Raw genomic sequence first — 84628 nt, 5'->3', positions numbered from 1 at the left:
TTTCCTCGGTGATTCCCGCTCTCGCGGTGTTTCCTACTCTAGACCATCCTGATTTCCTCGGTCAAACCGGGGGTCTCATTCTCGTCCGTCGCCATTCCGTGACCTTCAAGCAAGCCCCGTACCCGGCAACATCAAGCGAAACAACCGCTCAATCGGTATTCACATTATCAAAAGGTCTTACCCGTTTTTCTCGGGCCCCACCACACTAACACCCTAAGGTTTAAGCGAGGTTCTCGGGGCCCCGTCAGGCCCGACCCGGTTTTTCCCGGCCCGTGTCGCTCTGACTTGGAATACTTTACGCACCCCGAAAAACCCCGTGAACACCACCCCCCCTTAAAGGGTAAAACCCCAGGTCAGAAGCCATTTGGAGGGTTTCGCGGCATGAACGGCTCGTGGACGGCGGGCGTAGTGCGCGATCCACCTTCGGGTGGTAGTTGGTCTTAGGAGCGGGTACTGCGCGATTTCGCGGGTAGCCTGCCGACGACTTGTCAGAACGGGGGTAGCAGTGGACTCGACTCCGATATACACCGAGCTGCGCAACACTCTGGCTGATCCGGAGGATCGCAACTGGGGCCCGAGCGCTCCACCGGAGTTCGCGGCCGCGCTCGCCGACGGAGCGGACTCGGCACCGGTGAAGGAAACGCGCGCGACGGGCACCCGCACGCGTGCGCGGAGACACCGCGCGGCGGACTGAACAACACCCGAGAACTCGAACCGCACCGGATTCAGCAGAGATCTCCGGTGCGGTTTTTGCTGCGGTCGTCGCGCCGGTTCTAGTCGACGGCGGAGGAGAACAGCGGCAGCGACACCGCCGGCGCCTCGGCACCGGTCTCGGGCTTGGCCTCCTCGGCGGGAACCAGCTCCGATTCCTTCGCGGTGACCGGCTCCGGTTCAGCGTCCTTCTCAGGAGCCTGCGCGGCATCCGCCGCTTCCGGCTTCTTCAAGGCCTCGCGGGTGCGCTGGGCGGCACCGCGAATCTGCTCGGTGAGCTGCTTGTTGGCCTGCCGCGCCTGCTCCTCTTCGCGCTCCTGCTGCTTGGTGCTGCGAGGAGCCGCGGGCTTGGGCGCGCGAGCGGCCTTGATGTAGCGGTCGAACACAGAACGCAGCGCTTGAGCGTTGCCGTCGTTCAGGTCGATTTCGTAGCTCACGCCGTCCAGCGCGAAAGTGACGGTGTGCTTGGCTGGCGACCCGTCGATGTCATCGACGAGATCAACCTGAATCCGCTCGGCCATGATCACCTGTCTCGGGAACGCGCCCCGTCTCGATCCGCGACTTCCAGGTAAGACTACTGCTGGTCCTGACCACGTTGTAGCACGACACTTAGCAGATGTCTCGCACTCAACCATAGAACAGCAGCCCGATCGGCCGAAAACCGCTCGGCCCGCCGGACGTCCGCTGCCGCGGCCCGGCCACCGCCCGACTAACGGTCGGTAACCGGATGCGCCGGTTTTGAACCCAAGGTAATCCGACCGGCGGCCGAAATTCGATACCGGGTGGAACATTCTTCCGACGATCGTTTATTGTTCGCTCGCTCTTCGTCGCGCGGGCATGTGCGCGCAGAGACTGGATTCGAGCCGGAATCGAGGTTTAACCGTGGCGCAGAAAGTCACCGTGCAGCTGGTCGACGATGTCGACGGCTCGCAAGCCGACAGCACCGTCGAGTTCGCCCTGGACGGGGTGAACTACCAAATCGACCTGTCCGTCGACAACGCCGCGAAACTGCGGGACGCGCTGGCCTCCTTCGTGGCCAACGCACGTAAGACCGGTGGCCGCAAGCGGTCTGGCACCAAGCCGGGCAAGCCCTCGGGCGCGCCGACGCAGGCCGACCGGGAACGCAACCAGGCCATTCGGGAATGGGCTCGGGAACAGGGCATGCAGGTTTCCGACCGGGGTCGCATTCCGGCTGAGATCGTCGAGGCTTACGACAACGCTGGGTGAACAGCCGGGCACGGGTGGCCGGATTTGGCTTCGGACATTTCCGGCCTCCCGCAAAAGTCTCGCGCATTACCCGGCAATGACCGCCGGTGGCGGTCGTCGGCAGCCGGTAATCGAGGTTTCCGACTATCAGTTCGCCATGAAGCGGACGATTTCATCCCGAGTCGGCATCGCGCTGGTCGCGCCATTGCGCTGCACGGACAGTGCTGATCCCGCTGCCGCCCTGCGCAACGCGGCCGGGACCTCTTCTCCCTCGCCCAGCGCGGCGCTGAGGACACCGACGAAGGTGTCGCCGGCCGCCGTGGTGTCCACCGCCTGGACCTCGAACGCCGGGACCTCGTGGCGGGCCCCTTCTCGGCTGCCGTAGACGCACCCCCGGGCACCGAGCGTGATCACCACCTCGGGAACCAGCTCCAGCAGCGCCGTCAGCGCGCGTTCGGGGTCGTCGTGGCCGGTCAGCACGGCCGCCTCGTGCTCGTTGGGCACCAGCAGGTCCACGTCGCGCAGCAGTTCCTCGGGCAGCGGGACCGCCGGAGCGGGGGTGAGCACGACCCGCACGCCGTTGCGCTTGCCCGCCGCCGCAGCCGCGGCCACCCCGGACTGCGGGATCTCCAGTTGCAGCAGCAGGCTGTCCGAACCGGCGATGATCTCCTCGTCGCCGTCGGCGAGCGCGTCCACGGTTCCGTTGGCCGCCGGGACCACGACGATCGAGTTGTCGCCACCGTCGTCGACCACGATGTGCGCCGTTCCGCTGCGGCCGGGCGCCGTTCGCAGGCCCTGGACGTCCACAGTGGATTCCTGGAGCACCCGGCGGATCTCGGCTCCGAACTCGTCGCCACCGACCGCGCCGATCATGCGCGCGTCCGCACCCGCCTTCGCGGCGGCGATCGCCTGGTTGGCGCCCTTGCCACCGGGGACCGTGCGGAACTCGCGGCCGGTGACCGTCTCGCCCTGCTGGGGCGCGACCGGCACGTAGGCCACCAGGTCCATGTTGCAGCTGCCGAAGACCACCACGCTCGTCGTCACCGGACCATCATGGCCGACTCCGACACCCCGCCTGCTGGACGGGTCACCGGCAGGGGGACGTCGTACCATGCCGTCCAGCAGTCGAGGAGAGGGCGATACGCGGTGGATTACGCGGTGACGGCAGAACTGGCGCCACCTGCCGAGGTGGTGGAGCTGGACCCGCTGCAGCAGGAAGGGGTCGCGGCCGTGCTCGACCGCCACCTCGCCATGGTCGAGGGGGTCAGCGGGCCGGAGGAGTCCGAGATCGACGTGCTCGACTACCGCATCACCGTGCACCCGGCGGGCGTGAGCGTGCTGCTCGCGCTGGACGCGCCGTCGCTGCAGGCGGCGGAGGAGGGCGCGGCCTCGGTGCTCGACGAGCTGATCGTCGAGACCGAGCTGCTGATCGGCTGGTCCGTCGCCGAGTCGGCGGTGCGCATCACCGAGGACGAGTTCAACGAGCGGCTGGCCGCCGCGGACGACGTCGACGCCGACGACGCGCTGCAGGCCGCCATCGAGGAGGCCCTGGAGTCCTCCGGCGAGCCCGCGATGGACGCCGCCCACTGGAAGCGCCGGCTCACCGAGCTCGCTCCCAGGCTGCGGGCCTTCGACACCGAGGTCTTCGGCGTCGGGGGAGAGCAGGCGGCGTTGGCCGCGGGCGCCCTGGTGCACGCGGTGCGGGTGGTGACCGACGAGATCTTCTACGACGAGCTGGCGCTGGCGGTCAACAACGCGACCGTCGCCGACGCCGTCGGACTGCTCGTCCTGGAAGAGCTGCCGCCCTGCTACGACAAGCGCTACGACGCGTTCTTCGCCCGCGCGTTCGTGCTGGCCTCAGCGGCCGTGGCGGTCCGGCTCACCGAACCGGTGTGGACCTCGCCGCGCAGCGTCGCCGAAGCGCTCGCGCTGCGGCTGGTGATCAACGAGGCGCGGGTGGTCCTGGAAGCCGCGGAGCTCATGTCGTGGGACGACAGCGAGCCGGTGTTCGAGAACTTCGCGGACGCAGCGCTCGGCGGCCTGGAGCACCACGAGCTCTACGAGATCGACGTGCCGCTGGCCGGCGACGCCGAGCCGGAGGTCGTGGAGCGGGCCGCCAAGCTCGAAGCCGAGCTGCACACCCAGGGCCTCGCCTTCGACCAGTGGTTCCTCCCGCGCGACGGGGCGATGGACTTCCACCCCTACCTCGACGCCCCGTAGGGCGGAGCGTCGAGGGCGGAAGGCGGTTCCCCTGGTCAGGGGCCTGGTCGGATCAGGACTGGTTCCGCACCGAGATCGGGGGGACCGTGGCGCCGATCAGCGACGCGTCGTCGATCGTCTCGGGCTCGTAAGCGCTGCTCGGGAGCGCTTCGAGCATGAGGTTGATCGGGTCGTCGATCGGCTCGACCCGGCCGAACAGGAACGCCCACTCGTGCTCGTCGGAACCGAAGTAGGCGACCGTCTCGAACGCCGACTGGAACCGGTTGTAGGCGCGGATCAGCGTCTCGTTGCGCCACACCGTCGGGCAGCCGCCCTGGAAGGCCACCACACCACCGGCCGACAGCACCGACTGGCAGCGCTGGATGAACTCCAGGCCGTAGAGCCGGTTGTGCTGACCGTCGTCGTCAGCGCGCTCGTCGGGCAGGTCGACCACGACGATGTCGTAGCCCTCCGGCGGGGCCGTGTCCAGGAAGCTCCAGCCGTCGGCGAAGTGGAGGGTGACCGGGCCTTCGCCCTTCTCGGCGGCAGCCAGCTCCTCCGGGGTGTAGCCGTAGGGCAGGTGCTCGGCGCACTTGCGCACGCACAGCTCGTCGATGTCGACGTGATCCACCCGGGTCGCGCCGGCGGCGACGGCCATCTGGCTGGCCACGCCCTCGCTCGACCCGATGATCAGCACCCGCTCCACCTGCGCGGCCAGCAGGAACGCCGGCACCATCATGGCCTCGTGGTAGACCAGCTGGGAGAACTCGGTGCTCTGGCGGTCGTCGTCGCAGAACAGCGAGACGCCTTGCGCGGTCCGCGCGATCACCACGTGCTGGTAGGGGGTGTCGCCCTCCCACAGCACGTCGTCCACCCGCCACAGGCGCTGCAGGTCGGCGCCCATCGGCTCCTTGATCCACCGGTGCCCGTCGAGTTCGATCAACGGTGTTCCTCCTGAATTCCCCATCGATTTGTGCCAAGCATCCCGCCGGCTCCCGTGGCGGGCCCGCCGACACGCGAAAGTAGACCGTCCCCGGCTCAGGTCCCACTGCGGAAATCCGGCAAGCGGCGAAGCCGCTTTCGTTTCCCACCTGAGCGACTCGCACCGCCGCGGGTTCTCCAGCGGCTTCGTGGCGAGTACGCCGGGACGCCGTGCATTGGCATACTCAAGGAGCGGCGCACGGAGACCACGGAGGCGCTCAGGTTCCGCCACCCGCACCGCCACGCAGGCCGAGAACGACCGTCGCCCCCTCAGCAGACCAGTTCGGCGTAGTCGTGGCCTCGTTGGATCGTCTGCACGTTCTTGGTCGTCGGCTGGAGGGCTTCGGCGAGCAGTTCCACGGCCAGCTCCGGCTTCGCGGTGTGCCCGCAGGTGAACACGTCGATGAAGATCGAGCCGTCCTCCGGGTACGTGTGCAGCGAGGCGTGGGACTCCGACAGCAGCGCCAACACCGTGACGCCTTGCGGGTCGAACCGCTTGGCGATCATCTGGCACACCGTGGCGTCCGACTCGCTCAGCGCGTTGTGCAGGACTTCTCGCAGGTACTGCTCGTCGTCCAGCAGTTCCGGTTCAACGCCCTCCAGCTCTGCCAGGACGTGCCTTCCGGTGAACAGACCGACCTGTGCTCCGGTGTCAACGGACATCTATCGACCTCCCATCATTTCGCAGATTCGCCGCGTCTCGCTTCTCGCACCACCGCGGACGGACGTGCCGCCGCAGCAGATCACGGCCGCTGATCGCCGTCGACGCAATAGGTGGGCAGCGGGGTGAACCCGTTGAAACCCACCGATGAATAGCTCGCGGTGTACGCGCCCGCCGACAGCAGGTCCACCCAGTCGCCGCCGCGCAGCGTGCGCGGCAGCTCGTAGCGGGTCCGCTGGTAGAGCACGTCGTCACCGTCGCAAGTGGGCCCGGCCAGCACGACCGGGCCTTCCTGATCACCGTCGCGCGAGGTGCGCAACCGGTAGGTGATGGCCTCGCCCTCGGTTTCGGCGAGTCCGTTGTAGCGCCCGATGTCGAGGTACACCCAACGCCCTTGCCCGTCGCAGGAGTCGGTGACCAGCACGACCTCGCTGCGCAGCACGCCGGCGTCGCCGACGATGAACCGTCCGGGCTCGATGAGCAGTTCCGGCCGCTGCGGGCCGAACGCGTGCTCCAACGCCTGCTCGATGGCCGTGACGTAGTCGGCCAGCGGCGGCGCGGTCTCGGTGTAGCCGGCGGGCAGTCCCCCGCCGAGGTTGACCATGCGCGGTCGCACTCCGCGCGCCGCGCAGTCGGCGAACACACCGGCGGCGGCGTCGACGCCGTGCCGGTAGGCGGCCGGGTCCAGCTGCTGCGATCCGATGTGGAACGACACGCCGTACGGGTCCAGGCCCAGCTCGGCGGCGCGGACCAGCAGGTCGGCGGCTTGCTGCGGGGTGCAGCCGAACTTGCGGCCGAAGGGGGTCTTCGAGCCGGTGTTGTCGACCAGGACGCGGCAGAACACCTGCGAACCCGGCGCGACCTCGGCGATGTTGACCAGGTCGGCGTGGCTGTCGGTGGCGAACAGCCGCACGCCCTGCTCGTGGGCGCGGGCGATGTCGCGGCGCTTCTTGATGGTGTTGCCGTAGGAGATCGACTCGGGTGCCGCGCCCTTGGCCAGGCACAGCTCGATCTCACCGGGGCTGGCGACGTCGAACGAGGCACCCTCGGCGATGAGCTCGCCGACGACCTCGGGAGTGGGATTGGCCTTGACCGCGTAGCAGATGCGCGCGTCCGGCAGCGCGGTGCGCAGTTGCCGGTAGCGGTCTCGCACCTGCGCCAGATCCACGACCAGGCAAGGGGTTTCGGGGTTCTGCTGATCCAGGAATCGTCGGATCGGATCCGGATTCCCGTTGCCCCGCCCGGGTTCCTGCGCGGTGCCGCTCGGGCGGTCCGTCACGCCGGTGGTGGCGGACAGATCGGTCAATCCCGTTACCTCCGTCTCGGGGGATGGGTGGGTTTCTCGCCGCGTCTTCGCTGCCCTTCGACCGGGCGCTCGGCGACCGCAACTGCGACCAAGCACGGTACCGCTCCCGAGGTCAGATTTCGAACGGCACCCACCTCAGGACGGCCACCTGTGAGCACTGGCACTGACCTGTATCTGCTGTCCGTGGTCCTCTTGCTCGGCGGCGCGGGTAGCGGAACCTGAGCGGAGCTGTGGACTCCGCGCGCCGCTCCTGATGTATGCCAATACACGGCGTCACGGCGTGCTCGCCACAGCACCGCTCAGAACCCGCGGCGGTGCCGGTTGCTCAGGTGGGGTATTGAGAAAGCGACCACGTCGCTTGCCTGACGGTTTCAGGCGTCCGTGCTGAGGCGGAGGGCGAGGTAGAAGTCGACTCGGGTGCCGAAGTCGGAGAGGTCTCGGCCGGTGAGCTCCTCGACCCGTTGGACGCGGTAACGCAGGGTGTTGACGTGCACGTGCAGCAGTTGGGCGCAGCGCGACCAGGAACCGTTGTTGTCCAGGAACACGCGCAGTGTTCGCACGAGTTCGGAGCCGTGCGCGGCGTCGTAGTCGATGACGGCGGAGAGCAGCCGGTCCCGGTAGGAGCGGCGCAGTTCGTCCGGCGCGGAGGCCAGCAGCACCTCGTGCGAGGCGAGTTCCACGGCGACGGCGACCTCGGCCCGTCCGCGGCGCTGCTCGGCGAGCCTGCGGGCGTAGGCGGCCTCGTCGAGCGCGCCGCGCAGCGCGGTCGCGGCGGTGATGTCGCTGATGCCCATCGCCAGCCGCCGCTCCCCCAGCCCGGCTTCGGCGTCGACGACGATGCGCCGGAGCTGGTGCTCCAGGTCGGCGAGGTGTTCGGGGTCGTCGACGAACAGCGCGACGGCGCCGTCTCCCAGCGGGGCGGTCACCGAGGCCATGCCGGTGGCCGCCGCGATCTCGCGGAGCAGGGTCGTGGATTCGGCGGGGTCGCCGACGCCCATCGCCACGGCGCGCAGCGGTTCGTCGGCCGGGAGGCCGGCGGTTTCGAGCCGGGCGGCGACCTCGGTGGGTGAGGAGCTCCCTTCGAGGAGCCTGCGCAGCGCGGCTTCGACGGAGCGGCCTGCGATGCGGCGGGCCTCGTCGACCCGGGCGCGCACCAGCGCGACGACGGTGCCCAGGTCGGTGGCGACGGCTTGGCGGTGCTCGTCCCACTCCACGAGGTCGCCGCTGACCAGCGCGAACCACTGGGCCGCCGTCGGTTCGGCGCCGGTTTCGACCGGCCACAGCACGTGCGGCTCGCCCGCGCGCCAGGTGCGCGGCAACCGGCCGCGGGTGAACTCGGCGAGCGCGCCTCGGCGGGTCTGCTCGGGCAGGTCGGCGGTGCCGCCGACGACCCAGCCGGTGGCCGACAGGACCCAGCATTCGGCGCCCAGGTCGTCGGCGGCCATCCGCAGCACCCGGTCGAGGTCGGCTCCGGCGGCGACCGCGGAGATCAGCTCGCGGCGGGGGGCGGCGCGCCACTGGATTCGTTCGGCGAGGGCGTTGAAGCTGACCGTGATCGGCACCTCGAACGCGGGCAGCCCGTGCTCGCGGCAGGCCGTCACCAGGTCGGGCGGGGCGTGGCCGAGCCGCGCCGTTCCGGCGGCCAGACCCGCCACTCCGGCGTCGACGAGGGCCCTGACGAACTGTTCGGAGTCCTCAGGCCCGCCGTGCCAGACCAGGCCGCTGAGCACCAGCTCGCCGCCGGTCAGGTAGCGGCGGGGGTCGATGAGGTCGGTGATGTAGACGCCGCGGACCGGCCGCTCCAGCGCATCCGCGTCGTTGAGCAGCACCAGGCCGAGCTCGTCGTCGGCGAGCAGATCCCGCAGGCGCACCCTCGCTCCTCCGTCAGGCGAGCGGCGGAGCCGCTCTCTCGTCGCCCCACCGGAGCGATGGGCACGCCGGAGGGCCTCCAGCCCGCACCGCCGAGTGGGGCGACCCCATTTGTAGGAACATACAACCGCACCCGTTCAGGGGGTAGTCATTTTCGGGGTTTCGCCCGCTAGCCAGGGGCTACTCGACGAATGTGTACTGGGCCACATCAGCGCACCGGCCGGTCGAGAAGGAGTACGACGTGGAATTCCTCCGCCCCGCCAGCTGGCGGGAAGCGCTCGAAGCCAAGGCCGCGCATCCGGACGCCACACCGATCGCGGGCGGGACCGACGTGATGGTCGAGCTGAACTTCGACCGGCACCGGCCCGAGGTCCTGCTCGACCTCACCACCGTGCCCGAGCTCGCCGAGTGGGCCCCGGACGGTGACGTGCTGCGCATCGGCGCGGGCGTCCCCTACGCGCGGCTCATCGAGGAGCTGGGCACCCGAGTGCCCGGTCTGGCGATGGCCAGCCGGACCGTGGGGTCCCCGCAGATCCGCAACCGCGGCACCGTCGCGGGCAACCTCGGCTCGTCCTCTCCTGCCGGAGACGCCCACCCACCGCTGCTGGCGGCCGGGGCGGGCGTCGAGGTCGAGTCCGTGCGCGGATCGCGGGTGATCCCCGTCGACGAGTTCTTCACCGGCCCGAAGCGCAACGTCCTGGAAGCCGACGAGCTGATCGCCGCCGTCCGGATCGCGCCCGCCGCGGGCCCGCAGCAGTTCTCCAAGGTCGGCACCCGCAACGCGATGGTCATCGCGGTGTGCACCTTCGCGATCTCGCTGGACCCGGCCGGCAAGACCGTCGGCACCGGCATCGGCTCCGCCGCGCCCACCCCGATCCGGGCGCGGGAGGCCGAGGACTTCCTCACCGCCGAACTCGACTGGGACGCCCCGCTGGAGGACTCCGTGGCGCGCCGGTTCGGCGAGCTCGTCGCGCAGGCCGCGTCCCCGATCGACGACGTGCGCGGCAGCGCCGACTACCGCAGGCACGCCTTGGGCGTGCTGGCCCGCCGGACCCTGAACTGGACCTGGCACGAGCACCGCTCCGGGAGGCAGGAATGCGCCTGAAGTTCACCGTCAACGGACGCCGGCAGGAGGCCGACGACGTCTGGGAGGGCGAGTCCCTGCTGTACGTGCTGCGCGAGCGGCTCGGCCTCCCCGGCTCGAAGAACGCCTGCGAGCAGGGCGAATGCGGTTCGTGCACGGTCTACCTGGACGGCGTGCCCGCGTGCTCGTGCCTGGTCGCGGCCGGTCAGGCCGAGGGCCGCGAGGTGCGCACCGTGGAAGGGCTCGCCGACGAGGAGCAGCTGGACCCGGTGCAGCAGGCCTTCGTCGAGACCGGCGCCGTGCAGTGCGGTTTCTGCACGCCCGGCCTGCTGGTGCAGGCCCACGACCTGCTGGAGCGCACCCCGAAGCCCTCGGACGCGGAGATCCGCGAGTCGCTGGCCGGGAACCTGTGCCGCTGCACCGGATACGAGAAGATCATGGACGCCGTTCGCCTCGCCGCGCAGCGGAGAACCGATGCCTGAGCGGATCGTCGTCGAGGGCGGATCGGTCGTGGCGGTCGATGACGCCGGGACCGAGTTCGCCGAGGGCCACGTGGTCGTCGAGGGCGACCGGATCGTCGCGGTCGGGTCGGGATCGGCTCCGCCGCAGGACGTCCCGGTGCGCCGCGTCGACGCCACCGGATGCCTGGTCACTCCCGGACTGGTCAACACCCACCACCACCTCTACCAGTGGGCGACGCGCGGTCACGCCGCCGACTCGACGCTGTTCGAGTGGCTGACCGAGCTCTACCCGGTGTGGGCGCGGATGGACGTCGAGACCGTCCACGCCGCCGCCTCGGCCGGGCTGGCGCAGCTGGCGCGGTCGGGCTGCACGACGGCCGCCGATCACCACTACGTGTTCCCGCGCGAGGGCGGCGACGTCTTCGGCGCGGTGGTCGCCGCCGCCGAGCGGATCGGCCTGCGGCTGCACGCGGTGCGCGGATCGATGGACCGGGGGCGTTCCCGGGGCGGGCTGCCGCCGGACTCGGTGGTGGAGGACCGCGACGAGGCGCTGGCCGGAACGCAGCAGGCCATCGACGCCTTCCACGACCCCGCGCCGGGTGCGCGCGTGCGGGTCGCGGTCGGCCCGTGCTCGCCGTTCTCGGTGAGCGCGGAGCTGATGCGGGAGGCCGCGGAACTGGCCCGCCGCAACGGGGTTCGGCTGCACACCCACCTCGCCGAGACCACCACCGAGGAGGAGCAGTGCCGGGCCGAGTTCGGCCGCACCCCGGTGGAGTACGCCGAGGACCTGGGCTGGCTCGGTCCGGACGTGTGGCTCGCGCACGCCGTGCACCTCTCGCCCACCGCGGTCCGGCGGCTCGCCGAGACCGGTACCGGTGCGGCGCACTGCCCCAGCTCCAACGGCCGGCTCGGCGCCGGGATCGCCCCCGTGCGAGCGCTTCTCAGCGCCGGTGCCCCCGTCGGGCTGGGGGTCGACGGGGTCGCCTCCAACGAGTCCGGCGGGCTCGGTGAGGAGATGCGGCAGGCGCTGCTGCTCGCCCGCGCCACCGGAGGCCCCCGGGCGATGTCGGTGCGCGAGGCGTTGTGGATGGCCACCCGAGGTGGGGCGCGCTGCATCGGCCGCGAGGACGAGATCGGTTCGCTGGAACCGGGCAAGCTCGCCGACCTCGCCGTGTGGCGCCTCGGCGGGCTCGACCACACCGGCATCGCCGACCCGGTGGCCGCGCTGGTGCTGGGCCGGTTGCCGCAGGTCGAGACGCTGCTGTGCGGCGGAAGAGAAGTGCTCACCGGAGAAGACGTCGTCGAAGAGCTGGACCGGGCGAGCGCCCGGCTGCGCCTGGTGGAGGTGTCGTGATCATGACCAACCGACCGAGTGCCCAGGCACCCACGCGGACGCCGCAGCGGCTCGACGACGCCATCGACGGCGGTATCGGGGAATCCCCGCTGCGCCCCGACGGCACGTTGAAGGTGCGCGGTGAGTTCGCCTACGCCTCCGACCTGTGGGCCGAGGACATGCTGTGGGGCGCGACGCTGCGCAGCCCGCACCCGCACGCGCGGATCCGCTCCATCGACGTCGGCGCCGCCATGGCCATGGCCGGGGTGCACACGGTGCTGACCGCCGAGGACGTGCCGGGCGAGAACATCTACGGCCTCAAGACCGTCGACCAGCCGGTGCTGGCCTCCGACGTGGTGCGCTACGTCGGCGAGGCGGTGGCGCTGGTGGCCGCCGACCACCCGGAGACCGCGCGGCGCGCGCTGGAGCGCATCGTCGTCGACTACGAGGTGCTGACCCCGGTGCTCGACGCCGAGCGGGCCGCGCACGACGAGGACCTGCCGAAGCTGCACTCCGACGGCAACGTGGTGCGCCACCAGCGGATCCTCAAGGGTGATCCGGACGCGACCGCGGAGGTCGTGGTCTCGGGCGTCTACACCGTCGGCATGCAGGACCAGGCGTTCCTCGGCCCGGAGTCCGGTCTGGCGATCCCCGCCGAGGACGGCGGCGTCGACCTGTACCTGGCGACCCAGGACCTGCACTCCGACCTCAAGCAGACCGCCCGCGCGCTGGGACTTCCGCCGGAGAAGGTGCGGATGACCATGTCCGGCGTCGGCGGTGCGTTCGGCGGCCGCGAGGACCTGTCGATCCAGGTGCACGTGTGCATGCTCGCGCTGCACGTCGGCAAGCCGGTGAAGATGGTCTACAGCCGCGAGGAGTCGTTCTACGGCCACGTGCACCGGCACCCGGCGAAGATGTACTACGAGCACGGCGCGAAGCGCGACGGAACGCTGGTGTACGTCAAGGCCACCCAGTACTTCGACGGCGGCGCGTACGCCTCGAAAACCCCCGTGGTGGTGGGCAACGCGACCACGCTGGGCGTCGGCCCGTACGTGGTGCCCAACGTGCGCATCGACGGCTGGGGGCTCTACACCAACAACCCGCCGTGCGGCGCGATGCGCGGTCTGGGCGCCGTGCAGCCGACCTTCGCCTACGAGTCGCAGATGGACAAGCTCGCCGACGAGCTGGGCATGGACCCGGTGGAGCTGCGGGTGCGCAACGCCATCGCGCAGGGCGGGACCATCCCCACCGGCCAGGTGGTGGACTCCCCCGCGCCGGTCGCCGAGCTGCTGGAACGCGTCCGCGCGCTGCCGATGCCGGCCGAGCGCGACACCACCGACATCCGGGAACTCCCCGGCGGGGCGTCCAACACCACCCACGGCGAAGGCGTGGTGCGCGGGATCGGCTACGGGGTGACGATCAAGAACATCTGCTACTCCGAAGGCGCCGACGACTTCTCCACGGCCCGGGTGCGGTTGCAGCTCCTCGGAGGCGAACCGGCCGCCATGGTGCACACCGCCGCGGCCGAGGTCGGGCAGGGCCTGGTGACCGTGCAGCAGCAGATCGCGCGCACCGAGCTGGGCGTGGAGCGGGTGACCATCCACCCCAACGACACCTCCGTCGGACCGGCCGGTTCGAGCTCCGCTTCGCGGCAGACCTACGTCACCGGTGGCGCTGTGCAGGCCGCCTGCCAGGCCGTTCGCGAGGTGCTGTTCGACCGGGTCGTGGAGCGGTTCGGGACCGCGGTCGGGCTGTCGCTGCAGGGCGGCAAGGTCGTCTCCGCCGAAGGCGTCGTCGCCGACCTCGCCGAGGTGCTGGGCGACGACGTCATCGAGGAGACCCGCGAGTTCCACCACCGCCAGACATCCCCGATGGACGCCGACGGGCGCAGCGACCTGGTGCAGGTGCAGCACGCGTTCTCCGCGCACCGCGCGGTCGTCGACGTCGACACCGAGCTGGGGCTGGTCAAGGTCGTGCAGCTGGCCTGCGCCCAGGACGTCGGCAAGGCCGTCAACCCGGAGGCCGTCCTCGGCCAGATCCAGGGCGGTTCCGCGCAGGGCCTCGGCCTGGCGGTGATGGAGGAGGTCCTGGTCAGCGACGGGAAGATCCGCAACCCCTCGTTCACCGACTACCTGATCCCCACCATCCTCGACATGCCGCCGATGGAGATCGACGTCATCGAGCGCGGGGACGACAACGCGCCCTACGGGGTTCGCGGTGTCGGTGAGCCGCCGACGATCTCCACCACGCCCGCGGTCGTCGCGGCCATCCGCGCGGCCACCGGCAAGTTCCTCACGCACACCCCGGTCGCTCCTGAGCACATCATCTGAGCACCGCCGAAAACCCTTGGAGTGAACCGATGTCCGTGGATGTCGCAACCCAGCAAGAGCAGACGTGGATGGCCCGGGCGATCGAGCTGGCCACCGCCAGCGTGCACAGCGGCGGCGGCCCGTTCGGCGCGGTGATCGTGCGCGACGGCGAGGTCGTGGCCACCGGCGCCAACCGCGTCACCACCGACCTGGACCCGACCGCGCACGCCGAGGTCGTGGCGATCCGCAACGCCTGCCGCGAGCTCGACACGTTCTCGCTGGCCGGCTGCGTGCTGGTCACCTCGTGCGAACCGTGCCCGATGTGCCTGGCGTCGTCGATGTGGGCCCGGGTCGACCGGATCCTGTTCGCCGCCGACCGAGACGACGCGGCGGCGGCCGGCTTCGACGACCGCGCCTTCTACGACGCGATGACCGACCCCACCAAGAATCCGACCGCCATCGCGCGGATCGAGATCCACAACAGGAACGAAGCATTCGACGCCTGGCGAGCAAAGACCGACCGCGTCGACTACTGAGCGGACAATCCCGCGCACTGCACGGCGATGACCGGGTCGCCACCTAGAACGGATCGCGCACCAGCGGTCCGCATCAGCTAAAACGCCCCGCACCAGGCATTCGGCGAATTCTCGCCGGGCTCAACCCTGCCCGGAAAACCGACGTCCCGGGGGCGCCCACCGGCATGGGAGGACGCATGACCCAGCAATTGACCACCAGACCCGACAGCGGTCTGGACCGAATCTTCCGGATATCCGAACGCGGTTCCACCCTCTCCCGCGAACTGCGCGGCGGCCTGACCACGTTCGTCGCGATGGCCTACATCGTGATGCTCAACCCGCTGATCCTCGGCTCCGGAACCGACGCCACCGGCGCGAAGCTCTCCCCCGAGCAGCTCACCACCGCCACGGCCGCCACCGCCGGTGTCATGACGATCGTGATGGGCCTGGTCGGCAACGCCCCGCTGGCCCTGGCGACCGGACTCGGCGTGAACGCGGTCGTCGCGTTCACCATCGCCCCCACCATGACCTGGGCCGAGGCGTTCGGGCTGGTGGTGCTCGAAGGCGTCGTGATCGTGGCGCTGGCGGTCAGCGGCGTCCGCGAGAAGATCATGAACGCCATCCCGGAGCCGCTCAAGATCGCGCTCACCGTCGGCATCGGCCTCTACATCGCCCTGATCGGCCTGGTCAGCGCCGGGTTCGTGACCCGCGTGCCGGACGCGCAGGAGACGACCGTGCCGGTGCAGATGGGCACCGACGGGCACCTGTCCGGGATCCCGATCGTGGTGTTCTGCGTGACGCTGCTGGTGATGATGGGACTGATGGCCCGCCGCACGCCCGGCGCGATCCTGCTGGGCATCGTGGCCGGGACCGTGATGGCGCTGGTGGCCAACGCGGCGCTGGACGTCGCGCCCGACGAGTGGGGAACGGTGGTCCCGGAACTTCCCGCTCAGCTGGTCGGCACCCCCGATTTCGGCCTGTTCGGGCAGGTGGACCTCTTCGGCGGGTTCGCCGCCGCCGGCGGGGTGGCCGCGACGGTGTTCCTGTTCACCCTCGTGCTGTCCGGGTTCTTCGACGCGATGGGCACGATCACCAGCGTCTCCTCGCAGGCCGGGCTGGTCCAGGGCGGCAAGGTCCAGGGCATGGGCCGGATCCTGGCCGTCGACGGCGTCGCCGCAGCGGCGGGCGGGCTGACCGGGGCCGCGCCGAACACGGTGTTCCTGGAGTCCGCCGCAGGTGTCGCCGAAGGCGCCCGCACCGGCCTGGCCAGCGTGTTCACCGGCCTGCTGTTCTGCCTGACGCTGCTGGTCACACCGTTGGCGTCGGTGGTCCCGGCGCAGGCCGCCGCGCCCGCTCTGGTGATCGTCGGCGGGCTGATGATGTCGCAGGTCCGGCTGATCCCCTGGGACGACCCGGACTACGTGATCCCGGCGTTCCTGACGCTGGCCGTCATCCCGTTCACCTACATGATCACCAACGGCATCGGTGCCGGCCTGATCGCCTTCGCGGTGATCAAGCTGGCCCGGGGCAAGGTGCGGGAGATCGGGTGGCTGGTCGGTTCGCTGGCGATCGTCTTCGCGGTCTACTTCCTCGTCTCCGGCCTGACCGGGGTCTGAGCCCGCGGGTCCGGGGGCGCCGCCGCGCGTCCCCGGACCAGTACGGTCGATCCGTGACAGCACCAGCAGGAGTCGTTCTCGCGGCGGGCGCGGGCCGCCGCTTCGGGATGCCGAAAGCCCTGGTCGACTACCGAGGAGCGCTCCTCGTCGACCGCACCGCGAAGGTCCTGGCCGACGCCGGGTGCGACCCGGTTCTGGTGGTCCTCGGCGCCGCGGCCGACGAGGTCCGCGAGCGCGCCGAGCTCGCGGGCGTGACCGCGGTGTTCAACCCCGACTGGCCCTCCGGCATGGGTTCCTCGCTGCGGACCGCGCTGGAGGCCCTGCGCGAGTCCGACGCCCCGGCCGCGGTGATCCTCCCGGTCGACATGCCGGGCATCGGCCCGGAGGCCGTCCGCCGCGTCGCCGCGCTCTCCTCCCCCGACGCCCTCGCCGCCGCTTCGCACGGCGGACGCCGCAGTCACCCGGTGTTGCTGGGCAGGGACCACTGGACCGGTGCAGCCGCGTCCGCGACGGGTGATGCCGGCGCTCGTGACTACCTGAAACAACGCACGGTGACGATGGTGTCCTGTGACGACGTATCGGACGGCTTCGATGTCGACCGGCCTGAAGATCTGGACCGACCCGCCACGTAGAGTGCCAGGACGACCGAGAGGCGCTGCTGAGAGCCAGTGCACCTAGCATTGTCTTCCGGTCAAGAGCTCGAACGCCCGAGCAAAGTGGAGAGCGGAGGCATTCATGGCTGGCGGTCATATCACCGCGAACTACGTACCCCAGGGCGATGACTGGCAGATCACCGTCACGGATGGTGACGGCAAGAAGACCGCGCGTGCCCCCGGGCTGATCGCCGCTCGGGACCAGGCCGATCAGCTGATCGAGCAGCTCTCGCCCGGCAAGTCGGGCCGCGTGGTGATCCACCTGCTCGACGGGGACGGCTTCGCCTTCACCACCGCCTACCTGCAGGCCAGGCACGGTCTGTCGGACGAGGCGACCCAGCGCGCGGCACGCGCCGCGGCGGCTCACGCACCCGCCCAGTAGCACTGCGGTCTGACCGGAACGCCACTGGTCGGTGACTCTTCGCGACCCACCGATCACGCGCGCCGGAGACCTGCCGCCGGGGACCTTAGGATGGCGTTCGTGAACGCGCCGACCAGTAGTGCACCCCAGGAGGAAGCAGCGGTGGCCAGCCTCGAACCGAGCAGGCCGCCCGCCGGCCGGGGACGCCCGCGGGACGCCTCCCGCGATGCCGCGTTGCGCCAGGCCGCGATGGAGGTGCTGGCCCAGGTCGGCTACCGGGCGCTGACCATGGACGCCGTCGCCGCCCAGGCCAGAGCCGGGAAGGCCACGATCTACCGCCGCTGGGACTCCAAGCTCGACCTGGTCATCGACACCTGCAACGAGCTCGTCCAGCGCCGCATCCCGGAGCCGGACCTGGGTTCGGTCGCCGACGATCTCGGCGAGTTCCTGCGCGCTTTCGCCACGCTGCTGACCGGACCGGTCGGCAAGGCCGCGCAAGCGCTGGTCGGCGAGCTGCCGCACGAGCCCGAGCTGGCGCTGAAGTTCCGCGAGTCGTTCCTGCTGCCGCAGCGCGACGTGCTGCGCCGGATCATGGAGCGCGGTGTGCGGCGCGGCGAGATCGGCCCGAACGCCCCGATCGACACGGTCGGCGAGCTGGCCGGTGCCGGCCTGATCTACCGGCTGATGCTGGCCGACGAGCCGCTGGACACCGGATTCGTGGACCGGTTGCTCAACGAGGCGCTGCTGCCGCTGTTGAAGCGCTGATCGTCCGTTTCACGCGCTAGGGTGACCTCGCCCTGGGGAAACGGAGGTCGGATCGTGTCCGAGGTTCTCACGCTCAACCGCTGGCCGGTGAAGTCGCTGCGCGGCGAGCAGCTGTCCGCCGCGCGCTTCGACGAGCGCGGCGTGGCGGGCGACCGCGCCTACGCTCTGCTCGACGAGCGGCCGAGCAGAGCGGGCAACATCCTCACCGTCCGGCAGAACCAGACCTTGCTGTCCTGGTCGGCGAGCTACGGCGATGTGCCGGAGCCGACCGGGCCACCGATCCTCGACGGCCCCGATGACCAGCGGTTCTCCTGGGAGGACCCGAAGCTCGCGGACGTGCTGGAGCAGTCGCTGAACATCCCGGTGAGCCTGCGCGCGGCCGACGGCCAGCAGGACCGCGGACCGACGGTGCTGGTCACCTTCGAGTCATCGCTGCGCGGCCTGAGCGAGGAGATGGGTGCGGAGGTGGATCTGCGGCGCTTCCGCACGAACCTGCACGTGGACGCGGAACTGCCGCCGTTCGCCGAGCAGGACTGGGAAGCGGGAGCCACGATCACCGCGGGCGAGGTGGAACTGGCCGTGACCGGCGAACACGCGGGTCCGTGCATCCGCTGCGCGGTGCCGAGCTGGGACGCCGACGGGCGCGAGCGCTGGCGGGAACTGCAAACTCACCTGATCCAGCGACACGAGAACAAGTTCGGCGTGATCATGCGGGTGACCCGGCCGGGCACGGTGAACGTGGGCGACGCGGTCCGGGCGGGTTGAGCGGGTTCCGGTGTTCTGGGGCCAGGTCCGAGACCCCAGAACGACCGGCACCTCACCTGAACAGCTTGCGCACGACCACCACGGTGACCAGTGCACCGACCCCGATGAGCGCGTAGCGCACCTTGGGGTCGTTCAGCTTCTCCATGACGCTGGCTTTGCCGGCGTCGACGAACCGCTGCGGATTCGCCTGCACGCTCAGCCTGTCCAACGTGTCGGCCAGCGCGTCACGCGCCTGCTCGATGTCACGCTCGATGGCATCTTGATCACGGGCCACGTGTCCTCCTCACGTTCACCTGGCTGCCCACACCGTAGTTCACCGCGGAATCCGCGCCGCATCAGCCGCGCCCATGTCGCCTGCTCGGGTCTCCTCAGCCGCCTCAAGAACAAGATCGACGAGCGCGATACGCTGTGCACACCGAGGGGCCGTAGCCCAATTGGCAGAGGCACTAGGTTTAGGTCCTAGACAGTGAGGGTTCGAGTCCCTCCGGCCCCACAACACCCCCACTCCCCGCCCGAGCTCCTCCACCTCAGGGAGCCAGGTGTCCGAGGGCAACGACGTTGACGCCGTCTTCCCGGGTGTAGCTCGTGTTTCCAGCGGTCAGGACGTTCAGGGACGCCAACTCGCTCGCACGCTGCTGCGACACCTTCTTCTCCAGAGCTCGCAGGTTGTCGGCTGCCATGTCGATGTTCTTGCTGCCACCCAGCTTGACCTCGAAGGCCGCCCACCGGCCGTCGTTCAGCTCGACGATCGCGTCGACTTCAAGACCGTTCTCATCCCGGTAGTGGTAGACCGTGCCACCGAGCGGCTGCGACAGGACGCGCAGATCGCGGATGCACAACGACTCGAACAGCAGACCCAGCGTGTTGAGGTCGCCGAGCAGGGCGTTCGGACCTGCGCCGAGCGCGGCGGCTGCGAGCGACGGATCGATGAAGTGCCACTTGGGGTGAGTGCGCAACCTGACCTTCGACCTCAGGTGAGGCGCCCAAGCGGGTTGTTCCTCGATCACGAACACCCGGGTCAACGCGTCGAGGTAGCGCCGGACCGTCTGGGCCGACACCTCGGCCCCGGCCTCGCCGATCTCTGCTTCCGCGCTGAGCTTGGTGGCTGAGACCTCGGTCGAGGTGTTGCGCGCCAAGGCGCGAACCAGGGCTCGCACGCGCAGCGGATCTGACTGAACCTCGACTCCCGGCAGATCGACGCGCGCGATGTCGTCCAAGTAGCTCCCCAGGTAGTCCTGCGGTGAGCGGTTCGTCTGCGCGACGAGGATCGGCCATCCGCCGCGGACCAGGATGGACGCGTAGTCCTCGACCGTCGGCCCGCCAATACCAGCGATGACATCGCCCGAGAAGAGCTCGGCGAAGCCGACCGTCCCCGCGGACTCGCCGCTCTCCCCCAGCGTCATGGGCCGCAGCGTGATTCTGCGGAAACGGCCCGCTCCGCTGTGCCTGGTGATGTCGTCGGGCGGAGTCGCCGACCCGGTGAGCACGAACTGCCCCGGGACCGATCGCTGGTCGACCTCGTGCCGGACCGCGTTCCACAGCGTGGGAGCGAGCTGCCACTCGTCGATGAGCCGTGGGGTGTCTCCGGACAGGACGACGCCGGGTGAGGTTTCCGCGATCGACGGCAGCTGCGGATCCGAATCCAGCCGGACCGAGCTGTTCGCGACCTGCAAGCCCGTCGTGGTCTTACCCGTTGCCCTCGGACCTTGGATGACCACAGCGCCGAACGTGTCCAGCGACGTGCGCACGAGGTCGTCAACGAGCCGGTTCCGATAGGTCTCCACCAGTGCATTATAACTTCTGCGTGCGACTCGGCATCACTTTTACGCTTGATCCACTATCACTTCTGCGTGCGGTTGAGTATCACTTTTGCGGACGCAGGCCGGTCACAGATTCGAGAGCGGTCCCGCTCCACCGACCGGTGTCGAGGTGGACGGTCATCTCCCGCGGCTCGGCGACCGGCGCGCGTCACTCCCCCACGCGATCAACCCCTTCACCAGACCGCCCGCTCGACGATGGCACGTCCGCGCGCCGAGATCCGGCGAGTCCGGGATCGCGGGCTTGACCTTGTCCCGAGGGCACGGTCTGGAGTGGTGGCGAGTCGCAACGACACCACCGAACGGGAGTACGCGATGACCAGCACAGCGGAGCGCGGGCACAGGATCGAGCAGCGGGGCTCGCGGTGGTTCCGCAGGCCCTTCCAGATCATCCGGGCGAACCTCGGCGCCTACCTGGCGCTGAACGCGATGGCCTACGGGTTGTTCCTGGTCGGGATGGGCGTGGGCCTGCTGCGGCCCGAGCTCACCGGGGCGAACACCGCGTCGCTGCAGCAGGACGGGACGGCGGAGATGGTCACCTGGGCGATGTCGAGCACGTGGCTGTTCAGCCTGACCATCCTCGCGGTGAACACCGTCTGGCTGAGCCTGGCGCACGTCCTGCTGCCCTCGGCGATCGTCCCCTTCGGCGGCATCGCCGTCTTCGCCTACTGGGCCCTCTACACCGGGGTGACGTTGGCGCCGGTCAACGAGGTCACGGCGTTGACGATGATCCCGCACTCGCTGACCGTCCTCATCGAGTTCCAGGCGTACGTCCTGGTCCTGCTCGGCGCCTACCGGCTGGGGATGTCGTGGCTGCGTCCCGGGACCGTCGGTGCCCGCACCCGCCGCCAGGGCTACGTCCGCGGGTTGCGGCAGGTCGGCTGGCTCGGCCTGCCCGCGCTGGCGCTGCTGGTCGTCGGCGCGATCTACGAAGCGGTCGAGATCATCCACCTGGTCCCGCTGCTGCTGCCTTGACCCTGCCCTTGGGGCAGGGTGTGGACTGGTTTCGGACATCGCGCGCCGGAACGGGGGACGAACGATGGCGTGGAGCACTCGGCAGGTCGCCGATCTCGCGGGGACGACGGTGAAGGCCGTTCGGCACTACCACGAGATCGGGCTGCTGGACATGCCCGAACGCGCGTCGAACGGGTACAAGAAGTACGGGGTCTCGCACCTGATCCGGCTGGTGCAGATCAAGAGGCTGAGCGATCTGGGGCTTCCGCTGTCGCAGATCGCGGCGATGGGCAACGCCGGTGAGGACCCGACCGAGGCGATCACCGTTCTCGACGCCGAACTGGAGGCGACGATCCAGCGGCTGAACCGGATCCGCGCCGAACTGGCCGTGATCCTGCGCCATCGCGCGTCACCCGAGGTGCCGCCCGAGTTCGCGCCGCTCGCCGGGGACTTCTCCGACAGCCAGAAAGCCCTGCTGACGGTCTACTCGACGGTCTTCAGCGACGAGGACCTGACGGAGTTCAGCCGTGCCCTGGGCGAGCGGAACGACGTCGAGGACGCGCTCGAGGCGCTGCCCGAGGACGCCGACGACGAGGCGATCGAGCAACTCGCCCAGCGCCTGGCGCCGGTGGTCCGCCAGCGCCGTGAGGAGCACCCGCAGCTGGAGAAGCTGATGGCGAACTCACCGCACGGCGAGAAGCTGGCCACGAACGCGATGGCGCACGCGGTCGCGGAGTTCTACAACTCCGCGCAGATCCGCACCCTGCAACGCGCGAACGCCCTCCTGGAGCAGGAGGACGACTTCAGCTGAACCGGCTCCCCGGTCAGCACCCCGCAGGTACCGTTCGGCGGCGTCGGCACTGATCAGGGGGAATGCGTCCATGACCGCTCTGCACGTCAGCCCGGAGTTCCCGTCGGTCCTCCAGCGCATCGACGATCTCGGCGAGACGCTCCGGGCGAGCGCGGACGCCGCCGAGCGGCGCGGGACCCTCGACGAGGGCGTGGCTCACGGCCTGCTGGCGGCCGGGGCCGTTCGGGCTTCGCTGCCCGCGAGCCTCGGTGGTCACGAGTTCGCTCCGCACCAGCTGATCGAGATGATCGAGCGGATCAGCCACCACGACGCGGCGGCCGGTTGGACGATGATGGCGTTGCAGCACATCACCGGCACCACCGCCGCGTACCTCGACACCGCTGCGGCGGATGCCCTGTTCCCCGACGTCGCCGGCGGGGACCACGCGTTGCTGGCCGGGCACGGCACCAGACCGGGCCGCGCGGTCCCGGTGGACGGCGGCTACCTGGTGAGCGGCAGCTGGCAGTTCGCCTCCGGCATGGCGCTGGCCAGCCACGTCCACAGCCTGGTCGTCGTCGAGGGCAGCGGCGAACCGCGAGTGCTGGCGATGCCGAAGTCGCAGGTGACGCTGGTCGACAACTGGGACGTGCACGGGCTGCGCGCCACGACCAGCATCGACTACCACTGCACCGACGTGTTCGTCCCGGTGGAGAACACCTATCCCGCCACGACGACCGCACCGACCCACGGCGGCGCGATGTACCGCGTCGGCCTGGTCAACATGGCGGCGATCGGGCACACGGGCTGGGCGCTCGGCGTCGGACGCCGACTGCTCGACGAGCTGAAGTCGTGCGCAGCGCCCAAGTTCGACACGCCCGGCGCCGCGGTCAACACCGCGCAGTTCCACGCCGAGTACGCGACCGCCGAAGCCGCGCTGCGCTCCGCCCGGGCGTGGACGATGCAGGTGTGGCAGGACGTCGAGCACACCCTGGACAGCGGCGAAGCACAGACCACCGAGCAGGACACGATGATCCGGCTCGCCCTCGGCAACGCCACGCGAACCGCGCAGGACGTCGGCCGGACCGCGCACCGCTGGGCGGGCACGGCGGCGATCCGCCGGGGACCGATCAACCGATTCCTCCGCGACCTCGACACCGGAGCCCAGCACGTCACGTCCAGCCCGGTGGTCCCGCAGAACTGCGGGAAGTGGCTCAGCGGCGCACAACCCCAAGCCCGCTGGCAATTCCTCGACCTGGTCCAGTGATCGCCGGGAACAGGTCTCCGAAATCCAGCGCGCATTTTCGAGGCGGGCGACGAGCAGCGGAAATCATCGGGTTGGCGGCGTGGGGAGACCGTCCGGGGGAAGACCTCGGACGGTCGTGTGGCAGTACGTCACTCCACATGCCCCCTCGTTCTCGAGGCCGACGCCGCTAGTTGTGCCCCGGCGGCGCGTGACCTGCGGGATTCCGGTTCTCGCTGTTCTGCGTCAGGCCGCCTCCCTGGCAACTGGGTTGCTGGCCTCCGGGCTGGTTGCCGCCCCGGTTCTCACACGAGACGGGCTCTTCCGTGATCTTCGCCGAAGCAACCCCTACCGGGAACAAGACCACGCCCAGCGCGACGGCCACGGCACTGATGCCGGCCGCAATCCGCTTGCTGATCATCTCGCACTTCCCGTTGTGCACCATCGCGACAAAATCCCTTGCCGATTCTCGGAAAACGATGGCTTCTTCCAGAATGTTCACCGACCAGCAGGGGCGTCAACGGTTCCAGAAAGTCAAGTTCCCCCTCAGCAGGAGGAAAACGATTGCACCTCCGGAATTCAGCTGTCCTTCTCGTCAGGACACGTCCCGGCTCGGCGCGAATCCGAGATCGAAGGCCGACCTGGCTCGGACTCCCGGACCGGTCACCAGCCACTTCCCCGTGGTGACCGCGGGCACACGCGATCGCGGTATACCGTGGTCGGCGTGGTGTTTCCGTGGTTTGGGGGTCGTGGCCGGTGAGCGTCAAGGTCGTGCTGCTGGATGATGAGGACCTGGTGCGGTCCGGGATTCGGATGATTCTGGAGTCGGATCCCGAGATCGCGGTGGTGGCCGAGGCCGTCAACGGGGCCGGGATCGTGGACCTCGTGGCGAAGTTCTCGCCGGACGTGGTGCTCACCGACATCCAGATGCCCGAGGTCGGGGGCCTGGAGGTGACCAAGCGGCTCGCCGCGTTGCCCGATCCCCCCGCCGTGGGCGTGCTGACGACCTTCGACGTGGACGAGTACGTGCACGAAGCCCTGCAGAACGGGGCGGCCGGATTCCTGCTCAAGGACACCCGGCCGCACGAACTGATCGCCGCCGTGCACACCCTCGCCGGTGGTGAGGCGATGCTCTCGCCGCGGATCACCCGGAAGCTGCTGACGACCTTCTCCTCCGGGGGCGGAGCCGCGCAGTCGGCGAAGTCCAAGATGGACAAGCTGACCGCGCGGGAGCGCGAGGTCGCGGTGGCGGTCGCGCAGGGTTCGAGCAACGCCGAGATCGCCGCCGACCTGTACATGAGCCAGTCCACCGTGAAGGTCCACATCGGACGGATCATGCACAAGCTCGACGCCGTCAACCGGACGCAGGTCGCGATCATCGCCCACGACGCCGGCCTGGCCTAGGGGCTGTTGATGAACGCGGCGGTGCCGCTCAGCACCGCCACGCGAAGCACTTCCTCAGCAGTTCTCAGTACGCCTCGCGCCGCCGGTGGGCGTCCCGGCGCCCGATCAGGAACCACGCCACCGGTCCCAGGAACGGCGCCGAGAAGGTGATGACGATCCACACGACCGTCATCCCGAAGCCCAGCGGCGAGCAGAGGATGCTGACCAGCGCGCAGATGAACAGCGCCAGCGCGCCGAACATCACCAGCGCGAGCAGCCCCAGGCTGCCCATCGCGAACAACTGCTCCGGGTTGCTGAAGAGCGTGCCCAGGTCCATTGCGGTTCCTTCCACGAGTTGCGTCGTCGTTCGATCAACAACGCTAGGGACCTGCGGCCGCCGCGACGTCCTTCCTCCCGCTCGTCCGAACTTGGCCGAAAGTCGTACCCAGCTCGGCCGGTCGGCGAACGTTGCGCGCGAAATGCGCGGCTAGAGTCGGCCCGGTGCGTGAACTCCTCGACCGAGAGCACCTGCTGTCCTGGTGGGACGGCAAGGTCCACCGCCTGCTGATCGACCTCGCCGTCGCCCTGACGTTCAGCGGGGTGTTCCGCCTCCAGGCCGCCCCGTGGGAGTTCCTCCTGTACTCCGCCGTCGGCGTCGCACTGCTCGTGCGGAGGCGGTTTCCGCTGGTCACCGCCGCAGCCTCGATCGTGCCGGTCGCCCTCCTGCTCCAGCCGGCGGCGTCGTGGGTCGCGCTGTACACCTACGCCCGGCGTCACGGCGGCGCGCCTTCGACGTGGATCGTGGGCATCGCGATCATCGCGACCGGGGTGACGGCGAACCTGATCCGCTACCCCGGTCAGCAGCTGTTCCCGACGCTGCTGAGCATCGGCGTGAACTCGGCGCTCTACACCGTTCCCGCGATGCTCGGGTTGTGGCTGCACCAGCGACAGGCGCTGGTGACCTCGACCCGCGAGCGCATCGAACGCGCCGAGCGGGAACGCGCGCTGCTCACCGGGCGGGCCGTCACCGAGGAGCGGCGGCGGATCGCGCGCGAGCTGCACGACGTGATCGCCCACCGGGCCAGCGTCATGTCGCTGCAGGCCGGGGCGCTCACCCTGCACGCGAAGGACGAGGGCACCGCCCAGACCGCGGAGATCATCCGCGAGAACAGCGCGAAGGCGCTCACCGAGCTGCGCGGCATGCTGCGGGTGCTGCGCGAAGGCCCGTCCGACCTCTCCGAAGCGCCGGCCCTGGCCGACATCGCCGAGCTGGTGCGCGAAACCGGGTCCGGGGTGCGGTTGAGCATGCCCGACGAACTCCCCACGACCTCCGGGAGCACCGGTCGCGCGGCCTACCGGGTGGTGCAGGAGGCGCTGACCAACGCGGCGCAGCACGCACCCGGCGCATCGGTGTCCGTCGTCGTCGAGGACGGCGACGAGCTCCGCGTCACCGTCACCAACGGCCCCGGTGCGCAGGCCTCGACCGCGGGGCCCGGGTACGGGCTGCTCGGGATGCGGGAGCGCGTGGCGCTCGCGGGCGGCTCCCTGGAGGTGGGGCCGACGGCGGACGGCGGCTTCCGGGTGGCGGCCGCGCTGCCGCGGTGACCGAAAGTCGTACCCGGTCATAGCTGGAAGTCAGACGCCCCGACCCCATCGGATTCGCGATTCTCGTTGTCATGCGGGACATCCGATCCGACTTCGAGGAGCAGGGTTGATCACCATCCGGGAACTGACCAAGCGCTACGGCAACAAGCTCGCCGTGCACGACCTGACCTGCACGATCCGGCCGGGCGTGGTGACCGGCTTCCTCGGCCCGAACGGGGCGGGCAAGTCCACCACGATGCGGCTCATGCTCGGGCTCGACCGTGGCGAGGGCGAAGTCCTCTTCAACGACCGCCGCTACCGCGACCTGCCGAACCCGGTGCGCAGCGTGGGCGCGCTGCTCGACGCCGGGGCCGTGCACCCCGGGCGGTCGGCGCACCAGCACCTGCGGATGATCGCGGCCGGCGCCGGGATCTCCGAGCAGCGGGTCCGCGAGGTGCTGGCCGCCGTCGGCCTCGACGAGGTGCGGTCCCGCCGCATCGGCGGCTTCAGCCTCGGGATGCGGCAGCGCCTCGGCATCGCCGCCGCGCTGGTGGGAGACCCCGAGTACGTGATCCTCGACGAGCCGACCAACGGGCTCGACCCAGAAGGCGTCCGCTGGATCCGCTCGCTGCTGCGCAACCTCGCCGACGAGGGCCGGACCGTGTTCGTGTCCTCGCACCTGCTGTCCGAGATCGCGCAGCTCGCCGACGACCTCGTCGTCATCGGCGAGGGCCGGCTGATCGCCGCCCAGCCGGTGCGCGACTTCATCGCCGCGCACACCCGCACCCACGTCGTCGTCCGCACGCCGGATCCCGAGCGGTTCCGGAAGTGGCTGCAGCAGGCGGGGTTCCAGGTCGAGCCGGAGGACGTCGACGCGCTCGTCGTCGACACCCCCAACGCCGACGCGGTCAGCTCCGCCGCACGCCAGGCCGGGGTCGCGATCCGCGAACTGCACACCCGCCGCAGCAGCCTCGAAGACGCCTTCTTCAACGCCACCGCCAACGCCACGACCTACCGGGGAGAAGCAGCATGACCACCACCCTCGAAGCCCGTCCCGAGGCCGACCGCGCTCCCGGGTTCGGCCGAGCGCTGGCCTACGAGTGGGCCGCGTTCCGGACCGTGCGGTCCAACTGGGTGCTGATCGGGGCGGCGCTGCTGGTGCAGCTCCTGCTCACGGTGTTCGCGCACGACTCGCGCGACCACGGCGACGTCACCTTCGACAAGGTGCTCTCCGTCGGGTGGCTGTTCGGGGCGCTCGTGGGCGCGCTGGGCGTCAACTCCTTCGGCACCGAGTACCGGTTCCGCACGATCACCACGACCGTGCTCACCGCGCGATCGCGGACGCGCGTGCTGCTGGCCAAGATCGCCGTGGTCACCGCGGCCGCCGTCGTCACCGAGATCGCGGTGCTCGCGGCGTCCTGGCTGGTGCTCGCGGTGTTCTTCGCCGCCGCACCGACGGTGTCGTCGGCGCTGCTGATGGGCACCGGTGTCGTCGTCTACACCGCGCTGATGTCGCTGATCGGGCTCGCGCTGGCCGCGCTGCTGCACGGATCGGTCGTGCCGATCGCGTTCCTGGTGGTGTGGCCGGAGGTCGAGATGTTCCTGATCAACCGGCTGGACCTGCCGGAGTGGCTGCTCATCGTGCTCCAGCCGTTCTACTCGGCCCGCCGGCTGATCAGCGAGACGCCCGAGTGGCCGCACGTGCTGCCGATGCTGGGACTCGCGGCGGTGCTGCTCGGCGCCGCGGGCATCGTCCTGACCCGCCGCGACGTGTGAGTACGGTGACGGACGTGCCGGTCGAACAGAAGCGCTCTTGGTTGTCGTGGTGGGACGGTTCGCTGCGGTCGCTGCTGTTCGACCTCGCCGTCGCGGCGGCCCCGGTCGCGGGTGAGTTCTACTCGCACGGCGGGCGCCTCGGCGACACCTCTCCCCTTGCGATCGCCGCGCTGATCACCGGGTTCCTCGCGCTGGTGGTGCGGCGGCGCTTCCCGTTCGCCGTCGCTGTGGTGCTGGCAGCGGCATCGATTCCCATGGACGGCGTCCTCGGTGCGACGGAGGTCGCGCTGTACACGGTGGCGAGCCGGCGCGGACCGCTGCCGACGACGTGGCTGGCCGTCGTCGCTCACCTGCTGGCCCTCGCGCCGGTGACGTGGCCGTGGGGCGAGTTCCACCCGGGGTCGTTGACGACCATCGTGGTGACGGGCGTGGTCGTGCCGGTTCTCATCGGGCTGTGGGTGTTCGGTCGGCGGCGCGTGCTCGTCGACTACCGGGAGAAGGCCGACCAGGTCGAGCGCGAGCGAAAGCTGCTGGCGGAGCAGGCCGTGGAGGCGCAGCGGCGCGAGATCGCCCGCGAGATGCACGACGTCGTCGCGCACCGCATCGGCGTGGTGTCGCGGCACGCCGACGTGCTGGCCGCCAACGCCACCGACGAGCGCAGCGCCGAGCTCGCCGAGATCATCCGCTCCACCAGCGCCACCGCGATGTCCGAGCTGCACGAGATGCTGCGCGCGCTGCGCGACGACGCCGAACCCGAACCGGCCTCGGCGAGCACGACCGGCATCGCCGACCTCGTCTCCGGTGCCGTCGAGTCGGGGGCGAACGTGCGGCTCGACATGGCCGAGCCCGCCCCGGACGTCCCGCCCGAGGTGGGGCGGGCCGCGTACCGCGTGGTGCAGGAGGGGCTCACCAACGCCGCCAAGCACGCCCCGAACGCGGCCGTGCAGGTGACCGTGCGGTCCGACGACGACGAGCTGGCGGTGACGGTCACCAACCGCCGCAGCCCGCGCGGCCACGACGTGGCGCTTCCCAGCTCCGGCTTCGGCCTGGTCGGCATGCGCGAGCGCGTCGCGCTCACCGGGGGCAGGTTGCAGACCGGCCGCACCGAGGACGGCGGCTACCGCGTCCACGCCACCTTCCCTCTCCACTCCGACGACACCTCGTCCGAGTGACGGAGCCCTGGGCAGGGGCGGTTCGGACCGAAACCGCCTCTGGCGACCACCCGCACCGTCGGCCGATGAGTTCTCGGGCCCCGCTCGGTCTGAACGTGGAGACCTGCGGAGAGAGGACTGACGATGTCGGATCTGATGGTGGACTTCATCATCTCCCTCGACGGTTGCGCGGCCGCCGAGGGATGGCCGGGGTTCTGGGGGATGGAGGGTCCCGAGTACCTCGGGTGGATCGGGAGCCAGTCGGAGCTGGAGCACGTCACGCTCATGGGGGCCACGACGTACCGGCTGATGTCCGGGTTCGCCGCCGAGGCCCCCGAGGAGGCCGGGCTCGCCGAGCTGGCAGCGATGCCCAAGGTCGTCTTCTCCTCCACCCTGAAGGCACCGCTGACCTGGGCGAACAGCGAACTGATCACCGGTGACGCCGTCGAGGCCGTGCGGGAGCTCAAGCAGCGCGAGACTCGGCCGCTGCGCACCGTCGGCAGCCTCAGCCTGAGCCGGTCGTTGCTCGAAGCCGGGGTCGTGGACCGCTTCCGCGTGGTGGTCTTCCCGGTCATCACCGGCAAGACCGGGCAGGAACGCATCTTCGACGGCTACCCGGACATCAAGCTCGACCTGTCAGCAGCCGCACCTTCGACGGCCGGCTCCAGCTGCTCGAATACGCCCCCACGATCCTCGACGGCCCGCCCGGCGCGTGATCGTCAGCGACCGCTGACGGCGCGTTCGACGGCGGCGACGTAGTCGTCGAAGTCCGCGGTGGGCATGCCGTCCTTGACGAGGGCGTCGCGCTGAGCCCGGGTGAGCTCCAGCTGCACGCCCTTGCCCCGGGTGTTGAGGTTGCCGATGTTGTCGGGGCTCTCACCCGCGAGCCCGTCGGGGACGGTGTCCGGCGCGTCGAAGCCCTCCGCGCGGAGTTCGGCGCGCACGGCGTCGCGCAGCTCGGTGTCGAGGCCGCCGACGTAGGTCGTGGCGGTGTCACCGGCGGCTCCGTGCCAGGACACGGTGAAGGTCGAGCCGGCGACGAGCTCTCGGATCTGAGGCTCGTCGAAGTTGGTGGAGGTGATGTGCAGGACGCTGTTGCCCGACGGCTTGAGCCCCTCGAACGTGCCGAAGCCGTGCCCACCGGCCTTTGCCCCGGCGTCGGCGAGCTCGGTGGTGGGACGCTCGATGCCGCCGCCGTGGATGGCGATGTGGACGAGGTCGGTGTCGCCGGTGCGCACCTCGCGCCGGTAGTCGACGCCTTCGGTCTCGTTGGCGGCCAGCTCGGCGTAGTCGGCGTAGGTGTCCTCCGCCGCTGCCACCGGAGTGACGACGAGCGCGAGCAGCGCCGCGGTGGTCGCCGTTGCGGTCCTGATGATCATCTGTGTCCCCTCAGCACGAGTGCGTGATCGCAGCTGAAGGGTATGGGCCCGACCGCCTCGCGTGGGCAAACGGCGGAAATACGCCGTCAGTCGGCGATCAGCGCCTCGATGCGGTGCTGCTCGACGAGTTCTTCGTAGTCCGAGGGGTCGGCCTCGACCAGCACCGCCGGACGTCCCGTCACCTCGCCGATGGGACGCAGGAGTTCGAGCGCCTCCTCGCGGGTGGTGAGCACGCCGACCACCAGGGCCGCGCGATCGGGATCGCCCGCGTTGTCGGCGACGCCGAGGCTCCACGGGATCTCGCACGGGCCCCGGTGCCACTCCTCGGGGCACAGCAGGTGCGCGACCGGGTCCTGCGCCCCGATGGCCTCGGCGAGGTTCGCGAATCCGTCGACCCGGATCTCGTAGACGCGCGCGTGGTTCATCCGTTCCCCCAGGTGATGTGGCCGTGTGAACCAGCATCGCGCCGGAGAGCGGGCGGCGATTCCGGGGCCTCCCGGAGATTTCCCCGAGAAGGCCCCGGAATCGGCTGCTAGGAGCTGTTGAGGAATGCGGCGGAGCCGCTGTTTCAGGTGTGGGACTCAGCCCGCACCGCCGCGGGTTCGCCAGCGCCTTCGTGGCGAGTACGCCGGGACGCCGATGTCCACCCCCTGGGTAAGCGGAATACATCAGGAGCGGCGCACGGAGACCACGAAGGCGCTGTGCTTTCCCCTTCGGGGGTTTCCGCCACCCGCACCGCCACGCAAAGCAATTCCTCAACAGCCTCTAGCCGAGGTCGAGGATGGCGTAGCCGAAGGCCGGGACAGTGATGGTCCGCCCGTCGACGCGGACACCGCTGTCCTCGACCGGGCGGGCCTGAGCCAGCCGGTCGTCGGCGACGTCGACGGTGACCTGCTCGCGGCTCGGGTTGATCGTGATCAGGAAGCGGTCGCCGCGCAGGTAGGTCAGCGGGTAGCCGTCGTGGAACACCTCCACCGCGCCGCCGCTGCCGAGCTCGGGGTGCTTCTTGCGCAGCGCGATGACCCGCTGCACGAAGTTCAGCAGCGAGCCCTGGTCCGCGAGCTGGCCTGCGACGGTCGGCCGGTTCGGGTCCGGGTCCTGCGGGATGTAGAGCTCGTCGGCGGGGGCCGTGGAGAACCCGGCGTTGGGCCCGTCGTTCCACTGCATCGGCGTGCGGTTGTTCTGCCGCCCGGCGCTGCCCTCGACGTCGGGCAGCCCCTCGATCAGCCGCATCCCGATCTCTTCGCCGTAGTACAGCGTCGGAACGGTCGGCCAGGTCAGCCAGAACGCAAACGCCGCCGGGATCTCCTCAGGCGTGCGCACGCCGTTGTTCAGCCGCAGCGCGCCGTCGTGGTTGGCCGAGGGCAGCAGGATGTGACCGGGGCTCCCGATGGTCTGCTCGGTCTGCTGCCAGGCGTCGACGAAGATCTTGGCGCTGCCGGTGCCGTCGGCGCCGAAGTACGGGTTGTCCTGCCACAACGACTTCCACGGCGCACCGTCGCCGGGTCCGTTGACGGGCAGGAAGAAGTCGCCGTCGAAGCCGGCGGGGACCGAGGTCGCCGGGTCGCCCCACTCGGCGATCATCACGGCGTCGGGGTGGTTCTCATCCATCCACGCCCGCATCTCGCCCCACAGCTTGCCGGTCTCGACCCAGCCCGGGTCGTCCTTGACCAGCGTGGCGGCCAGGTCGCAGCGGAACCCGGAGACACCGAGCTTCAGCCAGTGGTCCATGACCTCGCGCATCGCTGCGCGGTTGCGCTTGGGACCTTCGGCGTCCACCGGCTGGCGCCACGGCTCGTCCGGATTCATCCGCGCGTAGCCGTAGTTGATGGCCGGCTGCGTCTCGTAGTAGTTCTTCAGGAACGCGCCCTCGCGCGGACCGGGCGAGGCGACGAAGTCCTCCGGCAGGCTGCCGTCCGGCGGCAGCTGGTCCGGGGTCGCCCACACGTAGCGGCTGTCCGCGTCGTCCTGCAGGGACTGCAGGAACCACGGGTGCTGGTCGGAGGTGTGCCCGGCGACCAGGTCGAACAGCACCCGGATGCCGCGGGCCCGCGCCTCGGTGACCAGCTCGGCCACGTCCTCCTGGGCGCCGTAGCGCGGGTGCACGCCGACGTAGTCGGTGATGTCGTAGCCGGCGTCGGTGAACGGCGACGGGAACACCGGGTTGACCCAGATCGCGGTGACTCCCAGCCACGCCAGGTGGTCGAGGTGCTCGGTGATGCCGCGCAGGTCACCGATGCCGTCGCCGTTGGTGTCGGCGAAGCTCTGGGGATACACCTGGTAGAGCACGGCGTCGGCGAGCCACGAGGGCTGACCCGACGCCGCAGCGGGACTCACCCGCGAGATCGGCAGCACAGCGGCCCCCGCGAGCACCGCACCTGTACCGATCATGAACGATCGCCTCGACACCAATGCACCCAGCTCCGTCCTGAATACGTATACACAAGCGGCGCTGAATGTACTCCATCCGAGCGATGGGCAAAAGACGCCGAACGGCACCGCTCGTTCCCAGAACTCGGGCTCCACCGACCCGCGCGGCACCCGGTGGTCACCGGGTGCCGCGCGAGGTTCAGCGGAGGTCGAGCACGGCGTATCCGAAGGCCGGGACCGTGATGTCCTGGCCGTTGATCGTCACACCGCTGTCCTCGACGGCGGTGGCGTTCGCCAGCCGTTCGTCGGGGACGGCGACCGTCACCGCGTCCCGGCTGGGGTTGACCGTCACCAGGAACCGGTCACCGCGCAGGTAGGTCAGCGGGTAGCCGTCGTGGAAGACCTGCACGTCGGAGGCGGTTCCGAGCTCGGGGTTGGCCTGGCGCAGCGCGATGAGCCGCTGCACGAGGTTCAGCAGCGATCCCGGATCGTCGCGCTGCGCCTCGACGTTCGGCCGGTTCGGGTCGGGATCCTGCGGCAGGTAGAGGTTCTCGGCAGGAGCGGTGGAGAACCCGGCGTTGGGCCCGTCGTTCCACTGCATCGGTGTCCGGTTGTTCTGCCGGCCGTTGCTGCCCTCGACGTCCGGCAGGCCGTCGACCAGCCGCATGCCGATCTCCTCGCCGTAGTAGATCAGCGGGACGATCGGCCAGGTCAGCCAGAACGCGTACGCCGCCGGGATCTCCTCCGGCGTGCGGATGCCGTTGTTCAGCCGCAGGGCGGTGTCGTGGTTGGCCGAGGGCAGGATGACTCCCCCGGGCCGCCCGATCGCGTCCTCCGCCTCGCGCCAGGCGTCGATGAAGATCTTGGCCGTGCCGGTCCCGTCGGCGCCGAAGTACGGGTTGTCCTGCCACAACGAGCGCCACGCCTCGCCGGTCTGGAAGAAGAAGTCGCCGTCGAACCCGGCCGGGACCGCGACCTTCGGATCACCCCACTCGGAGACCAGCACCGCGTCGGGGTGGTTCTCGTCCAGCCAGGCGGCCATCTCGCCCCAGAGCTTGCCGGTCTCGACGAGGTCCGGGTCGTCCTTGATCAGGCTCCCCGCCATGTCGCAGCGGAAGCCCGCGATCCCCAGGTTCAGCCAGTGGTCCATGATCTCGCGCATCGCTGCGCGGTTGCGCTTGGGACCTTCGGCGTCCACCGGCTGGCGCCACGGTTCATCGGGGTTCATCCGCGCGTAGCCGTAGTTGATGGCCGGCTGGGTGTCGTAGAAGTTCTTCAGGAACGCGCCTTCTCGCGGGCCAGGAGAGGCGACGAAGTTCTCCGGCAGGTTGCCGTCGGGGAACTGGTCCGGGCTCGCCCAGATGAAGCGGTCGTCGGAGAAGTCCTGCAGCGAGTTGAGGAACCACGGGTGCTGGTCCGAGGTGTGCCCGGCGACCAGGTCGAACAGGATCCGGATGCCGCGCTTGCGCGCTTCCTCGGTCAGCCGGGCGACGTCGTCCTGCGTGCCGTAGCGCTCGTGCACGCCCACGTAGTCGGAGACGTCGTAGCCGGCGTCGGTCAGCGGCGACGGGAAGATCGGGTTCATCCAGACCGCGGTGATGCCGAGCCACTGGAGGTGATCGAGGTGGTCGATGATGCCCTGCAGGTCGCCTACTCCGGTGCCGTCGGCATCGGCGTAGGTCTGCGGGTAGATCTGGTAGAGCACGGCGTCGGCCAGCCACGAGGCGTCCGCGCGGGCCATCGGGGGACGTAGCTCGGAGATCGGCAGCACGGTCGCTCCCGCGACCAGCGCTCCGGTGGAGATCATGAACGATCGCCTGGACACCGCCATATCCGTTTCCCCAATCGGAATACGTATGAAAATGTCAGGCCGAAGCTACGCCGCTCGATCGCCCGCCGGAACGTGCAAGAACGCGTTCAGACCCGAGTGGACCAGACCATCCCCGTTGCCAGATTTAATCCTGGACATCTAGTATCCGGGTTGTGCGGATGAACGAGGGCGTGGAGTGGGCGGTGCACAGCTGCCTCAACCTCGCATGGCTGGGCGAGGACCGGGCCGTGCCGGCGGCGAAGCTGGCCGCGTTCTACGAACTCCCCGCCGCGTACATGAACAAGCAGCTCCAGGCCCTGGCCCGGGCCGGGATCGTCACCTCGACGTCCGGGCCGCGCGGCGGTTTCCGGCTCGCCCGCCCGCCGGAGAAGATCACGCTGATGGACGTGGTCGCGGCGATCGAAGGCTCCGAGGAAGCGTTCCGGTGCACCGAGATCCGCCACCGCGGCGGTTCCGGCAGCGGTTCCGCTGTCTCAGGCCGCGGCGACACCCCGTGCGCCATCCACACCTCCATGCGCAAGGCCGAGCTCGCCTGGCGCCGGGAGCTGGCGTCGCAGTCCATCGCCGACATCGCGGCCACCGTGGACGAGCACTCCCCGGCCGCGGCCGAGCGGGTCCGCCGCTGGTTCGGCGACACCCGCACCTGATCGAACCCCTCCCCAGCAGGGGTTCCGGCAGCAACCAATTCTGGATATCAGATGTCCGAGATAAGGAGATGACGATGCAGGGACGGATCGACGACCTGCCCGCCAAGGCGGGCGACGGCTACGCGGCGATGAGCTCGCTGGAGGTGTTCCTCGCAGGCAGCGGAGTTCCGAAGAACCTCCAGCACCTGGTCAAGCTGCGCGTCAGCCAGATCAACGGCTGCGCGTTCTGCGTCGACATGCACAGCAAGCACGCGAAGCAGGGCGGCGAGACCGACGAGCGGCTCTTCGGCGTCGCGGCCTGGCGCGAATCGCCGCACTTCACCAGCGCCGAGCGCGCGGCGCTGGACCTGGCCGAATCGGGAACCCGCCTGGCCGACAACCCGCACGGCGTGCCCGACGAGGTCTTCGAGAGGGCGCGCGAGGAGTTCGACGAGGCGACCCTGACCGCGCTGGTGATGCTCATCGCGGCCATCAACGCCTGGAACCGCATCAGCGTCATCAACCGGACCGTGCCCGGTTCGCACACCCCGCGCTGAGGATTCGCCGGGCGGCCTCCCCCGAGGCCGCCCGGCGAAGACCTCAGTCCACCAGCAGGTCCTCGATGGTGATCGGGATGTGGCGGACCCGGATTCCGGTGGCGTTGTGGACCGCGTTGGCGACGGCGGCGGCCATGCCGACCGTGCCGATCTCGCCGAGTCCCTTGGCGCCCACCGAGTTGTGCAGCGTGTCCGGGTACTTCACGAACTCCACGTCCACCTCGGGGATGTCGGCGTTGACCGGCAGCAGGTAGCTCGCGAAGTCGCCGTTGGCCAGCCGACCGCCGCCCTCGACCTCCATGGCCTCGTGCAGCGCCGCCGACACGCCCCAGATCATGCCGCCCTGGAGCTGGCTGGTGGCCAGCCTGTCGTTGATGATCCGGCCGCAGTCGAACACGCCGAGCATCCGGGACACCCGGGTCTCACGAGTCCACTTGTGCACCTTGACCTCGACGAACTGCGCGCCGAACGAGCTGAAGGAGTGCTTGGTCAGCTCCTCGCCGGGTGCGGACGAACCGCTGACCGACACCGAGTCGCGACCCAGCTCCCGCAGCAGGTCGCCGAAGGCCATCGACCGCCCGCCGGCGAACAGCTCGCCGTGGGCGTAGGTGACCTCCTCACCCTCGAACGGCGCACCCGGCCCGGAGGCCAGCGCGGTGAGCTCGTCGACCGCCGCGGTGCCCGCGAGCTGGATCGCGGTGCCCACGCTGGCCGTGGCCGTGGAACCACCCGACAGGCCGCCCGGCGGCAGCGCCGAGTCGCCGAGCTGCGGGGTGATCCGGTCCTCGGGCAGGTCCAGGGACTCCGCACCGATCGTCGACATCACCGTCAGCAGGCCGGTGCCCGGGTCCGCACCGCTGGTGGAGACCACGGCGGTCCCGTCGGCCCGCAGTTCGATGCCGACCGTGGCCGGGAAGCGCAGCGCCGGGAACATCGCCACGGCCACGCCCATGCCGACCTGCCAGTCGCCCTCGCTGCGGCCCTGCGGGCTGCGGTTGGCCCAGCCGAAGCGCTGCGCGCCGATGTCGAAGCACTCGTCGAGGTGCTTGCTGGACCACTGCAGGTCCTTGCCGGGCGGGGCCGTCGAGTTGTTGCGCTTGCGCAGCTCGATCGGGTCGATCCCCAGCTCCACCGCCAGCTCGTCGATCGCGCTCTCCAGAGCGAACGAACCCGGGGCCTCACCGGGAGCGCGCATGAACGTCGTCGGCGGCACGTTCAGCGGCACGATCCGCTGCGACACCGCGAGGTTCGGCGTCGCGTACCACTCCAGCGAGGTCCCGTGCGAGGTCGGCTCGACGAACGAGCGGGCCGAGTCCGTGGTGCACCACGAGTCGTGCTGCACCGCGATCAGGCGGCCCTCGCGATCGGCGCCCAGCGCGACCTTCTGCCGGGTGGCCGCACGACCGGCGGTCACCGTGAACACCTGCTCGCGGGTCAGCACGGCCTTGACCGGCCGTCCGAGCGCGCGGCTCGCCGCCGCCGCGAGGAACGCCGGCGTGGAGGTCTTGCCCTTGCCGCCGAAAGCACCGCCCACGTACGGGTTCACGACGTGGACCTGCGAGACGTCGACGCCCAGCGCGGTGGCCACGTCCGCGGCGACCATGTGCGAACCCTGGTTCGGCGTGTAGAGCGTGAGCTCGCCGCCCTCCCACAGCGCGACCGCCGAGTGCGGCTCCATCGCGGCGTGGTTCTGGGTCGCGGTCGAGTAGGTGTGGTCGACGACGACCGGGCTGCCGGCGAAGGCCTCCGCGATGGACTCGACACCGGCGTCGGCGTCGAGGATCTCCAGGTCTTCGCGGCCGGGCGCCGCCTCGGCGTCGGCCAGCCCCTCCTCGAACGAGGTCCTGGCGGGCTTTGCCTGGTAGCCGACCTCCACCAGCGACGCGGCGTCGCGGGCCTGCTCGAAGGTCTCGGCGATGACGAGACCGATCGGCTGGCCGTAGTAGGCGACCTCGCGGTTCTGCAGCGGGACCCAGGTCTCGCCCAGCATCGAGCTCGGCGTGGCCAGTTCCAGCGTGTCGAACGGCGTGTACACGCCGAGCACGCCCGGCGCGCTCTTGACCGCGGTGACGTCCATGCTCTCGACCTCGCCGTGGGCGATCGTGCTGAGCACGAGGTAGCCGTAGACCATGCCGGGGAAGTTGTTGTCGGCCCCGTACTTGGCCTGACCGGTGACTTTCAGCGGGCCGTCCAGCCGAGCGGTCACAGCTGCATCCCTTCGGTGGTTTCGAGCAGGGCGCGGACGATGGTCCGCTTCAGCAGGGACACCTTGAACGCGTTGCCGGACAACGGCTTCGCCCCTTCGGCGGCGAGCGCGGCGGCGGCTTCGAAGGTCTCCTGGGTGGCGGGCTTGCCGCGCAGCACGTCCTCGACGACGCCGAGCTTCCACGGCACCGTCGCCACACCGCCCGCGGCGACGCGGGCGTCGGCGATCACTCCGTCGCGGACGTCGAGCGCCACGGCGGCCGAGGTCAGCGCGAACTCGTAGGACTGCCGGTCGCGGACCTTGACGTAGGTGGAGTTGGTCGCCCAGTCCAGCTTCGGCACGACGACCTCGCCGATCAGCTCGCCCTCGCGCAGGTCGTGCTCGGCCTCGGGCGTCTGCCCCGGCTGCATGTAGAAGTCGGCGAGCTTGACGGTGCGCTCGCCGTCGGCGCTGACCAGCCGGACCTCGGCGTCGAGCGCGACCAGCGCGACCGCCAGGTCGCTGGCGTGGGTGGCCGCGCACGCGTCGCTGGTGCCCAGGATCGCGTGCATCCGGTTGGCGCCCTCGATCGCCGGGCAGCCGCTGCCCGGGTCACGACGGTTGCAGGGCATGTCGACGTCGCGGAAGTAGCTGCACCGCGTGCGCTGCATCAGGTTCCCGCCGATGCTGGCCATGTTGCGCAGCTGCTGCGACGCGCTCTGCAGCAGCGCGCGCGAGATCACCGGGTACACACCGGGATTCGCGGCCACGTCGCTCATCCGCTCCAGAGCGCCGATGCGCAGGCCGTCGGAGGTGTCGATCCCGCGCAGCGGCAGGCCGTTGATGTTCTGCACCCGCTGCGGGGTCAGCACGTCGAGCTTCATCAGGTCGACGAGCGTGGTGCCTCCGGCCAGGAACGTGCCGGTGCCGCCGAGCGCCTCGTCGATCGTGGTGGGTGCGGTCAGTTCGAAGGAGCGCATCAGCCCGCCTGCCTCGCCTGTTCTACTGCCGCCACGATGTTCGGGTAGGCCGAGCAGCGGCAGATGTTGCCGGACATGAACTCGCGGACGTCGTCGACGTCCTGCTCGACCGCGGCCACGGCCGACATGACCTGGCCGGACGTGCAGAAACCGCACTGCAGCGCGTCCTGGCCGAGGAAGGCCCGCTGCACGGGGTGCAGCGACTCGCCGTCGGCGAGCCCTTCGACGGTCGTCACCGGCTCCTGCACGGTGGCCGCCAGCGTGAGGCAGGACAGGACGGGACGGCCGTCGACGTGCACGGTGCAAGCGCCGCACTGCCCTCGGTCGCAGCCCTTCTTGGGGCCGGTGACGCCGAGCTTCTCGCGCAGGGCGTCGAGCAGGGTCACGCCGGGATCGACGCTGAGCTCTTCCGTCCTACCGTTGATTTCCAGTGAGAGGTCCACAGAATCTCTTCCCCGCCCTTCCGCCGTGGGCGTTGGGCGGAATGCTCGTGGTGGTGGGAGCTAGACTCGAAGGCTGAATCGGATACTCATCCACTTCAGCTGGAACCGAAGCTACCGGATTTTTATCCGCTTCGCAACGAGCGCGAGTGTTCTCACCCTCAAGACTGCCCAGGTCCGGCGAGCGGTGCACTACATTCCGGGTGAAGACCAGGTAGCCGACCGGGGAGGGACGATGACGACGGGCTCGGTGAACCCCCGGCGCGCGGACACCCGGCGCAACCACGAGGCCATCCTCAACACCGCGGCCCGGTCGCTGGCGTGCTCGGAGCAGGTCTCGTTCAACCACATCGCCAAGCAGGCGGGCGTCGGCGTGGGCACGGTGTACCGGCACTTCCCCACCACCGAGGCGCTCATCATCGCCGTCTACCAGCGCGAGCTGGACCACCTCGGCGAGGTGGTCCCGGAGCTGCTGGAGCGGCACGAGCCCGAACGAGCGCTCCGCACCTGGGTCACCGACCACCTCGCGCACTACATGATGACCAAGCGCGGCCTGGCCAAGGCGCTCGTCGCCGCCACGTCCTCCCCCGCCGAACTACCGGTCAACGCCCACGAAACCCTGATCGAGGCGATCACCGCCCTGCTGCGCGCCAACGTCGAGGCCGGCAACGTCCGCTCGGACGTGAACCCGGAAACGGTGCTGCGCGGCCTCGGCGGGCTCTTCTACCTCAACCCCAAGCACAACTGGCAGCAGGAAACCGCCGACCTCCTCGACCTCATCTGGCGAGGCATGAGCGTCTAGCGCGGTTCGACCGGGGTGTTCGGCTCGAAGGCGTTCTGGATCAGCTCGGCCGCGTTCAGGCAGAGGTCTTCGCGGTACATCGGGCCGATCACCTGCACGCCGCGCGGGAAACCCGACGCCGTGCCCGCCGGTACCGCCACCGCCGGGACGCCGACGAAGCTGCTCGCGGTGCACAGCGCCATCGACCTGCTGTAGGCGCGGAACTCCTCCAGCCCCCGGGACTCCTCCTCCGGCTCGAACGACAGCCTGGTGCTGACCGGCCCGAGCAGCAGCGGGAACCGCTCCAGCAGCTCCGCCCACGAACGCCTGAGGCCCAACCGCACCCCGGTGAGCGCCAGGTACTCCGGCAGCTCGACGGGCGCTCCCTCCATCATGGACAGTTCCATGTAGCGGGCCGCGTCGGGACCGATCAGGTCGCGGATCACCGGCCAGCCCGGCGCGAACTCGGTCATGACCATCTTCCCGTAGGCGTCGAGGGCCTCCTGCAGCCTGGGCACCTCCACCTCGACGACCTCGTGACCGGCCTCGGCGAGGGCGTCGGCAGCGGCGAGGATTCCCGCGCGCACCTCGGCGTCGACCCCGCCCCCGGTCGGGTCGACCACCACGCCCACCTCGACCGGGCGCTGAGGCTCCGGGCCCTCGGCGGGAACCGGAACCGCGCGCGGATCGCGCGCTTCGGTCCCGACCAGCGCCCGGTGCGCGACGCGCAGCTCACCGACGGTGCGCGCCATCGGTCCGTCGACCGGGAAGAGCTGCGAGCTCAGCGACGGGTCGTCCGGCCCGAACCGGTGATCCGACGGGTACCGCCCGGTGCTCGGCTTGAGACCGCAGACCCCGCCGAACGTGGCGGGATTCCGCAACGAGCCGCCGGAGTCGTTGCCCAGCCCGACCGGCGCCATCCCGGTCGCCACCGCGACGGCGTCGCCGCCGCTGGTACCGCCGGGCGTCTTCGCCGGGTCCCACGGGTTGATCGTGTGCCCGTGCAGCTCGCTGACGGTGTGCATGCCGCGCAGGGTCATGGTGGGCAGGTTGCTGTGCCCGATCGGGATCGCCCCGGCTCGGCGGAGCCGGGCGACCGGTGGCGCGTCCACCGGTCGCACGAAGTCGCGGAACCGCGCCAGTCCGTGCGTGGTGGCGCGGCCCGCAACGTCGGTGTTGTCCTTCACGGTGAACGGAACTCCCGCCAGCGGGCCGGGTTCCGCGCCACCCGCGAGTCTCGCGTCGAGCTCGGCGGCTTCGGCTCGCGCGGTGTCGGCGAAGACCTCCGCCACGGCGTTGACCTGCGGGTTGACCGCCTCGATCCGCTCCAGGTGCGCTTCGACGACCTCGCTCGCGCTCACCTGGCGATCGGCGACCGCGGCCGCGATCTCGGTCGCGGTGCACTTCCACAGCTCCTCGTCCCCCATGCGATGAGGAGACCACGGATTCGCGGTGCTGTCTCCTGATTATCCGGCGAGCGCGTCCAGTTCGGACTGGGCTTCGGCGCTCAACCGCACCTCCCCGGACGCGATGTTGGCGTCGAGGTGGGCGGGATCGGCGGTGCCCGGGATGAGCAGGGTGTTGTCGTAGTGCGCCAACTCCCAGGCCAACCCGACTTGGGCCGGGGTGGCGCCCAGCGCGGCGGCGATGCCGACGACGACCGGGTGGTCGGTGACCTTCGACGTGCCCGGGAACGCCGACCCGGCCGGGAACGCCGAGCCCAGCGGGAAGAACGGGACCCACGGGATGCCGTGCTCGCGGCAGATCTCCAGGACCGGTTCGGCCCGGCGGTCCAGGACGCTGTGCGCGTTCTGGACGCAGGCGACACCGACCGGCAGCGCCTGCTCGAGCTTGTCCGGGCTCACGGCGCTGAGACCGATGGCGCCGATCTTGCCCTCCTCGCGCAGCGCGGAGAGCTCGGCGAGCTGGTCGTCCAGGTCGACCAGCTGATCGCCTTCGGCGACGACCCCGGGCGGGGCGTCGGTGCGACGCAGGTTGACCACCGGGATCTGCTCCACGCCGAGCTGGGCGAGGTTCGCCTCGACGCCGGCGCGCAGCTGCTCCGGGCGCTGCGCGAGCGCCAGGCCGATCTCGGTCTCCGGAGCGTGCTCGGCGCCGACCTTGCTGACCAGCACGAGGCCGTCCGGGTAGGGGTGCAGGGCCTCGCGGATCAGCGCGTTCGCCTCGCCGGGTCCGTAGAAGTGCGCGGTGTCGATGTGGTTGACGCCCGCTTCGACCGCGCGGCGCAGGACCGCGATCGCGGCGTCCCGGTCCCGCCCGGGCAGCTGCATCGCGCCGTACCCGACGCGGGCCACGGGACGACCGGCCAGGACCGCCGTGGTGGATGTGGTCATGGTGCGCTCCTGTCATAGTGGAGAGCCAGGCGGAGGACCCTCCGATTAGTCCTCAGGAGATGCGCGCCGACGCGCGCCGGAACCGGGACCGCCTGATCGCGGCCGCGCGGGAGGCGTTCGCCTCGGGCGAGGCGAAGGTGTCGCTGGAGTCGGTCGCGCGCGCGGCCGGCGTCGGCATCGGCACCCTCTACCGCCACTTCCCCACCCGGGAGTCGCTCGCCGAAGCGGTCTACCGCACGGAGTTCACCGCGCTGCGCGACAGCGCCGCCGAGCTGCTCGCCGAACTGCCGCCGGACGCCGCGCTGCGCGCGTGGATGGACCGGTTCGCCGACTACATCGCCACCAAGCGGGAGATGGCCGAAGCGCTGCGCGCGGTCATCACGGCCACGTCGCTGCCGGAGAAGCGAGCGGAACTCGCCGAGGCCGCCCGAGCCGTCCTGGAGGCCGGTGCCGCCGACGGATCGCTGCGCGCCGACGTGCTCCCCGAGGACGTCGTGGCCGGGATCGTCGGCGTCTTCCTCTCCTGCGGCGCCGACCGGCCCGAACAGGCCGGCCGGCTGCTCGACCTGCTGATGGACGCCCTGCGCCCCTGATCACACGGCCGCGCGCTTCGGCGTCAGCCAGGTCTGGATCGCCGGAGCACCGCGGAACATCCACACCGCCAGGATCGGGTCGCAGATGGCGCAGCCGAGGGACGAGTGCTCGAAGGCCGGGATGATCGGCGCGCCCTTGACGTGGTGCACGACGTCCCACGCGGTGTGCAGCAGCCAGGCGAGGCCGATCCAGCGGTAGTCCGCCAGCCCCTTGTACGCGCAGAAGGTCAGCACCGCGGTGAACGCCATCTCCCAGGCGCCCATCCCACCGCCGGAGGTGTAGACGGCCCCGGCTCCGGCGATCATCAGCGCGTTGAACTTCTGCCTGGTCGGCTCGGGCAGCAGCGAGCACAGCGCGATGTAGACGACGGCGATGATCACGGGCGAGATCAGGTTGATCGCGGTATCCACGAGTCCTCCTAGTTTCAGCCTGGCTGAAACTTTAAGTTACAGCCAGGCTGCAACCGCGACAAGGGTGGGAGGATGGCCCGGTGAGCTTCCCCGAGGGCGCACCGCCGCCGAGCCCGACCTTCCTGATCATGAACCTGGGGCGGAGACTGCGCGACCAGGTCGAGCGCGAGCTCCGCACCAGCGGGCTGTCGCTGCGGCACCTCTCCGCGCTCGGCCACCTCGCCCACGAGCCCGGGCTGTCCTACAGCGAACTCGCCCGCCGCGCCGGGGTCACCGCGCAGAGCATGCAGGCCACCCTCAACCAGCTCGAAGCCCTCGGCGCCGTCGAGCGCACGACCGAGGCGGGCCGCGGCCGGACCGCCCGGCTCCAGGTCACCGAGCACGGCGAATCCCTCCGCGCGACGGCCCGACACGTCATCGCGGAGGCGGACGAGAAGCTCCTCGCCGCGGTCCCGGCCGAGGACCGCTCCGCCCTGACCCGGGCGCTCCTCCACGCCTTCGCGCCACCGCAGGGGTGAAGCGGCGGAAATTCAGTTGTCGCAGGCGCGTTCGTCGTGAAGGCTGCGCGGGTGGAATTCGTGGAGATCCCGGTCGGCGAAACCGGGTGCGGGCCTTACGGGGTCGCGGTCGGTCCGGACGGTGCGATCTGGTGCACGGAGGTGCACCACGGTCGGGTCGGTCGGCTCGATCCCGACGGGAGCTACCGGGGATTCCCGGTCGGCCCGGCGGATTCCCGGCCGACGGTGATCGTCGCCGGACCTGACGAGGCCGTGTGGTGCACCCTGTACCAGGGCAACCGGATCGGGCGGATCGGCACCGACGGTGCCGTCGCCGGGTTCGACGTGCCCGGCGCCAACCCGTACGGGCTCGCGGTCGGTCCGGATGCCGCGTTGTGGTTCACGGCGATGAGCACCGACCGGATCGGCCGGATCACCGTCGACGGCGAGATCACCGAGTACGACCTGCCCGAGCCGGGCGGGTTCCCCTCGATCATCACCAGCGGTCCTGACGGGGCGTTGTGGTTCACCCTGAACCAGGCCAACGCGATCGGGCGCATCAGCACCGGCGGCGAGGTGGAGGTCTTCCCGCTGCCCACCGAGAACGCGGCCCCGGTCGGGCTCACCGCCCACGTGGACGCGTTGTGGTTCGTCGAGATCGGCGCTGGTCAGGTCGGCCGCATCCGGCCCGACGGCGACATCGCCGAGTTCCCGCTCCCCGACCGCGCCGCCCGGCCGCACGCGATCGTCGCCGCACCCGACGGGACGTGCTGGTTCACCGAGTGGGCCGCGGGCCGCCTCGGTCACGTCACCCCCGATGGGCACGTCGAGACCCACGCGCTCCCCGATCCGTCCTCCGAGCCGCACGGGCTCGCCCTGGCTCCCGACGGGACGCTCTGGGTCGCCCTGGAATCCGGAGCGCTCGCCCGCGGCCGTTCCGGTCCGAGCTGACCCGGCACGACGGACACCGCAGCTCAGGCGAGCCACTCCAGGGCGGCCGCGGTGAGGGCTGTGACGCCGGTGGTGAGGGTCGGTTCGATCACCGGGGCGAAACCCGGCGAGTGGTTGGCCGGGACCTCCTGCGCCACCCGGTCCTCGGCCAGAGCCCGCTGGAAGCGGCCGGGTTCCGTGCCGCCGAAGAACCAGTAGCAGGTGGGAACTCCCGCCGCCGAGCCGAACAGGCCGACGTCCTCGCTGGCCATGGCGGGCGGCAGGTCGAGCACCGCGTGGTCTCCCAGCGCGGCGCGCAGAGCACCGGTGGTCCGGGAAGTGGCGTCGGGGTCGTTGACCAGCAGCGGGAACCGGGTCAGCTCCTCGAACTCCGGTTCTCGCTCGGCACCGGACGCGATCGCCTCCGCCCGGACGATGCGGCGGACGGCCGCCAGGACCCGCTCGCGGACGCGTTCGTCGAAGGACCGGATGTTGACCAGCAGCTCCGCCTGGTCGGGGATGATGTTCTCCTTGGTTCCCGCGCGGATCGAGCCGACGGTGACCACGGCGGTGTCATCACCGGAGACCTCGCGGGAGACGACCGTCTGCAACCGCATCACCGTCGCCGATGCCATCACCACCGGATCGATCGCGTTCTGCGGCTGCGAACCGTGCCCGCCGCGACCGAACATGGTGATCTTGACGCTGTCGGCGGCCGACATGCTCGGCCCGCTCATCATGCCCACGAACCCGCTCTGGAACGGGAACACGTGCTGCCCGAGGCAGACGTCCGGTCGCGGGAAGCGCTCCAGGAACCCGTCGTCGAGCATCGCCCGCGCCCCGGCCCCGATCTCCTCGGCCGGCTGGAACACCGCCACCACCGTCCCCGACCAGCGAGAACGCGCCGCGATCAGCAGGTCCAGCGCCCCCAGCAGGCTGGTGACGTGCATGTCGTGACCGCAGGCGTGCATCACCGGGACGTCCGAGCCGTCGGCGGCCGTGGCCCGCTGCGCGCTCGCGTAGTCGAGCCCGGTCTGCTCCAGCACCGGCAGCGCGTCGAAGTCCGCGCGCAGCAGCACCGTCGGCCCGGCCCCGTTGCGCAGCACCCCGACCACCCCGGTGCGACCGACCCCTGTGGTGACCTCCAGCCCCAGCGCCTCCAACCGCCGCGCGACCTCGGCAGCCGTGCGGTACTCCTGGAACGACAGCTCAGGATGCGCGTGCAGGTCCTTGTACAGCGCCGTCAGGTCGTCGCGGATGTCGTCCAACCGCCGAAAAACCTCGTCCATGAGCCCTCCATACACCGACTACCGGCATGATTGCGGGCCGAACGGCTGCCCGGAAGGCCAGACCAGGTCCACCTGGACCGGCCGACCGTCGGGTTGCAGCTGCAAGATCGGCATCGCCTTGTCCACGGGGTTGCCCTGGACCGCAGGATCGGTCTTGTAGGCGATTTTGCCCGTAGCACCGGAAAACGCACCTTCGCAGTCGAACTTCTTGATCCAGTCCGACACCAGCTGGTAGTTCTCCCCAGCGGTCTCGAAGCCGCGTGCGGCGGCGGTGGCGACAAGCACCGCGTCGTGCATCGACATCGCGTAGCCGTCAACCAGGGCGTCGTCCTCCAGCTCCAACTGGTCGAACGCCTCCTCGAACTTCTGGTACTCGGCCTGGTTGTCCGGCTGAGGCGGATCGGCGTGATCCCACTGGTCTTGAGTCGCGACGCTGGTGTAGAAGACCCTGACCTGCTTCGGGGCGAAGACGGGCAGTGGCCGGTTCAGGAGGCTGCTGGCGTCATCGCTGGTGATGATGTCCAGGTTGAGGTCGTTGACGCAGATGCCGTTCGACGCGATGGTTTTCAGGAACACCTCCAGATCGGCCCCGCGGCCGGCGAAGTAGACCTGGTCGGGTTGCTCAGCACAAATCCTGGAGAAGACGTTGGCGAACATCTTCTCCATGTACTCGTCACGCGTGCCCGTGTTCAGCTTGGTCGGGGAATCGAAGGGCTGCTCGCCTGGGTACCTCTGGAACTTCTCGTGGTAGGCGTCCTTGAACGCATCGGCGAGCGTGCCGGAATAGATGTCGCTCGGATTCGTGTCGTGGACCAGCAGGAGCTTGTCCTCCTGGTTGGGCTTCAGGAAGCCCACGGCGGCCTTGGCGGCGTCGATGTTGGTCGGCGTGATCCGGTAGAACCGCTGGATGTACGCCGGATCGCCGTCGAAGCTCCGATTCATGTTGTCGGCACTCGCCATCCCGCTGACCACCGCGAGCCCCGCCTCGGACAACTTGGTCGCCGCCAACCGCGTGTGGTCCATGCTTTGCCCCAACCCCACGACCGCGACGATGCGTTCGCTGTCACGCGCGTCGATGATCGCTTGCGCGGCGACGTCCGCCTCCTCATTCGCTGCGCCGTAGTTGGCCAACTTCAGCTTCACCTTGGGCGAGGTGGCCTTCGCGACCAGCTCGTTGTTGGCCCGCGAGGCGGCTGTCAGCGCGCCTGCCACACCGTGCTTCACATGTTCCGCGCCGATGCTGTCGAATTGGGCGTCCGGGGTCATGTTGTCCAGCACCACCACGGTGACGAAATCCGGAGCGGTCACCGTCGCGTTGTGCTCGTTGATGCGCTGCCTCAGGTCACGGGTGGCGTCGTTGTCACCGAACGATGTGTTGTCGACGTCGATCCCCACGCAGTTGGGAGACGATGCGATCGTCCTCATCCCGTTGCCGCACGGTTTCCAGGGCTGCCAGACCGCCAGGCCGGCGGCGACCACCACGACGACCACTGCGGCGGCGATGAACTTGTGGCGGCGCAGCCAGGATCGGGGCTGCACCGGGGCGGACGAGGTGGAGCTTCGGAACAGGGGCATGACCGGTCCAATCCGAAGGGTCAGAACAGCTGGTCAGCCCGGCGTGCGGCTTCGTAGAGCGCCGCGACGTCCGGGCGGTGTGACAGTGGTGCGAGTTCGTGGAAGCTCTGCACGACGATGTTCTTGCGCTCCCGGTCAGGACCGGCCAGCGGATTCGCGATCAGCCAGTACGCGGCGATCAACCGCGCGAGCACGTTGCGCACCTGGTCCCGCTCGGCGGGTCCGTCCCGCAGGTCCTGCTCGACGAGGTCGGCGTAGACCTGGGCGTTGTCGCGCTGCAGCGGTTTGTCGTCCGGAGCGCTGGTGACCAGGACCAGCAGGTCGACCCACTTCTGGTGCGACATCTGGTCGAAGCGTTCGTGCAGGGTGTCGACGACCTCGCCGAACCGGCCCAGCGCGAGCAGGCAGTAGGAGGTGCGGGCGAGGTCGCGCCGGGTGTGCGGATCGTTGAGCAGCGCCTTGAACTGCGTCTCGTAGGAGCCCCCATCCTGCTCACCGCGCGCGTTGAGGGCGAACAGCAGCGTCCGGGCGATCCACGGGTGCAGCAGGGACTGGTCCTCGGTTCCGCCGTCGCGATCCGGGGCGATCACCCACAGCGCGCTGCGCAGCTCGGTGAGGATGCGGCCGGTCTGCGGCAGCGAGACGAGGCTGGTCGACTCGGCCGGGACGAGCCACGGCGCGGTCGCGAACGGAGCCGCGTTGACGAATTCCGCGAGGTCCACGTCCTGCAGCTGCTCGGAGACGCGCAGATCGGTCAGTCGTTCCTGCCACGCTTCGGGCGTCGACTCGGCGGGTTCGAGGATGTCGCGCCTGCCTTCCCGCAACCGCGCCGTGGGCAGTATCTCGGAGACCGCCTCGACCGCCTTCGGGAGTCCGGCGGTGGCGCGCTGTGCCAGCTTCGCCTCGCTGAAGTACGGGCTGCGCCCGATCAGGCCCGCGGTCTCCTCGATCTCCAGCGGTTCCAGCAGCACCGGGTGCACGGGTGCCTGCGGTCTGTCCACTCCGGAGTTGTTGCGCCAGTGGCCCGCGTCGCGGCAGCGCGGCACCACCAGGACCTCGTCGGATCTGGTGGCAGCGGACTTCCACGGTGCGTGCCAGTGCGATTCCCACTCGGGGTTCCACCGGCCGCTGGTGCCGATGAACAGCAGCGGATCGTGCTCGTTGTGCTGCCTGAGATGTCGTTCGCGCGCGGCGATGATGTCGCCGAGGAACGCGTACCCGCCGGGGTGGTCGAGGTTGTCCAGCAGCACGACCCAGTTGTGCGAGTGGGTCTTGCCGGCCTCGTTCTCGCAGGAGCACGGGCTGCCCAGTTCCGGGCGCGCCATGACCGGGTGGCTCTCCCGCACGTCGGCCAGGAAGGCCGAGGTCAGCCAGGCCGTCATGGCCTCGGGTTCGCTGCGGGCCCGACGGCTGAGCTGGATCAGCGCGTCCAGCGGCTCGGCACCCTCGGCCTCCGGGATGTCGGCGTGCCAGCGCTTGGCGCCGGCCAGCGATCTCCGGCCGATCGTGCGGATCAGCCGCGGCAGCACCAACTTCGCCGCGGTGACCAGCACCGGGTCCAGCAGCGGTTCGGCCGCGTCGGCGGTGGAGTCCACCTGACCTGCGATGTCGTTCGCACGCGGGCTTTCGGCGAACTCGCGCAGCGCGGCGCTCATCTGGGCCCTGGCCTTGACCCGGTCGAAGGTGTCGAGGTTGGCCTGCACGGCGACCAGCCCGAGCGCGAAGCGGGTGAACTTCGCGCTCCGCCGTGCTCGCCAGCGGCGGGAGAGGTCTTCGGAGATCGCGGCCAGCGCCACGACGGTGGTCGCGGGCTGCTCGCGCCCGAAGTCGAACGGCTTGGCGTGCACCACGCCGTTCCCGCAGTCCTGCGAGATGGACTGCAGCGCCCGCGTTTTGCCCGAGCCGGTCGGTCCGAGCAGCACCATGATGGGCTGAGCGCTGGAAGGTTCGTCGGTGGCCCGGTTCCACAAGAGGCGTCGGGCGAGCATGGCGCTGTCGGTCAACCGCACGGGCTCCGTCATCCGCATCCCCCTCGCCTCGGGCACCGCTGCCCGAGTAAGCCGTCGATTCTACGGGGGCGGGGAGACCGCGTGGGGCCGTTTCGCCGAGAAAGCCCTGCGGCGAACGGCTCAGCGGTGAGCGGGGAACTCGATGACCTGCTGGTAGGTGGGGCGGTTCTGCCAGGAGATCTTGTCCTGGTCGATGCCGCCGACCTTGGTCTGCACGATCGAGTCCGCGCACCACTGGTCGCCGGGGTCGCATTCGGCGTCGCCCGGGTAGGTCTCCTCCGACGGGGTCGCGGCGGCCTGGGCGAGGGTGTCGAGCAGCATCTGCCGGCACGCGCCCCGATCGCCACCGCCGCACAGCGGTGCGCCGAAGCCGCCCGGGACCTGCTCGCCGAGGACGGCCCGGATGTCCTTGGAGACCTGGCCGAACCAGCCGAACTGGAACGTCGAGCCCTGGTGGCCTTGGCCGACGTGCAGCCCGGGCTCGCCGTTCTGCCAGCCCGACGGCGACTCGTTGATCTGCATCATCGCGGTCATCGCCTGGTAGGCGGGGGTTCCGACGGCGGGTTCGAACTCGCCGCGGACCAGCAGCGGCCACCACGCGTCGAACAGCTCGATGGCCTCGGCGTGCGCGTAGGTCTTGCTGCCCGGCGTGGTCTCGGTGCGCTTGCCGCCGTCGGCCAGCCACGCGCGCAGCTTCTCGACCAGCGGTTTCGAGCGCTCGTCGGGTTCGCCGATGACGCGCAGCAGGTCGGGCAGGACCCGTTCGGCGCGCAGGTCGGTGACGGCGGCGTCGGCCATGGCCCGCACGAGCTCGGCGCGGCTGAACTCGTCACCCGAGGCGATCTGCTCGCGCACCCGGCGATCGAGCAGATCGCCTCGCTGCACCGCGCCCTTCTCCGCCCGATCACCCGCGGTTCCCGGAGCTTGCTTGTTGTTCCAGCTGATGTAGTAGTCCTGGTTGACGGAGTTCGGGTGCTCGGCGAAGGACTGGTAGGTCGCCGTGTTGGTCTCGGGGTCCCAGCCCGGCCACTCGTGGGCCGGGTCCGAGGCGATCGGCATGCTCGGGTCGACGTGGGGCCGGCGCACCACGTTCGCCCCGGAGTTGAAGTACGCGGTGTCGCGGGAATCGGCGTAGAACCAGTTGAACGTGTAGTTGATGTCGTGCGCCGCGCGCTGGAAGTCCTCCGCCGAGGACACCGCCGACGGGTCGTTGAACTTCTGGAACCCGATGATCGAGTCCACCTCGTGCAGGAAGGTCGACCGGGCCGTGGTGTAGGCGACCGGCTTTCCGTCCACAGTGGCCCGATGCGTCACGGGCCCGTAGCGGGTGCGGAAGGACACCAGCCGGTAGGAGCCCTCCGGGGTGTCGTCGCCGAGGTTGGGCTTCCAGGAGTTCTGCCGCTCGATGGTCTGCATCGGCAGGCATTCGCCGTGGAAGCGGTAGTGGTTCGAGTCCTTGGTGACGGGACCGCCGTCGGGCGAGCACAGCTCGACCGCGTAGGTGTCGATCATGTCCTGCGAGGCGGTGGTGGCGCTCCACGAGTAGTCCTGGCCGCGGCCGAGCAGCGTGTAGAAGCTCAGACCCGCGAAGGAGGCGCCCTTCGAGGAGATGCCCGGCCCCTGCAGCTCCTGCAGGGTCAGCAGCTGCGGCGAGAAGTAGCCCGTCTGCGGGCCGAACACCGCGACCGGGTGGCCGCTCTCGGTGTGCGCGCCGGAGACCACGAGCGCGTTCGACATGCCCCTGCGCTCGGCCATGTCGGCGGGCAGGACGCCGTCGTCGAACATGCCGCGCAGCGGGTCCTCGGGGTCGACGACCGGCCGCGAGGGCTTCTCGTCGGGTTGGGTCGCCGAGCCGGTCGGGTCGAAGACGAGCTGCTGGTCCGCGACCGATCCCGGGTCCGGCAGCGCCACGCCCTCCGGGTTGGCCGGGGAGGTGCCGTACTCGAAGGAGCTGCCGTCGTGGATCGTGCTGATGGCCTCCGGGTCGTTCTCCGCGCGGAAGGCGGCCCAGACCTGCTCACCGCGTTCGGGACCGAAGCGCTCGTGCAACGACATCCTGGCGACGGCGTTGGCCACCTCTCCCCCGCCGCCACCGCCGAACTGGGCCCCGATCAGCGACGCCAGCACCACCAGGTCGGTGAGCTCGAACGGCTCGATGCGGCCCTCGTTGGTGACCGGGTCCACGTGCCCGGTCGCGACGTACTCACCCGGGAAGTAGCGGCCCCGGTGGGACTCCTGGATGTAGGCGTTGATGCCGTCGACGTAGGACTGCGCGTCCTGCAGCGCGATCCGGCCGCGCTCGCCCTGGGCGGCGACCCGGTCGATCTGGTCCTGCAGCTCCTGCTCGGTGTAGGGCGAGACGGAGAAGAAGCTCTGCTCCAGCTTCCGGTTGGCGGGCGCGCCCCCGGCGAACGGGGTCACCTCGCCGCGACCGGCGTGGCGCAGCGCGTCCATCAGGAACAGCTTGTCCTCGGCGGTGGTGTAGCCCGCGCCGAAGGTGGTGCCGGAGCGGGTGTCGCCGTAGACGTGCGGGACGCCGGCGGTCTTGTCGCGGACGACGGTGACGTCGGCGCGCGGCCGGTAGGTGCGCTCGACGTCGTCCGGCCGCACGCCGAAGGAGTGGTCGTTGAAGAAGTTCTGGATGGTGCCGGTGGTCAGCTCGCGGTACCCGCCCGCCAGCGCGGCGTACTCGTCGAGCTGGTCGTCGGAGTGCTTCGGGCGGGTGCCCAGCAGCATGTGCGAGACCAGCTCGGCGAAGGTCGCGTTGCCGTTCTGGCCGGGCGGGAGGATGTCGTGGCACTGCTGGCGGCAGTAGTCCTCAGGCGGCTGGGCGTGGGCCCCGGGGGCGATCAACAGGGACCCCGCGATGGCCGCCACGAGGGTGACGACCGGTGAACGTCGCGCCATGCCACGCCCTTTCCGATGCGGAACTGCTCCGGCACCGGCACGCTAGCCACCCCGACGGCGAATTGAAAGATATTCACATTGACGTTGATCCGATCGGCCCAACGTCAGGCCGACTTCACGCCGCTGCGCTGACGGCCGAGCCCGTCGATCTCCATCTCGACCACGTCACCCGGCGCCAGGAACGGGAAGCGCCCGGACATCGCCACGCCCTCCGGGGTGCCGGTGATGACCAGGTCCCCCGGCTCCAGCGTCAGGTACTGCGAGAGGTGGCGGACGATCTCGCCGACGCCGAAGATCATGTCGGCGGTGCTGGAATCCTGCCTCGGCTCGCCGTTGACCCAGCTGCGCAGCCGCAACCCCTGCGGGTCGGCGACCTCGTCGGCCGGGACGAACCACGGACCGACCGGGTTGAACGTCGGCGCGCACTTGCCCTTCGACCACTGGCCGCCGGACTGCTCCTTCTGGAACGAGCGCTCGGAGACGTCGTCGGCCAGCACGTAACCGGCCACGTGCGACAGGGCCTGCTCGGGGCTGTCGAGGTAGCTCGCGCGCTGCCCGATGACCACGCCGAGCTCGACCTCCCAGTCGACCTGCTCGGCGCCGCGCGGGATCACCACGTCGTCGTGCGGACCGACGACGGTGTTGGGGTGCTTGAAGAACAGAATCGGCACTTCCGGCGGCTCGGAACCGGATTCGGCGGCGTGGGCCGCGTAGTTCTGACCGATGCACAGCACCGCCATCGGCCGCGCGATCGGCGCGCCCACCCGCATCCCCGTGCCGTCCGCCGGGTCGTCGACGGCGGCGAGCTCGCCCGCGGCGAGCGCGGCGCGGGTGCGCGCGACGCCGTCACCAGCGAGGAACGCACCGTCGATATCGCCGGTCAGCGGGCTCAGGTCGAACAGCCGCCCCCGATCGTCGAGCACGTGCGGGCGCTCCTCCGAGAACGACCCCAGCCTCAGGAACTTCATGACCGACCCCGTTTCGCCTGTGTGAAACCCGTTCAAGCAAGCGAAATCCGATCAGCGCGGACGGAGCGCGTCAAGCCCCGCGCAGCTTGCGCGAGACCACGCCCAGAGCGTCGGTGAGCGCGCGCAGCTGATCGCGGTCGAGCACGTCGATGAGGTGCTCCCGGACCAGCTCGACGTGCCCCGGCGCGGTCTCCTCCAGCTTGCGCCTGCCGGCCTCGGTCAGGCGGGCGATGACGCCGCGGTCGTCGGTCTCGCAGGTGCGGCGACCCACGAGCCCGGCCTTCTCCAGCTGCGTGACCTGGTAGGTCAGGCCGCTCTTCGAGGTCACCACGAGCTGGGCGAGCTCGGACATGCGGATCTCGCCCTCGGGCGCCGCGGAGAGGCGGACCAGGATCTCGTACTGCGGGTGGGACAATCCCGCCTGCTCGCGGAGCTGTTGCTCGACGCGGCGGTTCACGAGGTTGCCCGCCTCGACGAAGGCGTTCCAGGCGGCCATCTCGTCGGCGTCGAGCCAGCGCGGTTCGGTCACTCCCCCATTCTAACTTGTTCGAATTTGAACTACGAGGTACATTTGGTTCAAATTCGAACTAGGAGGTTCCCGATGGCCGAGCGCATGCCCGCCCTGTACCTCAGCCACGGCGCCCCGCCGCTGGCCGACGACGAGCTCTGGCCCGGCGAGCTGGCGGCCTGGTCGGCCGACCTGCCGCGTCCCAAGGCGATCCTGATCATCTCCGCGCACTGGGAGGAAGCGCCGCTGGCCATCGGCGCGACCAGCACCGTTCCGCTGGTCTACGACTTCTGGGGCTTCCCCGACCGGTACTACGACGTCCGCTACGCCGCCCCCGGAGCTCCGGCCCTGGCCGAGCGGGTGCGCGCGCTGCTCGGCGGCGCCGAGACGCCGGTGGTCGCCGTGCCCGATCGCGGACTCGACCACGGCGCGTACGTGCCGCTGAAGGAGATGTACCCCGACGCCGACATCCCCGTCCTGCAGATCTCGATGCCGTCCCTGGAGCCCGCGGCCCTGATGCGCGTGGGCCGGTCGCTCGCACCGCTGCGCGACGAGGGCGTGCTGATCGTCGGCAGCGGGTTCTTCACCCACAACCTCTCGGCCCTGCGCTCGGCGTCGACGCCGAGCTGGTCGGTGGAGTTCGACGACTGGGGCGGTCGCGCCCTGGCCTCGCGCGACATCGACGCGCTCCTGGACTTCGAGCACAAGGCGCCGGCCGGCCGCCTGGCCCACCCTCGCACCGAGCACTTCGCGCCGCTGTTCGTCACCCTCGGGGCAGCGGACGAGGACCTCGACGACCAGCGCGTCCCGATCGAGGGCTTCTGGTGGGGCCTGGCCAAGCGCTCCGTGCAGTTCGGCTGACCGGCCACGACGCCCGTTGCCCACGGGCGGTTTCGGTCCGAAACGAGGTGACGTGATCCAGGTCAGTGGCGGAGTTGGCGGTGGACCGCGTCGACGACCTCGGTGAGCGGCGCCCGGGTCTCCTCGGTCCAGTTCTCGCCGCAGCGGGGGGTCGGGGCTGAGACCGACATGCCCGCGACCACCTCACCCGCGTGGTCCCGGATCGGGACCGCCAGGCAGCGGCAGCCGATGATGTACTCCTCGTCGTCGACGGCGTAGCCGTCGCGGCGCACCTCGGCGAGCTGGGCGAGCAGCTGCGGCAGCGCGGTGATCGTGTTGTCGGTGAAGCGCTCCAGCTCGACGTCCTCGTAGCGGGCCACGACCTCGTCGTCGCTCAGGCCGGCCAGCAGCGCCTTGCCGAGCGCGACGGAGTGCGCGGGCAGCCGCATGCCGACGGCGGAGACGAGCTTCATCGGCTGCGGGGACTCGGCGATGGCGATGTAGACGTTCTCGATGCCGTCGAGCCGGGACAGCTGCACGGTCTCACCGGTCTGCTGCGCGAGGCGTTCCATCAGCGGCAGCGCCAGGCCGACGATGTCGCGGTGCCCGGTGTAGCCCTGCCCGACGGTCCAGGCCTTGAGCCCGAGGCCGTAGGTGCGGGTGGTGGGGTCGAACTCGGCGAAGCCGCGGTGCACGAGGGTGCCGAGCAGGCCGTGCACGCTGGACAGCGGCAGCCGCAGCGTCTCGGCGATGTCGCTGAGGCGGTGCCTCCCCCGGGAGAGCAGTTCCAGAATGATCAGCGCGCGGTCCGCGGACTTCACCAGGTTGTGCCCGTGCGTGCTGGCCGCTTCGTCAGCCGTCACCCCTCGAATCCTCCTGCTCCGTCGTCGTCCCGGGCGGGACCTACCGAACAGTACAGCGAGCGCGAAGCGACCGCGCGGCTCCACCATGGGGGCATGAGATCGGCTTCTCCGTTCCACCCGCTGGCCTCGGCGATCGACCTGCCGGAGGCCGAGCGGCGGCGCATCGAGTGGTGGCGCGAGCACCGGGTCTTCGAGCGGAGCCTGGAGCAGACCGCCGACGGACCGCTGTGGGTGTTCTACGAGGGCCCGCCGACGGCCAACGGCACGCCCGGCACCCACCACGTGGAAGCCCGGGTGTTCAAGGACGTCTTCCCCCGCTTCCGCACGATGAAGGGGTTCCGGGTGCCGCGCCGGGCGGGCTGGGACTGCCACGGCCTGCCGGTCGAGCTGGCGGTGGAGCGGGAGCTGGGGCTGACCGGCAAGCCCGACGTGGAGCGGCTGGGCATCGCCGAGTTCAACGCGCGCTGCCGGGAATCGGTGCAGCGCTACGTCGGCGAGTTCGAGGCCGTCACAAAGCGGATGGGTTACTGGATCGACCTCTCCACGGCCTACTGGACCATGTCGGCCTCCTACGTCGACAGCGTGTGGTGGGCGCTGCGGCGGATCTTCGACGCCGGGCTGCTGGTGGAGGACCACCGCGCCGCGCCGTACTGCCCGCGGGACCAGACGACGTTGTCGGCGCACGAGGTCGCGCAGGGCTACGAAACCGACGAGGACCCTTCGGTTTTCGTCCGCTTGCCGCTGGAAGAACCGCTGGCGGGCCATGATGCCGAGCTCCTGGTGTGGACGACGACGCCGTGGACGCTGGTGTCCAACACCGCCGTCGCGGTCCACCCGGAGGTCACCTACGTGCTCGCGCGCGGTGAGCGCGGCACGTTCGTGGTCGCCGAGTCGCTGGCCGACGTCGTCGGGGGCGAGGTGGTGGCCCGGGTTCCGGGCCGCGATCTGGCAGGACTCCCCTACCGCCCGCCGTTCGACCTGGTGGACGTCCAGGACGCCCACCGCATGGTGCTGGCCGAGTACGTCTCCACCACCGACGGCACGGGCTTGGTGCACCTGGCTCCGGCGTTCGGCCCGGACGACCTCGCGACGGGCCGCGAGAACGACCTCCCGGTGGTCGACCCGCTGGGCCCGGACGGCCGCTTCGACCCGGCGCTGCCGCTGGTCGGCGGCATGTTCTTCAAGGATGCCAACCCGGTCCTGATCGAGGACCTGCGGCGGCGGGGCGCGCTGGTCGGCGAGGGGACGATCGAGCACGCCTACCCGCACTGCTGGCGCTGCCACACGCCGCTGATGTACCGCGCGCAGCCGTCCTGGTACATCCGCACGACCGCGATTCACCCATCGCTGCAACGGGAGAACGAGAACACCCGCTGGTACCCCGAGCACGTCAAGCACGGCCGGTTCGGCGACTGGCTGGCGGGCAACGTCGACTGGGCGCTGTCCCGCAACCGCTACTGGGGCACCCCGCTGTCGCTGTGGCGCTGCGCCGACGGGCACGTGACGGCGATCGGTTCCCGCGCTGAGCTGGGCGAACGCACCGGCCGCGATCTCTCCGGGCTCGACCCGCACCGGCCGCACATCGACGAGATCACCTTCACCTGCCCGGAGTGCGGGCAGCGGGCCGCGCGGGTGCCGGAGGTGGTCGACGCCTGGTTCGACTCGGGTTCGATGCCGTTCGCGCAGCTGGGCTACCCGCACGCACCGGGCAGCGCCGAGGCGTTGGCGCGCAACTACCCGGCGGACTACATCTGCGAGGCGCTGGACCAGACCCGCGGCTGGTTCTACACGCTGATGGCGATCGGGACCCTGCTGTTCGACCGCTCCAGCTATCGGAACGTGGTGTGCCTGGGGCACATCCTGGCCGAGGACGGCCGGAAGATGAGCAAGAACCTGGGCAACGTGCTGGAGCCGCTGCCGCTGATGGAGGCCCACGGCGCGGACGCGCTGCGCTGGTTCATGCTGTGCATCGGTTCTCCCTGGTCACCGCGCCGGGTGGGGCACGAGGCGCTGCGCGAGATCGTCCGCAAGGTGCTGCTGACCTACTGGAACACGGCGTCGTTCCTCAACCGCTACGCGGCGCTGTCGGAGTGGGCCGAACCCGATCCGCCCGGCGAGCGGCCGGTGCTGGACCGGTGGGTGCTGGCGCGGCTGAACCAGGTCGTGCGGCAGGTGGATTCGCGCTTGGAGGACTACGACACCGCCGGGGCCGGCCGGGTGCTGGCGGAGTTCGTCGACGACCTGTCGAACTGGTACGTGCGCCGTTCGCGCCCGAGGTTCTGGGACGGCGAGGTCAACGCCCTGCGCACGCTGCACGAATGCCTGGACGTGCTGACCCGGCTGCTGGCCCCGTTCATCCCGTTCCTCACCGAGGAGGTCTGGCAGCGCACCGTCCGCCCGGGTTCTCCGGACGTCCCCGATTCCGTGCACCTGTCGGCCTGGCCCGAGCCCGGCCCGGTCGACGAGGAGCTGCTGTCGCTGGTCGACGTCGAGCGCAGGCTCGCGGTGGCGGGCCGGTCGTTGCGCCGCGACGAGGCGCTGAAGGTGCGGCAGCCGCTGGCGACGGCGGTGATCAGCCCGGACCTGCCCGCCGAGCTGCGGGCGGATCTGGCCGAGGAGATCAACGTCCGCGAGGTCGTCACCGGCGACGTCGCCGGGACCGGGTGGCCCTCGGAGGAGCAGCGGGAGGTCTCGATCGCGCTGGACACCGCGATCACGCCGGAGCTGCGGCTGGCCGGGTTGGCGCGGGAGATCATCCGGTTCGTGCAGAACTGCCGCAAGCAGGACGGCCGGGAGATCACCGACCGGATCTCGTTGCGCTGGAACGGCTCCGCGGAGATCGGTGCGGCGCTCAGCGCGCACCGGGACGAGATCGCCGGGGCCGTGCTGGCGACCGAGGTCGTCGAGAGCGCCGACGCCGACGAGCACACCGACGCCAAGCTGGGCATCTCGGTGACGCTGGTCCCGGCATAGCGAAAGGCCGCGGACGGCGAGCGAGCGTCCACGGCCTTTCTTCCACAGAGCGATCCCTGAACAGTTCCTGGAGCGGGCCCGGCCGGGGCCAGCGGGATGACGATCCCCGGCCGGGTCGCTCGTCAGGAGTTGATCTGCTCGGTGATCACGTCGTTGTAGGCGCCGACGCGGGCGTAGACGCCCGGGAAGCCGGGCTGCGCGCAACCCTGGCCCCAGGACACGACGCCGATCAGGCGACCGTCGGCGACCATCGGGCCGCCCGAGTCACCCTGGCAGCTGTCGATCCCGCCTTCCGGCACACCGGCGCAGACCATCGACTGGTTGCTGTACTCCGGGTACGCCTTGGAGCAGGTGTCGTCCGAGGTCACCGGCAGCTGAGCCATCTGCAGGTGGTCGGCCTGCTGGCCGCCCTCGGAGGTGTTGCCCCAGCCCAGGATGGTGGCCTGGGTGTCGGGGGCGTAGGCCGCGTCGTCGGCGGTGGCGAGCTCGATGGGCTGCTCCTGCACCGGGGCGCCGAGGGTCAGCACGGAGACGTCGAAGCCCTTGGTGGCGTCGGTGTACTCCGGGTGGATCCAGACGTTGGTGACGTCGGAAACCGTGCCCTCGGTGGTGCTCATGGTGGTGCGGCCGCTGACGATCTTGATGTCGGCGGGCTGCTGACCGGTGGTGCAGTGGGCGGCGGTGAGGACCTTGGTCGGGGACACCAGCGAGCCACCGCAGAACTGCTGACCGTCGGGCGTGGTCAGCGCGACGGTGAACGGGTGGTCCGCGATCTCGGCGTCCTGCCCGCCGACGATGTACGGGTTGACGTCGGCCGGGGCCGCCTGGGCGACCGAAGCCGAGGTGAGCGCGGCGACGGCGATCGCGGCAACACCGGCCATCCGAGCGAGGCGACGTGGGGCATCGACCATCGTGAATCTCCTTGTCCGAAGGTCTTGCCGCGAGAACTCGAACCGAGGGCCTGCCTTCCCCAACCCGGCGCCCCGCAGCAATCTTGATCGAACACTAACCAACAGAAGAACAACCGCGAAAGAGAAGGATTTTGCCGCTTTTCCCCATTAACCCGCAGGTCACAAGCCCAAGGAAATGAAAATATCAACCACCGGGCGACAATTGCTCAACGCACGGAACAACGTCGGGCAAGCACCGAAGGTGCTTTCTCTTCACCCCACCTGAGCAACTCGCACCGCCGCGGGTTCATCAGCGACTTCGTGGCGAGTGCGCCGCGACGCCGTGCATTGGACATACATCAGGAGCGGCGCACGGAGTCCACGAAGCCGCTCAGGTTCCGCCACCCGCACCGCGAAGCAAGAGGACCACAGCCGGGGACCACAAGAGAAAGATGCCCTCGGCGCACCCCGATTGCGCCGAGGGCACCCTCGTTGCGGCCGGACCCCTCCGACCGGTGCGCCATCGATCCCCGAACCGACGGCGCTGACGCGTTCCCGGCCCCGACAACCGTTCGGAACGCGTCACCTATGGTGTACCGATCTTGGGTGGAATATTCCAGAGCCAATCGGTGGAGCTCACTCGATTGATCGTTAAACCTGTTGGACCAATCCACCCGGATGGCCTAACGATCACGCAGGTCCCGCGCGTCAGCGGGGCACGAGGCCCGCGTCGTAGGCGAGCAGCCCGGCCTGCAAGCGGTTCTCGCAGTCGAGCTTGACCAGCATCCGCGACACGTAGCTCTTCACGGTCGCCTCCGAGAGGTGCAGCCGCGCGGCGATCTGCGCGTTGGACATGCCGCGGCCGAGGCAGGTGAGCACCTCGATCTCCCGCTCGGTGAGCTCGCGGGTCAGACCGACCGCGCGTTCCCGGGCGCTCTGCTCCCCACCGGTGGCCGCCAGCAGTCGCCGCTTGGCCTCCTCCGAGAGGACCGTGTGCCCGTCCGCGGCGACCCGCACCAGGCCGATGAGGTCCTGCGGCGGCGTGGACTTCACCAGGAACCCGACCGCCCCGGCTCGCAGCGCGCGCAGCACGTACTTGTCGGCGTCGAAGGTGGTCAGCGCGACCACGGCGGGTGCGTCGGGCATGGTGCAGATCCGCTCGGTGGCGGTGAGCCCGTCGACGCCGGGCATCCGCAGGTCCATCAGCACGACGTTCGGCCGGTGCCGCACGACGGCTTCCACGGCGGCGGCGCCGTCCTGCGCCTCGTCGACCACCTCGATGTCGGGCGCCGAGCCGAGGATCGTGCGCAGGTGCGCGCAGACCATCGGTTCGTCGTCGACGACGAGCACCCGGATCGTCTCAGGCATCGGCGGTCTCCTCGGTGGGCACGTACCCGGGCAGTATGGCCTCCACCTCGAACCCGTCGCCGTCGGTGGCGCCGGAGCGGAAGGTCCCGCCGACGAGCTCGACGCGCTGCTGCAACCCGAGCAGCCCCACTCCCCCTCCGCTGCCGGCGAGTGCGGGCGCGGGGCCGGTGGGTGCGGTGTTGCGGACGCTCACGCGCACCCGGTCGTCGCTGTAGAGCACGCGGACGTGCACGTCGGCGCCGGGCGCGTGCTTGTGGGCGTTGGTCAGCCCCTCCTGCACCACGCGGTAGGCGGTCCGGCCGACGGCCGGGGTGACCGGCGCCGGATCGCCGTCCGCCGTGAAGTGCACGGACATGCCCACGGCCTCGGACCGACCGATGAGCTCGCGGAGGTCCGGCACGTCGCTGGGCGTGTCCGCGTCGGGCGCGTCGGCGCCGGCATCGCCGCGCTCGTCGGCGCCGCGGCGGAGCACGCCGACCAGGTCGCGCAGTTCGGCGAGCGCTTCCCCGCCGCTGGCGCGCAGGTCCTCGGCCGCGCGGTGCACCGCCGGGTCGTCGCTGACCACGCCGAGCGCACCCGCCTGCAGCACCATCAGGTTGACGCGGTGGGTGACCACGTCGTGCATCTCCACCGCCAGCCGGGCGCGCTCGTCGGCGCGGGCCTGCTCGGCGAGCAGTTCGCGCTCGTGCTCGGCGCGCTCGGCGCGTTCCCGCAGCGCGTCGGCGAGCCTGCCGCGCTCCGCGGCGTAGAGCCCGAGCACGATCGGGAAGACCGTCCAGGCCGCACCGGTGATCACCACGTCCGGGTGGGGCGCGTGGCCCAGCCGCAGGCTGATCGCGGTCACCACGACGATCAACGCCCAGGCGAGGTAGCGGTGCCCCCGCCCGTGGACGATCACCGCGTAGAGCACCCACGGCGTGACGCCGGGGACCCAGGGGTCGGTGGACACGTTGATCTGCAACAGCGGCCCGGGGCCGAACTGGATCAGCAGCGCCTGCGCGACCGAGAGCGCGGCGACGACCCACAGCAGCACCATCGGGAAGCGGCGGCGCGCGAGCAGCCCCAGGCACAGCAGGTCGTTGGCGACGTGGCTGAACCACAGCCCGCCGATCCAGTCGTAGGTGCCCGGCAACGCGTCGGTCGGGTAGTAGCCCGCCACCATTCGCGGGAACGCGAACAGCACGATGACCAGGCAGATGTCGAAGACGGCCTCTCGCGGGGTGTTCCAAAGAAGCCGCCAGAGCGGTCGTTTCACCAGGCCCACGTTAGGGCCGGCCGAGCCCGCTTGCGAAGCCGGACCCCACCGCAGGTCACCCAGGTCTAGACGAAAGTTGCACCGGGCGCGAGCGGGCACAACCTTCGTCGCCGCAGAACTCGACCAATCGCGGTGTTGATCAGCGCGCGATCCGAGTTGACTGGTGGGACACCGAAGATTCCTGGGGGAATTCATGCTCATCGATGAACCGGACACCCGGCGTCGAACACCGCGAGCGCTGCACCCGCCGGCGACGTGGCCGGTGCTCGGCATCGCCGGTGTCCTCGCCCTGGCGCACGCGATCGCGGGCGCCTTCGGGGACTACTGGATCGACGAGGTCTACATGCTCGCGGCCGGGAAGTACCACCCGAGCTGGGGTTACGTCGACCAGCCGCCGCTGACGCCGATGATCGCCGCCGCGATGGACGTCATCGCGCTGGATTCGATGTTCGTGCTCCGGCTGCCCGCCGCGCTGGCCTCCGGTGGTGCGGTGGTGCTGATCGCGCTGCTGGCCCGCGAGCTGGGGGCGGACCGCCGCGCTCAGGCCATCGCCGCGTTCGCCGGCGCGACCGGGCTGTGGAGCAACCTGATCGGGCACTGGGTGGCGCCCTACACCTTCGAGCCGCTGCTGTGGACGGCGCTGCTGCTGCCGCTGGTGCGCTGGCTCCGGCAGCACGCGCAGGGCGTCGCCGACGACCGGCTGCTGCTGGTGTTCGGGGTGCTGCTGGGCATCAACCTGCAGCTGAAGTTCCAGGTCGTACTCCTCTGCGCGGCACTGCTGGTCAGCGCCCTGGCGGTGGGCCCGCGAGCCGTGCTGACCCGGCCCCTGCTGTGGGCGGGCGCGGGGATCGCGCTGCTGATCGGTTCGCCGACGCTGATCTGGCAGGCGCTGCACGGGTGGCCGCAGCTGGCGATGTCGTCGATCGTCGCGCAGGAATCCCCGATGCTCTCCGGCGGTCGCGGCGGGACCGCCGTGCAGCTCGTCCTCTACGCCGGGGTGCTCGGAACCGCGCTGGTGCTGGCCGGGCTGTGGCTGCTGCTGAGCAGGTCGTGGCTGCGCCCGTACCGGATGTTCGCGGTCGCCATGATCCTGCTGTGGGTGTTCTTCGTCGTCACCGCCGGGCGGCCGTACTACCTGATCGGGATGTACGGCCTGCCGATCGCGGCGGCGACGGTGGGCCTGCAGCGGCGCAGGGAGGCCAAGCCGCCCCGCTGGGGGTGGGCGGCTTGGCCCGTCTACGCGCTCTCGCTGGTCGCGGCCGGGATGCTGATCTACTCCGGCAACTCGATCAACCGGGAGTTCTCGGCGGCGCTCACCCAGATCGACAGCGACCGGGTCAGCGACGCCATCGCCCAGGACGTCTCCCGCGCCTACCTGTCGCTGCCCGCCGAGCAGCGCACCCGCACGGCGGTGATCGGCGAGAACTACATCTCCGCCGCGATGCTCGAGGTCGGCGGCGAGCACCACCCGCTGCCCGACGTGTTCAGCCCGCACCGCGGCTACGGCTACTTCGACGCACCGTCCGACGAGATCGACACGATCGTCTACTACGGACGCGATGCCGAGGAGCTCCGGCCGTACTTCACCGACATCCGGCCCGCGACCCCGGGCGAGAACCTCAAGGGCTGGATCGCCACCGGCAAGACCCAGCCCTGGTCGACGATCTGGCCCGCGCTGAAATCCCTCTGAACCGCACGGGTCCGCGAACGATTCGACACAATCTGGGGAACAGCCCACGAAAGGGGCCTCGACGATGCCTGAAGACGGACTGCGGCTCCGCCCGCCGCGCAACCGGGTGGAACGCCGGGCGATCGCCTGGTGGACGGCGCAGGCCCTGGCGCTGGTGCTGCCGCCGGTGATCGTGCTCGTGGTGCTGGGGATCCTCATCGCACCTGCCCGCTTCTGGCTGCTGCTGCCCGCGGTGCTGATCGCCGTGCTCGGCGCGGTCTACACGGCGGTCATGCCGCAGTGGCGCTACCGGGTGCACCGGTGGGAGATCACCGACGACGCCGTCTACACCTCGGCGGGCTGGCTGCGGCAGGAGTGGCGGATCGCGCCGATGTCGCGGATCCAGACCGTCGACACCGTGCGCGGACCGCTCCAGCAGCTGTTCGACCTCTCCAGCGTCACCGTCACCACCGCGTCGGCGGCCGGGCCGCTGAACATCGACGGCATGGACCGCGAGCAGGCGGCCGCCGTCGTCGAGCAGCTCACCACCGCGACCCAGGCGACGCCGGGAGACGCGACGTGAGCGCCGTCGACGGGCAGTGGCACCGGCTGGACGCGAAGTCGATCCCGGCGGCGGGAGCGGTCGTGGCCGCGCCCGCGCTGGCCACGCTGCTGGTCATGGTCATCGCGGGTGCCGGGACCACGCCGGTGCTCATCACGTTCCTGATCGGTCTGGGGACCGCGCTCCTCGTCGCGGGCGCCGCCACCTACCAGTGGGTGTTCTACCGGTACCGGATCACCGAGGAGCGCTTCGAGCAGCAGCTCGGCGGCCTGTTCCGCAACCACCGGTCCCTCGCGCGCGATCGCATCCGCACCGTGGACCTGACCGCGGCGCCGCACGAACGGCTGTTCGCCCTGACCACGGTGAAGATCAGCACCGGCGCGCAGGGCACCGAGGCCACCATCCGGCTGCAGTCGATCAGGCGCTCGGCGGCCGAGGCGCTGCGCCGCGACATGACCCTCGGCGGGTCCACTGTGGAGGAGTCGCCGGACGAGGGCGTGCTGTCGCGGCTCGAACCGAAGTGGCTCGGCTACTCGGCGCTGACCGTGTCGTTGATGCTGGTGGTCTGGGGCGCGATCGGATCGGCGGTCGGCTCCTTCGACCAGCTGCTGCGCAAGTGGGGCGTCTTCGACGCGCTCGGCAGCGCCGTCACCTCGCTGGGGATCGTGGCGTTCGTGCTCGTGGTGGCCGCGATCGCGCTGGTCGTCGGGGTGATCGGGGCGTTCCTGCTGTCGCTGGAGATGTGGTGGGGCTTCCGGCTCTCCCGCGAACCGGGCACACTGCGCGTCAAGCGCGGCCTGCTCACCACTCGGTCGCTGTCGCTGGAGGAGCGCAGGCTGCGCGGCGTCGAGCTGTGCGAACCGCTGCCGCTGCGGCTGGCCGGCGGCGCCAAGCTGGCGGCGGTCGCGACCGGTCTGCAGGAGCAGAAGCAGGACAACAAGCAGCCGGACAGCAAGGTCCTGCTGCCGCCCGCTCCCCGCGGCGAGGCCCGGCGGGTCGCGGCGGCGGTGCTGCGCGATCAGCCCTTCGACATCGCCCTCACCCCGCACCCGAGGGCCGCGCTGCGGCGCCGGATCGGCTGGGCGCTGCTGTGCGCCCTGGCGGTCGCCGTCGTGGTGGCGGTCCCGGCGGTGCCGGGCTGGATCCCGGCCACCTTCGCCGTCGCCCTCGTGGTGCTCGCGCTGGTGGCGGGCCTGGGCTTCGCCGTCGACGCCCACCGCGCCCTCGGGCACGCGATGGACGATCGATATCTGGTGGCGCGCAACGGAAGCGCGCTTCGCCGCACGGTCGCGCTGCAACGCGAGAACATCATCGGCTGGCGGATCTCCCGCACGGTGTTCCAGCGCCGCTCGGACCTGATGACCGTCGGCGCGACCACGGCGGCCGGGTCGAGCCTCTACCGGATCTACGACGTCCGCACCGGCGACGGCCTGGCGATGGCCGACGAAGCCGTCCCTGGCCTGCTCGCGCCGTTCCTGGAACGCGTTGCGGTGGAATAGTTTCCGATTGCTGGCGGGGAGCGCCCCCCGAATCAGCGCGCTCCCCTCTGGTTCAGTCCAGGTCGAACCGGCCGCTCTTGAGGCCGCCGACGAACTCCTGCCACAACTGCGAGGCGAACTCGATGCGCCCCGCCCCCCGGTTCTTGGTGTCCCGCACACCCACGTGATCGGACCCGAAGCCGACCTCGACGCACTGGCCCTGCCCCTGCGAGCGGGAACTGGTGCGCCAGCCGGATATTTCCGCCATCTAAAGCTCTCCTATGCGTTGTTGGATGAAATCGACCGAACCTTCCGGGTCTACCGCATGCGCTCTCAAATGGTCCATCATCGTGGCGTAGTTCGTCAGCTCGATCTCGCGCTCCAGGTACAGCCCACCCACATGGGTCTCCAGATACACCACGTCCGGGTCAATGTGGTTGGAGTAGCGCAGGATCACGAACGGACCCGCCTGCGCCGGATGCGCTCCGGCGTCCAGCGGCATCACCTGCAACGTCACGTTCGGCAGCTGACCCAGCTTGAGGATGTGCTCCAGCTGCCTGCGCAGCACGCCATCACCGCCGACGGGACGGCGCAGCGCGGCCTCGCCGACCACCGCCCACAGCTCCAGCGGGTCGTCGCCGGTGACCCGCTCCTGGCGCTGGATGCGCAGGTCCACGCGCCGGCCGATCTCCGCGTCGTGCGCGCGGATCAGCGTGGATTTGGTGATGGCGTAGGCGTATTCACGCGTCTGCAGCAATCCGGGGATCGCTTCGGACTCGTAGGTGTGAATGCTGGACGCCTCCGCCTCAAGACCCACGTAGGTCTCGTACCACTCGGGCAGCACGTCGCTGTAGGAATGCCACCAGCCGCGCTTGCGGGCGTCGCGGGCCAGGTTGATCAACTGCTCCCGCTCGGCGTTGTCCACCCCGTAGAAGTCCAGCAACGCGGACACGTCGCCGACCGACGGGGATCTCTTCGCGGTCTCGAAGCGGCCGATCTTCGCCTGCGTGCAACCGAGGTGGATGGCCGCCTGCTGCTGGGTGACCTCCGAATGCGCGCGCAGTCTGCGCAATTCGGCGGCCAGCCTGCGGCGGCGAACCGTGGGACTGACTGTCATGGCCCCCATCCTGCCCGGCCCACCACAACGAGTCACATCCCGATCACCCGTACGACATCTTCCCGGGATGCTTGTTGGGCGGGTTGTTTGTCGGGGCGGTCCGAGGGGTGGGCCGGACCGCCACGTCATGGGGGGTGACATTCCACGTGTACCTGCTGATGGTCGTGTCCGTGCTGGTCTGGGCCGTGTTCTTCGGAATGGGCCTGCTGCTCTGGCTCAGAGCGGGCCGCCTCACACCCCGCCGCAACCGCGACTGACCGGCAGCCCGGGGATCGCAAGCGGCGCAGCCGCGAGGCGTGAAAGCAACCCTCGCAACCGGCACCGCCGTACCGTCCCCTGCCGGGGGTTTCTGAGCCGTCGTCTGGCGAGTACGCCGCGACGCCGTGCATTGGACATACATCAGGAGTGGCGCACGGAGTCCAGGCGGCGTCTCAGGTTCCGCCACCCGCACCGCCAAGCACAACGACCACAGACAACACTCAGGGCCTGGGCACGTTGCGGAGGTTGCTTCGGGCTAGTTGCACCATTTTTCCGACGCCTCCCGAGAGGACCGTGCGGCTGACGGCGAGGGCGAAGCCCTTGACCTGCTCGCCGGTGATGTGCGGCGGCAGCGACAGCGCGTTCGGGTCGGTCACCACGTCCACCAGCGCCGGGCCCGGTCGCGACAGCGCGTCGGCGAGCGCGTCGCGGACCTCGCCGGGCTTCTCCACCCGGACCGAGTTGATCCCGGCCGCGCGGGCGATCGCGGCGAAGTCGACGCTGTCGTGGTCGGTGCCGAAGTCCGGCATCCCGTCGACCAGCATCTCCAGCTTGACCATGCCCAGCGACGAGTTGTTGAACACCACGGTCTTCACCGGCAGCCGGTGGGTCCGCAGGCTCAGCAGGTCGCCCAGCAGCATCGCCAGCCCGCCGTCACCGGACATCGACACCACCTGGCGGTCCGGTGCTGCCAACTGCGCGCCGATGGCCTGCGGCAACGCGTTGGCCATCGACCCGTGCACGAACGACCCGAGCACCCGGCGGCGCCCGTTGGGCGTGATGTAGCGGGCCGCCCACACGTTGCACATCCCGGTGTCCACTGTGAACACCGCGTCGTCGGCGGCCAGGTCGTCGAGCACGTCGGCGACGTACTCGGGGTGGATGGGCACCTGCGACTCGACGTTGCGGGTGTAGGCGTCGACGACCTTCTCCAGCTGTCCGGCGTGCTCGCGCAGCATCCGGTCCAGGTAGGAGCGGTCGGTCTTGGCGCTGACCTTCGGCAGCACCGCGCGGATCGTCTCGGCGACGTCGCCGTGCACCGCCAGGTCCAGCACCGTGCGCCGGCCCAGGTGCGTCGGCTCGATGTCGACCTGCACCGTGTTGGCCTGCGGCAGGAAGTTGTCGTACGGGAAGTCGGTGCCCATCAGCAGGACCAGATCGGCCTTCTGCATCGCCTCGTGGCAGGCGCCGTAGCCCAGCAGCCCGCTCATGCCGACGTCGTAGGGGTTGTCGTACTGGATCCACTCCTTGCCGCGCAGCGCGTGCCCGACCGGCGCCTTGATCTTCTCCGCGAGCTCCATCACATCGGCGTGCGCACCGCGAGAACCCGCTCCGCAGAACATCATCGGCCGCTCGGCCCGGTTGATCTTCTCCGCCAGCGCCGCGACCTGCTCCGCCGAGGGCAGCAGCGTCGGCGGATCGCAGTCGACCACGCCGTGGCCGGTCGGCTTGGCCGCCGACTCCTCGGCCACGTCACCGGGCAGCACCAGTACCGACACCCCGCGGCGACCGACCGCGGCCTGGATCGCCGAGCGCAGCAGCCTCGGCATCTGCTCGGGCTGGGAGAGCATCTCGCAGAAGTGGCTGCACTCGTTGAACAGCTCCTCCGGGTGCGTCTCCTGGAAGAAACCGGTGCCGATCTGCGCCGACGGGATGTGCGAGGCCAGCGCCAGCACCGGTGCTCCGCTGCGGTGCGCGTCGTAGAGCCCGTTGATCAGGTGCAGGTTGCCCGGACCGCAGCTGCCCGCGCACACCGCGAGCCGGCCGGTGACCTGCGCTTCGGCGCCCGCGGCGAACGCCGCCGCCTCCTCGTGCCGGGTGTGCACCCACTCGATGCCCTCGGTCCGGCGGACGGCGTCGACCACCGGGTTGAGGCTGTCTCCGACGATCCCGTAGATGCGCTTCACACCGGCCTGCACGAGGACTTCGATGAACTGTTCGGCGACGGTCGGCATGCGCTTCCTCCGTGAACCACGATCGAATGGGCCACCCTCCCGTCTACGCGCGGCCCATCACCCCCGCAACCCGGTAGCCCGATCGAGGGACACGGGTAACGATCCCGGCGATACCGGCGATCACCACCATGTCCGCACCGAATGCGGATTTCCCGCCCTGCGAAAGGAATTTCGACGGTGTCCGTCCGCGTCTACACAAGGTGCGCCATTGCCGTGACCACTTCGGCGCTCGCCGGACTGATCCTCGGCGGATTCCTCGTCGCCCAGCAGCAGCCGGCGCAACCGGCCATCGAGCAGGTGTCTCAGCTCACGCCCGCCGCGGGCGGGGCGGCGCTGCCCGAATGAGCCGTCCGGCCCATCGGCTAGCGTCGCGGGCATGAGCGAACAGAACCGACTCTCCGACGGCGACGCCGCGCCCGAGTTCTCGCTGCCGGATGCCGACGGCAACACCGTCTCGCTGAGCGATTTCCGCGGCCGCTCGGTCGTCGTCTACTTCTACCCCGCCGCGAGCACCCCGGGCTGCACCAAGGAGGCGTGCGACTTCCGCGACAGCCTCGCCGAGCTCAACGAGGCCGGTTTCGACGTCCTGGGCATCTCCCCGGACACGCCGGCGAAGCTCGCGAAGTTCCGCGACGCGGAAGGACTCACGTTCCCGCTGCTGTCCGACGAGGACCGCGCCGTCATGACCGCGTGGGGCGCCTTCGGCGAGAAGAAGAACTACGGCAAGGTCGTGCAGGGCGTCATCCGCTCGACCTTCGTCGTCGACCCCGACGGCAAGATCGCCAAGGCCCTCTACAACGTCAAGGCCACAGGCCACGTCGACCGACTCCGCAGGGAAATCGGCGCCTGATCCTCTTCCGCAGAGCGATCACCTTGCTCAGCGGTGCGGGTAGCGGAACCTCAGACGCCGTCTGGCTCCGGGAGCCGAGACTTGTGTATGACCAATACACGGCGCTTCGGCTGTCCTCCCCAGACGACGTCTGAGAACCCGCGGCGGTGCGAGTTGAGTCCCGCACTTGAAACGGCGGCTGCCGCCGCCCGTCACGTCAGTCCAGGACCATGTAGATGGCGACGCCTGCTGCGATGACGACCACCAGGTAGCGGAGCAGGGTCGACGGGAGGCGTTGGGCGAGCTTGCCGCCCGCGTAGCCGCCGATGACCGTGGTGGGCACCAGCATCGCCACCGCGACCCAGTCCACCGGGGCGATGAGCGCGTAGACGACCAGCGTGGCGGCGCTGCCGATCATGCCCAACCAGCTCTTGAGCGCGTTGAGCCTGCGCATGCTGTCGGTCGCGGCCAGCACGAGGATCGCGATCAGGATGACGCTGCGCGCTCCGCCGAAGTACCCGCCGTAGATCGAGGCGAGGAAGATCCCGACGGTGAGCAGCACCGTGCGGTCCGGGGCGCCCTCGGCCGGTGAGCCGAGCCACTTGCGGATGGTGTTCTGGAAGGCCATCAGCACCGCCGACAGCCCCACCAGCGCCGGGACCACGGCGTCGAAGACCTCGCCCGGCAGCACCATCAGCAGCCCGCAGCCGACAGCCGAACCCACGCACGCCGCGATCGACGTGGTCCACAGCCTGCGCGGACTGCCGGTGAGGTCGTCGCGCTGGCTGACCGCCGCGCCCACGAAACCGGGCCCCTGCGCCACCGAGTTGGTCACGTTGGCCACCAGCGGTGGCATCCCGGTCGCCAGCAGCGCCGGGAACACCAGCAGGGAACCGCCACCGGCCACCGCGTTCACCGCGCCGGACAGGAATCCGACGACGACGAGCAGGGCCAGTTCAAACCACTCGGTGAACACGCACCGAAGTTAACCGGCGATCCCGGTCAGACCCCCACCGGGGCGAGCGACATCACGTCAAGTGGCGAGTTCGCGCAGCGACGGCAGCAGCAGGCGCAGGGCCCGGCCGCGGTGCGAGTCGGCGTCCTTCTCCTCCGGGGACAGCTCCGCGCTGGTGCGGGTCTCGCCCTCGGGCACGAAGATCGGGTCGTAGCCGAAGCCGTTGTCGCCCCGGGATTCCCGGATGATCGTGCCGCGCCACTCACCGCGCACCACGGTCTCGCCGCCGTCGGGCAGCACGAGCGCGGCGGCGGAGACGAACGCCCCACCGCGCCGCTCGTCCGGCACGTCCTTGATCTGACCGAGCACGAGGTCGAGATTCGCCTGGTCATCGCCGTGCGCACCGGACCAGCGGGCCGAGAGCACGCCCGGCATCCCGTTGAGCGCGTCGATCTCCAGGCCCGAGTCGTCGGCGACGGCGGGCAGCCCCGTGGCCCGAGCGGCGTCGGCGGCCTTGGCGAGGGCGTTGTCCTCGAAGGTGGCACCTGTCTCCGGCGCTTCCGGGAACTCCGGCACATCGGCCAGTCCCACGACTTCCAGGCCCGTGACGCCCTCGGCTTCGAGGATGCGGCGCAGCTCCACCAGCTTCTTCTGGTTGCGGGTGGCCAGCAGCAACCGGCTCATGCCGCGCTCCCGGGCAGCTCACCCGGGTACGGCTCGGCGAGCGCGGCTTCCTGCAAGCGAGCGAGCTCACCGCATCCGGCCAGCGCGAAGTCGAGCATCTTGTCCATGGTGGACCGCGTGTAGGTGGCGCCCTCGCCGGTGCCCTGCACCTCGACCAGGGTGCCGTGGTCGGTGGCGACCACGTTCATGTCGACCTCGGCGCGCGAGTCCTCCTCGTAGGGCAGGTCCAGGCGCACGCGGCCGTCGACGACGCCCACGCTGACCGCCTGGATCGCGCAGGACAGCGGCTTCGGGTCGGACAGCCGACCGGCGGCGCCCAGCCACGTCACCGCGTCGGCCAGCGCCACGTAGGCGCCGGTGATCGCGGCGGTGCGGGTTCCGCCGTCGGCCTGGATGACGTCGCAGTCCAGGGTGATGGTGTTCTCGCCCAGCGCCGCCATGTCGATGCAGGCGCGCAGGGACCGGCCGATCAGCCGGGAGATCTCGTGGGTGCGGCCGCCGATGCGGCCCTTCACCGACTCGCGGGAGCCGCGCGTGTTGGTCGCCGAGGGCAGCATCGCGTACTCGGCGGTGACCCAGCCCAGCCCGGATCCGGTCCGCCAGCGCGGAACGCCCTCCTGCACGCTGGCCGCGCACAGCACCCGGGTACGGCCGAACTCCACCAGCACCGAACCCGCAGGCCAGTCCTGGTATCCCCGCGTGATCTTCACATCGCGAAGCTGATCGTCACTACGCCCATCCGCTCTAGCCACAGCTCAACCCTAAGCCCAGGCCCCGACCGGCCGACGAAGGCCCCGGTCGCACCGGCCCACCCCGGCGACCGAGCCCCCATTCGAATTTCGCGCGAAATTCGAGCGCGAAAGTTCGGACTCGAATTTCGCGCGAAATTCGAATTCCCTCAGACCTCGTAGGTGGCGCCCGCCTGGACCAGCTGGGTGGGGCCGTCGAAGGTGGCGCTGGCCTCGGTGTGGATGGCGCCGTGGTCGGTCCAGGGCACCAGGTGGGTGATCAGCAAGCGCTCGGCGGCCGCGGTCTTGGCGACCTCGGCGGCCTGGCGGCCGGAGAGATGGACGTTCATCGGCGCGTCCTCGTGGTGCTCCCAGGACGCCTCCGCGAGCAGCACGTGGGCACCGGAGGCCAGCTCGTCGAGCTGACCGCACGGCCCGGTGTCACCGGTGTAGGCGAGCACCCGACCCTCGGCCTCGACGCGGAATCCCCAGGTCGGGCACAGGTGGGCGACCTCGACCGCGCGGATGGTGAACGGCCCGACGGTCACCGGCTCGGTGCCGACCGGGCGGAAGTCGAAGACGTCGGACAGGTCGGTCTCGGCGAGCTCGGCGGCCGTGGGCGCGTACAGCGCGGCGAGCCGGTCCGGGGCGTTGTCCGGGCCGAACACCGGCAGCCGCCGGGCGCGCGCGTCGTACGGCGGCTGGGGCCGATAGCGCCGGTACACCGTCAGCGCGCCGAAGTCGGCGCAGTGGTCGGGGTGCAGGTGGCTGAAGAACAGCGCGTCGAGGTCGAACGGGTCGATGAAGCGCTGCATCGCGCCGAGCGTGCCGTTGCCCAGATCCAGCGCGATGCGGGTGTCACCGGATTCCAGCAGGTATCCGGACGCGGGCGAGTCTGGCCCGGGAATGCTCCCGGCGCAGCCGAGGACCGTCAGCTTCATGCGACAGAGCCTGACACGCGAAGCGGCAGAACGGCATCGGCCGAGGGAGCCGGACCGAGAAAGCGGCGGGCCAACCGGGCGAAGCGCTCGGGTTCGCCGGTGACCCGGAACTCGTGCTCGGGCAGGTTGTCCGGTTCGGCGAGCCGGTCCTGCTCGGTGAGCACCCGGACGACGTCCTTGGCGGTCTCCTCCGCGCTGGACACCAGCGTGACCTGCTCGCCCATCGCGAGTTGCAGGACACCGGTCAGCAGCGGGTAGTGCGTGCACCCCAGCACGAGTGTGTCGACGCCTGCCTGCTGCAGCGGGTCGAGGTAGTTCTGCGCGAGTCCCAGCACCTGCCGGCCGCTGGTGATGCCGCGCTCGACGAAGTCGGCGAACCGCGGGCAGGCCGCCGTGGTCAGCTCGATGTCCGGTGCGGCGGTGAAGGCGTCGTCATAGGCGCGGGAGCGGATGGTGGCGTCGGTGCCGATGACGCCGACGCGCCGGTTGCGCGTGGTGGCCACAGCCCTGCGGACCGCGGGCAGCACGACCTCCACCACGGGGATGGAGTAGCGCTCGCGGGCGTCGCGCAAGCAGGCCGATGAGGCGGTGTTGCAGGCGATGACCAGCATCTTCACGCCCTCGTCGACCATCGCATCGGTGATCGCCAAGGTGCGGGAGCGGATCTCGGCCAGCGGCATCGGCCCGTAAGGGGCGTTGGCGGTGTCACCGACGTAGTGGACGGTCTCACCGGGCAGCTGGTCCATGATCGCTCGGCTCACGGTCAGCCCGCCTACGCCGGAATCGAAGATCCCGATCGGAGCGTTGGTCACCCGGCCAGTGTGCCAGGCTCGGCGCCCGAAACCCGCCGCCTAGTGCTGCGCGCCACCAGCCACGTGGCCATCGCCCCACCGACCGCGCCGAAGAGGTGGCCCTCCCAGGAGATGCCGGGCTGGCCGGGCAGCACGCCCCAGAGCATGCCGCCCCAGTAGAAGAACAGCACCACCGCAACCAGGATCTGGGCGATGCTGCGCTGGGCGAACCCGCGCAGCAGCAGGAACACCATCCAGCCGAAGATCACGCCGGAGGCCCCGACGTGGTAGCCGGGAGCGCCGATCAGCCACGTCCCGAAGCCGGCGACGATCCACACCACGGCGGTGACGCCGATGAACTGGCGGATCCCGCCCGCGAGCAGCAGCCAGCCGAGCACGAACAGCGGCAGCGAGTTGCTGATCAGGTGCTGCCAGCCGAAGTGCAGCAGCGGCGCCCAGAGGATGCCGTCGAGACCGTCGACGGTGCGCGGGAGGACGCCGTTGGCGTCGAGGTCCTCCGCCAGGTTGGGCGCCGGGGTCGCCGCGTCGTAGAACTCGATGCCGAACAGCACCGCGATGCAGACGAGCATGCCGAACGCGGCCCGCAGCGGATTCGCGGGCAGCACTCGCGGACGTGGGCGTTCCATCGGGCGTGTCACACCTTCGAGCCTAGCGTCAGGAATGACCCCCGGGATCGGGATCGACCCTGATTCCGACCGCGCCGCGATTGAGCATCGAGTGCGTTTCGGATCACCGGGGTTTCGGCCATCCGGCCCCATCGGATGATCTTCGCGGTAGGGTTCGACCCCGTTGCGTCCGGTGGTCGAAAGGTGAAGTGTGCACGCCCAGGTCGACATCGCAGTTCAGGCGACGGCGCGTTCCGGACAGGCGCCGACCTGGGACGTAGGCACCGAGACCCTGCTGTGGACGGATCCGCGGGCGGGCGAGGTGCACCGCTACCGCCCGGGTCACGCGAACGCGACGATGACGTTGCAGCAGCAGACCGGAGGCGCGAAGCCCCGCAGCCGAGGCGGCCTGGTGCTGCACCTGCAGGAGGGCATCGCGCTGTTCGACGCCCACGGCGAGCAGCGCACCTGGCTGGTCTACTGGGCCCGCGAGGGCGTGCGGGCCGGCGCCACGATGATCGACCGCAAGGGTCGGCTGTGGGCCACGACGATGCGCGAGGACGAGTCCGGCGACGGCTGGCTGGCGCGGGTGAACCCGGACGGCTCGGCGGGCGTGATCATCAAGGACCTCAGGGCCGGGTTCGGGCTGGCCACCAGCCCTGACGACTCCCGCTTCTACATCGCCGACGCGGGCACCGGCCGCATCGAGGTCCTCGACTTCGACGTCAACGCGGGCCTGATGGGCAACCGGCGCACCCTCTGCGAGGTCGGCGGCCAGCCGTCCGGCCTGGCGGTGGCCACCGACGGCTCCCTCTGGACGGCGGTCCGCGACAAGGGCGAGCTCCACCGCTACGCCCCCAGCGGCGAGCTCGCGGAGACGATCCCGCTACCGGCTCAGCGCCCCACCAACCTCTGCTTCGGCGGCCAGGACCTCCAGGACCTCTACATCACCACGGCCCGCGACGACCTCCCGTCCCCCACCACCACGGACGGCGCGGTCCTCACCCTCCGCACCACCACGGAAGGCCTCCGAGCCTTCGCCTTCACAGGCTGACCACCCCCACCCCGGCTCCGGCTCCGGCTCCGGCTCCGGCTCCGGGGTGACGCGAATACGGCAGTAATCAGGTGCCCGATTACGGCGGTATTCAGGGTCCGGATTACGGCCGTATTCAGGTCCCCGATTACGGCGGTAATCCGGGTTCTGATTACTGCGGTATTCCGGGTCGAGCGGTGCGCACCCGGGCCTGAACAGCGAGAACCCCGCCTCCTCGGGGGAGGCGGGGTTCTCGTGCTTGGGGGGTCAGGCCCAGAGCTGGCCTTCGAGGCGTTGGGCCGCTTCATCGATGGTGCCGCTGTAGGCGCCGGTGGAGAGGTACTTCCAGCCGGCGTCGGCGACGACGAACGCGATGTCCGCGGACTCCCCGGCTGCGGCCGCCTTCTCGGCGATCGTCAGGGCCGCGTGCAGGACCCCGCCGGTGGAGATCCCCGCGAAGATGCCTTCGTTCTCCAGCAGCTGCCGGGTCCGGCGCAGGGCGTCGTAGGACCCGACGGAGAACCGCCGCGAGAGCACGTCCGGGTCGTAGAGCTCCGGCACGAAACCCTCGTCGAGGTTCCGCAGCCCGTAGACGAGCTCGCCGTACCGGGGCTCGGCGGCCACGACCTGAACGCCGGGCTTGTGCTCGTGCAGGTACCGGCCCACGCCCACGAGGGTCCCGGTGGTGCCGAGACCGGCCACGAAGTGCGTGATGCTCGGCAGGTCCCGCAGGATCTCCGGCCCGGTGCCCTGGTAGTGGGCGTCGGCGTTGGCGGGGTTGCCGTACTGGTAGAGCATGACCCAGTCGGGGTTCTGCTCGGCCAGTTCCTTGGCCATCGCCACGGCCTGGTTCGACCCGCCGGCCGCGGGCGAGGAGATGATCCGCGCACCGTAGGCCTGCAGCAGCTGGCGCCGTTCCTCGGAGGTGTTCTCCGGCATGACGCAGACCAGGCCGTAGCCCTTGAGCTTGGCGGCCATGGCCAGCGAGATGCCGGTGTTGCCCGAGGTGGGTTCGAGGATGGTGCAGCCGGTGGTGAGCCGGCCTTCCTTCTCGGCGGCCTCGATCATGTTCAACGCCGCCCGGTCCTTGATGGAGCCGGTCGGGTTGCGGTCCTCCAGCTTCGCCCACAACCGCACGTCGGGTGCGGGCGAGAGGTGCGGCAGCCCGACGAGCGGGGTCTCACCCAGCGCGTCGAGCAGCGAGTCGAATCGAGCCACGGGGTCCTCCCGCGTCAGCTCATGCCGCCGGCGACGGCCGGCAGGATGGTGACGTTGTCGCCGTCGGAGACCTGGGCTTCCAGCCCACCGGCGAAGCGGACGTCCTCGTCGTTGACGTAGACGTTGACGAACCGGTGCAGGTTGCCCTCCTTGACCAGCCGGTCCTTGAGGCCGTTGTAGTTGGCGTCGAGGTCGTCGATCACCGCGGCGAGGTTGTCGCCCTTGGCCTCCACGGACTTCTGCCCATCGGTGTGGGTCCGCAGGATGGTGGGGATGGAAACGTTGACTGCCATGGGGAATCCTCCTGTCCACAAAGGACTACATAGGGAACGCGAACAACGGTCTTCGGGCGAGCCGCGGATCAGTCGCGGTCGGGAACCTCGTCGCTACCGGTGTGGGCGAACATGTACGACTCCACGACCTCCACCGGCTCCTCGGTGACCTGGCCATCGAGGATGCGGTAGGAACGCAGCTCATGGGTCTGCGGGTCCCGCGTGGACACGAGCACGTAGTGCGCGTTGGGCTCCGAGGCGTAGGAGACGTCGGTGCGCGACGGGTAGGCCTCGGTAGAGGTGTGCGAGTGGTAGATGACCACCGGCTCTTCATCGGCGGCGTCCATGCCCCGCCACACCTTCAACTGCTCGGCGGAGTCGAACCGGTAGAAGGTGGGCGAACGCTCGGCGTTGATCATTTCGATCAAGCGTTCCGGACGGTCGGACCCTTCCGGTCCGGCAATCACGCCGCACGCCTCATCGGGGTGGTCCCGTCGGGCATGCGCGACCATCGCATCCACGAGGTCGCGTCGGATCACCAGCACAGCAACCATCCTAGTAGGTGGGGCACCGGTCTCCCAGCATCTGGAAACCGCGGGCGAACCGGTGCGGGTTCGTCGTTTCGGCAAACGACGTTCCACGATGATTCATTCCCGCGCGGAGGGATAGAGGCGCGTGTAGCACGTCACCTCCCCGACCGGCTCGGCCGCGAGCATCCCGCGCACGATGGCGCGCTCGACGACCTCGGCCGCCACTGCGCTGACCTGGTCCAATCGTGCCGCCCAGCCGGGCTCCCCCGGCTCCGGGAGGGTGTGGCCGGTGCCCGTGGCCAGGCCGAACACGGTGTCGCCGTCGACGAGCAGGTGAGCGGGCCGGACCGCGCGCGCCAGCGCGTCGTGACCGGCCACGGCCAGGCGACTGCACTCGGACTTGCTCAGCTTCAGATCGGTGGCCACGACGCCGAGGGTGGTGTTGAGCGGCCGGTCGACGGGTCCGTTGCGGCCGGGTCGCCCCTCGTAACGCGGCCGCGCGGCTTCCACCTCCTGGGAATCGGGAGCGCGGAGCCCGGGCGTGGCGGTCCAGGGCAGTCCGGTGTCGGGATCGATGGCCGATCCGGCGGCGTTGACCACGACCAGCGCGGCGACGGTGGTGCCGTCGGGCAGCACGGCGCTGGCGGTGCCCACACCGCCCTTGACCGGCCCGACCACGGCCCCCGTCCCGGCGCCGACGTTGCCCTGCCGGGTCTCGGTGCGGGTGGCGTTGTCGCAGGCCCGGTAGCCGAAGTCGGCGTCGGGCCGGTTGCCCCAGTCGTTCATCGGCACGTCGAAGATCACCGCGGCGGGCACCACCGGCACGACCTGGCCGGGTCCGCCGACCGGGACGCCGTGGCCGCGCTCGCCGAGCCAGCGCATCGCGCCGTCGGCGGCGGCGAGCCCGTAGGCGCTGCCGCCCGCGAGCATCACGCCGTTCACCCGCTGCACGAGGTGGCTGGGTTCGAGCACGTCGGTCTCGCGGGTGCCCGGCCCTCCCCCGCGCACGTCGACGGCCGCGGTCGCGCCGCCGGGGGCGATCACGGCGGTCGCACCGGTCGCCCAGCGCTCGTCGAGCCGCTGGTCGTGGCCCACCAGCAGACCCTCCACGTCGACCAGCGCGTCCAGTTCACCAGGCTGCAACGGCATCGCGCACCTCCTGTCGATCACGTTAGCCCGATGTAAAGGAAACCCGCCGACCGTTGTCCTGCCGTCGCCACCTGTTCATCGTCACTTCTCAGCTCGCAAGACCTGGAGGCTGAGATGACGACTGCAAACCGCGACGTGGCGGTGCGCTCCGAACGCCGAGTGATCGGCAACGTCGTGCGAGGTTCCATCGGAAACCTCATCGAGTGGTACGACTGGTACGCCTACACGGCGTTCAGCGTCTACTTCGCCGCGACGTTCTTCCCGAAGGGTGACTCGACCGCGCAGCTGCTCAACACCGCAGCCGTGTTCGCCGTCGGGTTCCTGATGCGCCCGCTGGGCGGCTGGATGCTGGGCCGCTACGCCGACCGCTTCGGCAGGCGCGCGGCGCTGACCCTGTCGGTGACGCTGATGGCGTTCGGCTCGCTGATCATCGCGCTGACGCCGGGCTACGACTCGATCGGCCTCGCCGCGCCGCTCCTGCTGGTGGCCGCCCGCCTGCTGCAGGGACTCTCGGTCGGCGGCGAGTACGCGACCTCCGCGACCTACCTGTCGGAGGTCGCCACCGAGGGCAAGCGCGGTTTCTACTCCAGCTTCCAGTACGTGACGCTGGTGTCCGGTCAGCTGGTCGCGCTGGGCGTGCAGATCATCCTCCAGCAGGTCCTCGCCGAGGAGCAGATGGACGCCTGGGGCTGGCGGATCCCGTTCGTCATCGGCGCCATCGGCGCGCTGGTGGTGCTGTGGCTGCGGCGCGGCATGGACGAGACCGAGAGCTACAAGAGCTCGTCGGAGTCCGGTGCCGAGCAGGGCACGGTCAAGGCGCTGCTGCAGTACCCGAGGGAGTGCCTGCTGGTGGTCGGCCTGACCCTCGGCGGCACGGTGGCGTTCTACACCTACACCACCTACCTGCAGAAGTACATGGTCAACACGGGCGGCATCGACAAGCCCACGGCCGCGTGGATCAACTTCTTCGCCCTGCTGGCCTTCGGCGTCCTGCAGCCGCTGGCGGGTGCGCTGTCGGACCGGATCGGGCGCCGCAAGCTGCTGATGTTCTTCGGCATCAGCGGCACCCTGCTGACCGTTCCGCTGATGACGGTGCTCGGCGGCACGCAGAACCCGTTCGCGGCGTTCCTGCTGATGATGGGCGGTCTGATCATCGTCACCGGCTACACCTCGATCAACGCGATCGTGAAGGCCGAGCTGTTCCCGACCAACATCCGCGCCCTCGGCGTCGGTCTGCCCTACGCGCTGACCGTGGCGATCTTCGGCGGCACGTCGGAGTACGTGGCGCTGTGGCTCAAGCAGGCGGGCATGGAGAGCGTGTTCTTCTACTACGTCTCCGGCTGCGTGCTGATCTCGCTGCTGGTCTACCTGCGGATGCGGGAGACGTCGAAGGATTCCCGGATGGGGAGCTGATGACCGGCACCGGCCATACTCTGCCCTCGGAGGTGTGGCCGGTGCGGGTTCTGCTCGTCGAGGACGACGACGGCGTGGCTGACGCGCTCGTCGACGTCCTCGACTCCCACGGGCACCGGACGACGCGCGTCAGCCGCGGTTCGGACGCCCTGCTGCGGCACCGGGACCACGACCTGGTGCTGCTCGACCTCGGCCTGCCCGACGCCGACGGCCTGGAGGTGCTGCGCAAGCTCCGGCGCATCGGCCCCGTGCCGGTCGTGGTGCTCACCGCACGCGGCGAAGAGCGGATGGTCGTGCGCGGCCTGCGCTCCGGCGCCGACGACTACCTGGTCAAACCCGTTCGGATGGCCGAGCTGCTGGCCCGCATCGAGGCCGTCGTCCGGCGCGGCAGGCGCCCCTCCCCCGGCTCCGATCAGGTCGAGGTCGCCGACGTGCGGATCGACCTGCGGACCCGGCGCGTGCAGGTCGCCGACCGCGAGGTCGAGCTCACCCCGAAGGAGTTCGACGTCCTGGCGATCCTGGCCTCCGAAGCCGGCACGGCGGTGAGCAGGCAGCGGCTGATGGACGAGGTGTGGGGCGACGCCTACCTGGCGGTGTCGCGGTCGCTGGACGTGCACATCGCGCAGCTGCGCGCCAAGCTCGACCGCCCGGAACTGCTGGTGACCATCCGCGGATTCGGCTACCGGCTGGGCGACGATGCGTAAGCGGCTGCTGCTGGTGCTGCTGACGTTCTCGGTGCTGGCGGTGGCCGGGTTCGCGGCTCCGCTGCTGCGCGCCACCGCCGCCGAGCGCACCCAGCAGCTGGTGCTGGCCCGCAACGCCGACCTCGATCGCTTCGCCGGGCTGGCCGATCACGCCTTCGGCACCGGTGACGCCGCGGTGCTGCGCGCCGAGGCCCGCCGCTACACCGACCTCTACGGCGAACCCCTGGTCGTCGTCGACGCCGCCCGCGCTCCTGTGGTGGAGACCGGCGGGGTGCGCGCCGCCGACGTGGCCGGGCCGATCGACAAGGCGCTGCGCAACGAGCCGGCGGGGGCGGTGCAGTGGCTGCGCCCGTGGTCGCGGGAGCAGCTGGTCCGCTACCGCCCGGTCGGCGACGGGACGCGGGTGACCGGTGCGGTCGTGCTGGAGGCCTCCGTGCGGCGGGCCACCGCCGACATCGCCGCGCACTGGGCGCTGATCGCATCGGGCGCGCTGTCGGCGCTGGTGGTGTGCGGGCTGCTCGCGCTGGTGCTGGCCCGCTGGGTGCTGCGGCCGCTGGCCGACCTGGGCGCCGGGGTCCGGGCGATCAGCGCGGGGTCCCGGCGTTCCCGCGTCCCGGTCGATGCCGGCCCGCCTGAGCTGCGGGAACTGGCCGCGTCGTTCAACCGCATGTCGGAGGCGGTGGCCGAGGCCGACGAGCGGCAGCGACGCCTGGTCGCCGACGCCTCGCACCAGCTGCGCAACCCGATGGCCGCGCTGCGGCTGCGGGTCGACGCGCTGGAGCGGCGCATCACCCCCGACGGCGAGCGGACCTACCGCTCCACGGTCGGCGAGGTCGACCGGCTGGAAGCGCTGCTGGACCGGCTGCTGGCGCTGGCCAACGCCGACCGCGCACCGGCGTCCGGTGAGCCGGGGGACGTGGCGGCGGCGATCGCCGATCGCGTGCAGGCGTGGCGTTCCGCGGCCGAGGACGCCGGGATCTCGCTGACCGCACCCGAGGCGGCACCAGCGCGGGTGGCTCTGTCCACCGAGGACCTGGCGCAGGTGCTGGACGTCCTGCTGGACAACGCGGTGAAGTACGCGCCCGGCGCCTCGGTCGAGGTGAGCTGGGACGGGCGAACGCTCACCGTGGCCGACACCGGGCCCGGGTTGACCGAGGACGAGATCTCGCTTGCGGCGCAACGATTCTGGCGGGCCGATCATCACCGGGGCAGCCGCGGCAGCGGGCTCGGGCTGGCCATCGCCGGGCAGCTGCTCGCCGCGCACGGCGGCGAGATGCGCATCGCGCGCACGCGACCGCACGGCCTGACCGTGCACCTCGACCTGCCGGAGGTGCGGTGATGCGACGGCGCGCGTTCCTCGGACTGGGCCTGCTGGCCGCGTGCGGACGCGCCGAGCCGGTGCGCGAGCTGCGCATCGCCTCGGGCGAACCCGGCGGTTTCTACACGGCTTTCGGCACGCTGCTCGGCGCCGAGATCGCCGCGGCGGAACCCGACGTGCACCCGGTGGTGCTGCCCAGCCAGGGCAGCGTGGACAACCTGGAGATGCTCCGCGACGGCCGCGCCGACCTGGGCATGGTGCTGGCCGACGCCGCGCACTCCGCCCTCGCCGGAGAGCTCGGGCCGCGCGTCCCGCTGCAGGCCGTGGGCCGGGTCTACGAGAACTACACGCAGCTCGTGGTGCCCGCCGACTCCCCGGTCCGCGACCTCTCCGAGCTGCGTTCGGTGTCCATCGGCGCTCCGCGGTCCGGCACCGCTCTGATGGGTGCGCGCCTGTTCGCCGACCGGCCCGACCTGCGCACCGAGATGCTCCCGCTGCTGGAGGCGGTTCGGTCGCTGGAGCAGGGCCGCATCGAGGCTTTCCTGTGGTCGGGCGGACTTCCGACCCCGCTGCTGAAGACCCTCGACGACCGGATCGGGATCCGCCTGCTCCCGCTGAACGCGGCGGCCGCCCGCTGCACCCCCGTCTGCGACCAGCTCCAGGTGCCCCCGGGCGCGTACCGGAACACCTCGGGGACGGCCACCATCGGCGTCCCGAACATCCTCGCCTGCACCCCGAACCTGCCCGATGACCTCGCGGCGGCGGTGGTCCGGGTGCTGGTGCGCCGGGCTCCGTTCCTGGTGCCGCGCGAGACCGTCGGGACCCAGTTCCTGGACGTCCGCAACCTCATCGGCACCGGCGAGGTCCCCCTCCACCCCGGCGCCACGACGACCTACCGCGACCTCCACGGCTAGAACGGTTCGCGTCGAAAGCTCGCGGCCTCAGCCGAGCATGGCCCCCACGAGGGAGTCCTGGACCCAGGTGAGCCACTGGTAGACGCCGAGGTGCTCGCGGCGGAGGTCGTCCTCGGGGAGCTCGTCGGGCATGTCGTCCTCGACGTCCAGCGCCGTGCCCAGCGCCAGCCGGACGTCGTTGAGGGCGGTCAGCCAGTTGTCGGCCTGCTCGCTGGTGAGCTTGACCTTGCCGCCCATCGGCGGGCAGGTCTCCAGGACGAGCTGGGCCGCGCCGGTCTTGGCCTCCAGCAACGCCGGTTCGTGCAGCGAACGCATCGCGCCGGCGGCGTCGGTCTCCTCCTCGTCGGTGTCCCCGGTGACCGGGTCGCGCCGGTAGAAGTCCGGCAGCAACCGCGCGACCACCCGGTCCTCCGGGGGCGTGGACGGTCCGGTGCGGATGCCGGTCAGCTCGGCGAGCTCATCCTTGGGGGCCTCGTCGGCGCGGGCGGTGAGCATGTCCTTGATCTGCCCGACCAGGCCGCGGATGACGGCCGCCTCCTGCTGGGAGAGCTCGGCCTGCACGTGACCGTTCTTGCGGGTCCAGCCGTCCACTCACGAATCCTTCTGCATCGTCGC

At 70.3% G+C, this 84628-nt stretch carries 85 protein-coding genes and 1 tRNA gene (1 of these 86 only partly in view); 41 read left to right on the top strand and 45 right to left on the bottom strand.

What is annotated here, in order from left to right:
- Positions 1-773: 773 nt before the first annotated feature.
- A complete protein-coding gene (locus KBO27_RS23465; protein ID WP_210972023.1) occupies positions 774-1232 on the bottom strand; it encodes an Lsr2 dimerization domain-containing protein in 459 nt (152 codons plus the stop codon).
- Positions 1233-1593: 361 nt separating this feature from the next.
- Between KBO27_RS23465 and KBO27_RS23460 the strand changes: the two genes are divergently transcribed.
- The gene (locus tag KBO27_RS23460; RefSeq protein ID WP_210972022.1) at positions 1594-1938 is read left to right on the top strand and encodes a histone-like nucleoid-structuring protein Lsr2; all 345 of its coding nucleotides are present in this window, start codon (positions 1594-1596) and stop codon (positions 1936-1938) included.
- A 126-nt stretch (positions 1939-2064) separates the two neighbouring features.
- On the opposite strand, the gene rbsK is transcribed toward KBO27_RS23460, so the two are convergent.
- On the bottom strand, positions 2065-2961 hold the full coding sequence (rbsK, locus tag KBO27_RS23455; protein ID WP_307870570.1) for a ribokinase: 897 nt from the start codon (positions 2959-2961) through the stop codon (positions 2065-2067).
- Between the two features lie 114 nt (positions 2962-3075).
- On the opposite strand from rbsK, the gene KBO27_RS23450 reads away from it, so the two are divergent.
- On the top strand, positions 3076-4137 hold the full coding sequence (locus KBO27_RS23450; RefSeq protein WP_307870569.1) for a hypothetical protein: 1062 nt from the start codon (positions 3076-3078) through the stop codon (positions 4135-4137).
- Positions 4138-4189: 52 nt separating this feature from the next.
- Here KBO27_RS23450 and KBO27_RS23445 read toward each other — a convergent pair whose 3' ends face one another.
- From KBO27_RS23445 to KBO27_RS23430, 4 genes are all read right to left on the bottom strand, one after another.
- The gene (locus KBO27_RS23445) at positions 4190-5059 is read right to left on the bottom strand and encodes a spermidine synthase (protein WP_246537818.1); all 870 of its coding nucleotides are present in this window, start codon (positions 5057-5059) and stop codon (positions 4190-4192) included.
- A 308-nt stretch (positions 5060-5367) separates the two neighbouring features.
- Positions 5368-5760: an adenosylmethionine decarboxylase gene (gene speD, locus KBO27_RS23440; protein WP_132679895.1), complete on the bottom strand. Its 393-nt coding sequence runs from the start codon at positions 5758-5760 to the stop codon at positions 5368-5370.
- Positions 5761-5840: 80 nt separating this feature from the next.
- A complete protein-coding gene (locus KBO27_RS23435; RefSeq protein ID WP_210972018.1) occupies positions 5841-7064 on the bottom strand; it encodes a type III PLP-dependent enzyme in 1224 nt (407 codons plus the stop codon).
- Between the two features lie 371 nt (positions 7065-7435).
- Entirely contained in the window at positions 7436-8935 is a 1500-nt protein-coding gene (locus KBO27_RS23430; RefSeq protein ID WP_210972017.1) for a PucR family transcriptional regulator, read from the bottom strand.
- A gap of 239 nt (positions 8936-9174) precedes the next feature.
- Here KBO27_RS23430 and KBO27_RS23425 point away from each other — a divergent pair, with 239 nt between their 5' ends.
- The 10 genes from KBO27_RS23425 (at position 9175) to KBO27_RS23380 (ending at position 18795) form a co-directional block, all read left to right on the top strand.
- Complete coding sequence (locus tag KBO27_RS23425; RefSeq protein WP_210972016.1) at positions 9175-10038, top strand: FAD binding domain-containing protein; 864 nt, start codon at positions 9175-9177, stop codon at positions 10036-10038.
- Positions 10029-10499, top strand: a complete 471-nt coding sequence (locus KBO27_RS23420) for a (2Fe-2S)-binding protein (RefSeq protein ID WP_210972015.1) — start codon at positions 10029-10031, stop codon at positions 10497-10499. The genes KBO27_RS23425 and KBO27_RS23420 overlap by 10 nt, the downstream gene beginning before the upstream one ends.
- Entirely contained in the window at positions 10492-11832 is a 1341-nt protein-coding gene (locus tag KBO27_RS23415; RefSeq protein WP_210972014.1) for an 8-oxoguanine deaminase, read from the top strand. Before KBO27_RS23420 ends, KBO27_RS23415 begins: the two co-directional genes overlap by 8 nt.
- A gap of 2 nt (positions 11833-11834) precedes the next feature.
- Complete coding sequence (gene pucD / locus KBO27_RS23410; protein ID WP_210972013.1) at positions 11835-14141, top strand: xanthine dehydrogenase subunit D; 2307 nt, start codon at positions 11835-11837, stop codon at positions 14139-14141.
- A 68-nt stretch (positions 14142-14209) separates the two neighbouring features.
- Positions 14210-14656, top strand: coding sequence for a nucleoside deaminase (locus KBO27_RS23405; protein ID WP_372448871.1), 447 nt, complete (start codon positions 14210-14212; stop codon positions 14654-14656).
- A 176-nt stretch (positions 14657-14832) separates the two neighbouring features.
- Positions 14833-16251, top strand: a complete 1419-nt coding sequence (locus KBO27_RS23400) for an NCS2 family permease (RefSeq protein ID WP_246537817.1) — start codon at positions 14833-14835, stop codon at positions 16249-16251.
- A 53-nt stretch (positions 16252-16304) separates the two neighbouring features.
- Positions 16305-16883, top strand: coding sequence for a nucleotidyltransferase family protein (locus tag KBO27_RS23395; RefSeq protein ID WP_210972010.1), 579 nt, complete (start codon positions 16305-16307; stop codon positions 16881-16883).
- Between the two features lie 103 nt (positions 16884-16986).
- Entirely contained in the window at positions 16987-17286 is a 300-nt protein-coding gene (locus tag KBO27_RS23390) for a hypothetical protein (RefSeq protein ID WP_132676376.1), read from the top strand.
- 99 nt (positions 17287-17385) lie between these two features.
- On the top strand, positions 17386-18030 hold the full coding sequence (locus KBO27_RS23385) for a TetR/AcrR family transcriptional regulator (RefSeq protein WP_235876859.1): 645 nt from the start codon (positions 17386-17388) through the stop codon (positions 18028-18030).
- Between the two features lie 54 nt (positions 18031-18084).
- Entirely contained in the window at positions 18085-18795 is a 711-nt protein-coding gene (locus KBO27_RS23380) for an MOSC domain-containing protein (protein ID WP_307870568.1), read from the top strand.
- A gap of 52 nt (positions 18796-18847) precedes the next feature.
- Here the strand turns inward: KBO27_RS23380 and KBO27_RS23375 are convergent, their stop codons facing one another.
- Complete coding sequence (locus KBO27_RS23375; protein ID WP_132627235.1) at positions 18848-19069, bottom strand: DUF3618 domain-containing protein; 222 nt, start codon at positions 19067-19069, stop codon at positions 18848-18850.
- Between the two features lie 145 nt (positions 19070-19214).
- On the opposite strand from KBO27_RS23375, the gene KBO27_RS23370 reads away from it, so the two are divergent.
- Positions 19215-19288, top strand: a tRNA-Leu gene (locus KBO27_RS23370).
- Between the two features lie 34 nt (positions 19289-19322).
- Here the strand turns inward: KBO27_RS23370 and KBO27_RS23365 are convergent.
- Complete coding sequence (locus tag KBO27_RS23365) at positions 19323-20579, bottom strand: ATP-binding protein (protein WP_210972009.1); 1257 nt, start codon at positions 20577-20579, stop codon at positions 19323-19325.
- Between the two features lie 309 nt (positions 20580-20888).
- Between KBO27_RS23365 and KBO27_RS23360 the strand changes: the two genes are divergently transcribed.
- The 3 genes from KBO27_RS23360 (at position 20889) to KBO27_RS23350 (ending at position 23620) form a co-directional block, all read left to right on the top strand.
- A complete protein-coding gene (locus KBO27_RS23360) occupies positions 20889-21587 on the top strand; it encodes a stage II sporulation protein M (RefSeq protein WP_307870567.1) in 699 nt (232 codons plus the stop codon).
- Between the two features lie 64 nt (positions 21588-21651).
- Entirely contained in the window at positions 21652-22377 is a 726-nt protein-coding gene (locus KBO27_RS23355; protein ID WP_210972008.1) for a MerR family transcriptional regulator, read from the top strand.
- 70 nt (positions 22378-22447) lie between these two features.
- Positions 22448-23620 carry an acyl-CoA dehydrogenase family protein gene (locus tag KBO27_RS23350; RefSeq protein WP_210972007.1) on the top strand — a complete coding sequence of 391 codons (1173 nt, stop codon included), beginning with the start codon at positions 22448-22450 and terminating at the stop codon, positions 23618-23620.
- Positions 23621-23786: 166 nt separating this feature from the next.
- On the opposite strand, the gene KBO27_RS23345 is transcribed toward KBO27_RS23350, so the two are convergent.
- On the bottom strand, positions 23787-24098 hold the full coding sequence (locus tag KBO27_RS23345) for a hypothetical protein (protein ID WP_210972006.1): 312 nt from the start codon (positions 24096-24098) through the stop codon (positions 23787-23789).
- A 254-nt stretch (positions 24099-24352) separates the two neighbouring features.
- On the opposite strand from KBO27_RS23345, the gene KBO27_RS23340 reads away from it, so the two are divergent.
- A complete protein-coding gene (locus KBO27_RS23340; RefSeq protein ID WP_210972005.1) occupies positions 24353-25000 on the top strand; it encodes a response regulator in 648 nt (215 codons plus the stop codon).
- Positions 25001-25064: 64 nt separating this feature from the next.
- Here KBO27_RS23340 and KBO27_RS23335 read toward each other — a convergent pair whose 3' ends face one another.
- Positions 25065-25316 carry a PLD nuclease N-terminal domain-containing protein gene (locus tag KBO27_RS23335; protein WP_210972004.1) on the bottom strand — a complete coding sequence of 84 codons (252 nt, stop codon included), beginning with the start codon at positions 25314-25316 and terminating at the stop codon, positions 25065-25067.
- Positions 25317-25480: 164 nt separating this feature from the next.
- Here KBO27_RS23335 and KBO27_RS23330 point away from each other — a divergent pair, with 164 nt between their 5' ends.
- The 5 genes from KBO27_RS23330 (at position 25481) to KBO27_RS23310 (ending at position 30249) form a co-directional block, all read left to right on the top strand.
- Entirely contained in the window at positions 25481-26584 is a 1104-nt protein-coding gene (locus KBO27_RS23330; RefSeq protein WP_210972003.1) for a sensor histidine kinase, read from the top strand.
- A gap of 106 nt (positions 26585-26690) precedes the next feature.
- Complete coding sequence (locus KBO27_RS23325) at positions 26691-27596, top strand: ABC transporter ATP-binding protein (RefSeq protein WP_210972002.1); 906 nt, start codon at positions 26691-26693, stop codon at positions 27594-27596.
- On the top strand, positions 27593-28339 hold the full coding sequence (locus KBO27_RS23320) for an ABC transporter permease (protein ID WP_210972001.1): 747 nt from the start codon (positions 27593-27595) through the stop codon (positions 28337-28339). Before KBO27_RS23325 ends, KBO27_RS23320 begins: the two co-directional genes overlap by 4 nt.
- 14 nt (positions 28340-28353) lie before the next feature.
- Positions 28354-29511, top strand: a complete 1158-nt coding sequence (locus KBO27_RS23315; RefSeq protein WP_307870566.1) for a sensor histidine kinase — start codon at positions 28354-28356, stop codon at positions 29509-29511.
- Positions 29512-29634: 123 nt separating this feature from the next.
- The gene (locus KBO27_RS23310; protein WP_246537816.1) at positions 29635-30249 is read left to right on the top strand and encodes a dihydrofolate reductase family protein; all 615 of its coding nucleotides are present in this window, start codon (positions 29635-29637) and stop codon (positions 30247-30249) included.
- Here the strand turns inward: KBO27_RS23310 and KBO27_RS23305 are convergent.
- The 4 genes from KBO27_RS23305 to KBO27_RS23290 form a co-directional block, all read right to left on the bottom strand.
- Positions 30210-30869: a poly-gamma-glutamate hydrolase family protein gene (locus KBO27_RS23305; RefSeq protein ID WP_210971999.1), complete on the bottom strand. Its 660-nt coding sequence runs from the start codon at positions 30867-30869 to the stop codon at positions 30210-30212. The two genes, KBO27_RS23310 and KBO27_RS23305, sit on opposite strands and share 40 nt — an antisense overlap.
- Before the next feature lie 86 nt (positions 30870-30955).
- Entirely contained in the window at positions 30956-31294 is a 339-nt protein-coding gene (locus KBO27_RS23300) for a hypothetical protein (RefSeq protein ID WP_210971998.1), read from the bottom strand.
- 340 nt (positions 31295-31634) lie between these two features.
- Positions 31635-33260 carry an alpha-amylase family glycosyl hydrolase gene (locus KBO27_RS23295; RefSeq protein WP_210971997.1) on the bottom strand — a complete coding sequence of 542 codons (1626 nt, stop codon included), beginning with the start codon at positions 33258-33260 and terminating at the stop codon, positions 31635-31637.
- A 178-nt stretch (positions 33261-33438) separates the two neighbouring features.
- On the bottom strand, positions 33439-35064 hold the full coding sequence (locus tag KBO27_RS23290; protein WP_210971996.1) for an alpha-amylase family glycosyl hydrolase: 1626 nt from the start codon (positions 35062-35064) through the stop codon (positions 33439-33441).
- A 158-nt stretch (positions 35065-35222) separates the two neighbouring features.
- Between KBO27_RS23290 and KBO27_RS23285 the strand changes: the two genes are divergently transcribed.
- Together KBO27_RS23285 and KBO27_RS23280 are read left to right on the top strand one after the other, a co-directional pair.
- Positions 35223-35717: an RrF2 family transcriptional regulator gene (locus KBO27_RS23285; protein WP_210971995.1), complete on the top strand. Its 495-nt coding sequence runs from the start codon at positions 35223-35225 to the stop codon at positions 35715-35717.
- Positions 35718-35791: 74 nt separating this feature from the next.
- The gene (locus tag KBO27_RS23280) at positions 35792-36253 is read left to right on the top strand and encodes a carboxymuconolactone decarboxylase family protein (protein WP_210971994.1); all 462 of its coding nucleotides are present in this window, start codon (positions 35792-35794) and stop codon (positions 36251-36253) included.
- 43 nt (positions 36254-36296) lie between these two features.
- On the opposite strand, the gene KBO27_RS23275 is transcribed toward KBO27_RS23280, so the two are convergent.
- From KBO27_RS23275 to KBO27_RS23265, 3 genes are read right to left on the bottom strand one after another with little or no spacing between them, the layout of a single operon-like run.
- Positions 36297-38459, bottom strand: a complete 2163-nt coding sequence (locus KBO27_RS23275) for a xanthine dehydrogenase family protein molybdopterin-binding subunit (RefSeq protein WP_210971993.1) — start codon at positions 38457-38459, stop codon at positions 36297-36299.
- Positions 38456-39418, bottom strand: a complete 963-nt coding sequence (locus KBO27_RS23270; RefSeq protein WP_210971992.1) for an FAD binding domain-containing protein — start codon at positions 39416-39418, stop codon at positions 38456-38458. The genes KBO27_RS23275 and KBO27_RS23270 overlap by 4 nt, the downstream gene beginning before the upstream one ends.
- A complete protein-coding gene (locus KBO27_RS23265; protein WP_210971991.1) occupies positions 39418-39861 on the bottom strand; it encodes a (2Fe-2S)-binding protein in 444 nt (147 codons plus the stop codon). The genes KBO27_RS23270 and KBO27_RS23265 overlap by 1 nt, the downstream gene beginning before the upstream one ends.
- A gap of 232 nt (positions 39862-40093) precedes the next feature.
- Between KBO27_RS23265 and KBO27_RS23260 the strand changes: the two genes are divergently transcribed.
- On the top strand, positions 40094-40660 hold the full coding sequence (locus KBO27_RS23260; protein ID WP_210971990.1) for a TetR/AcrR family transcriptional regulator: 567 nt from the start codon (positions 40094-40096) through the stop codon (positions 40658-40660).
- On the opposite strand, the gene KBO27_RS23255 is transcribed toward KBO27_RS23260, so the two are convergent.
- Together KBO27_RS23255 and KBO27_RS23250 are read right to left on the bottom strand one after the other, a co-directional pair.
- Positions 40657-42066 carry an amidase gene (locus tag KBO27_RS23255; RefSeq protein WP_210971989.1) on the bottom strand — a complete coding sequence of 470 codons (1410 nt, stop codon included), beginning with the start codon at positions 42064-42066 and terminating at the stop codon, positions 40657-40659. The two genes, KBO27_RS23260 and KBO27_RS23255, sit on opposite strands and share 4 nt — an antisense overlap.
- A gap of 39 nt (positions 42067-42105) precedes the next feature.
- On the bottom strand, positions 42106-42993 hold the full coding sequence (locus tag KBO27_RS23250; RefSeq protein WP_210971988.1) for an aldo/keto reductase: 888 nt from the start codon (positions 42991-42993) through the stop codon (positions 42106-42108).
- Between the two features lie 59 nt (positions 42994-43052).
- On the opposite strand from KBO27_RS23250, the gene KBO27_RS23245 reads away from it, so the two are divergent.
- Entirely contained in the window at positions 43053-43586 is a 534-nt protein-coding gene (locus KBO27_RS23245) for a TetR/AcrR family transcriptional regulator (protein WP_246537815.1), read from the top strand.
- Here KBO27_RS23245 and KBO27_RS23240 read toward each other — a convergent pair whose 3' ends face one another.
- Entirely contained in the window at positions 43587-43997 is a 411-nt protein-coding gene (locus KBO27_RS23240; RefSeq protein WP_307870564.1) for a DUF6010 family protein, read from the bottom strand. It lies immediately after the preceding gene.
- A gap of 80 nt (positions 43998-44077) precedes the next feature.
- On the opposite strand from KBO27_RS23240, the gene KBO27_RS23235 reads away from it, so the two are divergent.
- Positions 44078-44515 (top strand): MarR family winged helix-turn-helix transcriptional regulator, encoded by a 438-nt coding sequence (locus tag KBO27_RS23235; RefSeq protein ID WP_307870563.1) that lies wholly within the window; start codon positions 44078-44080, stop codon positions 44513-44515.
- A gap of 51 nt (positions 44516-44566) precedes the next feature.
- A complete protein-coding gene (locus tag KBO27_RS23230; RefSeq protein WP_307870562.1) occupies positions 44567-45445 on the top strand; it encodes a Vgb family protein in 879 nt (292 codons plus the stop codon).
- Between the two features lie 23 nt (positions 45446-45468).
- On the opposite strand, the gene KBO27_RS23225 is transcribed toward KBO27_RS23230, so the two are convergent.
- The 6 genes from KBO27_RS23225 to KBO27_RS23200 all read right to left on the bottom strand — a co-directional run bounded on the left by KBO27_RS23225 (position 45469) and on the right by KBO27_RS23200 (position 54701).
- Positions 45469-46713, bottom strand: a complete 1245-nt coding sequence (locus KBO27_RS23225; protein ID WP_210971985.1) for an amidohydrolase — start codon at positions 46711-46713, stop codon at positions 45469-45471.
- Positions 46714-46731: 18 nt separating this feature from the next.
- Positions 46732-48288: an ABC transporter substrate-binding protein gene (locus KBO27_RS23220; protein ID WP_210971984.1), complete on the bottom strand. Its 1557-nt coding sequence runs from the start codon at positions 48286-48288 to the stop codon at positions 46732-46734.
- 20 nt (positions 48289-48308) lie between these two features.
- Entirely contained in the window at positions 48309-50309 is a 2001-nt protein-coding gene (locus tag KBO27_RS23215) for a hypothetical protein (protein ID WP_210971983.1), read from the bottom strand.
- 108 nt (positions 50310-50417) lie between these two features.
- Positions 50418-53204: a penicillin acylase family protein gene (locus tag KBO27_RS23210; protein WP_210971982.1), complete on the bottom strand. Its 2787-nt coding sequence runs from the start codon at positions 53202-53204 to the stop codon at positions 50418-50420.
- Between the two features lie 104 nt (positions 53205-53308).
- The gene (locus KBO27_RS23205) at positions 53309-54172 is read right to left on the bottom strand and encodes a fumarylacetoacetate hydrolase family protein (protein ID WP_210971981.1); all 864 of its coding nucleotides are present in this window, start codon (positions 54170-54172) and stop codon (positions 53309-53311) included.
- 70 nt (positions 54173-54242) lie between these two features.
- Positions 54243-54701, bottom strand: a complete 459-nt coding sequence (locus tag KBO27_RS23200) for a MarR family winged helix-turn-helix transcriptional regulator (protein WP_210971980.1) — start codon at positions 54699-54701, stop codon at positions 54243-54245.
- Positions 54702-54773: 72 nt separating this feature from the next.
- Between KBO27_RS23200 and KBO27_RS23195 the strand changes: the two genes are divergently transcribed.
- The gene (locus tag KBO27_RS23195) at positions 54774-55541 is read left to right on the top strand and encodes a dioxygenase family protein (protein WP_210971979.1); all 768 of its coding nucleotides are present in this window, start codon (positions 54774-54776) and stop codon (positions 55539-55541) included.
- A gap of 62 nt (positions 55542-55603) precedes the next feature.
- On the opposite strand, the gene KBO27_RS23190 is transcribed toward KBO27_RS23195, so the two are convergent.
- Complete coding sequence (locus KBO27_RS23190) at positions 55604-56383, bottom strand: IclR family transcriptional regulator (protein ID WP_307870561.1); 780 nt, start codon at positions 56381-56383, stop codon at positions 55604-55606.
- Positions 56384-56476: 93 nt separating this feature from the next.
- On the opposite strand from KBO27_RS23190, the gene ileS reads away from it, so the two are divergent.
- On the top strand, positions 56477-59356 hold the full coding sequence (gene ileS, locus KBO27_RS23185) for an isoleucine--tRNA ligase (protein ID WP_210971977.1): 2880 nt from the start codon (positions 56477-56479) through the stop codon (positions 59354-59356).
- Positions 59357-59478: 122 nt separating this feature from the next.
- On the opposite strand, the gene KBO27_RS23180 is transcribed toward ileS, so the two are convergent.
- From KBO27_RS23180 to KBO27_RS23170, 3 genes are all read right to left on the bottom strand, one after another.
- On the bottom strand, positions 59479-60267 hold the full coding sequence (locus tag KBO27_RS23180) for a S1 family peptidase (RefSeq protein WP_132676448.1): 789 nt from the start codon (positions 60265-60267) through the stop codon (positions 59479-59481).
- Positions 60268-60954: 687 nt separating this feature from the next.
- Positions 60955-61614 (bottom strand): response regulator, encoded by a 660-nt coding sequence (locus KBO27_RS23175; protein WP_210971976.1) that lies wholly within the window; start codon positions 61612-61614, stop codon positions 60955-60957.
- Positions 61607-62869, bottom strand: coding sequence for a sensor histidine kinase (locus KBO27_RS23170; protein WP_307870560.1), 1263 nt, complete (start codon positions 62867-62869; stop codon positions 61607-61609). The genes KBO27_RS23175 and KBO27_RS23170 overlap by 8 nt, the downstream gene beginning before the upstream one ends.
- Positions 62870-63062: 193 nt before the next feature.
- Between KBO27_RS23170 and KBO27_RS23165 the strand changes: the two genes are divergently transcribed.
- The 3 genes from KBO27_RS23165 (at position 63063) to KBO27_RS23155 (ending at position 66599) form a co-directional block, all read left to right on the top strand.
- A complete protein-coding gene (locus tag KBO27_RS23165; protein ID WP_210971975.1) occupies positions 63063-64559 on the top strand; it encodes a glycosyltransferase family 39 protein in 1497 nt (498 codons plus the stop codon).
- A gap of 64 nt (positions 64560-64623) precedes the next feature.
- On the top strand, positions 64624-65121 hold the full coding sequence (locus KBO27_RS23160; RefSeq protein WP_210971974.1) for a PH domain-containing protein: 498 nt from the start codon (positions 64624-64626) through the stop codon (positions 65119-65121).
- On the top strand, positions 65118-66599 hold the full coding sequence (locus tag KBO27_RS23155; RefSeq protein ID WP_210971973.1) for a PH domain-containing protein: 1482 nt from the start codon (positions 65118-65120) through the stop codon (positions 66597-66599). Before KBO27_RS23160 ends, KBO27_RS23155 begins: the two co-directional genes overlap by 4 nt.
- Positions 66600-66651: 52 nt before the next feature.
- Here KBO27_RS23155 and KBO27_RS23150 read toward each other — a convergent pair whose 3' ends face one another.
- Positions 66652-66846 (bottom strand): DUF397 domain-containing protein, encoded by a 195-nt coding sequence (locus KBO27_RS23150; RefSeq protein WP_132625541.1) that lies wholly within the window; start codon positions 66844-66846, stop codon positions 66652-66654.
- Positions 66847-67695, bottom strand: coding sequence for a helix-turn-helix domain-containing protein (locus KBO27_RS23145; RefSeq protein ID WP_246537814.1), 849 nt, complete (start codon positions 67693-67695; stop codon positions 66847-66849).
- 134 nt (positions 67696-67829) lie between these two features.
- Between KBO27_RS23145 and KBO27_RS34375 the strand changes: the two genes are divergently transcribed.
- Entirely contained in the window at positions 67830-67952 is a 123-nt protein-coding gene (locus KBO27_RS34375; protein WP_281420844.1) for a hypothetical protein, read from the top strand.
- Positions 67953-68174: 222 nt separating this feature from the next.
- Here KBO27_RS34375 and KBO27_RS23140 read toward each other — a convergent pair whose 3' ends face one another.
- Positions 68175-69908 carry a pyruvate dehydrogenase gene (locus KBO27_RS23140; protein WP_210971971.1) on the bottom strand — a complete coding sequence of 578 codons (1734 nt, stop codon included), beginning with the start codon at positions 69906-69908 and terminating at the stop codon, positions 68175-68177.
- 213 nt (positions 69909-70121) lie between these two features.
- Between KBO27_RS23140 and KBO27_RS34370 the strand changes: the two genes are divergently transcribed.
- Positions 70122-70253: a hypothetical protein gene (locus KBO27_RS34370; protein WP_268952480.1), complete on the top strand. Its 132-nt coding sequence runs from the start codon at positions 70122-70124 to the stop codon at positions 70251-70253.
- Between the two features lie 31 nt (positions 70254-70284).
- Positions 70285-70758 carry a thioredoxin-dependent thiol peroxidase gene (gene bcp, locus KBO27_RS23135; RefSeq protein WP_210971970.1) on the top strand — a complete coding sequence of 158 codons (474 nt, stop codon included), beginning with the start codon at positions 70285-70287 and terminating at the stop codon, positions 70756-70758.
- 196 nt (positions 70759-70954) lie between these two features.
- Here bcp and KBO27_RS23130 read toward each other — a convergent pair whose 3' ends face one another.
- From KBO27_RS23130 to KBO27_RS23105, 6 genes are all read right to left on the bottom strand, one after another.
- Positions 70955-71713 (bottom strand): sulfite exporter TauE/SafE family protein, encoded by a 759-nt coding sequence (locus tag KBO27_RS23130; RefSeq protein ID WP_210971969.1) that lies wholly within the window; start codon positions 71711-71713, stop codon positions 70955-70957.
- 57 nt (positions 71714-71770) lie between these two features.
- Positions 71771-72376, bottom strand: a complete 606-nt coding sequence (gene rdgB, locus KBO27_RS23125) for an RdgB/HAM1 family non-canonical purine NTP pyrophosphatase (protein ID WP_210971968.1) — start codon at positions 72374-72376, stop codon at positions 71771-71773.
- Positions 72373-73128, bottom strand: coding sequence for a ribonuclease PH (gene rph, locus KBO27_RS23120; RefSeq protein WP_132676472.1), 756 nt, complete (start codon positions 73126-73128; stop codon positions 72373-72375). Before rph ends, rdgB begins: the two co-directional genes overlap by 4 nt.
- 146 nt (positions 73129-73274) lie before the next feature.
- Positions 73275-74045, bottom strand: a complete 771-nt coding sequence (locus KBO27_RS23115) for an MBL fold metallo-hydrolase (protein WP_210971967.1) — start codon at positions 74043-74045, stop codon at positions 73275-73277.
- Complete coding sequence (gene murI / locus KBO27_RS23110; RefSeq protein ID WP_210971966.1) at positions 74042-74857, bottom strand: glutamate racemase; 816 nt, start codon at positions 74855-74857, stop codon at positions 74042-74044. Before murI ends, KBO27_RS23115 begins: the two co-directional genes overlap by 4 nt.
- Positions 74854-75495, bottom strand: a complete 642-nt coding sequence (locus tag KBO27_RS23105) for a rhomboid family intramembrane serine protease (RefSeq protein WP_307870559.1) — start codon at positions 75493-75495, stop codon at positions 74854-74856. Before KBO27_RS23105 ends, murI begins: the two co-directional genes overlap by 4 nt.
- A 178-nt stretch (positions 75496-75673) precedes the next feature.
- On the opposite strand from KBO27_RS23105, the gene KBO27_RS23100 reads away from it, so the two are divergent.
- Positions 75674-76516, top strand: a complete 843-nt coding sequence (locus KBO27_RS23100) for an SMP-30/gluconolactonase/LRE family protein (protein ID WP_210971965.1) — start codon at positions 75674-75676, stop codon at positions 76514-76516.
- A gap of 246 nt (positions 76517-76762) precedes the next feature.
- Here KBO27_RS23100 and KBO27_RS23095 read toward each other — a convergent pair whose 3' ends face one another.
- The 4 genes from KBO27_RS23095 to KBO27_RS23080 all read right to left on the bottom strand — a co-directional run bounded on the left by KBO27_RS23095 (position 76763) and on the right by KBO27_RS23080 (position 79664).
- The gene (locus tag KBO27_RS23095; protein ID WP_132679354.1) at positions 76763-77713 is read right to left on the bottom strand and encodes a PLP-dependent cysteine synthase family protein; all 951 of its coding nucleotides are present in this window, start codon (positions 77711-77713) and stop codon (positions 76763-76765) included.
- A gap of 14 nt (positions 77714-77727) precedes the next feature.
- A complete protein-coding gene (locus tag KBO27_RS23090; protein ID WP_210971964.1) occupies positions 77728-78006 on the bottom strand; it encodes a MoaD family protein in 279 nt (92 codons plus the stop codon).
- A gap of 68 nt (positions 78007-78074) precedes the next feature.
- Positions 78075-78530 (bottom strand): M67 family metallopeptidase, encoded by a 456-nt coding sequence (locus KBO27_RS23085; protein WP_132679350.1) that lies wholly within the window; start codon positions 78528-78530, stop codon positions 78075-78077.
- A 102-nt stretch (positions 78531-78632) separates the two neighbouring features.
- Positions 78633-79664, bottom strand: a complete 1032-nt coding sequence (locus KBO27_RS23080) for a P1 family peptidase (RefSeq protein ID WP_210971963.1) — start codon at positions 79662-79664, stop codon at positions 78633-78635.
- 114 nt (positions 79665-79778) lie between these two features.
- On the opposite strand from KBO27_RS23080, the gene KBO27_RS23075 reads away from it, so the two are divergent.
- The 4 genes from KBO27_RS23075 to KBO27_RS23060 are packed head-to-tail and all read left to right on the top strand — an operon-like array spanning position 79779 to position 84013.
- The gene (locus KBO27_RS23075) at positions 79779-81077 is read left to right on the top strand and encodes an MFS transporter (RefSeq protein WP_210971962.1); all 1299 of its coding nucleotides are present in this window, start codon (positions 79779-79781) and stop codon (positions 81075-81077) included.
- A complete protein-coding gene (locus KBO27_RS23070) occupies positions 81077-81781 on the top strand; it encodes a response regulator transcription factor (RefSeq protein ID WP_246537813.1) in 705 nt (234 codons plus the stop codon). The genes KBO27_RS23075 and KBO27_RS23070 overlap by 1 nt, the downstream gene beginning before the upstream one ends.
- Positions 81774-83120, top strand: coding sequence for a sensor histidine kinase (locus KBO27_RS23065; RefSeq protein WP_210971961.1), 1347 nt, complete (start codon positions 81774-81776; stop codon positions 83118-83120). Before KBO27_RS23070 ends, KBO27_RS23065 begins: the two co-directional genes overlap by 8 nt.
- Positions 83120-84013 (top strand): TAXI family TRAP transporter solute-binding subunit, encoded by an 894-nt coding sequence (locus KBO27_RS23060; protein ID WP_210971960.1) that lies wholly within the window; start codon positions 83120-83122, stop codon positions 84011-84013. The genes KBO27_RS23065 and KBO27_RS23060 overlap by 1 nt, the downstream gene beginning before the upstream one ends.
- Before the next feature lie 27 nt (positions 84014-84040).
- Here the strand turns inward: KBO27_RS23060 and KBO27_RS23055 are convergent, their stop codons facing one another.
- Together KBO27_RS23055 and clpS are read right to left on the bottom strand one after the other, a co-directional pair.
- On the bottom strand, positions 84041-84604 hold the full coding sequence (locus KBO27_RS23055; RefSeq protein ID WP_132679338.1) for a DUF2017 domain-containing protein: 564 nt from the start codon (positions 84602-84604) through the stop codon (positions 84041-84043).
- Positions 84605-84628, bottom strand: partial view of an ATP-dependent Clp protease adapter ClpS gene (gene clpS, locus KBO27_RS23050; protein WP_132625503.1) — the final stretch only. It continues 270 nt past the right edge of the window; 24 of the gene's 294 nt are visible here — the last part of the coding sequence; the start codon falls outside the window, past its right edge; its stop codon occupies positions 84605-84607.

It is taken from the genome of Saccharopolyspora endophytica, from assembly GCF_018070075.1.
GTDB lineage: Bacteria > Actinomycetota > Actinomycetes > Mycobacteriales > Pseudonocardiaceae > Saccharopolyspora > Saccharopolyspora endophytica.
Note: the sequence above shows the minus strand (reverse complement) of the source record. Positions and strands in the feature narration are given on the sequence as shown.

What these genes read in the sequence shown, in the direction of transcription:
- KBO27_RS23465 (WP_210972023.1), bottom strand. Translation starts at nt 1,232, where the DNA reads ATGGCCGAGCGGATTCAGGTTGATCTCGTCGATGACATCGACGGGTCG.
- speD (WP_132679895.1), bottom strand. Translation starts at nt 5,760, where the DNA reads ATGTCCGTTGACACCGGAGCACAGGTCGGTCTGTTCACCGGAAGGCAC.
- KBO27_RS23420 (WP_210972015.1), top strand. Translation starts at nt 10,029, where the DNA reads ATGCGCCTGAAGTTCACCGTCAACGGACGCCGGCAGGAGGCCGACGAC.
- KBO27_RS23415 (WP_210972014.1), top strand. Translation starts at nt 10,492, where the DNA reads ATGCCTGAGCGGATCGTCGTCGAGGGCGGATCGGTCGTGGCGGTCGAT.
- pucD (WP_210972013.1), top strand. Translation starts at nt 11,835, where the DNA reads ATGACCAACCGACCGAGTGCCCAGGCACCCACGCGGACGCCGCAGCGG.
- KBO27_RS23405 (WP_372448871.1), top strand. Translation starts at nt 14,210, where the DNA reads ATGGCCCGGGCGATCGAGCTGGCCACCGCCAGCGTGCACAGCGGCGGC.
- KBO27_RS23400 (WP_246537817.1), top strand. Translation starts at nt 14,833, where the DNA reads ATGACCCAGCAATTGACCACCAGACCCGACAGCGGTCTGGACCGAATC.
- KBO27_RS23390 (WP_132676376.1), top strand. Translation starts at nt 16,987, where the DNA reads ATGGCTGGCGGTCATATCACCGCGAACTACGTACCCCAGGGCGATGAC.
- KBO27_RS23355 (WP_210972008.1), top strand. Translation starts at nt 21,652, where the DNA reads ATGGCGTGGAGCACTCGGCAGGTCGCCGATCTCGCGGGGACGACGGTG.
- KBO27_RS23350 (WP_210972007.1), top strand. Translation starts at nt 22,448, where the DNA reads ATGACCGCTCTGCACGTCAGCCCGGAGTTCCCGTCGGTCCTCCAGCGC.
- KBO27_RS23335 (WP_210972004.1), bottom strand. Translation starts at nt 25,316, where the DNA reads ATGGACCTGGGCACGCTCTTCAGCAACCCGGAGCAGTTGTTCGCGATG.
- KBO27_RS23320 (WP_210972001.1), top strand. Translation starts at nt 27,593, where the DNA reads ATGACCACCACCCTCGAAGCCCGTCCCGAGGCCGACCGCGCTCCCGGG.
- KBO27_RS23310 (WP_246537816.1), top strand. Translation starts at nt 29,635, where the DNA reads ATGTCGGATCTGATGGTGGACTTCATCATCTCCCTCGACGGTTGCGCG.
- KBO27_RS23305 (WP_210971999.1), bottom strand. Translation starts at nt 30,869, where the DNA reads ATGATCATCAGGACCGCAACGGCGACCACCGCGGCGCTGCTCGCGCTC.
- KBO27_RS23300 (WP_210971998.1), bottom strand. Translation starts at nt 31,294, where the DNA reads ATGAACCACGCGCGCGTCTACGAGATCCGGGTCGACGGATTCGCGAAC.
- KBO27_RS23295 (WP_210971997.1), bottom strand. Translation starts at nt 33,260, where the DNA reads ATGATCGGTACAGGTGCGGTGCTCGCGGGGGCCGCTGTGCTGCCGATC.
- KBO27_RS23280 (WP_210971994.1), top strand. Translation starts at nt 35,792, where the DNA reads ATGCAGGGACGGATCGACGACCTGCCCGCCAAGGCGGGCGACGGCTAC.
- KBO27_RS23270 (WP_210971992.1), bottom strand. Translation starts at nt 39,418, where the DNA reads ATGCGCTCCTTCGAACTGACCGCACCCACCACGATCGACGAGGCGCTC.
- KBO27_RS23260 (WP_210971990.1), top strand. Translation starts at nt 40,094, where the DNA reads ATGACGACGGGCTCGGTGAACCCCCGGCGCGCGGACACCCGGCGCAAC.
- KBO27_RS23255 (WP_210971989.1), bottom strand. Translation starts at nt 42,066, where the DNA reads ATGGGGGACGAGGAGCTGTGGAAGTGCACCGCGACCGAGATCGCGGCC.
- KBO27_RS23250 (WP_210971988.1), bottom strand. Translation starts at nt 42,993, where the DNA reads ATGACCACATCCACCACGGCGGTCCTGGCCGGTCGTCCCGTGGCCCGC.
- KBO27_RS23245 (WP_246537815.1), top strand. Translation starts at nt 43,053, where the DNA reads ATGCGCGCCGACGCGCGCCGGAACCGGGACCGCCTGATCGCGGCCGCG.
- KBO27_RS23225 (WP_210971985.1), bottom strand. Translation starts at nt 46,713, where the DNA reads ATGGACGAGGTTTTTCGGCGGTTGGACGACATCCGCGACGACCTGACG.
- KBO27_RS23220 (WP_210971984.1), bottom strand. Translation starts at nt 48,288, where the DNA reads ATGCCCCTGTTCCGAAGCTCCACCTCGTCCGCCCCGGTGCAGCCCCGA.
- KBO27_RS23215 (WP_210971983.1), bottom strand. Translation starts at nt 50,309, where the DNA reads ATGACGGAGCCCGTGCGGTTGACCGACAGCGCCATGCTCGCCCGACGC.
- KBO27_RS23210 (WP_210971982.1), bottom strand. Translation starts at nt 53,204, where the DNA reads ATGGCGCGACGTTCACCGGTCGTCACCCTCGTGGCGGCCATCGCGGGG.
- KBO27_RS23205 (WP_210971981.1), bottom strand. Translation starts at nt 54,172, where the DNA reads ATGAAGTTCCTGAGGCTGGGGTCGTTCTCGGAGGAGCGCCCGCACGTG.
- KBO27_RS23195 (WP_210971979.1), top strand. Translation starts at nt 54,774, where the DNA reads ATGGCCGAGCGCATGCCCGCCCTGTACCTCAGCCACGGCGCCCCGCCG.
- ileS (WP_210971977.1), top strand. Translation starts at nt 56,477, where the DNA reads ATGAGATCGGCTTCTCCGTTCCACCCGCTGGCCTCGGCGATCGACCTG.
- KBO27_RS23180 (WP_132676448.1), bottom strand. Translation starts at nt 60,267, where the DNA reads ATGGTCGATGCCCCACGTCGCCTCGCTCGGATGGCCGGTGTTGCCGCG.
- KBO27_RS23175 (WP_210971976.1), bottom strand. Translation starts at nt 61,614, where the DNA reads ATGCCTGAGACGATCCGGGTGCTCGTCGTCGACGACGAACCGATGGTC.
- KBO27_RS23165 (WP_210971975.1), top strand. Translation starts at nt 63,063, where the DNA reads ATGCTCATCGATGAACCGGACACCCGGCGTCGAACACCGCGAGCGCTG.
- KBO27_RS23160 (WP_210971974.1), top strand. Translation starts at nt 64,624, where the DNA reads ATGCCTGAAGACGGACTGCGGCTCCGCCCGCCGCGCAACCGGGTGGAA.
- KBO27_RS23150 (WP_132625541.1), bottom strand. Translation starts at nt 66,846, where the DNA reads ATGGCGGAAATATCCGGCTGGCGCACCAGTTCCCGCTCGCAGGGGCAG.
- KBO27_RS23145 (WP_246537814.1), bottom strand. Translation starts at nt 67,695, where the DNA reads ATGACAGTCAGTCCCACGGTTCGCCGCCGCAGGCTGGCCGCCGAATTG.
- KBO27_RS23140 (WP_210971971.1), bottom strand. Translation starts at nt 69,908, where the DNA reads ATGCCGACCGTCGCCGAACAGTTCATCGAAGTCCTCGTGCAGGCCGGT.
- bcp (WP_210971970.1), top strand. Translation starts at nt 70,285, where the DNA reads ATGAGCGAACAGAACCGACTCTCCGACGGCGACGCCGCGCCCGAGTTC.
- rdgB (WP_210971968.1), bottom strand. Translation starts at nt 72,376, where the DNA reads ATGAGCCGGTTGCTGCTGGCCACCCGCAACCAGAAGAAGCTGGTGGAG.
- KBO27_RS23115 (WP_210971967.1), bottom strand. Translation starts at nt 74,045, where the DNA reads ATGAAGCTGACGGTCCTCGGCTGCGCCGGGAGCATTCCCGGGCCAGAC.
- KBO27_RS23090 (WP_210971964.1), bottom strand. Translation starts at nt 78,006, where the DNA reads ATGGCAGTCAACGTTTCCATCCCCACCATCCTGCGGACCCACACCGAT.
- KBO27_RS23080 (WP_210971963.1), bottom strand. Translation starts at nt 79,664, where the DNA reads ATGCCGTTGCAGCCTGGTGAACTGGACGCGCTGGTCGACGTGGAGGGT.
- KBO27_RS23075 (WP_210971962.1), top strand. Translation starts at nt 79,779, where the DNA reads ATGACGACTGCAAACCGCGACGTGGCGGTGCGCTCCGAACGCCGAGTG.
- KBO27_RS23070 (WP_246537813.1), top strand. Translation starts at nt 81,077, where the DNA reads ATGACCGGCACCGGCCATACTCTGCCCTCGGAGGTGTGGCCGGTGCGG.
- KBO27_RS23065 (WP_210971961.1), top strand. Translation starts at nt 81,774, where the DNA reads ATGCGTAAGCGGCTGCTGCTGGTGCTGCTGACGTTCTCGGTGCTGGCG.
- KBO27_RS23060 (WP_210971960.1), top strand. Translation starts at nt 83,120, where the DNA reads ATGCGACGGCGCGCGTTCCTCGGACTGGGCCTGCTGGCCGCGTGCGGA.